Here is a 112872-nt window from a genome sequence, read left to right on the forward strand (position 1 = left end):
CTGCGCCGCTATGTCAAGAACCTGCTCGACGCGCAGAACCCGGTGCTCGACTGGTGGGCGATGGCCAATGCGCTGCATCGTCTGTCGTCGACCATCTCGATGATGGTCGTGCTGTTGATCGGCGCCTATCTGGTCACCCATGGCCAGCTGCGCATCGGTGACGTCATCGCCTTCACCGGCTTTGCCACGCTGCTGATCGCCAGGCTCGACCAGATGTCGGCTTTCGCCAACCAGATTTCGGAAGCCCGCGCCAAGCTCGAGGACTTCTACCACCTCGAGGACTCCGCGGCCGACGCCGCCGAGCCGGACGGCTTGCGCGATCTCACCAACGTCACCGGCCATGTCCGCTTCGAGAATGTCGGCTTCGAATTCGCCAATTCGGGTCAGGGCATCGACGACGTGTCGTTCGAGGTCGAGGCCGGTCAGACCGTTGCCATCGTCGGACCGACGGGCGCCGGCAAGACCACGCTGATCAATCTGCTGCAGCGCGTCTTCTCGCCGTCTCATGGCCGTATCCTGATCGACGGCGTCGACACCCGCACCGTGACCCGCAAGTCGCTGCGTCATTCGATCGCCACCGTGTTCCAGGATGCGGGCCTGCTCAACCGCTCGATCGAGGACAACATCCGTGTCGGCCGCGCCGAGGCGACCAATGATGAGATCCATGCTGCCGCCAACGCGGCTGCCGCGCAGGACTTCATCCTGTCCAAGAGCAATGGCTACGACACGCTGGTCGGCGAACGTGGCGGCCAGTTGTCGGGCGGCGAGCGTCAGCGCATCGCCATTGCCCGCGCCGTGCTGAAGGATGCACCAATCCTGGTGCTCGACGAGGCGACCAGCGCTCTCGACGTCGAGACCGAGGACCGCGTCAAGGAAGCGATCGACGAATTGCGGCGCGACCGCACCACCTTCATCATCGCCCACCGCCTGACCACTGTTCGCGACGCCGATCTGGTCGTGTTCATGGACAAGGGCAAGGTGATCGAGATGGGCGGCTTCGCCGAACTGTCGATCCGCAATGGCCGCTTTGCCAGCCTGCTGCGCGCCGGCGGCCTGCTCAACGACGAGGAGGTTCGCCGCCTCAGCCGCACCGTGCAGCAACAACAGGAAGCCGCCGCCTGATCTTCGTTCTTTTACCTCCCCCTTGTGGGGAGGTCGGACCGAAGGTCCGGGTGGGGGTGCAGGCGACGCCACCCCGCTGCTTCGCCAGCCTGCGACACCACCGCTCGATTGCCCCAAACGTGCCGGCGGTCTATGTAGAACCGCATGAGCGACACGACTTCACGCCTGACCGGCTGGATGGATCTTGCCAACCCGACGCGCTTTGTCGGGTTGGCCGACAAGGTCGTGCCATGGTTGGCGTCCATCGCCGCCCTTGTCCTTGCCGTCGGGCTCTATATGAGCTTCGCCGCGCCTGAGGATTTCCAGCAAGGCATCACCGTTCGCATCATGTACATCCACGTGCCATTCGCCTGGCTCGCCATGATGTGCTACACGCTGATGGCGATCTCGGCGCTCGGCACGCTGGTCTGGCGCCATCCGCTGGCCGATGTCGCGCTGAAATCGGCGGCGCCCATAGGTGCTGTCTTCACCGCGCTGGCGCTGATCACCGGCTCGATCTGGGGCAAGCCGATGTGGGGCACCTGGTGGGTCTGGGATGCGCGGCTGACCTCGGTCTTCGTGCTGTTCCTGATGTATCTCGGCATCATCGCGTTGACCCGGGCGCTCGACGATGCCGGCCGCGCCGCCTGGGCCGCCGCCATCATCACGCTGGTCGGTTTCATCAACATCCCGATCATCAAATTCTCGGTCGACTGGTGGAACACACTGCACCAGCCGGCCTCGGTGTTCAGGCTCGGCGGGCCGACCATCGACCCAAGCCTGCTGTGGCCGCTGCTGGTGATGGCCGTAGGCTTCACGGCGCTGTTCTTCGCGCTGCACCTGATGGCAATGCGCACGGAAATCCGCCGCCGCAGGGTCATTGCCATGCGGCGTGTGGCGGCACGGCAGGCTGAGCGGTAACCAGTTTAATTCACCTGTATCTGACGAAGCCGGTCATCCCATCCGTCCGCGCGCTGCCACCGGCAATGTTTCCAGCACCTTGTCGCCGTCGATCAGATTGACCTCGTTGAACAGGTTGGTGACGACGCAGCAATGATCGGGCACGACGCGGACGCGTTCGCCGATGCGCAGTTTGCCGCCCCCCGAAAGCGTGACGTTGCCGTGCTCCTCGCTCAAGCCCGTCACCCGCGCTCCCGAGACGCCGAGCAGTTCGCCGAAATCGGCGAGCCCCAGCGTGTCGCTGGACAGCGCCTTGCTGCCGGCGTCGAGGATGGCGCGAGTCGGCGTCGGGTGGCTGACCACCGTCGACAGCACCGTCAGCGCGCAATCGTCGAGGCTGCCGACGCCTTTGGCGACCTGATAGCGGTCGAGATAGATGTAAGTGCCGGGGCGATACTCCGTGACAACCGATGCCGCGCTGGAGCGCCATATGTCCGGCGTGCCGCCGCTGGAGATGCGTTCGCAGGCGAGGCCCGAGGCGGCCAGCGCCTCCCTGGCGTCGGCAAGCCAGGCTTCGGCCTCCGCCGCGCGGCCGGCGGCCGGGTAGGTCATCAGCCCGCCGAAGGCGAGGCCGCCGGCCTTGTCGATCTGTCTTGCCAGCGCAACCGCTTTATCCGCCGTCTGCACGCCGCAGCGGCCCATGCCGGTGTCGCACTCGACCAGCACCGGCAGACGATGACCGGCATCGGTGAAGGTCGCCGCCAGCCCCTCGATCGTGTCGATGCTGTCAGCCGTCACAGACAGCGTGACACGGCCATGCAGCGCCAGAAGCCGCGCGAGCTTGGCCCGCCCAAGGATGTTATAAGGAAGAAAAATATCGGTCAGGCCGGCGTCGGCCATCACCTCGGCCTCGCCGATCTTCTGGCAGGTGATGCCGACGGCGCCGGCCGCCACCTGCTTCTTCGCCCAATAGGGCAATTTGTGCGTCTTGATATGCGGCCGCAGCTTCAGTCCGTTCTTGTCGGCATGGGCCTGGGCGCGGGCAATGTTGGCTTCGGCGCGCGCGGCGTCGATCAGGATCGATGGCGTATCGAGGTCGTGGATGGTCGGCATCGTCTGTCACCCCATGGAAATCCGCAGGGTTTATGACCCTGAAAGCGCGTGATGTCACCCGGCCAGCGCAGCGGATCTGTGGTCCATGCACCAAGCCTCAAGGGCCGGGCAGGGCGGCAAGATGGATCGACACCGGATCGGGCTTCGGCTATGCGATTTGCTGGAGCAATTCCAGGAAAAGCGGGAAACGATTTTCCGCCCGGAATTGCGTCAAAACAAGGAGCTAGAGTGGTTCAGCGTTTCCGTGAAACGGTGAACCGCGCTAGAAAAGTCGACACGAAGGACCATGATCATGAAACGCTCCGCCATCAACGACATCATCCGCGAAGCCGACGCTTTCATCCGCTCGTTCGGCTACATCATGCCGCCCTTTGCCTATTGGTCGCCCGAGGAGGCGAAGGCGCGCCAGGCCGACTCCTCGGCCGTGTTCAGCTCGCGGCTCGGCTGGGACATCACCGACTACGGCCAGGAGAAGTTCAAGGAGCTCGGCCTGTTCCTGTTCACCGTTCGCAACGGTCGCTACGAGGACATGAAGAAGGGCATGGGCATGCTCTATGCCGAGAAGATCATGATCTCGCGCAAGGACCAGCTGTCGCCGATGCACCGCCACAACATCAAGGCCGAGGACATCATCAACCGGGGTGGCGGCAAGCTGGTGCTGGAACTGTTCATGCACGATCGCGACGGTGGTATCGATCCCAAGGCCGAAGTATCGGTGCCTGTCGACGGAACCATCCACAGGCTGCCGGCGGGCGGGCTCCTGAAGCTCGATCCGGGCCAGAGCGTCACACTGCTGCCCGGCGTCTGGCACGCCTTCTGGGCCGAAGGCAAGGATGTGCTGATCGGCGAAGTGTCGACCGTCAACGACGATCTCACCGACAACGTGTTTCGCGAACAGATCGGCCGTTTCTCCAACATCGACGAGGACGTCGCCCCGGTGCACCTGCTGGTGTCCGACTATGAGAAGTGGCTGGGCTAAATGCATGTCGCTCAAAAGTGGCCCCGGTTTTGAGACAACGACATGCATACAAACAAAGACCTAAAGCGCGTCGCATGAATCCGTTTCGACGCGACGCGCTTTAGGTTCGGGACCTCAATGACAGCAGCCAGACGCTGACTGCACGCTCGTCCTGCACAGGCAGGACGAGCTGATCGGCACGTCCGCTTTGGCCAGCGCCATGGCAAGGCTTGCCTGCAGCGCCGGCAGTTCTTCGGTGTCGCCGCGCCGCTTCAGGCATTCCACCAGCCCGTGCAGCGCCCAGACATTGTTCGGATGCTGGGCGCAGCGCTGCACCTTGCCGCTCAAGCCCAGATCGTCGCGATAGACCTGTTCGGCCTCTTGAGTGTGGCCCTGGTCGAGAAGCAGGGCTGCCAGCGCATGGCGCGGCGGATGCATCCACGCCCACGGCTCGGTGTAGGACAGATTGTCGTCAAGCTCGACCGCTTGCCGCAGATAGTTGTAAGCCTCCTCATGTCGGCCCTGGTGATAGGCAAGCTCGCCATCGAGGAGAGCCGCGCCGACAGCCAGCGACGCCCGGGTCGGGTTGCTGAGGAAGCGCCGCTCGGGCGCAATGCCTTCCAGATGCCAGTGGAATTTTTCGCGCTCGCGCTCCGCCTGGACAAAATTCCTCAGGGTCGCATGCGCCACACCCTTGGCGTAGCGCTGCATGGCGGCTGTCAGCACATAGAGGCCGGGCTCTTCGGCAACCGGCTCGTCGATGATCTCCTGCCAGCGGCCGAAGCGCACCTCAACATGCGATTTCATGGCGTGGTAGCCTTCCACCGTCTGGGTGAGCTTTGGCCGGTCGGGAAGGCTGACCACGTCGCGCGTCACCAGGCTGCGCACCTTGTCGGCGGCCCACAGGGCGGGCCTGGACTGGCCGAGCAACATGCAGGTGAACATCATCAGATGCAGGTCGTGGCAGCAGCCGACCAGGTAGTAGGTCGGCTCGTCGGCATAGGCGAGATAGAGGTCGTTGGCGCGAACCGCCTTCTCGCTGGCGAGCTTTGCTTTCTCGTACTCGCCGCACAGCACATAGATATGCCCCGGCATGTGGTTCATGTGCCCGGCATCGGGACACATTTCGCCGAGCAGGTCCGCCGAGCGCATGCCGCGTTCCGGCATGGTGGACATTTCCAGCAGATGGATATGCAGATGGACGACCGCCGGATGCTGTGCAATGCCGGCCTCGTCGGCAAGCCGGATCGACCGCTCGCAAATTTCGAGCGCCTCGATCACGTCCGAATTCGCTGCCGGCGCACCGGTCTTGAGGTTCCACAGGCGCCGCACCGTGCGCATCATCAGCGCCTCGACCAGCAGCGCCATCACATCATGGTCGTCTGGAAAGTCGTGGTAGACCAGCCGCATCGCGGCCGCGTAGGCGTCGTCCCACTGCTCGAATTCCGCCAGTGTCACCCGATGCGGCTTCTGGAAGCGGCTGGCCAGTGCCTCGATCAACCGCCTTTCGACCTCTCTGGCGGCAGCAGCATTGGCGCGCGCCAGCTGGATATGCTCGAAGCAACGCTTCGTCGCGTTGTCGGCCTCGGCCTCGCCATGCTCCTTCCAGGTCAGATTGTAGAAAGGCCCGGCGGCATAGGCGATGCCCCAATGCACCATTGGGCAATCTGGGTTCGTTTCGAGTGCCTTCTCGAAACACTTGATGCCTTCCTCATGGTTGAAGCCGTAGCACCAGTTCAGGCCGATATCGAACCAGCGCTGGGTTTCAGCTGACAGGGTGGAGATGGGGCGGCGGTAGGTGCCGAGGTTGAAGCGATCCATGTGGTCTCGTGCAAGCGTGCTTGGCGGCTGGCCGGGGCTTTAGCCGGAAAGGTTGCTATCAATGTGTGCGGGATGGGCGCGTATGGCAACACCAGGGCAGCACCGTTGGGCGGGAGGACCAGTTGCCTTGCCAACTCGTCAGCTACACTTCGCAAAGTTGAATGTCTCGTGCTGGTTCGACGGATCTGATCTCGTCGGCATCGAACATCGGGGCTATCGGGAGCCGCAGTGGTGCATGCGGAAACCGCCTGCGGAGTGGCAGCCCTTAGCCACCGCGTCAGCGCTTCCAGAAAGTGCGGTGCGGGGCGAGGAGCTCGTCCTCGATCTCGGGGACGGGGCCAACGACCTCGATTGGCTTCTGGCCGGAGCCGAGGACCGTCCGCGCCGCGAGGCTCATGGTCGGGTTCTCGGCGTGGTCGCCGGTCTCCGCGAGGAGCTTCGCCTCCTCGAAACCATAGACCAAGCGGCCGATATTCGCCCAATAGAGCGTCCCGGTGCACATGGCACAGGGCTCGCCGGTCGAGACAAGCGTGCAGGTCCACAGGAAATCCGCCGGATAGGCTGCCGCGGCGCGCCGGGCGAGCTCGGTCTCGGCGTGGCGCATCGTGTCGATATTGCCTTGGCGCATGAGGACGCGGTCGTCGGGCCCGACCAGGACGGCGCCGAAGGGATGGTGCCCATGCGCCGCCGCCTCGCGCGCGACTTCACCGGCGGCGCGGAGGTGGGCGAGCATCTGATCGCGGGTCATGGCAAAACCTATCACGCCGACATCCACCCGATGAGCGGCTCTTTGAACCGAGATTGCTGCCAAGGGACGCGATTGGCAAGAGCAACCGTCGCTTGAGCCTCCACCTGCTCCAAGGTCGGTGGGCGAGGAGGCGACCGTCGCAGCGAAGATTTCAAAGTGGCAGGGTGCCACTTTGAAAATCAAACGCGGCACAAAGAAATTGATCGGGAAGGCAAGGCAATCGCCGAAGCCGAGCCCGAAGATGACTTCCGCGATCACACCATAGGCTAACACGATCACGCAGTTCACAATACAACTACAAGCGGTCGATTCCTTAGGGATGTAGCCACTCCGAAAGCCCGCCGCGGGTCGCTCCCGTGGCGGGCTTTTCATCGATCAGGGGTTAGGTGCCTAAACATTGCCTGCTTGCCGGCCCCGGATATCGACTGCCATTAGGATGGTGTCCCGGGACCTGGTGTAGCTCGGCGGTAGCAAAGTCGCTCGCGAGCGCGCTCTCGACAGCGCTGTAGCGAGCGAGCGGCTAGATTTATCAGCAGAATCGACCGCTTATTCTCTATGAGCGATCCGACAAAATGCAGATATCGTCCGTGGAGACAAGGGCACACCGGCTGCGCCAGACAAGAAGCTCTTGATCGCCCATTGCCGAACTGTAAGTTTAAGTTCTTGGCGTCCGCGAACAGATGGTTTTAACCGAGAATGAAATTTGGTTTTGAAGAGACGCAGGTAAAATATAATAGTGGATCACAACAAGCCAGAATTTGGACCGAGCAGTGGGCCTCGCAATGGATTTATTGCCCTAATTGTGGAAGCTCCCGTCTAGAAAAATTCCCCGCTAATTTGCCTGTTGCTGATTTCTTCTGCAGCAGTTGCAATGATCAATTCGAGCTGAAAAGCCAAAAGAAAGCATTTGGCGCGAAGGTCGCCGACGGAGCCTATTTTACCAAAATTGACAGATTGGCATCATCGACTAACCCGAATTTGATATTGCTGAATTATGACCTGACGCAAAAAGCGGTAAGGCATGTTTGCGTTGTTCCAAAGCATTTCTTCGTACCAGACATCATCGAGAAAAGGAGACCACTGGCGCTGACAGCAAGGAGAGCGGGTTGGGTTGGTTCCAATATTTTGCTCGACCGCATCCCGGATGCGGGCCGAATATTTGTGGTGAGGAACAGCATCCCGATCCCCAAAGAGGTCGTCGTCGCAAAATGGCAGCACACCCTTTTTCTGCGTGAGGAAAAGGCAGATGCTCGTGGCTGGCTAATTGAAGTAATGAGATGTGTCGATATGATCGGCGCGACTGATTTCGATATCGAACAAATCTACGCGTTCGAAAGGAAACTGAGCGCTCTGTACCCGAACAACAGAAATGTGAGACCAAAGATTCGTCAGCAATTGCAGTTCCTCAGAGACAACGGATATCTCGAGTTTGTGGCCCGTGGCCGCTATCGCTTGAGGAAAGAGAACTTTTGAAGGTCGAGCAAGAGGACAATGCCTAAATGTCTTGGTACGCAAACCATTATGAATGCTACAGCTGCGGCGAACATTGGGTCGACGAATGGTCATGCATGTGCGATGACGACTGTCCAAATTGCGGCGCTCGTCATGCTGCACCAATTGAAAGTGAAGACCTCACGCGTGTCATTGTACCGGATGCGAGTGCTTTTGTCGTCTTAAGGTCTCCAGATAGTGCAGAAGATCGCCCCGATTACGAAGAGATCGGTCGCTTCGCTAGCAACGCGCTAGCGAAGCGATTTCTCGAGGGTGTGGCGAACTAGGGCGTCGTCCGCGAATAACTACGTCGAAAGGGGAAGGGTCGGAACGGTCGTTCGGCAGTCAAGGGCGACAGCTATATTGTTGATTTTCTTGCCAAAGAAAGACTGTTGGCTGCCGTTCCTGAACACTTTTAGAACCATGTGCATTAGCCCAGACGCGGATTTTCGACAGTCTATTGAGGGTATCCGAGCCCTCCGCTTCGCCGCTTAGCCCATGCACTTGTACTATGTGCGCTGCAGTCCGAGTGAAGCTTGATCTGCACCCTTCTTTGGCCAACGAACGGCAAATCGCAACCCGTCTTTCGATCCCCCTCTCTACCAGGCAGCATCGTATTTCGGTCTTGGTCCAAGGATAGGCGTTAGCCGCCTCGGGGAACCGTTTTTGGATTTCTTTGCTGGTCCGGATCACGCTGCAGCGGCTTCCTCAAGCGCCCCAAGCTCGGTCTTTTCGAAGTGGGGTTCAGTTTCCGCGAATCCGAGAATCCCGCAGGGTCTCAGCGAGGTCAGATTCATTAACCGCCCACAGTCCTACCCGAGCGACGACGTCAAAGCAGGTGGCGACGCCCTCTGCCAACATCGCAGGGTTGTTATTCTGATGGGGGACAAACTTGTATACTTCAGGTCCGTCCCAATTAAGCTCTCTTCCGCCGAAGGTAGGCCGCAAGGCAAATGATCCAACTGTGCTACGATCAGTTGCCGCATAGGCGACTCCGTTCTCCCAAGCGGCCGCTGCAGCGCCGCCGAGCCCTAGACCTGTCTCCCAAGCAAGCCAGCCATTGCTGTCAAGCGACATGACCCAGCTCCTTGTCTCGTCATTGGCTTGAGCTGCCAGTTCCTTTGATTTCGTCGCGCCAACGACTAGTAAGCCACCATCGGCAACAAAAGCTGCGCCCACCGCTTCGTCAAACGCGCGCCCGCCGCACCCACGCATCCAGGAAAGCGTGCCATCTTCCGAGACTCTGGCCACTAGAGCCTCGGGCTGGTCCTCTTCGCGCATATGGATCTTCCCGACAAGTGCGAACCCATCCGATCTGGCTGCCCCATCTTCGAATTCGCCGCTTACGCTGTCGTACAAGTACGATTTCTCCCAGACGGGGAAGCCACTGCCGTCAACCTTCATGATCCAAGGCGCTGAGCGTGCGGTTCCAACGAGCAGCACGAAGTCCGCTCCAGCGCCGCTTACGAGTCCCTCAGCGCTCAGGCTGTCGCCGTCGGGGCCTAGGAGCGTGCTGTTGTAGAGCTTCCTCCAAACGACCTTGCCTTCTTGCGAGACACGAAGCAGTTCCGGCCATCGTTCGAAATCGCCGTACTTTCGAACAAGTAGCGCGAGGTCGCCGCCTGGAAAAAATGTGATGTCCAGTGGCTCCTCCTTGGGATCGAGAGCAAGAAGCGTTTCGACCGAACCTGGACGGACCCGCCTGAGCGAGCTTTTTGCATTCTCGCCTTTTTGTGAAGCCTTCACCAATGCGAACACCTCTTCATGCAAGCTAACAGATGCAATTACTTTGAAATCAGGGTCGGTCATCGGCGTGTCAAAGGCGTTCAGGGTGGTCGTGTCGGTGACCACTATTCGGGAACCGTCGGCACGTTCCATCCCTACCAGCTTTAGGTCGGACCCATCGGAGTCGGCGCGCCCGATAAAGCCTATACTTGCCACCCCTCGAATCGCTGATCCCTGAAAGTCGGGGATCGCAGCGGCATTCGTAGGCGCTAGTCCCTGAGCCGCTGCTTGGAGGTCGAGCTGGCCGACATGCTCAGCAGGGAAATCAGGGACCATCGCTGGGTCGACCGCAAGAATGGCCTTTGCCTCTGGCGGTGTGAGGACCTCTCCCACACCAGGGAATGGTTCGTCTGGAGGACCGGGTTGCTGTTCAATTGGTGGTTGGCAAGGGCCCTGAGAAAGAGAGAGCGTACATACACCTAAGCGCTCGGGAAGGCAGCGAATATCTGTAGCGCCGGCGTTGTCACAGTAGGTGCCTGCCGGGTCCACGCAATGCCCGTCTCTCAGTTCAGTTCCTTCGGGGCAATCGATGCCCTCGTTTTGGGCAACGCACGCCCTTTGCTCGGCAACGCTGCTGAGGCCGTCGCAGGGAGACGGTCCTGGGTTGCGGCACGTCTGGAGCAAGAAATCCATTACTTGCCCCCTCGGGCATCCAGTCAGTGGGTCGATCGCGGGCGGATGCTGGCACGCTGACATTACCGGGTTTTCAAGGCAGGCGGCTTCCACAGGATCTAGGCAGCGTCCGCCGGAAGGGACGGTATCCTCGGGACAATCGACCGACGCGGTTTTGTATAATGCGCGCCATAAATGGCAGTCCGACGAGGTATCCTTCCAAGATACGAGTTCTTCGGTCTTCTGGACCTGCATGCACATCCCGCCTGCCCGCGTATCGTCGGTCCACAACGGCCGTTCCGGTTCGCACTCTTCCGGCGGCAATTCACCGGTGTTACAGGGGTTAGGAGTTTTGCTTGCAGGCTCTTCGGCTGGAGGCTGCTCTGCGTTCGGGTCTTGGCCATCGTTTAGTAGTTCTGTGTCGACTAGTACAGTGCCCAAATTGGAATGGTCACCACCGTCGTGAGGCTCTACTTTTTCGTAGTAAAATTGTTTGCCGCCACGGTCCACGTAGGTATCAGCTACGATGGTGTTCGTCCCCGGTTTCCAGACGTACATATTTTCGCATTTCTTGTAACCGTCCGGATCTTTTTCGCGTTCGGCTTTGGTGATTGGTTCAAACTTTTGCCCACCAATTTCCAAAGTTTCTGGGGCTTTGGGCGATGTGTCCTCAACAGGCCCGGCATCATCCGACGACATTAGTGTTTTGACGTCTGCCTCGAAACTCTGCTCTAGCTCCTTGACAGCCTCATCATCTTGACGTGATTGGGCAGCTTGGAGCCCGGCCACATCCTCAAGCAGACGCGCAGCCTTCGGGTGCTCCTCTGCATACTCGGAACGCGTTCGGTTCTCGTGGATTCGTTCTGCGGCGCGGTACTCGGCGTCAAGTTTCTCTAGGTCCTGACTGCGGTCTTTAAGTATCTCGGTGGCTTTCTGCATCGCCGCCTCGGCGGCTTGTTCTCTATCAGACAATGCGTCTCGAAGGGCCGGCATGTCATCGAGGCCCACGTGCGTCATCTTTAGGCCTACCAGCAAATGACTCAGGAAAGAGGTCGTTTTGGACAAACCAATTTCAGTCATTTTTTCGCCGATGGCGTTCGCCCGCTCAGACATTTTCCTATCGAAGGAAGCCTGCAGCCGAAGGCTATGGCGCTGTTCCCGAAGAATGTACAGCGTACTGCGGGTGTTCTTCATCGCTGTAAGCACACCGTCGATGGCCGTGTTGCGCTCATCCTTGGTTCCTGACAAAACACCTTGCCAGTCGAGAGAGAAAGTGCGGCCAGGATCGAACAGATTATTCGGGCCGAGACCTCGCAACCGACGGGCCTCCCGTTTGATCAATGAGACCTGATCGGCACTCTGATTTGGCCCAATTCCCTCTTCAAGCGATCCAGCGAACTTGTCCGCCGAGTCGTACAGGTCAGCAGCTTTCTCCAGGAGCTTCGTTGGCTCCGAGCGTGCGAGCGGTGACTCTGGAAACAGGCCGATGGCGGTGACGAGACCCTTCAAGATTGCCTCAGCGAACCCGTATACGCCACCTCCTTTGATCTCAGGATCGTAGCGTTGAACGGGCAATTCAGTTTGCCAGTCGTCGTCAGCGGGCGAGGTGGCCCCAGCCTCAATAGGTGCCGGCTTCGCCGTACCTAATACGAAGGGGAGGGTCTCGGCCAGCGATGGCGTGGGAAGGAGTAGGGTATCGAAACAAATGACCAGCGCGAGCGCATACGTCTTCATGGACGCACCCAGTTGTTGTTCTTCCGTTTGGACCAATATACCGCAAATCATCGGCATTGTCGGCCTCACCTCCTGATCGGTCTCTCAGATATGTTTAGGTAACAGTTGACAGTGCGGTGCGAATCGGCGATTGCTACCGTAGAGTGGTTTGTAAACAGGGGACGGGAGAACGGGCATGTCAGGGGCGAAGTTCGGCGAGTTCGTACGCCGAGAGCGCGAGGCGAACGATATTGGTTTGCGGGAGATGGCGAAGTTGATCGGGGTGAGCCCGACCTATCTTTCAAAGGTCGAGCGCGACGAATTCGCGCCACCTGCCGAGGACAAGGTAAAGGCGATTGCGCAGATCATCGGTTGCGATGTTGACGAGTTGCTGGCGCGGGCGGGCCGCGTGGCGAGCGACCTGTCGGACATCATCAAGCGCCATCCGGTGGAACTGGCGGCGCTGCTGCGGACCACGAAGGGATTGACCAGCGAGGACATTGCCCGGCTTGCCCGCAATGCACAGAAGGCCAAGGACAGGTGAGCGCCTGATCGGGCGATGACGGTTTCGAGGATGCAGATGAGGATCGGCGATCAATGACCAAGTTCGTTTCCTATGTGCCCGACGAGGCGATCGAAAAGGACGCGCAGGCGCTCTTGGCCGAATATGCCCATACGCGTGGCGTCACGATCGAAGCGCCGATCCCGATCGACGACATCGTGGAGAAGCACCTGAAGATCGGTATCGAGTTCGACGACATGCACCGGCTGTTCGGCGTTCCGCGTTCGGGGATCGGGTTCGATCCCGATATCCTGGGCGCGATCTACTTCGACCAGAAGCGCATCGTGATCGACGAGAGCCTCGATCCCGATGCCTATCCGGCCAAGGAAGGACGCTATCGCTTCACGCTCGCGCACGAAGGCGGCGGGCATTGGCGCCTGCATCGTCATCTGTTCGGCAAGGACCCCGCGCAGACCTCGCTCCTCGATCCCAACGTGCCGCCGAGCGTGATCTGCCGGACCAGCCAGGCCAAGGCACGTATCGAATTGCAGGCCGACCTATATGCCTCTTGCGTGCTGATGCCGCGCAAGCTGGTTTTCGCCGCCTGGGACGAAGCATTTCCTGACCGCAAGCAACGGGTGCTGCTGCCGTCCGAACCGATCGACCATCCCTTCGTCGAGATCGCGCGATTCGATAGCCGCATTGCCGGCGCCGCCGTCACCGAAAGTGACGATCAGGCGCTGGAAAGCTTCGCCAAGCCCTTTGCCGAAAAGTTCCTTGTCTCGCCGATCGCCATGCGCATCAGGCTCGAAAAGCTCGGGCTGCTGCATCGGGCGGTGCCGCTTCAGCGGCTCCTGTCAGACGGCGTATGAACCCATTGTTTTGAGGAGATCGTAAGGTGTCAACTGAACAAACGATCCGCGACCAGCCGAACCCGGCAGACGCCGCGTTCGAGACGCGCGACTTCTATCTCGCCTGCTTCCTGCGCTGCGCCGGCTACGAGCTGATGAACCTGCGCGACGAGGGCCGACGGAAGGTGTTCGTCTTCCGGGATCGCGCCACACGGCGCGCTGACGTGATTGGCTTCTATGGCGACGCGACCAGCGTTCGGCCGCTCGCCTTCGCCGCCACCATCAAGGACATGAAGGGATTGCTGCACAATGGCTGAACCGCAAGACACGCCACCGTTCCAGCGCGCCAAGAGCGGGCAGGTCCGCGAAGCCCTCGACCGGCTCGAAGGGCTCGTCGTCGACGGCCTGAAGCACGGCTTCTTCGACTTTTCCATCGCCTGCGAGATCGCCAACGGGGCAAGCGCCAGCTCGTGATCCGCGCAGGCAAGAGCCACAAGTTCACGATCCCCAAGAACGAGGTGCCGCGCTGAAGCGGCCCAAGCCCTGATACCGACCGGCGATCCCTGAGACGGGGACGACTGAAGATGCAAATCCCTTTTGGGTCCAGTGTCATCGGTGGGAATCCGAGACCGGAGGCCAGGAGCACGGAGCGGCGGAACCGCCCGTGAGGTCTTCGATGAAATGTCTCGACGCTGCTAACGACAATGACATGGGCAAGCAGATCGCCCGCACTCGGCAAGTCTGGCAACCGCGCATCGGGCGCGACCTCACCGACGAGGACGCCCGCCAGATCATGCACAACGTCACCGGCTTCTTCGGCGTGCTCGCCGAATGGTCGCGAGCCGAGAGGCTTGCTGCCGCCAATGACGCCGCTGCACCCGCCAAGCCGAACGATGGCGAGGCGCGCCATGACCGCTGAAACCATCGCCAGGGCACTCGGCGGGCATCGCGTCGGAGCGACATGGATGGCCCGCTGCCCGGTACATGACGATCGGAGTCCGAGCCTTTCGATTAGTGCGGGCAAGGACGGCAAGATACTGGTGTGCTGCCACGCGGGCTGCGACCAGCGCGACGTGATCGCGGCGCTTCGCGCAATCGGCGCATGGGAGTCCAGAACGCGTCATGCCACGCGGTTCCGTTCGCCGACCGATCGCCGCGTTCCCGAAGATCCCGACGTGCTAAAGCGAACCGAAGCGGCATTGGCGATCTGGCAGGCATCGCAGCTGGCCGATGGAACGCCGATCGAAACCTACCTGCGCTCGCGCGATCTGGTACTGTCGGTCCCGGCCAGCCTTCGCTTTCACGCCGGCTTGAAGCATCGTTCGGGTGGCGTCTGGCCCGCGATGGTGGCGCTGGTGACGCACGGCGTTACCGAATCAGAGATCGCCGTCCACAGAACCTTTCTTGCCCGCGACCGCAATGGAAAGGCGCCAGTCGATCCGGCCAAGATGATGCTTGGGCCTTGTCGTGGCGGTGCAGTCCGTCTTGGCGAGCTTGGCCCCGTGCTGATGGTCGGCGAAGGGATCGAGACCTGTCTGGCGGCCATGCAGGCGACCGGAAACGCCGCCTGGGCGGCGCTGTCAACATCGGGCCTGCGATCCCTCGATCTACCGCCGGCCGTTCGCGACGTCATCATTCTCGCCGATGGCGACGAACCCGGCGAAGCGGCTGCGCAGGATTGTGCGCGACGCTGGAAGCGCGAAGGCCGGCGTATTCGGATCGCCCGGCCGCCGCGAGGGATGGATTTCAACGATCTGCTCAAGGCCCGCAATCCCTCTTTCACGGAGGGAGCGCAATGAACCCCGACGCCACCGTCGAACCTGAAAAGCAGATCCTCACCGCCATCGACGCCGCCGAAGACCTGCCCGATCCGCTCGCGGGATTGGCCGAGAAGACAGCCGCTGACCCTGGCGCGCCTTTCATGCATGCGGCGCTGGAGGCGCTAGCGGCACTCAGGCAGGACAACCGCGCCGCCTTCGAAGCACTGCGGTCGCAACTAAAGAAGGCCGGCTGCCGCGTCACCGCGCTCGATGAGGCCATCGCCGAGGAGAACGGGACGCCAGGCGGGCGCGGGCCAACGCAGGCCGATATCCTGATAGGCCTCGCCCAAACAGCCGAGGTATTCCACACACCCGACGGCGCCAGTTTCGCTGACCTCGACATCAACGGCCATCGCGAAACCTGGCCGATCCGCACTAAGGGATTTCGCCGCTGGCTTTCCCGACGCTTCTTCGAGGAGACGGGCGGCGCGCCGAGTTCGGAAGCGTTGCAATCGGCGCTGAACGTGATCGAGGCCAAGGCGCATTTCGACGGGCCGGAACGGCCGGTCCATATTCGTGTCGGCGGGCTCGATGACCGGCTCTATCTTGACCTCGGCGACGACACCTGGCGGGCGGTGGAGATCGACGCTACCGGCTGGCGCGTCATCGACCACCCGCCCGTTCGTTTCCGCCGTGCTGCCGGCATGAAGCCGATGCCGATTCCTGTGCGCGGCGGATCGATCGCCATGCTGCGCTCGTTTCTTAACGTGCAGACCGACGCCGATTTCGTGCTGGTGGTCGCTTGGGCGCTCGCGTCACTGCGCAATCGCGGTCCCTATCCGGTGATTGTGTTGTCGGGCGAACAGGGTTCGGCCAAGTCCACGTTCTCGGCGATCCTGCGGGCGCTGCTCGATCCGAACACCGCGCCGTTGCGGGCATTGCCGCGCGAGGATCGTGATCTGTTCATCGCCGCCACCAACGGCCATGTGCTCGCCTTCGACAATGTGTCGGGCCTCCCGGCCTGGATATCGGACACGCTTTGCCGTCTCGCCACGGGCGGCGGATTTGCGGTGCGCCAGCTTTATTCCGATCAGGATGAAGTGCTGTTCGACGCCGCCCGGCCGGTGATCCTGAACGGGATTGAGGATATCGTCACAAGGCCCGATCTGGCCGATCGCGCCGTGTTCCTCACACTGGAGGCGATCCCCGAGGAACGCCGGCGCACCGAACGGGAATTGTGGGCCGCGTTCGAGGCCGAGCGCTCGCGCATCCTCGGCGTGCTGCTCGACGCAGTGGCGAAGGGCCTAGTCGAATTGCCCGCGACCCGGCTCGACAAGCTGCCGCGCATGGCAGACTTCGCCTTGTGGGCGACGGCTTGCGAAACCGCGCTGTGGCCTTCAGGCACGTTCTGGTCGGCCTATTGCGGCAACCGCGACGAAGCGGTGGAGGGCGTCATCGAGGCCGATTCGATCGCTGCGGCCGTACGGGCTTTGGTGCAGGCGCGGACGGAGTGGACGGGAACGGCCTCAGAGCTTCTGTGCGCCCTAGCCGAACTGGCGGGCGAGCGCGTCGCGAAATCGAAGACCTGGCCCGATAGCCCTCGGGCGCTGGCAGGCCGGCTGCGCCGTGGGGCGACTTTCCTGCGCAAGATCGGCATCGACATCGGGTTCGAGCGCGAAGGCCGGGCGCGGACACGGATGATCCATATCACCACGAACGGCAAACCGGCGTCGCCAGAAACCGGCGGGGCGCGACCGTCCGCATCGTCCGCACCGCCCGCCGATTGGCCGAAGGTCAGTTCCGGCAATGGCTTCGCATCGCCGGGCTTGCGGACGGTCGCCGCCGTCGCGGACGGTTCAGCGGGCGAGACCGGCGCAACCGTCCGCGCCAACCTGTTGACGTCCAACGCCGAGGCCGGTGCGGACGGTGCGGACGCAATGCACCCGCGCCAATCCACGCCTGAAAATGCAGGCTGGAGAGCGCGGCTATGAGCGCCTTCCAAGCCCTGAAGGCAGCGCGCGATACGGGCATTCGGATCGGCATCGATGGCGACGCCCTCATGCTCGACTCCGACGCCGAGCCACCTGCGGCCGTGCTGGACCGGCTTTCGCGTCACAAGGCCGGCGTGGTCGCATTGCTGCGCACCGGCAGCGACGGCTGGTCGGGCGAAGACTGGTTGGCGTTCTTTGATGAGCGCGCCGGCATCGCCGAGTTCGATGGAGGGCTCCCGCGCGCGTCCGCCGAGGCCCGCGCGTTGGCCTGCTGCATCGCCGAATGGCTGAACCGCAATCCGGTGCGCTCGCCGCCCGGCCGCTGCCTAAGCGAACATGCCCACGACAAGCTGCTTCCCTTCGGCACCGAACCGGCCGGCCATGTTTGGCTGCATTCGCGCTGCTGGTCGGCTGGCACACTAGCCGGAAGGCCGAAGGTATGGCCGCGCTCGCGGCGTTCGGAATTGCCCCAACGAGGACAGAGCCATGACCACCAAGAAAACTGCGCCCGCCGCCAAGGCGACAACCATCGTCGCCGACGATCCGGAGGATCAAAAGGGAAGACTCAAAGACCTCGGTGGATCGCAATCGGATCGCTGGAACAACGTTCTCGCCAATCAAGCCATGCAGGCGCTTTGGATGAAGAACTCAAGCCCGGAAGAGCGCGACAAGCAATTAAACGCCACCATCGCGGCGCTGACGGGAATCGGCCCGAAAGACGAACTCGAAGGCATGATGGCTGCGCAGTTGATCGCCGCCCACAGCTCCGCGATGGAGTGTTACCGGCGCGCCATGATTGGCGAACAGACCTTCGAGGGCCGACGTGAAAACCTCGCCCAAGCGAACAAGCTCTCCCGCACATTTACTACGCTGCTCGAAGCGCTCAACCGCCATCGCGGCAAGGGTCAACAGAAGGTCACGGTCGAGCACGTCCACGTCCATGCGGGCGGGCAAGCGGTGGTCGGCATGGTCACCAAGCCACCCGGTCAACCGGGGGGTGGGGTTCGCAACAATCTTGAGGAACAACCCCATGCAAAGCAGATTACCCATGCACCAGAGCCCGCGGTGCCTTGCCCGGACGCGAGCCGGGACGCCGTGCCAGTCACCCGCGATGGCGAACGGCCGCTGCCGGATGCACGGCGGCAACGCGCCGGGCGCGCCCAGGAGCAATAGAAACGCGGTGAGGCATGGCCGCTATGCCGCCGAGGCCATCGCCGAACGGCGGGAGTTGATGGCGCTGTTGCGAGACATGAAGGGTCTGGTCGACGAGGTGGACGATAATGATTAGTCGCCTGGCATTCACAGGAACCCTAGTGCAAATCCTTGCCACGCGCCTTTGGCATGTCTGCCGGAACGTGTATTGCATTAAGTTGCTCTACGACAATACTTAGGTCTCGACGTAACGCATTGTTCGACACCGGCAGATGCAATCCTAAGTGGTGGAGAAAGGAATGAAGAAACATTTCGATGGAGCGCAGTGCTAGGACATACGACGACAATACGAAATTGCCGTCTATTTGTACTGTAAGGTGGTCGCCTAACGATGACTTGGAACCTAGGTTCGGTGTTTGCAATAAATTTGTGTGGCCGTGAACACCGAAACGGCTCGACAGCTTATAAAGCTCGTAGAATTTATCGGCAAAAACGCCCTCAATACGGTCAAACCGAAATTCCTGCCTGTACCTCTTGCTGTCCGCTTCTCTATTGTGCCAAAGCGCATCCATATCCTTATCTAATATAAGCAAAATCAGGTCGCGGGATAATTCACAAGCCATCCTTGTCATGGCGAGGCCGACATTCGGGCTTTTTCGCATTGCCAGCAGGCAGGCTTCTCTGTGGTAGGAATGTAACTCCTGAAGGGCTAGACGGGCGGTTGGAGCGAATACGTCGCCAGCCAGTAGAACGATCGAGATCAGTTGCCATTCAAGCCAAAGAAGGTCCTCGCCGGCAGAAATGAGGGTTTTATTCTGCTTCCGAAACTCAGAGATAGGTTCGGTACTCAATACTAGGAAAGTTGGGCGCATTGCCTGCCTACGTTATCTGTGTGAAACACGTAGCTGGGAATCGGTCGCAACAAAATGATCCAGCCGAGAAAAGTTTGGTCAGCAGATGAATAAGCGGGACCTGACCGAACGCGATATCTGCACGAAGTTCATCCTACCCGCCGTCAAGCGCGCAGGCTGGGACGAGATGGTGCAGGTTCGCGAGGAGGTTTATTTCACCAAAGGCCGGATCATTGTGCGTGGCAAGCTGGTGACACGCGGCAAAGCCAAGAAGGCTGACCTCGTTCTCTACTACAAGCCCAACATTCCGATCGCGCTGATCGAGGCCAAGGACAACAATCACAGCGTCGGCGACGGCATGCAGCAAGGCCTCGACTACGCGGCAGCGCTCAATATCCCCTTCGTGTTCTCCTCGAACGGCGACGGCTTCGTGTTCCACGACCGCACCGGCCAGAGCGTTCCTATCGAGGCGAATCTCGGCCTCGACGCTTTCCCGTCTCCTGCCAATCTGTGGACGCGCTTTCGCGCCTGGAAGGGCTTTGACGCGGAAGCCGAGCAGATCGTGCTTCAGAACTATTTCGACGACGGCAGCGGCAAGGCCCCGCGATATTATCAGGTAAACGCCGTCAACGCCGCGATCGAGGCCATCGCCAAGGGTCGCGACCGGGTGCTGCTGGTCATGGCGACCGGCACGGGCAAGACTTACACGGCATTCCAGATCATCTGGCGCCTATGGAAGGCGGGCCGCAAGAAGCGCATCCTGTTCCTCGCCGACCGCAATGTGCTGATCGACCAGACGATGGTGAACGATTTTCGCCCGTTCGGCGCGGCGATGGCGAAGCTTTCGACCAACGCCAAGGTCATCGAACGGCAGGATGGCACAAAGATCGATCTCACGCTGGCGCTCGACAACAAGCGCCGCATCGACACCGCCTTCGAGATCTATCTCGGGCTCTATCAGGCGATCACCGGGCCAGAGGATCGGCAGAAGCTCTATCGCGAGTTCTCGCCGGGCTTCTTCGACCTGATCGTGATTGACGAATGCCATCGCGGCAGCGCAGCCGAGGATTCGGCCTGGCGCGAAATCCTCGATCATTTCTCGGGTGCGACGCAGATCGGCCTCACCGCCACGCCGAAGGAAACCGAATACGTCTCCAACAGCGATTATTTCGGCGAGCCGGTCTTCACCTATTCGCTGAAGCAGGGCATCAGCGACGGGTTCTTGGCGCCCTACAAGGTCATCAAGGTCCACATCGACCGCGACGTGGAAGGCTATCGCCCGGAACTCGGCCAACTCGACCGCGACGGCAACGAGGTCGAGGACCGCATCTATAACGCCAAGGATTTCGACCGCCACATCGTGCTCGACGACCGCACGGTGCTGACCGCGAAAAAGATCACCGAGTTCCTGAAGGAGAGCGGCGACCGCTTCCAGAAGACCATCGTGTTCTGCGTCGATCAGGAGCACGCGGCGCGGATGCGGCAGGCGCTCGTCAACGAGAACGCCGATCTGGTCGCCGTAAACCAGCGCTATGTCATGCGCATCACCGGCAGCGACAAGGAAGGTCAGGACCAGCTCGGCAACTTCATCGACCCGGAATCGAAATATCCCGTGCTGGTGACAACCTCGCGGCTTCTCTCGACCGGCGTCGATGCGCAGACCTGCCGGCTGATCGTGCTTGATCGCGCGGTCGGCTCGATGACCGAGTTCAAGCAGATTGTCGGGCGCGGAACCCGCGTGCACGAGGACACCAAGAAGTTCTTTTTCACGCTGATTGATTTTCGTGGCGCGACGAGCCATTTCGCCGACCCGGATTTCGACGGCGATCCGGTGCAGATTTACACGCCCGGCGACGGCGATCCGATCACACCGCCCGATGACGCGCCGCCCACCGGCGACGACGTGGTCTCGCCCACACCCGGCGCGGATGAAACCGTGGTCGATCAGCCGGGCTTGCCGTTCCTGCCCGGCGATCCGATCCGCAAGACTTATGTCGATGGCGTCGGCGCCCGTATCATCGCCGAGCGTGTCGAATATCTCGACGAGAACGGCAAGCTCGTCACCGAATCCCTGCGCGACTTCACCAAGACGGCACTGAAGAAGCGCTTCGCCAGCCTCGACGATTTCCTCAAGCGCTGGAAATCGGCGGAGCGCAAGCAGGCGATCATCGAGGAACTGGAAGCCGAGGGCTTGCCGCTCGACGCCATCGCCGATGAACTGGGAAAGGGTCTCGACCCTTTCGATCTGATCTGCCATGTCGCCTTCGACAGGAAGCCGCTGACCCGCCGCGAGCGGGCCGAAAACGTGAAGAAGCGCGATGTGTTCACGAAATACGGGCCGCAGGCCCGTGCTGTGCTCGATGCGCTTCTGGAAAAGTATCGCGATGAGGGAATGCTCAATCTCGGCGACGCTAACGTGCTGAAAGTGATGCCCTTCACCGCGATGGGCAGCGTCGTGCAACTTATCAAGGCGTTCGGTGGCAAGCAGGGTTTTGAGAAGGCCGTCCACGAGATGCAGGACGCGCTTTATCAGGAGAAGGGGTGAGATGGCCCATCTCGGAACATACGAGCTTGCGGACCAGCTCTTTCCGGATCGTATCCGGCGGCATCGACTTGAATATCCCGACACTGAAGTGCTGGAGCACGTCGCGGCGCGGCTTGCGCAAGCCGAGTTTCCACAAGCCGCTTTGCTGAGATTTCTTCGCCAGGTCTGCCGATGGGGCGGATACTACGGCATTGCCGCTAGAGTGCGGAACAGCAACGAGCCCGAGGCAATTCGCCAGGCATTTGTCGGTGCTCGGGATCAGCTTGGAGAAGGAAACGTCGTGGAGGCACTCGGACAGGTCAATGCACTAAATGGCCTCGGCCGTCCGGCCTTCGCATCGAAGTTCTTGAGATTCATGGCACCACAATCCGCCGCCATTCTGGATCGGATCATCAGCCAACACACTGGTTTTCCGTTAAGCGCAGTCGGCTATGGGCAACTCAATACGGCTTGCCACAATGCAGCCGCGCAACTTGCGAATGCCGGCGTGCATAATCCCTTTCGCCAGGACGGCGTTTGGTTCATCGCGGATATCGAAGCGGCGTTCTACGCCGACATGGAGAACCTGGAAACATGATCGTCCGCACCACCGTCAAATCCATTCAAGACATCATGCGCCAGGACGTGGGCGTCGATGGCGATGCGCAGCGCATTAGCCAGCTCACATGGCTGTTCTTCCTCAAGATTATCGACGATCAGGATCAGGAACTCGAACTGACCAAGGACGGCTACCGCTCGCCGATCCCAGAGCGCTTCCAGTGGCGCAACTGGGCGGCGGACCCGGAAGGCATCACCGGGCAGGCGCTGCTCGATTTCGTCAACGACGAGCTGTTTCCGGAGCTGAAGGGCATGGCTGTATCCGCCACGCCCGGCGACCGCCGCCGCGTGGTGCGCGACGTGTTCGAGGACGCCTACAACTATATGAAATCCGGCCAGTTGCTGCGGCAGGTAGTCAACAAGATCAATCAGGTCGATTTCAACAATCTCGACGAGCGCCGGCATTTCGGCGAGTTCTACGAGCAGTTGCTCAACGACCTGCAATCGGCCGGCAACGCTGGCGAATATTATACGCCCCGCGCCGTGACCGCATTCATGGTTGATCGCATTGACCCGCATCCAGGCGAAATCCTGTTCGATCCGGCCTGCGGCACGGGCGGGTTTCTGACCTGCGCCATCCGCCACATGGAAGCCAAGGGCTATGTCCGCACGCCCAAGCAGCGCGAGACGATGCAGGGTGCCTTGCGCGCGGTGGAGAAGAAGCAGCTTCCGCACATGCTCTGCGTCACCAACATGCTGCTGCACGGCATCGAGGACCCGAGCTTCGTGCGCCACGACAACACGCTGGCCCGGCCGCTGATTTCGTGGAGCAAGGACGAGCGCGTCGATATCGTCGTCACCAATCCGCCCTTCGGCGGGCGCGAGGAAGACGGCATCGAGAACAATTTCCCGGCCTTCCGCACCAAGGAAACCGCCGACCTGTTCCTGGCGCTGATCGTTCGGCTCCTGAAGCAGGATGGCCGCGCCGCCGTCGTGCTGCCCGATGGCACTTTATTCGGCGAGGGCATCAAGACGCGGCTTAAGGAACATCTGATGGAGGAGTGCAACCTCCACACCATCGTCCGCCTGCCCAATTCGGTGTTCAAACCGTATGCCTCGATCGGCACCAATCTGCTGTTTTTCGAGAAGGGCGCACCGACGAAAGACATTTGGTTCTATGAGCATCGCGTGCCGGAAGGCCAGAAAGCCTATTCGATGACCAAGCCGATCCGGCTGGAGCATTTTCAGTCCTGTATCGACTGGTGGGGCGGCAAGGAGCGGAAAGGCCGCCAGGAGACGCCGCAGGCATGGCGCGTCACCGCAGATGAGGTGAAGGCGCGCGGCTACAATCTCGACATCAAAAACCCGCATGCGGTGGCTGACGATCATGGCGACCCGGAAACGCTGCTCGCGGACTTGGCCCGCGCCGAGGCCGAGACGGCGGGCTTGCGGGATCAATTGAAGGCGATCCTCACCGAGGCGCTGGCCCGATGAACGCGGATCGCCTGCTGGCGCACTACGAACGGATTGCCGACGCGCCTGACGCGATTGCACGGCTGCGGCGCTTCATTCTCGATCTGGCGGTGCGTGGCAAGCTGGTGCCGCAAGACTCCAGCGAAGAAGCTGCGAAGGGTTTCAGAAAGCCAACCGATCCGGCTGCACCGTTTGAATTGCCGGGCAATTGGAAGTGGATCGAGATCGGCGACCAGTTTGATCTTCTTAACGGCATGGCCTTCAAACCGACCGATTGGTCAAAACAGGGATTGCGAATTGTCCGAATCCAAAACCTGAACAATCCAGACGCGCCGTTCAACTTCTGCAATCCCGAGATGGCCCGCGACCGGTCACTCATCGACAACGGATCATTCCTGATAAGCTGGTCGGGAACGCCCGGAACATCATTCGGTGCCTTCGTCTGGAATCGCGGGCCAGCCGTTCTGAACCAGCACATCTTTCGCTGCGACTTCAAGACGAAGGCATTTATCGCGGCGTTCCTTCGCCTCGCGATCAACGGCCGGCTAGACGAGATGATTGCTAAGGCGCACGGTGGCGTCGGCCTTCAGCACATTACGAAAGGAAGGCTGGAAGCGCTTCTCATTCCGCTCCCACCTCTCGCTGAGCAGCACCGTATCATCTCCAAAGTCGTTGAGTTGACGGGCCTGTGCGACCGCTTGGAGGTGGCGCGGGCGGGCCGCGAAGCGGCGCGCGACCGGCTGGCGGCGGCGAGCCTCGCCCGCCTCAACGCGCCCGATCCCGAGACTTTCCAACCCGACGCCCGCTTCGCCCTCGATGCGCTGCCGACGCTGACCACGCGCCCCGACCAGATTAAGGCCCTGCGCCAGACCATCCTCAACCTCGCCGTACGCGGCAAGCTGTTCGAGGGCACTACGGCCAAGGCCGCTTCCGTTGGCGATTATCGAACGCTTCAAAATGGCTACGCCTTCAAGAGCAGTTGGTTCTCGAAAGAAGGCGTTCGCCTGCTCCGCAATGCGAACATTGGACACGGCGAAATCCGCTGGAGCGACGTTGTCCATCTGCCAGCAGATCGCCTTGGCGAGTTCGAGCGCTTTCAGCTTAGCGAAGGCGATATAGTGCTAACGCTTGACCGTCCGTTCATCGTGACGGGCACGAAGGTGGCTCATGTAAGTGCTGACGATCTTCCGTCTCTCCTGCTTCAACGCGTGGGTAGGTTCGTAGAAACCTCGCCGGGCCTCGATGACGAATACCTATTTCTCTGGATCAATTCACCGCACTTCAACAACCAAATAGACCCCGGCCGCAGCAATGGTGTTCCCCATATTTCGTCGAAGCAGGTCGAGACTGCCGAAATTTTTGTCCCACCCCTCGCGGAACAACATCGCATCGTCGCCAAGGTCAATGCGCTGATGGCGCTCTGCGACCGGCTAGAGGCGGGCCTCACCGCCATTGCGGCCACCCGACGCCAACTGCTCAACGCGCTGCTCGCCGACGCGCTGGCGCCGGCCGAGGATCGCGAGATGGAGGCGGCGGAATGAGTGTCTCCGCAACATTCCTACACACCCAACCGCAAAGGGAGATCGCATCGCTAGTTCGTGCCCGCCTAGCCGGATGCGAGACTGCGCGGATCGTCTCAGGATTCGCGACGCCAGACGGTGTGGACGCTCTACGCGCAACCGCTGTGTCGAGCAAAATCAATCGCCTTGTTCTCGGCGCCGGCACGTTCAAGGCATTCGAAGCGCTTGATGGCCTGATCGCTTCCGGGCTTCCACCCAGCGCAGCGAGAATTCACCTCGGACACACTCGGGCAACCGGAGGCAAGAAGCATCCCTTTGCACGCTATCGCCCGATGCTTCACAGCAAGATTTACCTTTTCGAGATGCCCGACGGAACTGCGACAGCTTTGGTCGGCTCGCACAACCTGACCGGTTTCGCCCTGCGCGGCCTTAATGGCGAGGCCGGGGTTCTACTCGAAGGGGCGCTATCGGACCCGATCTTCGCTGACATCCGGTCGCATATCGAGGAGGGTTACCAACAAGCAGTGCCATATGACACGTCGCTCAAGGAGGCATATGCGCAATGGTTTCGCGACTACCTTGAACAGCTGCGCAACGACGTTACCGATATGCCTCGCGATGACGAGAGTCGGCGCACGGTGATCCTTTTCGCGGAGGCGCCCGCAGGACGGATGCCGAAACCAGGAGATCGGATCTATTTCGAACTTGATCTGCGTATCACGGAAGTGAATTCCATCGACACAGAAGTGCATTTGCATCTTTTCTCTGTACTGCCGACTACGCCCATGGAAGCGCTGTCCCGTGCAGGGAGTTCTAACGCCGCGTTGCTCGGTAAAGTGGAAGCCATTGATTCAGCTGCCGGTTCAGCCGAAGTGAAAGCTGATTGGTTCATAGACGATCCTTCTAAGCCCGAATTGAAACCTACAATGCCGCCATTTCGGCCCGCGCTTGCGCAGGGCAAACAGCAGGTTCGTGCGCAGGTATTGCGAGGACTCGACACACGCTTTGACTATCTCTTCGACGGAGGACGCGGTAATTGGTTTCCTGAACTCGGTGAAGAAAATCTCCGAGATGAGGAAACGAATACTTTGTGGTCTTCCGTTCGTGGCCTGCGTGAGTCATTCCCAATGGATTCAGGGGAGCTTTCGATGATTGCCGATCTTCGAGAAATATCGCCAGAATCCGGCTCGTTCGTCCTCTTCTCACGCAGGCGTCGCAAACTAGGTGCACGTGAATGAGCATGAGCAGATTGGAGTCTGTGGTTGGGCAACACTAGGAGTGTTCGGTAAGGCCGAGGCTGGTGCTGCGAACGTCGAAGAGCTCTAATACAAAAGCTCCGTAGGTCGGTAAGCCCGTGCCGGAGCTATGCAATAGTCGATCTTCAATAATGATAAGACTTAGTTCAAGCGGGTTTTACGCATATGACCGATGGCAACGTTCAACCGATTTGGAATCCCAAAACCGGCATTACCGATGTCGAAAGTGATCCGCATCTCCTAAGCGCCTCGGAGATTCCTGGTATCAAAGCCGTTTGGACAGACCAACGGACTCGGTTAAAGGGCTCGAGCCAGCTTTCAGATTTCACAGAGCGCCTAAGTCGCGAATGGGCGATCGAAACCGGCGTGATCGAAAACCTGTACGAGATCGAGCGCGGCGTTACCCAAACTCTCATAGAGCGCGGTTTCCAAGCAGAGCTGTTGAGCCACGGATCGACAAACAGGCCGCGCGAATACGTGCTCCAATTACTTCGAGATCAGAAGGATGCGCTGGACGGCGTCTTCGATTTCGTCAGCAGCAAGCGAGCACTTTCCGTTTCATACATCAAAGAGCTTCATGCTGCTCTGCTTCGGAGCCAGGACTTCACCGAAGGCGTCGACGCGCAAGGGCATCTAGTGGAACTGCCGCTCATCAAGGGCGACTGGAAAGAACAGGCGAACTATCCGGTTCGAGATGGGGTAACGTTTGCATATTGCGCGCCTGAACATGTGGCATCCGAGATGGATCGGCTTGTGGCAATCCATGCCCAACAGATCAAAGATAAGGTGCCGAGCGAAGTTCAAGCTGCTTGGTTGCACCACCGTTTTACCCAAATCCATCCTTTCCAAGATGGTAACGGCCGGGTCGCCCGCGCCATCGCGTCACTTGTTCTGGTCAAGGATGGACTGTTCCCGCTCGTTGTGACGCGGGACGATAAACCGATTTATCTTGACGCGCTGGAGGCGGCCGACAATGGAGAACTGAAGCCGTTGATCGACCTGATCGCCAAGTTGCAAATCACACAGTTTCGCAAGGCGACTGCGGTTTCCGAAGCGATCCTCGCACAGGACGATGTGGCGGCGATCCTTGGCGGTTTGATGAAAGCGGCCGACAAAATCGCTGCTGACAAGCTTAAATCCTTGCGGAGCGTGTTCATTCTCGCGGAAGCGCTTGAGGACGATCTTGATGCTAGGCTACGGGCCATTTCCCCCAGTGTGACAACTGCCTTGCAGAAAGTACTTCAATCAGGGACCGCTTTCGTCACGCGTTCATCGGGCGGGACGGATCACTATTTCCGCGCCCAAATTATCGAGAATGCCAAGTTCCATCTGCACTATTACGCCGACACCGCCGAATACAGATCATGGATTGCATTGAATATGAACTGGTCGCGTCGCGCCCGGCTGATATTCTCCTTTCACGGCATTGGTAAGCCGTTCAACGGTAGTTTGATCTGCGCGCCGTTCCTTGAGTTTCGCGATACCGACGAGGAGTCGCAGGTTCGTTCAGCCTTGGTGCCTGTTACCGAAGCAGGCTTCGTGTTCTTTTACAACGAAGCAAAGGATCGCTTGCTGGCGAGGTTTGCACCCTGGCGCGAAGGCGTGCTGAAGGTGGCACTGAAGGAACTCATCCAGAACCTCTGATGAAGACCTTGTGACCAATAAATGTTTAGGTTACACTAAACGACATGAAAAGAGCTTCGAAGCCCGCACCCGCCGATACCGCCCGCAAGCAGGCGGTTATCTATGCCCGCGTCTCGTCAAAAGAGCAGGAGAAGGAAGGCTTCTCGATCCCTGCTCAGTTGAAGCTGCTCAAGGAATACGCGGCGGCGAACGGCCTCGCGTTGGCGCAGGAGTACATCGACGTTGAAACCGCGAAGCAGACCGGCCGCGCCGCCTTCGGTGAGATGATTGCTTATCTCAGGGCGCATCAGTCCGTCCGCGTGATGCTGGTCGAGAAGACCGACCGGCTCTATCGCAACCTCAAGGATTGGGTGACGGTCGATGAACTCGACGTGGAAATGCACTTCCCGAAGGAAGGCGTAGTGCTGTCGCGTGAGTCGCGTTCCTCGGAAAAGTTCATGCACGGCATCAAGGTGCTGATGGCGAAGAACTATATTGACAACCTGTCCGAGGAAGCCCGCAAGGGTATGCAGGAAAAGGCCGAGCAGGGGATCTGGCCGACCAAGACGCCGCTCGGCTATCGCAACATCACTGGCCCGGACGGCAAGAAGGTCATCGCCGTCGAACCGATGCTAGCGCCGATAGTGACGCGGCTGTTCGAATGGTACGCGCGCGGCGATATCTCGCTTAAGGAAGCGGCGCGCAAGGCGCACGCGGCTGGCCTTACCTATCCCAAGAGCGGCGCCAAGGTGCCGGTGAGCACTGTCCACACCATCCTGCGCAACCGGCTTTATACGGGCTGGTTCGAATGGAACGGAAAGCTCATTCAGGGCAAGCATGAAGCGCTGGTGCCGTTCGAGCTTTGGGAGCGAGTGCAGGGCGTGCTCGACGGCCGGTTCGCCAGCAAGGCCAAGCGCGGCAAGCACGACTTCGCCTTCTCCGGACTGATCGGCTGCCACGCCTGCGGCTGCGCCGTCGTCGGCGAGATCAAAAAAGAGCGCTACGTCTATTATCATTGCACCGGCTACGCCGATAAATGCCAGGGCAATCCGGCCTTCTGCCGCCGCAAATACGTTCGTGAGGAAGTGCTCGAAACGCAGTTCACCGAATTGCTCGGCAGGTTGAAGTTTGACGACGAGGTTCTGGAATGGGTGCGCGATGCGCTCCACGCCAGCCACGCCGACGAGCGCCACGAGCACGAGGAAGCGATCAAGCGCCATGAGGCCGAATACAAGCGGCTTCAGGATCGCATCAACGCCATGTATGTCGACAAGCTCGACGGGCTGGTGGACACCGGCTTCTACGATCGAATGTCGAACCAGTGGCGCGAGGAGCAGAACCGCTGCCAGCGCGAGATCGAGAGGCACCAGAACGCCGACAAATCCTACAAGGATGAAGGCGTTGCGCTTCTCGACCTCGCCCGGAACGCCCAAAGGCTGTTCTCGACGCAGGAACCTCGCGAAAAACGCCGCTTGCTCAACTTCGTGCTATCGAACTGCACTTGGGAGGATGGCGAAGTGGTAGCAACCTTTCGCCAACCCTTTGATATGCTTGCCGAAACCACAATTTCCGCTGCCCGGATCGAGGCGATCGAGAGCGCCAAATCGGCTAAAAGTGAGATTTGGCTGGGGAACCTGGATTCGAACCAGGACTAACGGAGTCAGAGTCCGTGGGTCTACCGTTAACCTATTCCCCAGCAGGCGTGGTCATGAACCGCGCGGGCCGAGCGGCCAAGCCGCTTGAGCGCTGCCTTGTAGCCGCCAGCGGAAAATAGTCAAGCCTGCTCGGCAGTTCAATCGCAACGTTTTGTCAGTCCGCTTTACAAGCCGGGTTCCACGCGTTGCGTGGCCCGGGCGTTGAGTCCACCCCGCGCCTCAGCTCTCGCTGCGGCTGAACTGCGAGCGTTCGAAGAACAGCACGATACCCAGACCGAGGAACAGCGGGATGATCAGGTAGAACAGCCGGAACACCAGCAGGGCCGCCAGCACGCCGACCGGATCCATGTCGGACAGCCCCGCCAGGAACACGACTTCGAACACGCCAAGCCCGCCCGGCGCATGCGAGATCTGCGCGATCGAGAACGAGACCAGGAAGACGCCCAGCACGACGAAATAACCGGGATTGTGGGCCACGGGCAGGGCGAAGAAGATGATCGCGGTTGCCGCCAGCAGCTCGATCGGGCCAATCAGCAATTGTCGCGCGACGATCGGCAGCGCCGGATAGTGCACCTGGAAGCTGGCGATCTTCAGCGGGCGCAGATGCAGCCAGCTACCGAAGATGTAGGCGGCGACGAGCAGCAGCATCACAATCCCCGCTGCTTCCGACAGGCCGTGATGGGCAATGCCGGAAAATCGGTCGAGGATCTCAGGCTCGAAGACCAATACGAGGCCGGAGGCGAGAATCGTCGACAGCACGAAGGTGATCCAGCAGATCGCCACCAGCACGCCGACATCCTGACCGGTCAGGCCCCTGGTGCCATAGGCGCGGTAGCGGATGACGGCGCCGGAGAACACCGAGCCGCCGATGTTGTGCGACAGCGCATAGGTGGTGAAAGAGCAGAGCGTGACGAACAGCCACGACACTTTTTTGCCGATATGCAAGAGCGCGATGTGGTCGTAGCCGGCGAGCGAGGCATAGGCGACGACCGAACACAGCGCGGCAAGGATCCAGTCGCGAGCCGGAATCGCTGCAATGCCGTCCCAGACGTCGTCGAGCGAGATGCCGCGCAGTTCGTGCCAGAGCAGCAGCAATGAGAAAATCACAGCCGCAATGCCGATGACCGGCCAGAAATAGCGTCTCCAGTTCATTGCCTGACTGCCATGCGTTGCGGATCCGCTTCCTTTTCTGTCGAGAGGCCGGTCGCGCCGGATTCTTCCGCTCATTTCAGAAATGCCTCATTGAAGCCGGCTATTCAACCGCGAACGCTTTGCGTAGCGGCAACCGGCAGATTTGTCTGCGTCGAGGGCGGCCAAACGGGACGCCAGCCGGTGTTGCGCCTACCAATCCAGGCTTACGGGTACATTACGCAGCGCGGCCGGAAAGGCGGTTGGCGCGCCCAGCCGGCAAAATTCAGCATGCGGCTCTTGGTGATCGGGCGCGGCACTGTTAGTCTGGCGGCAACTTAAAACACGTCAAAGCGCCTGCTGCGTCCGTCATCGGTTCGCGCGGCGCTGGAAGGAACGACAGTGGAAGACCGCGACACCGGCGCCGGCGCGCCGGAGGTGGGCGCGTCCAGCGCTTCCCCAGGGCCCGCTGGCTCGTGGCGGCAACGCCGCCCGACGGAGTCCCGCTCCGCCAATGGGCAGGCGGGCGATGCATCCCATAACCAGAAGGGCAAGCCCAAGAAGCGGCGCAAGCGAAGGCGCGGGCGCAAGGTTTTTGCGCGCGACGAGGCGCATCCCTCAGAGAATCGATTGCCTGTGCCCGGCAACGCCACTTCGGCGCCAGAAGCGACCAGGCTGCCCGATTCCGTGGTCCTGCCCGCCGTTGCGCCGGCACGGCACGAACAGGGCGCCCGTCGGCCGCCGCTGCAGGAGCTTCCGGTGTTTGCGGCACTCGACCTCGGCACCAACAATTGCCGGCTGCTGGTTGCCGTGCCGACGCGGCATGGCCAGTTCCGCGTCATCGATGCCTTTTCGCGCATCGTCAGGCTGGGCGAGGGGCTCACCGCCAATGGCCGGCTCAGCCAGCCGGCGATGGACCGCGCCGTCGAGGCGCTGAAGATCTGCGGCGACAAATTGCGCAACCGCAAGATCAGAAAAGCCCGGCTTATCGCCACCGAAGCCTGCCGCTCGGCTGAAAACGGTGTCGAATTCCTCGATCGCGTCGAGCGCGAGGCGGGCCTGAAGCTCGAGATCATCGATCGCCAGACAGAAGCACGGCTGGCGGTTTCCGGCTGCGGTTCGCTGGTCGAGCGCGACACGCAAGGCGTCGTCCTGTTCGACATAGGCGGTGGTTCGTCCGAAATCGCGCTGATCGACCTCGCCGGCCGCCGTTCGCCGCGGCTCGCCCACCATATCGTATCGTGGACGTCGCTGCCGGTCGGCGTTGTCTCGCTGGCCGAGCGTTTCGGCGGCCGCACCGTGACACGCGAGATCTTTGCCGCCATGGTCGACGACGTCGCCGGCCGGTTGGCCAGCTTCGACGGCCGTGATCGGTTGAGCCACCTCAAGGCCAGCCCGAATTTCCATCTGCTCGGCACGTCGGGCACGGTGACGACGCTGGCCGGCGTCCACCTTGACCTCGAACGCTATGATCGCCGGCGCGTCGACGGGCTGTGGATGGACCGCGACAGCGTCGACCGCATGGTCGAAAAGCTGGTCGGCTGGGATTTCCAGCAGCGCTGCGCAAACCCTTGCATCGGTGCCGATCGCGCCGATCTGGTGCTGGCCGGCTGCGCTATCCTCGAAGCCATCCGCGCTGTATGGCCGTCGGAACGGCTGCGCGTCGCCGACCGTGGCCTGCGCGAGGGCATATTGAGCGAGCTGATGGCCGATGACGGCGCCTGGCGCAACGATGGGCGTGGCAGATCATGATCCCGAACCGAAGGACCGCGTCAGCGAAAAGTAGCGTCCGGTTTTCGGAGATGATCATGCTCCAACAAGAAATTAAACAATGACCAAGAAACCGGAAAAACCAGGGTCTGCCAGCATTCGCGTGCTGAAGACGAGGATCAAGAAGAAGAGCGGCCTGAAGGAATCGTCGCGCCGCTGGCTGCAGCGTCACATCAACGATCCTTATGTCCAGCGCTCCAAGGCTGACGGCTATCGTTCGCGCGCGGCCTACAAGCTGATCGAGATCGACGACAAGCACCATCTCCTGAAACCCGGCATGAAGGTGATCGACCTGGGTGCCGCCCCCGGCGGCTGGTGCCAGGTTGCTGCGGCGCGCACGAAATCGACGGCCGACAAGCCGCATGTCGTCGGCATCGACTATCTGGAAATGGATGCCGTGCCCGGTGCGCCGGTGCTGTTGATGGATTTTCTCGATCCGCTGGCGCCGCAGAAGCTGGCCGAGGCGCTGGGCGGGGACCCGGATGTCGTGTTGTCCGACATGGCGGCACCCACCACCGGCCACAAGAGAACCGACCATATCCGCACCATGCATCTGTGCGAGGTGGCGGCCGATTTCGCGCTGTCGGTCCTGAAGCCGGGCGGGCATTTCCTCGCCAAGACCTTCCAGGGCGGCGCCGAAAACGAACTGCTTTCCATGCTCAAGCGCAACTTCCGCTCGGTCCATCACGTCAAGCCGCCGGCGTCGCGCGACGAATCGGTCGAGCTTTATCTGTTGGCCAAGGACTTCAAAGGGCGAGAGCCGCTGTCAGGCGAGTCGGAGGAGGCTTCGAGCGCCCGCAGCGATAGCGAAGGGCAGGGCGAGCCCGAAGCCTAGGCCGCATCAATTGCCCGGCGGGCTTACGGGTTCCAGCGTCTTGGGCGTGCTCAGCCGGCCATGGCCGGAGACGGCGTTGCCGGCATCGGGCGCCAGTCGCATGAACGACAGCGACGCGGCGGCGGAAATCGCGGCGACGACGAAAAACGCGGTGTGGAAATCCGCCAGCGTCAGCGACCTGTCATTGAGGCTCGTGGACACTTCCAGGATGCCGCCGGCCACCGCCACGCCAAGCGCGATCGAAAGCTGCTGGAAGACAGCGGCAATCGGCGTCGCCTTGCTGGTGTCCTCAGCCGAAACCTCGGCATAGGCAAGTGCATTGACGCCGGTAAAGAACATCGAGCGGATGAAGCCGCCGACGAGAAGCATGGCCAGCATCAGCAGATAAGGCGTGTCGGGTGTGAACAGCCCGTAGATGGCAATCGACGCTGCAGCGACCAGCGCGCCAATGACCAGCACGCGTCGAAACCCGGCGGCGCGGAAGATCAGCGCGGTGACGAATTTCATGCCGATGGCGCCGATCGCCGAGACGAAGGTGATCATGCCTGACTGAAAGGGCGTCAGTCCGAAGCCGATCTGGAACATCAGCGGCAGCAGGAACGGCACGGCGCCGATGCCGATGCGGAACAGTGAGCCACCGAGCACTGAAGAGCGGAACACCTGGTTGCGGAACAATTCGAGCGCCAGCAGCGGATTCTTGGCGTGGCGCGCGTGCAGCTGATAGAGCGCTCCCGACAACAGGCCGACCGCCACGGTGATGATGCCGACGATCGGCGGCAGATACGGCAGGCTGACCACCGACAGGCCGAACACCACGCCGGACGCCGCCAGCCCGCTCAGCACGAAGCCAATGAAATCAAGTGGCGGGTTCTGCGTTGGTTCGGTCTCCGGCAGGAAACGCGTCGCCAGCCAGATGCCGATCAGGCCAATCGGCACATTGATCAGGAATATCCAGTGCCAGGTGAAGTAGGTGGTGATGAAGCCACCGATCGGCGGTCCGACCAGCGGCCCGACCAGCGCCGGAACGGTGAGCCAGGACATCGCCGCGACCAGTTCGCTTTTTGGTGTCGCGCGCACCAGCACCAGTCGCCCGACCGGCGTCATCATGGCGCCGCCAATGCCTTGCAGGAAACGCGAAACCACGAAAGCCGGCAGCGAACCCGAAAGTGCGCAGGCGATAGAGCCGACGATGAAGACCGCGATCGCGGCACGAAACACATTCTTGGCGCCGAAGCGGTCGGCCATCCAGCCACTGATCGGGATGAAGATCGCCAGCGACACCAGATAGGCCGTCAGCGCCAGCTTGAGTGCGATCGGGCTGGTATGGATGTCGATGGCGATCGCCGGCAGCGATGTCGCGATGACGGTCGAATCCATGTTTTCCATGAAAAGAGCGACCGCCAGGATAAGCGGAATGGTGCGGTTCAAGGAACGCGTCCGAACTGATTGTTTCGTCGTCAATTGCTTGCCGACCTTGGGGGCAAGCCGACACGAAGGGCGGTTATCACGGCTTGGCCCTGATGTCGCATTAATTTGCTGTCACTTTTGTGCGACCGGCAACCACGGGTGGCGTCCTCTCGGCGAAAAGTCACCTTTGCGGGAGCGTGAAATCATCGGCTTTTCATCGGCGGCGGGACGTGTTACGAGCCAGCGCCAATCCTGAAAGGGAAGAAGACGAGTCGGCGCTGTCCATTCTGGTCAAGCGCTTTTTCTGTATTCCGAGGACTGGCCATGGCAAAAATCATCGAAACGTCCACCGGCGCACTGGCGCTCACCTTTGACGACGTGCTGCTGCAGCCCGGTCATTCCGAGGTCATGCCTGGCGAGACCGATGTCCGCACGCGCATTGCCGGCGACATCGACCTCAATGTGCCGATCCTGTCGGCGGCGATGGACACCGTCACCGAAGCGCGGCTTGCAATCGCTATGGCCCAGGCCGGCGGCATTGGCGTCATCCACCGCAATTTCTCCCCGGCCGAGCAGGCCGAGCAGGTGCGGCAGGTCAAGAAGTTCGAATCCGGCATGGTGATCAATCCCGTCACCATTGGCCCCGATGCCACCCTTGCCGACGCGCTTTCGCTGATGCGCACCTATTCGATTTCGGGCATTCCGGTGGTCGAGAATGGCGGCACCGGCGGCCAGAAGGTCGGTCGGCTGGTCGGCATCCTGACCAACCGCGACGTGCGCTTTGCGTCCGATCCGGCGCAGAAAGTCTACGAATTGATGACCCGTGAGAACCTGATCACGGTCAAGGAGAATGTCGACCAGGACGAGGCCAAGCGCCTCTTGCACCAGCACCGCATCGAAAAACTGGTCGTCGTCGACAAGCAGGGCAATTGCGTCGGGCTGATCACCGTCAAGGACATCGAGAAGTCGCAGCTCAACCCGCACGCCACCAAGGACGCGCAGGGCCGCTTGCGCGCCGCCGCCGCCACCAGCGTCGGCGATGACGGTTTCGAGCGCGCCGAACGCCTCATCGATGCCGGCGTCGACCTTCTGGTCATCGACACCGCGCATGGTCACTCGCAGCGGGTGCTGGACGCAGTGACGCGCGCCAAGAAGCTCTCCAACTCGGTTCGCATCCTGGCCGGCAACGTCGCCACCGCCGAAGGCACGCAGGCGCTGATCGACGCCGGCGCGGACGCCGTCAAGGTCGGCATCGGCCCGGGCTCCATCTGCACCACCCGCATCGTTGCCGGCGTCGGTGTGCCGCAGCTTTCGGCCATCATGTCGGCGGTCGAGATGGCGAACAAATCAGGCGTCTCGGTGATCGCCGATGGCGGCATCAAATATTCCGGCGATCTCGCCAAGGCGCTCGCCGCCGGCGCCAGTGCAGCCATGATCGGCTCGCTGCTGGCCGGTACCGATGAAAGCCCGGGCGAGGTCTATCTGCACCAGGGCCGCTCCTTCAAGGCCTATCGCGGCATGGGCTCGGTCGGCGCCATGGCGCGCGGCTCCGCCGATCGCTACTTCCAGGCCGAGGTGCGCGACACGCTGAAGCTGGTCCCGGAAGGCATCGAGGGGCAGGTTCCCTACAAAGGACCTGTGTCCGGCGTGCTACACCAGCTTGCAGGCGGGCTAAAAGCCGCTATGGGTTATGTGGGCGGTCGCGACCTTGCCGATTTCCGCGAACGCGCCACCTTTGTACGCATATCCAACGCCGGACTTCGTGAAAGCCACGCCCATGACGTCACGATTACCCGCGAAAGCCCGAACTATCCCGGCGGAGCCTGATCCGTACGGGCTCTGGCGGAGCCTGACCGCAACGATCCTGCGGCTGTCGCGCCACGCGGCCGCGCTCTGTTTCCTGTCGGCGGCGGTCTTTATCGCCATGACGGTGCTGGAATTCTTCTATTTTCGCCAGTTGAGCGGCGGCCTTGCGTCACTCGACATGCGCTTTCTCGGTTTCACGCCGGACGAAGGCATGGCCTGGCTGACGGCACTCGGCCGGCGCGGTGGCGAGATCATTCTCGTCTGGCACTATCTGACCTTCGATCTGCTGTTCCCGGCGCTGTTGTCGCTGACGCTGGTCAGCCTGATCCTGGCCACCGGCCGGCGATTGAAGAATTTCCGCGTGCTGCCGGGGCAGATGCAGTCGATCTTCGCGCTGATTCTGGTGCTGCCCTACACGCTGGCCGATTATGCCCAGAACATCGCGGTGGCGAGCCTGCTGTCCGATTTCCTGTCGGCCAATCCGGATTCGCTGTCTCTCGCCTCGGCGCTGATCGTCACCAAATTCGCGCTTCTCGCCATCCCGCTGATCGTCATCGCCGCTTTCTGGCTGGCGGGCCAGAAACACCAGGCTTGACGCCAGACGGGGCAGGGGCACTTCATGAACCAGACCACGATCTTCTGGCCTGTTCTGGCGCATGTGCTGCTGATCTATATCGTCTACGTCGTCCTGGGTCGCCGCAGATACGGCGCGATCAGGTCAGGTGAAGCCAAGGCCGGTCAGTACAAGGTGCGCTCGGCCGAGCCGGCCTCCAGCATCACCGTTGCCAGCAATCTCACCAACCAGTTCGAATTGCCGGTGCTGTTCTACGTGCTGTGCCTGACGCTGCACGTGACCAACGGCGTCAACTACCTGACCCTGGCGCTGATGTGGATTTTTGTCGCGTCGCGCTATTTCCACGCCTGGGTTCACCTGACCAGCAACAATCTGCGGCTGCGCAGCCGCTCTTTCTTCCTTGGGGCGATTGTGCTGGCGCTGGCCTGGATCTGGTTCGCGCTGCATCTGCTCGGATTGGTTTGAAGCTGCGCCGCCGTTGGCTACCCTTCTCCCCTTATGGGAGAAGGTGGATCGGCGCGTAGCGCCGAGACGGAGGCTGGAAGACACGCTGCGTTAAAATACTGAATGATTTTAAGCGCTTATGCCTTCAGCATTGCGATCCGTTCAACACCCCTCATCCGACCGAGCTTCGCTCGGCCACCTTCTCCCACAGGGGGAGAAGGGAAGTCCGCGCTGACAGGCGCCTAGAGGTCGAACACCGCAATCTTGCGCTTGTCGAACTTGAAGCCGATCTCGCCGCGCACCAGCTTCAGCGCTGTCTCGCCGAACACCGCGCGCCGCCAGCCTTGCAGGGCGGGCACGTCGGCTTCCTCGCCCTCGGCCGCAATGCGGTCGATGTCGTCGCTGGAGGCCAGCACTTTCGAGGCGACGCCTTCCTTTTCGGCGACGATCCTGAGCAGTACTTTCAACAGTTCCGCCGCCGCGCTCGAGCCCTCGGGCGGCTGGAAATTCTTCGGCAGCTTCGGCATCTGCTCCTTGGGCAAGGCAAGTGCTGCGTTGACCGCGCCAAGCAGGGCCGTCGCCGTCGAGGAGCGCTCCCAGCCTTTCGGCGTCGTGCGCAGCTTGCCAAGGCCTGCCGCGTCGCGCGGCGCCTGCTGTGCGACCTCGTAGATCGCGTCGTCCTTGAGCACGCGGCCGCGCGGCACGTCGCGTTCGCGCGCCTCGCGTTCGCGCCATGCCGCCACGGCCTGCACGATCGCCAGTTCCTGCGGTTTGCGCAGCCGCATCTTCAGCCGCTTCCAGGCGTCCTCGGGATGCGGATCATAGGTCTCGCGCGAGGTCAGGACCTCCATTTCCTCGTTCAGCCAGTGAGCGCGGTTTTCCCGCACCAGCTCGGCGCTGAGGTGCTGATAGACCTCGATCAGATGGGTGACATCGGCCAGCGCATAGTCGAGCTGCTTGTCGGAGAGCGGCCGGTGGCGCCAGTCGGTGAAGCGCGATGACTTGTCGAGCCGCGCGCCGGTGATCCGCTGCACGAGCTGATCGTAGGAAACACTGTCGCCGAAGCCGCAGACCATCGCCGCCACTTGCGTGTCGAACACCGGATGCGGAACGAGATCGCCGAGATGGACGATGATTTCGATGTCCTGCCGCGCGGCGTGGAAGACTTTGACCACCGCCTCGTTGGCCATCAGCTTGAAGAACGGCTTCAGGTCGATGTCGGGCGACAGCGGGTCGATCAGCGCCGTCACGCCGGGTGCGGCCATCTGGATCAGGCACAGGATCGGCCAAAAGGTCGTTTCTCGAATGAATTCGGTGTCGACGGTGACGAAATCCGACTTTTCGAAAGCGGCGAGAACGGTCTCGAGTTCTTTCTGGGTGGTGATGACGTGCATCAAATCGCTTTTGGCAGGAGTAAGGTCTTCCTAGATTTCAGCCGGAAGCGCTTTCGTCAAGCTTTGGCGCCATCGTCATGGGGTTCCCGGCCCATCGGAATCGCTGTTTCTTCTGGCCAGCCGCGCGAAAACCGTCGAGGTGCGCAAGAGCGCGGTGATGCGGCTGCGCCTGCCTGCCGGCACGCCGGAGCGGGCCTGCATCCGGTAGAGGATGACGGCGATGAAGATCGCATAGACCACGGCGCTGAACACGAACAGCGCGCTCGGTCCGAAATACTGCATCGCGGTCGAGGCGGCGAACGGCCCGCCAATGGCGCCGAAGGAGTAAAACAGCATCAAAGCCGCGTTGATCAATACGAACTCGCCGGTGTCGGCGCGGTCGTTGGAATGCGCCGCCGACAGCGAATAGAGCGGCATGGCGAAGCAGCCGAAGATGAAGATGATGACGAAGTTGAGCAGCGGATTGCTGCCGGCGATGAAGACCAGCGCCAATGCTGAAAACATCGCGCAGCAGGTCGTCATCAACAGCACCGAGCGCCGGTCCCAGCGGTCGGAGAGGTAGCCGAGCGGATACTGGATGATGGCGCCGCCGAAGATGCCGACACTGACGAAGGTGACGACATCGGCAACCGACATGCCGATCTGCTCGGCATAGACCGGCGACAGCGTGCGGAAGGCGCTGTTGGTGACACCGACGGCGATGCAGCCGAAGCAGCCCAGCGGCGAGATCCGCCAGACGCGCGCCAGGTCGAGCTTGACGTCCTCGGGCGGCGTCGGGTTCGAGCGGTCGCCGAGCGAGACCGGCACCAGCGAGAGCGTGATCATGATCGACATGATGGCGAAGATGGTGAAGCCGCCGGCGCCGAAGATCGGGATCAGGAACTGGGCGCCGGTCACCGAACCGGTGTCGACCATCCGGTAGATCGCCAGCACGCGCGCCCGGTCGTGGTTGCTGACGCCGGAATTCAGCCAGCTTTCGACGATCGTGAACAGGCCGGCAAAGCAGAAGCCGCCGGCAAAGCGCACCGCGCACCACATCACCGGATTGGGAACCAGCACCAGCAACAGGGTGCCGGCCGAGGCGATTGCCGCCAGCGCCGAAAATGCCCTGATATGGCCGACGGCCTTCATGATGCGGGTAATGGCCAGGCAGCCGAGCAGGAAGCCGGCGAAATAGAACGTGCCCATCAACCCGATGTTGGAGGCTGAGAACCCTTCCTGCGCGCCGCGCAACGCGATCAGCGTGCTCTGCAGCCCATTGCCGCCGAGCAGGATGCCAGCGGCGAGCAGGAGCGGGATCAGCGGGCGGATGGAGGACATGAAGGAAAACAACCGCTTGTCGTTGATCCTTCTTGAACCATCGTCTCCGCCAATGCCAGCAGCAATTCCAGCTGGCATAGGTTGAATTCGGCCCGGTCCGGCAAGCGGTCGTTCAATCTGTTTTGGAATTCAGCATTTTCAGCGACGCTGCATGTGCAATGAACGCTTCAACACTCTCCTTTGGGTAGCCAAGAAGAGTGCCTTCCAGCCTCGCCAAATCATTCGATGTGAAGACATCGAAGGCCTCTCCGCTACGGCACAGTCGAGCGATCAGCAGGCTGAGCTTGCAGCGCCACTCTTCTGTCGGCAGGCAGTAGCGGCGCTCTTCTACAGACGTTCCAGGATCAATATGGGAGAACTTCAGGATACGGCCTTCGTCGACAAACGGTTTGAAATGCGCGTCACCAACATCTTCGGTGTCCATGCCCGGTTCCGCCGAGAACAAGGCCATTGGCTTGTCGCCCCGAAGCATCATTTCCAATTCGCGGCCATTATGTGGCCCAACGCCCGCTGGCGGAGTGCGTTTTGGCACTGAGCATCTCCAAATCGTTTGATGGCTGCACAGTCGTAGGAAACACCTCAGGCCGAGCTTCGCAGCATCAGTTCGGCGTTGAGCAGGATGCGTCCGCTTTCTGGCTTGGCCGAGGATTTTTCATCCAGCCTCTCCAGCAGAAGTTCGATGGCCAGGCGGCCGATCTCGTTGTAGTTCTGCGCAACCGTGGTGATCGGCGGGCAGGCGTAGCGCGACAAGGGATGGTCGTCGTGTCCCGCGACCCGTATGTCGCAATCCGCCCCATGGCCCACCTTCAGGCCCAGCTGATACGCGGCCGCGATCACGCCGAAGGCAACACGGTCGTTGGCGCAAAGCACGGTCCTGGTCGGAAAACCTTGCCCCTTCAGGATGCGAAGCGCTTCGTCAAAGCCGAATTTCTCGAAATCCCACGACCGCGCGTCGACCACGGGCACGATGCTCGGCGTCATCTTGAACTGCTGCATGGCCTCGACATAGGCGTCCTGTCTGGCCTGGGCGTTGTTGTTGACCAACGGCATGGCGAAGTAACAGGGCGGCTCGCCGGATCTGCAGAGATAATCGACGATGAGCCTGAAGCTCTGCCTGTTGTCGGTACCGACGAACGAGGAGGTCTCGTCAAGCGGCGAGTCGACATAGATCAGCGGGATGCTCGATCCGAGTTCCGCCAGGATCCGGTGATGGGACTGCACGCCGAGCGGCGCGATGATGGCACCGGCAATGTTCATCGACTTGAACGTCTGGATCGCCTGATCTTCCATTTCGGCTCGTCCGTCGGAAGACAGCACAAAAGCCAGGAAGCCGGCTTCGTTGGCAATCGTTTCAATGCGGCGCGTCAGCGCCATGTAAAACGGATCCGTCGAATTCGGAATGATGACGCCGAGAATGTTGCTGCGGCGGCGATTGAGATTGACGGCGAACATACTCGGCCGGAAGCCGGACTTCCTTTGCGCGGCCTCGATCACGTTTCGAGTGTTCTTCCTTACCGAGCTGGGGTCGTTGAAATATTTGGAAACCGTCGTGCGAGACAAGCCGACAAAGGCCGAGAAGTCCTCCATCGTCCTGATCGTCTTTGCCATTCATAGGCTCCCTGCTCGTATTGCCGTCGCCACTGTCTACTTGAGTCACCTTTTCGCGGAAAGGAGGTTGGATGTTTCTTTCCGAGCGCAGGAGACCACCTTTGGTCCATGGGCGCGGTACTGTTTGAAATTACGCCTCCGAGGAAAACTGTACTTTCATTGTCGTTGGGTCGCCGCTGCCTTTGGCGAAGAATGGCAACAGTTCGGAAAGCGGCAGCTGATGGCTGACAAGCCTCGCCATCGTGCCGTCGTCCTGGCTGAGAATGTCGAGTGCCTGCGGGATGTTCCGGTTCAACGAATGCGACCCCGCCAATCTGATCTGCCGGCGGAAGATCTCGAACGGGGCGACAGAGATCCTGGCATCGGGCGCGCAGACGCCGAAAATGAGCGCGGTGCCGCCATCGGCGGTGAAACCGATCATGCCTTCGACCACCTTGGCGACACCGGTGGCGTCGGCGACGAAATCGAAGCTCCGCGCCCGCGCTGACAGCGCCGATCCGGACACCAGCGGCTCCAGCCCGAGCGCCTCAGCGAAGGCGAGGCGCGGTTCGCTGATATCGGCGACCGCCACGCTCTTGACGCCCTTGGCCCTGAGCGAGAGGGCAAGCAGCAGGCCAATCGGCCCGGCGCCGAAGACCAGCGCGGTGCCGGGCGTGCTGTTGCCGGTCCCGAGCCCGGCGGCACCGAGGCCATTGAGAACACAGGCGAGCGGCTCGGCGAGCGCCGCCGTGGCGAAACCGAGATCGCCGATGCCATGCAGATGGTCGACGGCAACCATGCTGAACTCGGCGAAGCCGCCATTCTCGGTCACGCCATAGGCTTTCAGGCTGGCGCACAGATTGGTCAGGCCCTTCCTGCAGGCGGGGCAATGCCCGCACGGGATGTTGGGATCGACAGCGACCCGGTCGCCCCGCTTGACGGCGGTGACATCGCTGGCAACCGCCTCGACGGTGCCGGCATATTCGTGGCCGGGGACCAGCGGAAACGCGCCTTCGCCGTAGCGGCCATGCAGCACCTCGATGTCGGTATGGCAAAGCCCGGCCGAGCGGACCCGTACCAGGGCATGCCCCGGTTTGATTGCGGGCATCTCAAGCTCCGCCATGCCGGCAACGCCTGCGGCGGTAAATCGGATGGCCTTCATTTTCAGTCTCCCTTGTCCCGGATGACGCGGCTCGGGCGCGTCAGCTCATCCAGTTGCCGCCGTCGACATTGTAGGTCTGCGCCAGGATATAGTCGCTGTCGGGCGATGCCAGGAACACGGCGAGCCCCGCAATATCCTCGGGCTGCGCGAAACGGCCGATCGGAACCGATCTGGCCACGGCAGCCTTCTTCTCGCCCGGCTTCAGGCCTTCCCAGCGAGCGAAATGCGCGTCGACAACATCCCAATGCTCGCCGTCGACGACGCCGGGCGCGATCGCGTTGACGTTGATGCCGTGTTTGACCAGCGCCAGCGCGGCCGATTGCGTGGCCGAAATGATCGCTGCCTTGGAGGCGCAGTAGAGTGTTACCAGCGCCTCGCCGCGGCGACCGGCCTGGCTCGCCATGTTGATGATCTTGCCGCCGTGGCCGCGCGCGATCATCACATTGGCCACGGCCTTCATCATGAACAGCGGCCCTTTGAGATTGATGGCGAACACCCTGTCATAGCTCGCTTCGGTGATGTCGGTTATCGGCGCCATGTCGAAAATGGCCGCATTGTTGACGAGGATATCGATGCCGCCGAAATCGCGGTCGACCTCCGCCACGACCCTGTCGATCGCACCGAGGTCGGTGACGTCAAGCTGGATGGCGCTGGCCGCCGGGCCGATCGCGGCGGCGGCCCGCGTGGCACGCTCGATGTCGATATCGGCAATCACCACCTTGGCGCCTTCGCGCGCATAGGCTTGCGCGAAACCCAGGCCAATGCCGCGCGCACCGCCAGTTATGAGGGCAATCTTGTTGTTCAGTTTCATTTCCAATTCCAATTCCGCGAGTTTTTGAAAACGCTGTCAGAGCGACCGGATGGCGACCGGCGCGACGTCACGGGAGACGTGTCCCATCGGATCCTTGACGCCGCCTGAGAAACGCACGGACCCGCTGTGGAGGATCCGTGCATCCTCCAGGCCTGCTGCAATGGGAGGCTTTTCAGGCCCGGATCGCCAGGAGGCTGTGCTCATTCCGCCTCCTGGCTCACCTGTCTGGGCTTGAACCGCCTATTTGATGTAGCCTGCCTCCGTCATCGTCTTCTCCACGGCGGTCTGGGCGCCGTTGAGCACATCGTCGACCGACTGCTGACCGGTGACCGCGGCGGCAATCGCCTGGCCGACCTCGGTGCCGATGCCCTGGAATTCGGGGATGGCGACGAACTGGATGCCGGTATAGGGAACCGGGTCCTTGGTCTGCTTGGTCGGATCGGCGGATTCGATCGCCGAAAGCACCGTTGCGGCGAAAGGCGCCGCTTTCTGGTAGTCCGGGCTGGCATAGGTGGATTTGCGTGTTCCCGGAGGTGCGGCGACCCAGCCCTCGGTCTCGCCGACGCGCTGGACATAGGCTTTCGAGGTCGCCCACTTCACGAACGACTTGGCGGCATCCGCCTTGGTGGAGCTCGCCGGGATGGCCAGGCTCCATGCCCAGCCCCAGGCCGAGCCGTTGGGGGTGACCGCCACCGGTGCCTTGGCGAAGGCAACCTTGTCGGCAACCTTGCTCTGCTTGGGATCATAGACGCGGCCCGCCGCCGACGTGGCGTCGATCCACATGGCGCAATGGCCCGAGGCGAACAGCGTCTGGTTTTCATTGAAGCCGTTGGAGCTGATGCCCGGAGGTCCATCCTTTTTCATCGTATCGACATACCAGCCGATCGCCTTCTTCCACTCCGGCGAATTGAGCTGCGGCTTCCAGTCCATGTCGAACCAGCGGCCGCCGAACGTGTTCACCAGCGTGCCGAGGAAGGCCATGTTCTCGCCCCAGCCCGGCTTGCCGCGCAGGCACAGGCCATACTGTTCCTTCGACTTGTCGGTGAGCTTGTCGGCGAATTCGGTGATCTGGTCATAGGTCGGCTGCTCCGGCATCTTTAGGCCGGCGGCGTCGAACAGATCCTTGCGGTAGAGCGTGAATGAGCTTTCGGCGTAGAACGGCACGGCGTAGAGCTTGCCGTCGACGGTCAGGCCGCTGCGCACCGGCGCGATCAGGTCGTCATAATCATAGTCGTCGCCGAGATCGTTGAGCGGCGTCAGCCAGCCGCTCTTGCCCCAGATCGGCGTCTCATAGCCGCCGATCGTCAGCACGTCGAACTGGCCGCCCTTGGTGGCGATGTCGGTGGTGACCCGCTCGCGCAGCACGTTTTCCTCGAGCACCACCCAGTTGACCTTGTTTCCCGTCGCCTTCTCCCATTCCGGCGACAGCTTCTGCATGATGATCATGTCGCCATTGTTGACCGTCGCAACCGTGATTTCCGCGGACAGGGCGGTACTCGCCGTCAGTGCCGAAGCTGCGAGCGACGCGGCGAGAGTTCCAATACGCTTACCAATTGGCATTTCGTCTCCTCCTTTACGAATGCGCATGTGTAAGTGAACATGCGTATATATTTTATTGCGCTTGAAAACATCCAAGTCAAGCTGCATAGGGCTTGATATTTGGCGCCCGGCCCAGGTTCGACGGATGGCAGCTCGTATTTTCTGCGGCAGGAAAGCCACGTGCGTAGCAAATAAAGTGAACGTGCGTGCAGTTTGTGTTGACTTCGCTCGCGACGCCAATTACCTCGGCTACAGTCAGGAGCTGTCGCACAACCCGCACGCCGACACGATCCGCGTCCGCTCCGGCTGGGGAGAGAAGGAATTGCAGGAATGAGCCTTTCCCGCCGAAGGGAGATCGCGTTCGAATCCGTGGGTCCGACGATTGCCGCCGGCGAAATCCTGGTTGAGATCATGGCGACGGACCGGGGTTTGGGTTTCCTCGAACCGCTGGCGCTGGTCGGCCCTTACCCGAGCGGCGCTCCTGCGATCTTCATCGACCAGGTCGCAAGGCTGGGCGGTGGCGCCGGGCTCATCGGCTGCGTCGGCCGCGACGATTTTGGCACGATCAATCTGGAAAGGCTCAGGCGCGACGGCGTCGACGTGTCCGCCGTCGCCGTCAGCGACCGCTACCCGACAGGAAGCGCCTTCGTTCGCTACAGGCCCGATGGCGGCCGCGACTTCGTCTACAACATCGCCGAATCCGCCGCCGGGCAAATCCGTCTCACCGCGGAAGTGCGCCAACTGGCGGACAGGGCCGGCCACCTGCATGTCATGGGATCCACCCTGTCCGTAGCCGGGCTGAAGGAGATCGTCGCCTATGCCACGAAGGCGGTGCGCGCCCGCGGCGGCTCGACCTCCTTCGATCCGAATGTGCGCAAGGAACTGATCGACGGCGCCGACGGAGGGCAATTTTCGGCACTGGTCGACGATGCCGATCTGCTGCTTCCCTCCGGCGAAGAGTTGCTTACCGCGGCAGGGGTCGACGATGAATGCCAGGCGGTGAAGGCGCTGATCGCCAGGGGCGTCGGCGAGATCGTGCTGAAGCGCGGGGCTGCCGGCTCGTCCCGGTTCGCCGCCGATGGCAGCAGGATCGACTGCGCCGGCTTCCTGGTGGAGGAAGTGGACCCGACCGGAGCCGGCGACTGTTTCGGCGCGACCTACCTGACCTGCCGGCGCAAGGGGATGGAGCCCGGCAAGGCGCTGTTCTATGCCAATGCCGCCGGCGCCCGCAACGTCACGCGGCGCGGGCCTATGGAAGGCGTCGCCGGCTTCGATGTGCTTGACGGCTTCATTGCCGGGACACAGAGAGCGACATGATGGCCAACCCGCTTGCAGGCCTTGCCACTGCCCGCAGAAATGGATCGCCTTACGGCATCACGTCGATCTGCTCGGCCCATCCGCTGGTAATCCAGACGGCCATAAGGCGCGCCGTCAGGGACACGGAAACCACGCTTCTGATCGAGGCAACCTGCAACCAGGTCAACCAGTTCGGCGGCTACACCGGGATGACCCCGGACCTGTTCATCGCCTTCGTGCAGGAGATCGCCAGCAGGGAAGGACTAGAGGCCTCACGCATCATCTTCGGTGGCGACCATCTTGGACCGAACCCGTGGCGCGCGGAGCCGGTCGCACAAGCGATGAGCAAGGCCGAAGCCATGGTCACCGCCTATGTCTGGGCCGGCTTCAGCAAGATCCATCTCGACGCATCGATGGGATGCGCTGGTGAGCCGGCTGCGCTGGACGACGAGACGATCGCCATGCGGGCTGTACGGCTGGCCAAGGCGGCTGAAAAGGCGGCGCGCGCGCGCGGTGGTGCGTTGCCGGTCTACATCATCGGAACCGAGGTTCCCGCCCCGGGCGGCGTCGATCACACCATCAGCGACCTGAAGCCCACCGAAGCGTCAGCGGCGCGCCGCACGATCGACGTGCATCGCGAGATCTTTGCCCGGGAAGGCCTGACTGAAGCATTTGGCCGCGTCATCGCCGTGGTCGTGCAGCCGGGCGTCGAATTCGGCAGCCAGAACGTCGTCGCCTACAGGCCGGAGGCGTCGAGGGCGCTAACCGGACTGCTCGATGAGGAACTGTCGCTCGTCTACGAGGCGCATTCCACCGACTATCAGAGCCGTGCGGCGCTGACTGCCCTTGTCGGCAACGGCTTTCCCATCCTCAAGGTTGGCCCGGGCCTGACATTTGCCCTGCGCGAAGCGCTTTACGGGCTTGACCTGATCGCATCCGAAATGGTCGCGGATTATGGCGACAGGTCGCTTGCCCGCACGATGGAGCGCGTGATGCTGGCCGCACCTGGCCATTGGCACAGTCACTATCACGGCAGCGACGCGAGCCTCTATTTGCAGCGGCATTACAGCTACAGCGACCGCATCCGCTATTACTGGAGCAACCCCACTGCCGGCGTTGCCGTTGGCCGCCTGCGCGAGGTGCTCAACGGCGTCGGCATTCCCGAAACGCTGATGCGACAATTCCTGCCGATGGTGCCGGCCGAGCTCGGGCCTGCCGGGAATCCCGAGGCTATTCTTCATGCCGCGATCGGCCAGGTGCTGGCCGACTACGACGCGGCTTGCCGTGGGGACGCCGCCTGAATCTGTTGCGCCGTCGCTAGCCACGGGGCTTGCTGCGCCTGTCGGTCGGCGCCCGGCGCCGCTCGCCTTGACAAATCCGGCCTCCCATGCGCTTTTCGCGCAAATTTTCAGGCCGGGCTGTGATGCTTCGGCCCGCAACCCAGCACCCCGGACCTTACCAATGACAATGCACCGTTACCGCAGCCATACCTGTGCCCAGTTGAGGAAGAGCGACGTCGGCTCGACCGTTCGCCTGTCTGGCTGGGTGCATCGCGTGCGCGATCACGGCGGCCTGCTCTTCATCGATCTGCGCGACAATTATGGCCTGACCCAGATCGTCGCCGATCCGGATTCGCCGGCCTTCAAGGTTGCCGAGACGGTGCGTGGCGAATGGGTCATCCGCGTCGACGGTGAGGTCAAGGCGCGCTTGCCCGAGACCACGAACGCCAACCTGCCGACCGGCGAGATCGAGATTTTCGCGCGCGAGATCGAGGTGCTGTCGGCGGCCAAGGAATTGCCGCTGCCGGTGTTCGGCGAGCCCGACTATCCCGAGGATATAAGGTTGAAATACCGCTTCCTCGACCTGCGCCGCGAGACGCTGCACAAGAACATCATCGCGCGGACAAAAATCATCGCCGAGATGCGCAAGCGCATGGGCGAGGTCGGCTTCACCGAATTCTCGACGCCGATCCTGACCGCCTCGTCGCCGGAAGGCGCACGCGACTTTCTGGTGCCGTCGCGCATCCATCCCGGCACTTTCTACGCGCTGCCGCAGGCACCGCAGCAATACAAGCAGCTGATCATGGTGTCGGGCTTCGACCGCTATTTCCAGATCGCGCCCTGTTTCCGCGACGAGGACCCGCGCGCCGACCGTCTGCCGGGCGAATTCTACCAGCTCGACCTCGAAATGAGCTTCGTCGAACAGGACGACGTGTTGTCGACCATGGAACCGGTGATGCGCGGGGTCTTCGAGGCCTTCGCCAACGGCAAGCCGGTGACGCAGAAATTCCAGCGCATCCCCTATGAGGTCGCCATGCGCAAATACGGTTCCGACAAGCCGGACCTGCGCAACCCGATCGAGATGCAGGCCGTCTCCGACCACTTCCGCGATTCCGGCTTCAAGGTGTTCGCCAACATCCTGGCCAACGACCCGAAGGCCGAGGTGTGGGGCATTCCGGCCAAGACCGGCGGCAGTCGTGCATTCTGCGACCGCATGAACTCCTGGGCGCAAGGCGAGGGCCAGCCGGGGCTGGGCTACATCTTCTGGCGCAAGGAAGGCGACAAGATCGAGGGCGCCGGTCCGCTGGCCAAGAATATTGGCGAGGAGCGCACCGAGGCGATCCGCCAGCAACTCGGCCTTGCCGATGGCGACGCCGCCTTCTTCGTTGCCGGTGATCCGACGAAGTTCGTGTCTTTCGCGGGTGCTGCACGCACTCGCGCCGGCGAGGAACTGAACCTTGTCGACCGCGAGCGTTTCGAACTGTGCTGGATCGTCGACTTCCCGTTCTTCGAATGGAACGAGGAGGAGAAGAAGATCGACTTCGCCCACAACCCGTTCTCGATGCCGCAAGGCGGCATCGATGCGCTGAATGGCGACGATCTGCTCGGCATCAAGGCCTTCCAGTACGACATGGTCTGCAATGGCTTCGAGATCGCCTCGGGCGGTATCCGCAATCATCTGCCCGAAACCATGGTCAAGGCGTTCGAGACGGTCGGGCTGGATCGTGCGACGGTCGAGGAGCGCTTTGGCGGCCTCTACCGCGCTTTCCAATACGGCGCGCCGCCGCATGGCGGCATGGCTGCCGGCATCGACCGCGTCGTCATGCTGCTGGTCGGGGCGAAGAACCTGCGCGAGGTCACCATGTTCCCGATGAACCAGCAGGCCTATGATTTGTTGATGAATGCACCTTCGGAAGCGAGTCCGCAGCAGCTTCGCGAACTGGCGCTGCGCGTTGCGGTGCCCAAGAAGGACGCCTGATCGCGCTTCGGGCGATACTTGAAAGAACCGCCCGAACCGATTCTTTCGATTCGCTAATCCCATGAAAAAGCCCGGCATCGCTGCCGGGCTTTTTCGCGTATTGAGGTCGCTTCGATCAGTCTTCATTGGCCTTGACGGCGACGCCGAGCGTCTTCGGCAGGTCTAGCGGGTTGGACATGGCGCCCGCCATGATCAGCGCGAACGGCACCGATGCCGGCGGCTCGGCCGAGACTTCGAGGCTCTTCGGATCGTCGAGATACTTGCTGACCGCGGCCGTCACTTGCGCCGTCAGCTCCGGATTGTTCAGCTGCGCCATGCCGAACGGCACGATCGCCTTGGCCTGGTTGGCGATGTCCTTGCCCGACATGCCTTGCTGCTTGCCAACATAGTCCAGCACCTTGTTGGTCAGCGAATCGTCATCGAAACGGATCGAGGCGCTGTTGAACGAAAGCTGCTGCAACAGGCCGAGCATGGCCATGCCTTGCGCCGAGTTGTCGGCGCCTTCGGGCTGGGCCGCCATCTTCTTCTGCATTTCCTGGAGCGACTTGATGAAATCCATCGTGTAGCCGCCGAGATCGAAGGTCATGCCGAGCGTGCCGGCGTTCTCGACGGAAATGTCATATTTCGACAGTTCCATCTTGCCGTCCGCGGGTTGCCAGGTGCCGGCCATCTCGAGATTGCCGGAAATGTTCTGGTAGCCGAGCGCGTTGATGACTTCCTTGGACTTGGGATCGTCGACCAGCGTCAGGTCGGCGTTGAACTTTTCCGTGTTGGCGGTGAATTCCATCGCCTTGCCGTCCGCCGGCGGCGTGATCTCGACGGCAAGCCCGTCCATGGAGAAGGCGGTCTTGTCGGCGACCTTGACCGTCATGTTTGAGAGTTCGGCCGACTTGTACATCATCAGCGAGCCAAGCGGGCCGGTGGAGCCGTCGGCCGGAACCGTCATGTCGTGGATGACGAAGGGGCTGAGATTGAGGGTGACACCGTCCTTTGAGTGTTCGAATGCCGACGTCGACACGGTGGCAATATCATAGCCGCCATTTGCCTCGGTGACGCCCTCGAGTTTGACGTCGCCGATGGTGAGCGCTTCCTTTTCCGCCGCCGGTTTGATGGCAACGCCCTGCAGCACCATGCTGGTGTTGTCGCCGGTCACGCCGGTCCAGGAGATGTCGACGCCCTGGGCGGAAAGTGCTGCCTTCAGCCGATCGGCAACCGCTGCGTCCTGGGCGAGGGCCGCGTTGAGTGGCAATGTGAACAGAAACGTCGAAAAGGCGAATTTCTGGAGAGTTGAGCGTTTGATTGTCATCGCAAGGTCCCTGAGAGTGTCCTGAAATTGTTTTTCAATTCTTTGCGCCATCACCATTCCGTGACGAACTGGACGGGAAAAAGGCGTGTCCCGGCACAATGGTCGAAAATCACGGTGAAAGGCAAACTCGATCCCACCGTCTTTGCGCAAACCGGTGAATTTGTCATGAAGAGCCGGTCGCCTGATATCATCGTGCTTGGCCATAGAGGCCGCATGTAACAGGCTGATGTTGGTCGACATCCCTTGGCGTACGGTTTCATGTTGCAGAAGGGCCGGTGCATCTGTCAGCCCCTTGCCGCGAATCACCCGCTCGGCTAGTCCCAGCCCATGGGAAAAAGGCTTTTGCCGCCTGAAAATGGCGGTGGCGATCATATCGAACCGGTCGATCTGAAGAAGGCGCTGGAAGAGCGCTATCTGGCCTATGCACTGTCGACCATCATGCACCGGGCGCTGCCCGACGTGCGCGACGGACTGAAACCGGTCCATCGCCGCATCATGCACGCCATGCGCCTGCTGCGGCTGAACCCCGACCAGGGCTTTGCCAAATGCGCCCGCATCGTCGGCGAGGTGATGGGCAAGTTCCACCCGCATGGCGACCAGTCGATCTACGACGCGCTGGTGCGGCTGGCGCAGGATTTTTCGATGCGCTACCCCCTGGTCGACGGGCAAGGCAATTTCGGCAACATCGACGGCGATAACGCCGCCGCCATGCGCTACACCGAAGCGCGCATGACCGACGTGGCGACCGAGCTGTTGTCCGGCATCACCGAAGACGCCGTCGATTTTCGCGCAACCTACAACGAAGAAGACGAGGAGCCGGTGGTTTTGCCCGGCGCCTTTCCGAACCTGCTGGCCAACGGCTCGTCCGGCATTGCAGTGGGCATGGCGACATCGATCCCGCCCCATAACGCGGCCGAGCTTTGTGACGCGGCCCTTCACCTGATCGAGCATCGCGACGCGCCGGTGGCCAAGCTGATGGACTTCGTCCAGGGCCCGGATTTTCCGACCGGCGGCATCATTGTCGATAGCCGCGCCTCTATCCTCGAAGCCTATGAAACCGGGCGCGGCGGCTTTCGTGTCCGGTCGAAGTGGATCCTCGAGGACCAGGGCAGGGGCACCTGGAGCATCGTCGTCACCGAAATCCCTTACGGTGTGCAGAAGGCGCGGCTGATCGAGAAGATCGCCGAGCTGTTGATGGCGCGCAAGCTGCCGCTGCTCGAGGATATCCGCGACGAGAGCGCCGAGGACATCCGCGTCGTGCTGGTGCCGAAGAGCCGCTCCGTCGACCCGGGCATCCTGATGGAATCGCTGTTCAAGCTCACCGAGCTCGAAAGCCGCTTTCCGCTCAACATGAACGTCCTGTCGCGCGGCAAGGTGCCCAACGTTCTGTCGCTGAAGGGCGTGCTGCAGGAATGGCTCGAGCATCGCCGCGATGTGCTTGTTCGCCGCTCGAAACATCGCCTCGGCGAGATCGAAAGACGGCTGGAGATCCTCGCCGGCTACCTGATCGCCTATCTCAACATCGACGAGGTGATCAGGATCATCCGCGAGGAGGATGAGCCCAAGCAGGTGATGATGGCCCGCTGGTCGCTCACCGACACCCAGGCCGAAGCCATCCTCAACATGCGGCTGCGCGCCCTGCGCAAGCTGGAAGAATTCGAAATCCGCAAGGAATTCGATGGCTTGAGCGCCGAGAAGACGCAGATCGAGGCGCTGCTTGCTTCAAACGAGAAGCAATGGGCGACGATCAAGTGGGAAGTCACCAACATCCGCGACAAGTTCGGCCCTGAGACCGAGCTCGGCAAGCGCCGCACCCAGTTCGCCGACGCGCCCGAGCACGACCTGACCGACATCGCCCATGCCATGATCGAGCGCGAGCCGGTCACCGTGGTCGTCTCGGAAAAGGGCTGGCTGCGGGCGATGAAGGGGCATCTGGCCGATCTCTCGACGCTGACCTTCAAGGAGGGCGACAGCCTCAAGCTCGCCTTCCATGCCCAGACCACCGACAAGGTGCTGGTCTTCACCACCGGCGGCAAGTTCTACACCATCGGTGCCGACCGGCTGCCCGGCGGCCGCGGCCATGGCGAGCCGATCCGCATCATCGTCGACATGGACAATGACCAGGACATCGTCACCGCCTTCGTTCACGATCCGAAGCGCAAGCTGCTGCTGGCCTCGCATGACGCCAATGGCTTCATCGTGCCGGAGGAGGAAGTCGTCGCCAACACCCGCAAGGGCAAGCAGGTGATGAACGTCAAGGCGCCGGATGAGGCCAAGCGCTGCATCCCGATCACCGGTGACCATCTCGCCATCGTCGGCGAGAACCGCAAGATGCTGGTGTTCGCGCTCTCCGAAATCCCGGAGATGGGCCGCGGCAAGGGCGTTCGTCTGCAGAAATACAAGGACGGCGGCCTTCTCGATCTCAAGCCGTTTACTCTGGAGAGTGGCCTGTCCTGGCAGGATTCAGCCGACCGCACCTTCACCCGATCGCGCGAGGAACTGGCCGAATGGATCGGCGCCCGCGCCTCGGCCGGCCGCATGGTGCCGAAGGGGTTTCCGCGGACAGGGAAGTTTGGGTAGCATTTAGCGATGCGAAGAGACAAGCTTGTTCAGAATGGATGGAATGATATTACTGGCAGGCCTATGTCTAACGCCTAGGCAAAAAAAGGCGTATTTTGATGTCAATCCAAGCACAACTCGATACTATCGTTGATAGTTTTTCTAAATCTGCAAATGGCCTTTTTGAGATAACAGGCAGATATCACGCTGCCTTTGAGCAAGGAATTTATGGATGCGCAATAGCCAAGCCCACCAAGAGGATGAGACTTGCTCTCGGCGTTGATCGAGAGATTTTAGTGGTTGCCTCTCTCTTTTCCGATCAGCAGCAGAGAATTATTAAATTTATCAAAAATGAGATCGAGAATTCTTTTGGAAGATTTGAAAATAATATCGCAATAGTTATTCATTTTGATCCAGAGGGAAATTCAAAAATAAGAAATTGGGGAAGAGATCAGAGTATATCAATACTTCCAATAAATTTCAACTCTCCACTAGTAAATTCAGTAGATCTTGAAAAAAGAATATCTGTAGAGCTGTATTCTCACGATCCATTTGATGTCACCGGGCCCGTGTCTGACGACGCCAATTTCTATGGACGTAGAGACGAAGCGATAGATCTTGCTCGTAAGTTGCAGCGTGGCCAAATTCGATCGTGCTTGGGTATTAGAAAGATAGGTAAGACATCAATAATAAATAGAATTTTGAAGGAGATACAGGGAAACTATAGCTGTATGTGTATCATGGTTGATTGCTCTAGGGATGACGTATTCGAGCTAGACGCGGCGAAGATGCTTAATTCTCTTAGGAATTCAATTGACATCGCTGCGACCGATTTGAAAAATTACTCAATCATAGTTCCAATTTCGTCAGAAATAGATCTTAAAATTGCAAGAGACGAGTTGGAGGAAACCATTTTAAGGCGTGAAGAGCCAATAGTGTTCATATTTGATGAGGTGGATTATATAACACCGGGTAGCCCAACTCGGCAGGCTTGGCGAACGGATTTCAATCCATTTTGGAGAAATCTGAGATCGATATACCAAGAGTGTGACAGGCAGCGGCGCCCTATGTCGATCTTAGTAGGCGGTGTTTCGACGTATTGGTTTACGGTCGAGTCGGTCGATGGAATTGAGAACGCTGCACTTGCCTTTATCCCGGAAGAATTTCTGAGCCCTATGCCGGAGGGCGCCATCGTTGCAATGATAAAACGGTTGGGGCGAATTGCCGGCCTGGAAGTCGATGATGAGGCTTGCAAAATGATTGCGAGGGCTACTGGCAGTATGCCTTATTGGGCTCGCAAATGTTGCTCCTACATGCATCGAAATATATCAGTACAAGAACGGCCATGTCACATTACAGCAAAGCGTGCAGAACCACTTGTTGATTCTTTCGTTGCAGAAGAGGGGTCGGCGATCGCCGAGGTCGCGCTCAGCCATCTGTTTCGTGTCCATCCATTATTAATGGACGCAACGACAAAATGTTTTGAAGGCAAGGGGCACCTTGTTTCGGAGCCGCTTCGCCGTGTGTTGCGGAAATATGGTGTTATTTCTATCTCTAATGAACTCTCTGGAGCAATGCTATCCCGGGCCTTTTCTGCAATTAAATCTGAGCCAAAGAGTGATTTGTCTACCCGCGATGAAATCATAGTCGGCGGGCTTAGACTGAATCTGGATGAGTGGGCAGAGGAGCTTGCCACTCTCGGAAAAAGGCGCAATTTATTGGAACGCCGAATTCGGGATTTGGCGCTCAATTTCATCAGGTTCGATGCTTTGTCGACAGGAAGGGCGCAAGAAGCGAAGACGCGAATATTGGCAGCGATCGTAGAGTCTCGGCGAACTGAAATGTCTCATCTTACAGTGGAGGAGGCCATAAATAAGTTTCTATGGACGGACTTATATAAATTGGTCATAAAAGAGTGGAAGTTGTTTGAAAAGATTTTCGGAGACCGTGTTGATTTTGAAAGTAATTGTGTCATAGTCAACGATAGGCCGGATACACACGCAAAGGATGCCGATCAGGCAGACGTGGCCTTATACAGGCGGGCACTTCAACGACTTGAAGAAAGGTTGGCAAAAATTCAGTGAGCAGCAAAGAGTGCTGTTTTGTACTTTCGGGTGTTCCCAAATGATTCTCACTTACCGTCACAAATGCTGCACCATTATGCGTGAAAGGTGGGGTGATGTTATGATGGGCGCCCGCATCTGAGTGCGCTGGGAGAGGCAGGCGTTTGAAGGAAACAAAGATCCAGAAACCGGAACGGCAGCAGCGCCTGTTCGGCCTGTCGACGCCGCTGCGGTCTGCCGTCATTCCGCCGCTGTCGGCGGCGCGCTGGCTGCTGGTGCTGATCGTCGCCGCCGGCGTCTATTTCTTCCACGGCTTCCTGTTTCCGGTGCTGGCGGCGCTCGTCATCGCTTTCGCCAGCTGGCCGCTCTACCGGCGCCTGCTTGTTGCCGTTGGCGGCAACCGCACCATCGCCGCGACCTTTGCCATCCTGTTCATCCTCGCCTTCCTGGTGGTGCCGATCGCGCTTGCCGGCACCTACGCCATCAACGAGGTGCGCGAGTGGGTCGGCTGGGCGATCGAGACCAACCGGCACGGTGCCGTCACGCCGCAATGGATCGCCACGATGCCTGTCGTGGGCGAGTGGTTGAACGAGCAATGGACGACCAATTTTGGCCACCCCGGCGGCATTGGCGAATTGATCCAGTTGGTCAGCGGCGCCAATATCGGCAGCATCTATCGCGGTGTCCTTGCCGCCGGCGGCAGCGCCTTCGGCCTGCTCCTGACGCTGCTATTCATGATGATCGCGCTGTTCTTCGCCTATCGCGACGGCGAGCATTTTGCCGGCCAGATCGACCGCCTCGGCGAGCGCATCCTGCCGACCAGATGGGAGCGGATCTCGCGCGTCGTGCCGGCGACGATCTCTTCGACCGTGACCGGCATGACCGTCATCGCCATTGGCGAGGGGCTGGTGCTGGGCATCGCCTACTGGCTGGCTGGCGTGCCATCGCCGGTAACGCTTGGTGCGCTGACCGGCGTCATGGCATTGATCCCCGGCGGCGCACCACTGTCCTTCACGCTGGTCTCGATCTACCTCGCCGCCAGCGGTTCGCCGATGGCCGGTCTGGCGCTGTTCCTCTGGGGTGCGGTCGAGCTGTTCATCGTCGACAAGACATTGCGCCCGAAGCTGGTCGGCGGGCCGATAAAACTACCCTTCCTGCCGACTTTTTTCGGCCTGATCGGCGGCGTCAAGACCATGGGGTTTCTCGGCCTGTTCATCGGCCCGGTGCTGATGGCCCTGCTGGTTGCGATCTGGCGCGAGTGGCTGCGCGAGGTGGAACTGACCGACGAAATCGTGCCGGACCCCCCAGTCGAAATCGGGGCTGGCCCGCAGATCGAGGTTCTGCCGGAACCTGGTGTGGTGAGGAAAGCCAGCGCCTGATCTGCAGTCCGACTCACGCCAAGGTCGATGTGGCCAAAGCCTCTGATCGCAAAGGCCGAATGACGCTCATGTAATCTGGAGGTGGCCTTCGCCTGTTTGACCGCAATCAGCTCTCCCGCAATCCTTGCAGGAACGCTAACACCATCGGAAGCTATAGAAAAGCTGGCTCGACTCTTTCGCCACTTTTCGATGTCATTAACGGAATGGAGTGGGGAAGATGCCGACGGAACAGGAGAGTCAGGGCTGGCTTCAGTCTGTCCTTGAGGGCGGATTGCCACAGATCATAGCGGGTCCTGCGGGCAAAGCTATTAGTCGACTTATTGGTGCGGGTGTCGAGATTCCCGCTGCTTGGTTGGAGCAGAAAGCTCAAGCGATCCAAGACGAAACGAAGGCAAGAAGTATGGTGATGGAAGCGCTAGCCGCGAAATCGGCGGAGCTTGGGCTTTCTGATCCAGGACTGCTTGATCGAGGCCTGAACAACCTCCTGGGCAAAGCGTATCGTGAGCAGATCAACAGAGAGGCCATTGCGAAGAAAGCAATCGAATACCTTGCGGACGATCCGCCGCTAGGGCAAAGCCCCGGACCTTCAGATGATTGGATAGATATGTTCGAGGGGTACGCAGCGCGCGCGACTTCTGAAAACATGAGAGATCTCTTTGCGAGAGTGTTATCAGGCGAAATTAGAAAACCAGGACATTTTTCGCCAGCGACGCTCCATTTCGTCTCAGTTCTTGATGGGCCCACCGCTAAGCTGATTGAGGAGGCATTACCTTGGTGCATCAACTGCGAGTATGTGCTCAAGGATGCCGTCGGAGACTCAATCATTTATGGACAATGGTTGGTGCTTGAGGAGGCGGGGTTCGTCACATTTGCGGGTGGAACCCTCTCTCGGTCCGTCAAGCCGAACGAACAGAAGTTCGTATTCTTCCGAATGGGTAGAAAGGGAGTGCTAGTGCAATTCCCCGACACCAATGAGCGAAATCCAAAGGCCGTCAAATTAACAAAAGCCGGTGAGGAATTGGCTGCAACTATCCCCGTTACTTTCGAATTCGAACGAGTTGCTAAGTGGTTTTGGGGGTTCGGCGCCGAACAAGTGTTGCTTGTCGACGTGATGAAGGACAACGAGGGGAAGGACGTACTTTCTGGCCCTTATGTTCATGTTGCTAAGCCTTCGAGCGATTGACTCGCGCCAATCATCCTCAAGATTTCGCTCAGAAGGCTGCTGCCTGCAGACCGGCATCACCTGAATATCGACCTACCTTAGACCGGATGATGCACCGCAAGGTCGGCCCGGCGCTTGCGGCCCTCGCGCAATTGCCAGAGCGAATGCGCGATCAAGGTGACGATCAGGATTACGCCGCCGATCAGGCTGTTGCGGGTCGGGGTTTCGGCAAAGATCATCCACACCCAGACCGGCGCCAGCACGGTTTCGAGCAGGTAGAACATCGCCACTTCGGGCCCTGAAATGTATTTCGGGCCGTTGGCCAGGCAGAAGAACGAGATCGGCATGATGACGGCGCCGTTGAAGATGATCCACCACGGCGCGTTCACGTGGAAACCTTCGCCGGTGACCATGAACGCCGCCAGCACGAGCGGCAGCAGGACGCCGACCAGGGCCGTGAAGCCCATATCCTTGCCGCTGGCGCGCGAGATGGTGATGGCCACGGCGACGAAGAAGGCTGAGCACAGCGCCATGAAATCGCCGAACAGATGCCCGGTGCCGACCGACCCTCCGACGATGACCAGCACGCCGAAAATCATGATCAGCATCGCCACGATCGTCACCAGCTGTGGCTTCTCCTTCAGGAATATCCAGGACAACAGCGCCGCGAACACGGTGTTGAAAGCCAGGATGAACACCAGGTCGGCCGTCGAGGTGTGATAGACGGCGGTGACGAAGGTCACCCCCGTCAGCCCGTAGCATATCGCCACGACAAGGCCGGGCCAGCCAGGGATGAGCTGCGGAGCATTCCGGCTCAGCGCGCGCCATACCGACCAGATGATCATGGCCGCGACGAAGGTGGTTCCGGTGCGCAGCAACATGATGGTCCATGCGCCACCGTCGGCAAGCCGGATCAGCGGAATGTCGACGGTCAGTGTCAGCCCGCCGATAGCGGTTATCAGTAAGCCCTTCTGGTGGTCGTGATGGGAAGACATGCGGCAACTTTCGCAATGAAGTGCAGACGGGACCGGCGCAATGGCGCACTCTCCAGCCAAGCGGCTGAAAGACCAGCATCCCCTGCCTTGAAACAGTTTAAGTGTGGACCGTGGAAAAACTCAGCGTGAAACCGCTTCGTTGGTGTAGCGCTCCCAGCCTTTCGGGCCGAGATGTTCCTGCGGCATGAAGCGCATCTTATAATTCATCTTGCGCGAGCCGTTGACCCAGTACCCCAGGTAGACATGGGGCAGGCCCATCGCCCGGGCGCGGGCGATGTGATCGAGGATCATGAACGTGCCGAGCGACCGCTCCTCAAACTCAGGATTGAAGTAGGAATAGACCATCGACAGGCCGTCGGCCATTTTGTCGGTGAGCGCCACCGCGATCAGCTCGCCCTGTCCCTTGCCGGTGATGAAGGTGTCGGGCCCGCGCCGCCGGTACTCGATCACCTTGGTGTCGACATGGGTATCCTCGACCATCATGGCATAGTCGAGCACCGTCATGTCGGACATGCCGCCACGGCGGTGGCGGGCGTCAAGGTAGCTGCGGAACAGTGAATATTGTTCGGTCGAGGGCTCGGCATTGTGCATGTGGCCGACGAGGTCGGAATTGTGCTGCAGCACCCGTTTCATGTTGCGGCTGGCGGTAAATTCCTGGGCGAGGATGCGTACCGAAACACAGGCGCGGCAGGTCTCGCATGCCGGCCTGTAGGCGATGTTCTGTGAGCGCCGGAAGCCGCCTTGCGTCAAGAGGTCGTTCATCTCCGCCGCCTTGTCGCCAACCAGGTGCGTGAACACCTTGCGCTCGAACTGGCCGTCAAGATACGGGCACGGCGACGGCGCGGTCAGGAAGAACTGCGGCGACTGGGTCGGATGCTGCGTCATCGAGCCTTGGAAACACTCCTTCGAATCGCTCTACCTTTGGCGCGGATGGCGAAAAATTCAACAGGATTGTGAGGGCGTGGTCGACTAGACGCCTTCACATTTACACTCAATCGGCTGTGACGGCTCTTCAAAGCACCGTTTTAGCGGCCCGTCCGGCTGACCACGGTGCCGAGCAAAAGGTCGTGCAGCGTGCGCTTGCGATCGGCAAACAAGGTCACCAGCAGGACCAGCGGCGACAGGATGACGTTGCCGGCCCAGAAAAGCACCGAATGGACGACGGCCGTGAGACCGTCGATCGGCCTGCCGTCGAGCCGGTCGAGCCGGATGCCCATCATCTTCATGCCCGTGGTGGCCTGGTCGGCACTGCCCAGCGTGTTCCAGATGTAGAGGATGGCGACGGCCGGCACCAGGACGCCAAACAGCATCCAGCCAAGACCGAGTGTCAAAAGCCCGAGGAAGAACACCAGTATGGCGAATGGAATGGTGAGCAGCGCGACGATCATATAGTCGATCACGAAGGCCACGATGCGCCGCGAGCGCACGCCGTCAAAGGCCCTGACATCGTCAAGCCTGGTGGTGATGATTTCGCCGTCGAGAACGCGCGCGTTCATGTCATTTCCTCGTAACAGGGCCCGACATAGGGTGCGGGCCGCTCAGCAATGAAATGGTGAAGGCCCGCGGCGGAATCAAGATCGAGCTTTTTGCGGCGCGCAAGGCATGAGCGGTAAGAGACGCAATCTGAATCGGTTGAATTTGCGGCGCGGATGGCATTAGCTTGCTGCGGCGCAACAAAGCGCCCATGGGCAGAGGGACGGGGCAACATGGACTACGACATGCTGGTCATCGGCAGCGGCCCGTCGGGGCGGCGCGCTGCGGTGCAGTCGGCCAAGCTCGGCAAATCGGCGCTGGTGGTCGACCGTGGCCGGCGTCTCGGCGGTGTTTCGGTGCATACCGGCACCATTCCACCAAAAACGCTGCGCGAGACCGTGCTCAATCTCTCCGGTTGGCGCGAGCGCGGCTTCTATGGGCGCGGTTACCGGGTCAAGCAGGATATTTCGGTCGGCGATCTGGTCGAGCGCCTGCACAAGACGCTCGACCACGAGGTCGAGGTGCTGCAGCACCAGTTCATGCGCAACACGGTCAAGAGCGCCCGCGCCGACGTGAAGTTTCTTGGCCCCAACAAGGTCAGCCTGACCACCGACACCGACGACTACAGCGAGGTTGGTTTTGCCAATGCACTGATCGCGGTCGGCACCAGGCCGCACCGTCCGCGCGACGTGCCCTTCGACAAGACCCGAATCTTCGACAGCGACGAGATGCTGGAGCTTGATCGTCTGCCGCGTACGCTGACCGTGATCGGCGCCGGCGTCATCGGGGTCGAATATGCGACGATCTTTTCCGCGCTCGATGTGCCGGTGACGCTTGTCGAGCCGCGCAACTCCATTCTCGATTTCGTCGACCGCGAGATCGTCGACGATTTCATCCATCAGATGCGCGATCGCGGCATGACAATCCGGCTGGGCAGTGCGGTGAAGGAGATCCGCTCCAAGCCGGACGCCGCCGAGGTCGAACTGACCGATGGCCGCACCATTCGCTCCGAGGTGGTGCTCTATGCCGCCGGTCGCACCGGCAATGTCGGCAGCCTGGGGCTGGATATCGTCGGCATCGACGCCGACTCAAGGGGGCGAATCAAGGTCGATCCGCATACGTTCCAGACCAGCGTGCCCAACATCTATGCCGCCGGCGACGTCATCGGCTTTCCGAGCCTGGCCTCGACCTCGATGGAGCAGGGCAGGGTGGCGGCCTGTCATGCTTTCGGCGTGCCCTTGCCGCCGCCACCCGAAACCTTTCCCTATGGCATCTACGCGGTGCCGGAAATCTCGACGGTCGGCCAGTCCGAGGAGCAGGTGCGTGAAAGTGGGGCCGCCTATGAGGTCGGCGTGGCGCGTTTTCGCGAGACCTCGCGCGGCCACATCATGGGCGTCAACACCGGCTTCCTGAAGCTATTGTTCTCGATCGAGACGCGCCGGCTGCTCGGCGCGCATATCATCGGCGAGGGCGCCACCGAGCTCATCCACATTGGCCAGGCGGTGATCAATCTCGGCGGCACCGTCGACTTCTTCGTCAACAACACCTTCAACTATCCGACACTCGCCGAAGCCTACAAGATTGCAGGGCTGGACGCCTGGAACCGGATGGGGCGAGGGTAGGCAGACAGTTCATTCGGAGGCAGGCGCCGGTACCCGCCGCGGCAGGTCGGCGGCGAGCAGCAGCAGGCATATCAGCTAGAGCGCGGCACCGGCGATCCACACCAACCCCGGCTGATAATCAGCGATCCGAACACCGGGGAGGCGCTGGACGCCGCCGCTCAATCTTATCCGCTGCTGCGCTCGGCCCTGTCGCACTATCGGGCTGGCGGCCATCAGGCACAGTTACGAGAGCGGAAGTGCGCATGGCTGCGAGATGATGGCTTCCGCCGTCAATCAGCTTTGCGCGATGGGCGCGGCACTGCCTTCAGCCATTGCCTTACGATTGCCGCGTCGGCACTGCCGAACTCATGACCCGATGGAACAATCCGGGCGTCGAGGTCGGCGCCATGCTGGCTGAGCAATGTCACCAGAGCCGGCACAAAGGGCGCATAGGTAAGGTCGGCGGCACCGGCGACGATCAGCACCCGCACGCTTGACAGATCCGTCGCCGGCACGTCGTCGAGCACCGGCATCGGCCGCAGCAGCGCGGCGCGTTCGACAAGGCCCGGATGCAGCAGCATCAGGCTCGAAACCAGATTGGCACCGTTCGAATAGCCGAGGAACGCCGTGCGGGAGAGGTCGAGATTGTGGCGTCTTGCCGCGTCGCTGACGAAGCCCGCAAAAGCGTTGGCTTCGGTGCGGATGCTCTGCTGTTCGAAGCGCGTCGGCGTGATGCGCGCGAACCAGCGGAAACCATCCTCCTGGACGATGCGGCCACGCACGGCGATCAGCGTGGCGTGCGGCGCGATCTCTCGTGCCAGCGGCACCAATGTCGTCTCGTCGACACCCGACCCATGCAGCAGGAAGAAGCATTCGCCAGTTGAATCCGCGGGATTGTAAAGGCGGTAGCGGAAGGCGAGATCACGCAATAACGCACCATCTTGTGAGGTCTCTTCGGTCATGGCCTCATCCTTTTGATTTCATGACGGTTCCGGTCAGTTTGCCGGCTTCAAAACGCAATATTTTCAAGCTCCGCGAAAGTTGATTGAACCGGGCGCATTACTGTCCGTTTCTTCGCCGATATCATTCCTGCGGAGGAATCGAAGCGGTGCGCCGGGGGTCGCATTGCCGGCATGAACAACCAGCTTTGAGGCCTTTTGTCGATGACCACCCAACTTTCCCCGGACCGCGGCACGCGTGTCCCAGACCGCGATACGCGTGTCTCGGATCGCGGCACGCATATCCCGGATCGCGATATGCGTGTCCCGGATCGCACCGAGCGCGTCCCGGATCGCACGGAGCGCGACACGCGCATCGATGTGCTTCGCGCTCTCGCTTTGCTGACCATCTTCGTCGACCACGTGCCGGGTACCGCCTTCGAGTATCTGACCTACAAGAATTTCGGCTTTTCAGACGCGGCAGAGGTCTTCGTGCTGATCTCCGGAGTCTCGGTCGCGCTCGCCTATGGCAAGAAATTCCAGCCAGGAAACAGGCTGCTGGCAACGTTGAAGATGTGGCGCCGCGCTGGCGTGCTCTATGCCGCCCACATCGTCACCACCATGGTGGTGATGGCGATCTTCTGCGCGGCGGCCGTGTTCGCCAGGCGACCGGAGCTGTTGACGATGATCAACATCGAGCCGTTGATCAAGAATACGCCGCAAGTGCTGGTCGGCGTCGTGACGCTTGGTCACCAGCTCGGCTACAACAACATCCTGCCGGTCTATGCAGTGCTGCTCTTGCTGGCGCCGGTCTTCCTGCTCTTCGTCAGCCACCGGCCGTTGCCGGCGCTGGTCGCATCCGGCGCGCTGTGGCTGGTCGCGGGGATCTACCAGATCGCGCCACCGAACTATCCTGAGCCCGGCTTCTGGTTTCTCGACCCGCTGTCGTGGCAGTTCCTGTTCAACATCGGCTTGGCAGGCACGCTGCATGTGCGTCGCGGCGGCACCATCCCGGCCAATCGCTGGCTGGTTGGCGCGGCTTTGGCCTACACCGCTACGGCGCTGGTGTGGGTGCATAGCCCGCTCTGGGGGCAGATCTCCTGGTTGGGCCTGCCTCCCGTGCTGACCGGCTTCGACAAGACGTTCCTGGCACTGCCGAGGCTGCTGCATATCCTGGCGGTGAGCTACCTGATCGTGGCATTCCCCGCCATCTCGAACCTGTTCCGCACTGGGCGCGATCATCCGCTTGCCATATTGGGCAAGCGATCGCTGCCGGTTTTCATTGCCGGCACGGTGCTCGCCCTGACGGCGCAGGTGCTGAAGCAGATCAACCCGGGCGGGCTTGCCTTTGACAGCCTGTTGATTGCCGCCGGCATCGCCATGCAGTTTGCGCTTGCCTATTATCTCGAATGGCTTTCGAGCCTTGGCTGGTCCGGGAAAAGCAGGCCGGCTCACAACGCCGCACCGCCGGTCCACGCGTCCTTCGGCATGTCGTCGATGGCAACAAGAATGGGCCGGTGAGATTCGTCAGGCGGCTCAGGCGGGCGAGGGGCCGGATGAGGCCCGCACCATGAGGTCGACCGGCAGCGATTGCCGGCTGAATGTGCCGTCGTTTTCGAGGATCGCCTTGACGGCAAGGCGGCCCATCTCGGCGATCGGCTGGACGATTGTGGTCAGCGGCGGCTTGGAAACCGCTCCTTCCGGGACACCGTCGAAGCCGACGATCGAAACGTCGCCCGGTACAGTGATGTCATGCTGCCGCAGCCAGTCCAGTGCATGCAGGGCGATCCTGTCCGACATTGCCAGGATCGCGGTCGGTGTCTTGGCGCCGGCAAAAATATGGTCGAGGCCGGCCCAGACACTCTCCTCGTCATTGACGGTTTCGTAGATCGGCACCTTCGAGACGTCGATGTCGACGCGGGCGAGTTCGGCGAAGTAGCCACGCAGGCGGTCGCGCGTACCGGAGTAGAGCGCCATCTCCACTTGCGCCTGCGTGGTCGGGCCGAAGCCGTCGTCCGCACAGGGCAGGGCAAGCACGGCAAAGCGACGATGCCCAAGTTCGGTCAGATGACGCGCCGCCAGGCCGGCGCCGGCGATGTTGTCGACACCGATCGCCGCGACCGCCTCGTCGTCGTCTGAATCGAGATCGAGCGCCACAAAGGGCAGTTTGCGCTCGCGCGCCAGTTCCACCAGTCGCGAACCGCCATCGACACAGAAGACGATGAAGCCATCGACCAGCGCGCTCTGGATGTTCCAGGCGAGCTGTTCATTGTTGGCGGCGGAGACCAGCGAAATCCCCGCACCAGTGGCGTCACAGGCCTGCGAGATGCTGGCCATCATCACCCGGGCGAAAGGGTCGTCGAAGAAATAGGACAATGGTTCCGCGGTCGCGACACCGATGGCGTTGACCTTGCCGGCGCGCAGCAGCCGGCCTTTTGGGTCGGGCCCGCCATATCCCATTGCCTCGGCTGCCGCCTTGACGCGTTCGCGGACTTCCTCGCGCACGATCTCCGGGCGGGCGAACACGTTGGACGCGGTGCCGTGCGATACGCCGGCCGCTTTGGCAATGTCTGCCAGCCGGATCGGTCTTGTCTTTCCAGAGGTCAATGGCGCCATCTTCGTCTCCTGAATTCACTCCATCTAACACTTTCGTTGGATCGGTTCAAATTGTGGCTTGATCGAAGGTCGGCCGAGGTGTATATTTGAATCGATCCAAAGAAACAGCAGCCCATATGATTGGATCGATTCAATTCAAGGAAAGGGAGATGTGTCATGCATCCCGTCAACTATCTCTTCGAAGACATCTATCGCAACGACTGGAGCATCGGCTCGACCGCCACGACCCAGAAGCGCCGCGACAGGGCCAGCCCATGGGTTCGCGAGCTGCGGTTCCTCGTGGAGCGCAAGCGGAGCTGATCGGGGTTGCTTTTTCGCGCCTGTCGATTGGATCGATTCAAATACTGAAAGGAGCGCATATCATGCATCCCGTGAGCTATCTGTTCGAAGACATCTACCGCAACTACTGGGGCATCGCGCCGGCGTCCGAACGGCCGGAGAGGCATCGGTTGGCGAGGCTGCGGCGGCACAATCGCGAATTGCTTGTCCAGCCCGAGCGCCGGCAGGATTGATCGGATCCGGTCTGATCAGGAACGCGTGCGCACCCGCGCCGAGCCAGCGATCACCAGCCAGCCGGCGATGAGCAAGGTGCCGCCGATCGGCGCTGACAGCGGGAACAGCCGCGAGCCGAGGAAATCGCGGGCCAGCAGATCGCCGCAGAACAACAGAAGCCCAACCAGCAGGATCAGGCTGCCGATGCGCAGCGTCCGGTTCGTGCCAAGCAATCCGGTCGCGAGGAAAACCGGCGCATGCATGAGCAGGAAGGATGCGGCAGTGCCGACAAAGGCCCCGCCCAGATGCGCCGCCGCGGCCGAAAGCGCCACGCCGGCGGCACCACAGAGGCCGCCGGCCAGGACGAGGATACGGCCGCTGTTGCCGTAAGATTGCTCGGCCGTGCTCATGTCTGGGACTCCGTGACGTTCAAGGCATGCGACCCGATTCGGTCAGGGCTTGCCGGCATTGGCGAGCATGTCCTGCTCGCGGCGCGATTGCGCCAGCCAATTATACACCGCGCCGCCGGCCATCAAGACGGATGTGCCCAGAAACACCGAGCGCATGCCGAAATGGCCACCGGCAAAACCGCCAAGCAAGGGGCCGGCGACCTGTCCGACATACTGGGCGGAGATCGAGAGCCCGAGCACATTGCCGCCGACGCCGTCGGGAACATTGTGGCGGATGACGCTGGTGATGCAAGGCAAGAGCCCGCCCAGCGCCAGGCCCATCAGGAAGCGCAGGCCGATGAGTTGCCAGCTCTGCGTGACGAAGGCCTGCGGGATCAGCAGCAGCGCCGAGACGGCAAGCGCGCCGATGATGACATTCCAATGGCCGATGCGGTCGGCGAGCTTGCCGAGGCGCGAAGCCGACAGGATGGCGCCAAGCGCTGCCGCCGACATGACGACGCCCGAGATCAGCGTGACGCGGCTCTGGTCTTCGATCAGCTGCTGCACATAGACGGTGATGATCGGTTCGATCGACATGGTGGCGAAACTCAACAGCATGCCGGTCGCCAGCATGGCGATAACAGGCCGCTTGTCGGGAATTTGTGCCCAGCCGCCTTTCTGCTTCTGCTTCGATGCGGCGTCTCTCGTTTTCGGTCGGGGATTCTCCTTGATCAGAAACGTGGTCGCCAGGAATGCCAGGAAGATGACGCTGCCGGACAACAGGAAGGTGGCGCGGATGCCGATCAGCGGCGGCAGGGCGCCACCAACCAGCGGGCCGACCAGAGCCCCACCGGTGATGCCGGCCGACAGCAGGCCCAGTGCCCAGCCGGAACGCTCCTTTGGCGTCTGCATGGCGACCAGGATGGTCGATCCCGAGGAATAGCCGCCGGCAAAACCGATCAGCAGCCGCAGCAGCACCAACTGCCATACGGTCTGCACCATACCAGTCAGCGACATGCATATGGCCATGCCGAAGCTGGCGCGAACCAGCATCACCTTGCGGCCGTAACGGTCGCCTAGACGTCCCCAGAGTGGTGCGACCAGTGCCGCCGCGAAGAAGGTCGCGCCATAGGCGATCCCCGACCATTGCACGATCGCCGCGTGGCCTTGGGCGCCGAGCTGCTCGATATAGAGCGGCAGGAACGGCAAAAGCAGTGTCATGGCGACAAGCGTCGAGAACGACCCGGCAAAGCACACGAACAGATTGCGCCGCCAGTGGATGTTGTAGGTGCTGTCGATCGCCGGGGGCGTGTTCTGCATGTCATATGTCCTGTCCGAGCAATGCCGTGTCGGCGGGTTGCTGCGGATACCGTTTTGGGATACCAAGATGGTATCCGTCATGGACGCAAGCGTGGGTGCTGTCAATGCGACCCCTCTCAAACGTGATCGGAAGATGCCGCCAGCAAGCCGATCGCCGGCAATGACCAGAAAACGGAGACGACAATGTCGCAGATGCAGAGCGTCGAAAAACAGCTTCGGCAGATGATCCTGGGCCTTGAGATCGGCCCCGGCGAGAAACTGACCGAGCGCTGGATCGAAAGCCGCTTCGGTGCCTCGCGAACGCCGGTCCGGGCCGCGCTGCTGCGGCTCGAGACCGAGGGCCTGGTCGGCAGGGACGGCCGTGGCTGGACCGTGTCGCCGATCAATCTGGCCGAGCTCGAGCAGGTCGCCGTCTACCGGGAGGCGGTCGAGGTCGCAGCCCTTCGCCTGACATGTGCCTTGGCGGACCGGAGCGCAGTCGATGTCATCGAGGCGATGCTCGACTCCTGCGACACCGACACGCCGCGCGAGGAATGGCATCGTATCGGCATGGATTTTCACATCGAGCTGGCGCGCCTGTCAGGCAATGAATTCCTGTTCCGCGCGGTCCGCGATGCCATGACGCGTCTGTCGCGGGCCCGCTGGCTGGAGGTTCGCGACGAGGCGGCCCTTGCTCGTGCCTGGGCCGAACATCGCGCCATTCTGGAAGCGGCACGCCGTGGCGATGCCGATGAGGCCGCGCGCCTGCTTTCGACCCACATCGTCGGCAGCCGCGACCGGCTGGTGACGTCGCTGGCCAACGATCGGCGTGGTCTTCGCGCCAGAGGCTTTGCTGTCATCGCTGCTTAAGGCTCTGTGCAGGGCAAGGTACGCGCTGCGCAAAAGGCGGCGTCCGGGCGCGCCGTGCACTTTCGGCCTCGCTTCACGGGCACTGATGGCGTAAGAGCGGCGATGGAAAACAACCGCTTTGAAACACCCGTGACCGTCAAGTCAGTCGCGGCGGGAAGCACTCAGCTTTTGCGTACGGCTCGTGAGGCTTCCGATTACCTGCTCAACAGCTGGCCCGGCAAGCGCAGCCCCAAGCATCGCGCGGCCCTGCAGGCCTGTCACGATGCGCTGGCCGGCGACAAGCCGGCGATGAACGCCAGGCGCGCCTTCATTGCTGCAGCGCGCGAAGTGGACGTCTTTGTCAGCGACAAGGCCCCGGCCTGATCCAAGGCGACAATCTGGAATGAGGCACGGCCCGCATGCGCGGGCCTTTTGCCGTCACTTTGCCGTTTCGGTTTCGGTTTCAGTCTCGTCTTCGGGCTTCGAACGCTCGCGCGCGGCAACTTTGGCCGCCAGCTTTTCAGCCTTCTTGGCCGCCTTCTGGCGGTCGCGTTCCTTGCGTTCGTGATCGTAGTTTGGTGGTCGCGCCATATCGGCTCCTTTTCACTGCCTTGCGGCTCTGACCCTGCCTAGGAGCATTAGCCGTCAAACACAACAGCTGAAGCGATCGTGCCCGGCCGTTGGCGTCGATGATGGTCCGGGGCTTGCAAGATGCACGGCACAATGGTGTAGGGGACCGGGGCGCCAACGCATCGTGAGCTGCGCGTTTGTTTTGATCAAGTGAACTATGGCCACCATACAGCGAACGACGGCAAGGGTTTTCTATTATGCGCGAAACGTCGCGCGCGATATCGCGCCGCAGGCGCTGTTCCGCCGGCGGCTGGCGGGTCGCCTCGAAAAATCCCTGCTTGCGGACGGTTTGGTTCGCCAGCGGTTGAACTACTACAACAAGCTGCAGGACGCATTTTCGCCCAGCCCGGCGGCAGTGCGTATCGACAATCTGCCCTTCGTACCGAGCATGTACTATTACGACCTCAAGGAGATTGCCCGGTATTTCGACCCCAAATTGCTCATCGACCTGCAATTCGGCGATGTTGTCGACGTGCCGGAGGTGCCGTCGCTCGTCAAGAATCGGCCGATCCATGCCGACAACAGCAATGCGATCATTCTGAAATTCAACAAGTTCCGGCACTTCCACATGCCTGCCGACGCAACCGCGTTCGCCGACAAGCTCCCGGCCATGGTCTGGCGCGGCGATCTCAACAATCCGATACGGACAAGATTTCTGGATGCCGTGCGCGATCTGCCGTTTTGCGACGCCGGCTCACACAAGTCATACGCGCCGGCCGAGTACAGCAAGCCATTTCTCAGCATCAGCCAGCAGCAGCGTTATCGATACATCGTCTCGCTCGAAGGCAATGACGTGGCGACCAATCTCAAATGGATCATGAATTCGAATTCGCTCTGCCTGATGCTGCCGCCGACATACGAGACATGGTTCGGGGAGAAGCAACTCGAGGCCAACGTCCACTATGTACCGCTCGACCCGGATTTCGCCGACCTTGCCGAAAAGGTGCGCTATTTCGAACAGCACCCGGCAGCGGCGGAACGCATCATTGCTGCGGCGAATGCCTATTGCCGGACATTCGCCAACGAGAAGGCCGAGCAGGCGATCTCCCTGCTCGTGCTCTACAAATACTTTGTGCTCAGCGGCCAGATCGAGCCTGATCCCGAGGTCTGGGGCTATATCGCGGGCTGATGCATGTCGCTCAAAAGTGGCCCCGGTTTTGAGACTACGACATGCATAAACAAAAGACTTAAAGTGCGTCGCATGATTCCGTTTCGAGGCGACGCGCTTTAAGTGCCCGGCGGGCATCGTCCGCCGGGCCATCGAAACCTGTGCTCACACGCCGCTGCGATCGAGAACCAGATCGGCGGCGCCGAAGCGGTCCTTTGCCGTCAGTTGCTGGTGCCAGTAGGGATAGAGCAAAGGCGGCCGGCTGACCGCGTCGAGGCGGTCACGCTCCTCGCTGGTGAGCGCCAGGCTTGCCGCCGCGATGTTGTCCCGAAACTGCGTTTCGGTCCTGCCGCCGATCACCAGCGAACTGACCGCCGGCCGGCCGAGCAGCCAGGCCAGCGCCACCTGCGCTGCCGACACGCCGCGCTGCGTGCCGATCTCGACAAGGACGTCCACGATCCGCCAGAGCCGGTCCTCGTCGCGGATCGGCGGTTCGGACCAGCCGGCGAGCTGGCGGGCGGTCGGGCTGTCGCGGCGGTATTTGCCGGAGAGCAATCCGCCGGCAAGCGGGCTCCAGACCAGCACGCCCAACCCCTGATCGACCGAAATCGGCAGCAATTCATACTCCGCCTCGCGCGCTTCCAACGTGTAGTGGATCTGCTGGGTGACAAAGCGCGGCTGGTGATGGCTGTCGCTGATGCCCAGCGCCTTCATCACCTGCCAGCCGGAATAGTTGGAGCAGCCGACATAGCGGACCTTGCCCTGGGCAACCAGCGTATCAAGCGCGGCGATGGTTTCCTCGAGCGGTGTCGTGCCATCCCATTCGTGCAGGAAGTAGATGTCGATGACGTCGGTCTTCAGCCGCTTCAGGCTTTTCTCGCATTCGCGGATCAGGTGATAGCGCGACAGGCCTTCATCGTTGGGACCGTTGCCGATCCGCATCCGCGCCTTGGAGGCGATCAGCACGTCGCCCTTGCGCTTGCCGCCGAGCGCTTCGCCGATGATCTCTTCCGAGATGCCGTTCGAATAGACATTGGCGGTGTCGATGACGTTGATGCCGGCATCGATGCAAAGGTCGATCATCCGGCGCGCCTCGTCGAGGTCGGTTTTGCCGACAGCCGAAAACGCGCCGGCACCGCCGAAGGTCATGGTGCCCATGGTCAGTGTCGAAACTTTCAAGCCGGAACGGCCGAGGGTGCGGTATTCCATGTCAGTCCTCGCGATTGCATTGGGGGAGGGGGCTTTGGGGAAAGATATTTGTAGGACAATTTAGACCGCTTGTCGCCATGCCACGACGATGGATCGATCATGCCTCGCGGAATTTGCAGTGGCGGCAGTCTCGCTCCAGTCTGCAATAAAACCGTCATTGCCGGTCTATATTGAAGTCGGCTCAGGTGTTGCCACTCCGGGACGCAGGCCAGGGGTTTGGGCGCCGGACGTGGATGGACAGGGCTTGCAAGCGGAGCAACTGATATGACCGAGCTAAGACAGAATTCTCCCGCCAAGGACTGGCTTGAAGCCGAGCTCGCCGACACGCTCGACGAGGACTATGAGCTCGAAATGTCGGAGCCGGCACTGTCGATGGAGATCGCCAAGATCTACAAGAACTCGCATCCGCCATCGATCGATCGCATGCAGTATTTTCGCGACCTGATCACCTTGCAGTCCGAATTGATCAAGCTGCAATCCTGGGTCGCCTATCACAAGAAGAAGCTGGTGGTGATCTTCGAGGGCCGCGACTCCGCCGGCAAGGGCGGCGTCATCAAGCGCATCACCCAGCGGCTCAATCCGCGCATCTGCCGTGTCGTCGCCCTTCCGGCGCCGACCGAGCGCGAGAAGTCGCAATGGTATTTCCAGCGCTATGTGCCGCATCTGCCGGCCGGCGGCGAGATCGTGCTGTTCGACCGCTCCTGGTACAACCGCTCCGGCGTTGAACGGGTGATGGGTTTTGCCGAGCCCGATCAGGTCGAAGAATTCTTCCGCGACGTGCCGGAGTTCGAGCGGATGCTGGTCCGCTCGGGCGTCACCGTGGTCAAATACTGGTTCTCGATCACCGACGAGGAGCAGCAGATGCGCTTCCTGATGCGCATCCACGATCCGATGAAGCAGTGGAAACTGTCGCCGATGGACCTGCAGTCGCGCGTGCGCTGGGAACAGTACACCAAAGCCAAGGAAGAGACCTTCGCCCGCACCAACATTCCGGAGGCGCCCTGGTTCATCGTCGAGGGCAACGACAAGAAGCGGGCGCGGCTAAACTGCATCGACCATCTGCTCAAGCAGATGCCGTATGAAGAGGTGCCGCACGAGGAGATCACGCTGCCCGAGCGCGTCTTCAATCCCGAGTACGAACGCCAGACGCTGCCGCGCGAACTCTACGTGCCGGAGAAGTACTGAGCGTCTTTACCCTCCCGCTTGTGGAGAGGGTGAGACCTACGCCCGCTTGATGACCACGTGGGTGGCGAGCGGCGTGGCAACCTGCTCGCTGCAGAGGTAACCGAGCCTGGGCATGTCCAGGCCGGCAAAAAGGTTCTCGCCGGCGCCAAGCAGCACCGGCGCGATGGCCAGATGCATCTCGTCGATCAGTTTCTCCTGGAGATATTGCCGGATGGTGGCGACGCCACCACCGACCCGCACGTCCTTGCCATCAGCCGCTGCTTTCGCTTGTTCAAGCGCCGAATGGATGCCGTCGGTGACGAAGTGGAAGGTCGTGCCGCCTTCCATTGTGAAGGATGCCCGCTTGTGGTGGGTCAGCACGAAAACCGGCACATGGTAGGGCGGGTTGTCGCCCCACCAGCCCTTCCAGCTATCATCCGGCCATTCGTCCCGGATCGGCCCGAACATGTTGCGGCCGAGGATCCAGGCGCCGAGATTCTCCATGCTGCGCGCCGCAAAATCCTCGTCAGTGCCGGTCGCGCCGCCTTCCTCTCCGAACATCTTGCGGAAGGTGCGGGTGCTGAAAGCCCATTTGTGCAGGGCTTCCCCGCCGACACCAAGCGGATTTTGCAGATCCTGATCGGGACCAGCGCCATAGCCGTCGAGCGACAGGCTGAAAGCATTGACTCGAAGTTTGGACATGAGAGCCTCCTCGATAATAAGTTGTAATTTGCAAGCAGTTGTTTCGTAGCAAACTGATTGCGAATTGCAAGCGGTTTTTTAAGCGCAAACAAGTCAGGGGATTGGTCAAACGACCCTCGCGCTCTGCTCCTTGGTCGGGAAGCTGGAAACTGTCATGGATATCCCAGGAGACCGCCGGCACTGTTCGCCGCGATCGGCCATCGGCGGGAAAAGAAGTTATCCCTTCAGCATCGCCGCCACTTCGGGCGCAAAATAGGTCAGGATGCCGTCGCAGCCGGCGCGCTTGAAGGCGAGCAAGGATTCCAGCATCGCTTTCTCGCCATCGATCCAGCCATTGGCGCTTGCGGCCTTGATCATCGAATACTCGCCCGACACCTGGTAGGCGAAGGTCGGCATCTGGAATTCATCCTTCAGCCGCCGGATGATGTCGAGATAGGGCAGGCCGGGCTTGACCATCAGCATGTCGGCGCCCTCGGCGATGTCCTGTTCGGCCTCGCGCACCGCCTCGTCGGAATTGGCGTGGTCGATGTAATAGGTCTTCTTGTCGCCCTTGAGCAGGCCGGCGGTGCCGACCGCCTCGCGGTAAGGGCCGTAGAAGGCCGAGGCGAACTTGGTCGCATAGGACATGATCGCAACGTCCTGGAAGCCATTGGCGTCGAGCGCGTCGCGGATGGCGCCGATGCGGCCGTCCATCATGTCGGACGGCGCGATGATGTCGGCGCCGGCCGCCGCCTGGATGACGGCCGCAGCGGTCACCTGTTCCACCGTCTCGTCATTGACGATGATGCCGTCGCGCAGGATGCCGTCATGGCCGTGGCTGGTGAACGGGTCGAGCGCGGCATCGGTGATGATGCCGATCTCCGGCACCGCGTCCTTTATCGCCCGGGTGGCGCGGTTGATGACATTGTCGGGGTCGAGGATGTGCGAGCCGGTCTGGTCGCGCAGTGAGATGTCGACATTGGGGAAGGTGGCGAGTGCCGGAATGCCGAGCTTTGCCGCCCGTTCGGCCTCCTTGACGGCGAGATCGATCGACAGGCGGAAGACGCCCGGCATGGCGGCGATCGGCTCGCGCACATTTTTGCCGTCGACGACGAAGATCGGCCAGATCAGGTCGTCGACCGAAAGCCGGTTCTCCTGCACGAGACGGCGCGACCAGTCGGCCTTGCGCATGCGGCGCAAGCGGCGGCTGCCGGTGATGTCGTCGACGCTGCGCGCGCCGGCTGGCTTTGTCGGGGTGAATTTGTTCATCGCCAAAACTCCGGGTCGGTGGCTTTTACCACGAGCCCTTGCCGCTGACCAATGCGACACGTTTGTGCCAGCGATTCGGTCGAGGTCTATTCGGGTTGCCCGTTGCCCGACAGGATCTGCGCTGCGCCCTTAATAGCGATGCGGAAAGCCTCGTCGAAGGAAACGCCGCGCACCTGCCAGGTGTAGGTCTTGCCGGCCATTGCCAGCCGCCAATCGGCGATCCAGCCGAACTCCTTGTCGCTCCACACGATGCTGCCGGAAAGCGCCTGATCGGCGCCGGCCTTTTTCGCAACCGTATCCAGCTTCGCCATGCTGGCGTCGCGCAGGGTCCTGTCGTCCAGCCCGGCTTGCGACAGCAGCGCTGCCGTGGGGAAGGCCACCTGCATGGCCAGCGGCGAGGCGGCATTGCCGAACGATTCGCGCATCAATTCGCCGCGCTTGTCATCGGCATCGAGCGCGAAATGCCGGATGCCTTGCTCGGTTGCCAAAAACACCGCCAGCCGCGGTCGCTTAGTCAGCCAGGGCTTACTGCCGAGCGAAGCCAGCACCGGGTCGATCGTCGCCGGCGTGTATTGGCAATAAAGGTCGTGCGGCCGGTCGTGCGTGCCCTGTTCGTCATGGACCGGAATGCCTTCCATGCAGTCGCGATAGCGGAAACCGGTGACAAAGCTGCCGGCCTTGTCGCGCAACGCTGTCATCTCGGGTTTCGCCAGCAGGCGCTGATCGCCGGAAACCCTGACCAGAACCGCATCGAGGCAGATCTTGAAGCCGGCCTGGCGGTTCGGCTCGCCCTGGCCGGTGACGATAGTCTGTGATTGGTAGAGATCCTCGACATTAGCTGCCCTGGCCGGACCATTGGCGGCGTAGAGGGCCAGCAGGCCCCCCACAACAAGGGCAAGGCGCAAAAACCGAGGCATGGCTCACCGTCCGCTTCGAAACCCGTCGTCGACTTATGGCGGCCATGCGAAGTCAGGGCCGGTTCTGAAGAACGATACGTTGTTGGTGAAAATGCTGACAGGGGCAAGCCTGATCATGCGCCCGTCAGGATGTTCGATCTGGGCCACGTTGTCGATGAACCATTCATTCCAGCTTGCTTCGGGTCCGAGATATTTGTCAAGGAGCCGATTGAAGCGGTCTGGCGACATCGGTTCGATGGTGGCGGCGCCGCGCAGCCCGAGATGCAGCAGGATGCCGGCATTGTTGTCGAAGTGGACAATTTCCACCGCGCAGCGCGGGTCTCTCTGGAGATGCTTTACCGCGCTTCCATCCGATGACCCGAGAAGCCAGATCGCACCGTCCTCCCAGATGAACCATACCGGCGCGTTGCGCGGCGCGCCATCCGTGCCGACGGTCGCCAAATTAGCCATCAGCGGGCGACATAGAACATCGTCCGGGTCGAACGTTCGCGACATCGCCAAATTGTCTCTCGATAGCCTCACAGGCGGACAAGTTGCACCCATTTGGCCGGGACGCAAAGGATGCGCCTTGCCTCTCCAGAGATCCAAACAGGCGCACGATGGTCGGGCTTGGCATTGACGCACCCATGCGCCACGCTTTAGCACTTCAATCCCGGCGGCGCGGGGGAGGGATTCTTTCACGATGGATTTTGGCGGAGGCGACGAGATCCGCTTCGAACATCTGGGCCGGGCCGGCGTCGTCACGTTGACGCGACCGCAGGCGCTCAATGCCGTCACGCATCGCATGATCCGGGCGCTCGACGCTGCTCTTTCCGCCTGGGAGTCCGACCAGGGCGTCGATGTCGTCCTCGTCAAGGCCGAGGGCAGGGCGTTTTCGGCGGGCGGCGACATACTGCACATCTACGAGGCCGGCCGGGCGGGAAAGCCGCCGGTCGAATTCTTCGCCGATGAATACCGGCTCAATGCCTGTATCAACGGCTTCAAGAAACCTTATGTTGCGCTGATCGACGGCATCGTCATGGGCGGCGGCGTCGGCATCTCCTTCCACGGCTCGCACCGGGTGATGACCGAGAATGCCCAGTTCGCCATGCCGGAGGTCGGCATCGGCTTTTTCCCGGATGTTGGCGCCAGCCATTTGCTGCCCGATCTCGGCGGCTCCTTCGGCATGTATCTGGCGCTGACCGGCAATCGCATCCGCTATGGCGACGCGCTGTGGTCGGGGCTGGCCACCCACACCATCAAGGCCGAGGACCAGCGCGGCTTCCTTGACCGGCTGACGCTGACCGGCGATCCGGAATCGGTGCTGCGCGGTTTCTTCGTCCAGGCAAAACGTGAGACCGACAGGCCGACGCTGGAAGCGATCGTCCGTCATTTTTCGCAACCATCCCTCAAGGCCGTCATCGACAGCCTGGAGCGGGCGGCAGGCGGCGACGAGTTCGCGGCAAAGACGCTGGCGACGCTCCGGACGCGCTCGCCGACCAGCCTGCGCGTCGCCTGGCGCCAGATCAGCGCCGGGCTGACCCTGTCCATGGACGCCTGCATGAAGATGGAGTTCCGCATCCTCAACCGGATGCTGGCCGGCCACGATTTCTACGAAGGCATTCGTGCCGCCATCATCGACAAGGGCTCGAAGCCACAATGGCGGCCGGCGAACCTCGGTGCGGTCAGCGAGGCGGATGTCGACGCCTATTTCGCCTCGCTCGGCGACCGGGAGCTCGACCTGTGAGCGAGGTGACCTTCAGACGCGTCGTGCTGCAGCCCTCCGGGGTGGAGGTGATCTTCGCCTGGTTCCAGCGCGTCGTCGCCGGCTACTGCCTGCTGTTTGGCATCCTCTACTGGATCAAGCTGATCGGCTTCTATCCGGGCCCGTTGTGGCGCTTCGACCTGATGCCGGTGCACTGGCAGGTGGCGGCGGTGACGCTCGCCGTGTTTTTTCCCTTCGCCGCCGCCGGCCTGTGGATGCTGGCGTCCTGGGGGCCGGTGATCTGGTTCATCTGCGCGGTGACAGAGACCGTCATGTATGCCGGTTTTCCCGAGCTTTTCGGCCACCGCACCCTCATCGTCATCTCGCATGCGGCCGTGGCGCTGCTTTATATCGTTTTCCGCGTGACCATCTGGCTGCAGAAACGACCGGTGCGGCACTAAGCCCTTGAGCGCATTGGCGACCTGGCGGCTGCCTCAATTCAGCCCCGCGATTGTTGGCTAAATCTTTAGGTTAATTATCCTTGCTCGGGTGACCGTTCGTTAAGCCTCTTTCGAAACCTCTTACCGGTAAGCTCTTGTTAGCCCTAGCGTTTAAGTCGAATTTTATGAGTATTCGATAGTGTCGCGATCAAGGTGAAAAACAAAAAATCACCAGGGCGACAAACGAGAGGCAAAGACAATGATCAATTCGCGTCCGGCGGCGAAGACCGCCAACGTATCCGACGACCGCCGCGAGGCTATCCGCTCGCTGTACATGGAATCGCTGCAGCTTGTAGAGCGGCTGCACCGCCGCCTGCTTGACGTGATCAAGGACGAATTCGACCGCAACGGGCGCTCCGACATCAATGCCATCCAGGCGCTGCTGCTGTTCAACATCGGCAATTCGGAACTGACCGCCGGCGAGCTGCGTTCGCGTGGCTATTATCTCGGCTCGAACGTCTCCTACAATCTGAAGAAGCTGGTCGACCTCGAATTCATCAACCACCAGCGCTCACGCATCGATCGCCGTTCGGTGCGGGTTTCGCTGACGCCGAAGGGCAGCGAGGTGGCGGACGTCGTCGCCGGCCTTTATGAGCGCCATGTCGGCTCGATCGAGCAGGTCGGCGGCATCAACACCGAAGAATTCAAGCAGATGAACCGCGCCCTGCAGCGGCTCGATCGCTTCTGGAACGACACCATCGCCTATCGGATGTAAGACGCCGCATCGAATCTGGCCCGCGCCACAGAAGCGCGGCCGAAATGTCGACCTCTGGTCAAGGCCGGTGCCGAAAGGCATCGGCCCTTTTTCTGATCACGGATAGGAAGCCAGGAATCGGCGGGCCGTCAGTTGACGGATGTCGTTGCGCGGGAGCCGCTGGGTCCTGGCCCACGCTTTGCTTTCGCCTTCACAATGCCTAGTGTCACCAGGCAGGGAAGGCATGATGGGTCGAAGGAGTAGCTTCAAAATCTGGTCTGTCGCAGTGGTGCTTTTGTTGGCGCCAAAACTGGCTTTCGCCGAAGAATGGTGGAAGGATTCCTTCACCATCGAAGGCAGTAGCCCGTGCGACAACAATGACTCCAGAGTGACGTTCACCGACAAAACCGTGGAAATGTGGGAGGTTGGATGCACTCTCGACAAAGTCCAGAAGCTCAAAGGCCTGGATGTCGTCATTTTGGACATGACTTGTTCGGACGATACGGAGAGTGTGGAAAAGAGGCGGGCGCTATTGCTCAAACTCGAGGATAACAAGGTGTTGCGATATCCCGAGTATCAAGTGCTGCAACGGTGTTCAGAGCTGGAGGCCTCAAGTTCGAAGCCCTGACATCCTTTCGGGCTACGGTTTCAACGGGCAGAATTGCTCGTGGAAATAGGCAAGCGCCTGTTCGGCCTGGCCGGGCTCGCCGAAGAATGGGCCGATTGTTTCGGGCTCGCGTGTCAGGTCGCAACTGCCCTCGGTGTCGGTCGTGCATGTCTTCACCAGCCCCTTCAGCGCGATGGTTGCCGGCGGATTGTCGAATGACAGGGCGGTTACGCCGCCAAGTCGCATTTCGTAGGTCAGGCGGTAGTAGATCGCGCCGTCTTCCTCGAACTGCTGTTCGGCCTTGTAGGTGCATTCGTCCAGCCGGGTGACGATGAACCTGAGCGTTTCGGTTTTGTCCCCGACCTCGTTGAGACCAGTGCTGGTGAACATAGCGGGCGATCGGGAAACCTGCTTCAGCGGTTCGTCGGTCTGCTGCCCGTATTTGGGGATCGCGCCCTGTTCGAGGCCGTGCACGAAATAGGCAACCGTTTCCTCCGGCGTCGGAGTGCCGCCGTTCGGACCTCCGGCCAAAGCGAAGGCCGCGATGACTGAAAGGAAACCAGGCATGGTCTCGTTCCCTGTGTTGGGCGAGCTTGTTAGTGTATCATTATCGGCTTGTGGTTCACCCGTCGATATTGGACCGGCGATCGCGGATCGGTACCGAAAAAGCACGGGCTTTTCATTTCGCTGCGTCGCCCGATGCAAATCGCGGGCCAAGGCCACGTTGCCGCCATATTCCAATGGAACCGAGGATGCCGGTGAGGCTGTGGTGAAGGCCGTGCGTTCACCCCGGAACCGTATCGCGGCTTGAGCGTTTGTGGCCGCACCGATACGGACATGGTTGGCTAATTGTTAAGATTGCCAACTTTAGAGTGCGGGCAAGTCGCCCTGATAACCTGATACAGCAGATCGAACGCTACAAGAATGTCTGGAACGTCCATGAGAACCAGCCGCCGTGTTTTCCTCTCCGGAGCCTCCGCGCTCGCAGCCGCGATGGTCGCCGGCGGCGCCAATGCGCAGGATGTGATCGGTGATATCCTGAAATCCTCGGCGCGCGGCAATTGGGATGACCAGTTCGATGCTCGCGCCAGCGAGGGCGGCAAGGTGGCCTCGACGCTGCCGATCTTCAGCGCGCAGACCGTCGCCTTTACCGAGCAGGCGGTGGCGCAATATCAGAACATTGCCGGGCAGGGCGGCTGGGTAGAGGTCCCGGCGACCAAGAAGTTACAGCTCGGCGTCGATGACCCGGATGTCGTGCCGTTGCGCAAGCGGCTGATGGTCTCTGGCGACCTGTCGCAGAGCGCCGGCATTTCGACGGCCTTCGATTCCTATGTCGACTCGGCGGTCAAGCGCTTCCAGTTGCGTCACGGCCTGCCCGCCGACGGCGCCATGGGCAAATACACCTACTTGGCGATAAACGTTTCGGCGCAGATCCGGCTTGGCCAGTTGCAGACCAATCTACAGCGGCTGAAGGAGAAGGCCGGCACGCTTGGCAGCCGCTATGTTCTGGTCGACATTCCGGCCGCGCAGGTCGAAGCGGTCGAGAACGACCGCGTCGTGCTTCGACACACCGCGATCGTCGGCAAGATCGATCGCCAGACGCCGATCGTCAATTCCAAGATCAACGAGATCATCGTCAATCCGTACTGGAACGCGCCGGTCTCGATCGTGCGCAAGGACATCATTCCGCTGATGCGGAAGGACCCCAACTACCTGAAGGACAGCCATATTCGCCTGTTCGCGCCGGACGGCAGCGAAGTCGACCCGCTCAATGTCGACTGGTCGACCGACGACGCCGCCAAGTATCGCTTCCGCCAGGATCCGGGCGCGGGCAACGCCATGGCGTCGGTGAAGATCAATTTCCCGAGCCCCGACGGCGTCTACATGCACGACACGCCGCAGCAGAGCCTGTTCGGCAAGATGATGCGTTTCGATTCCTCGGGCTGCGTGCGCGTGCAGAATGTGCGCGACCTCGTCACCTGGATCCTGCGCGACACGCCCGGCTGGGACCGTCAGCATTTCGAGGCGGCGATCAAGACCGGCGAAAACACCCCGATCCAGATTACCAACCCGGTGCCGGTGCATTTCCTCTATCTTTCGGCCTGGTCGACGGGCCCGGGCGTGGTGCAGTTCCGCGACGACGTCTACGCGCTCGACGGCGCCAACGAGCTGCAGATCACCTCGTCGCTTTAAATAACTGATTCTTTTACAGAAAGGGCCGCCGGTTGGGGCGGCCTTTTTCGTTGCTCGGGTGCCGTTGTGTGTTGTCGCCGGCTACCGGCGCCGCATTGCCGCCTCCGGCGAAAGCGCGCGCCGAAGCACGCGAAGCCGGTCGGTTGGAACTGGAGCTCAGGCTCGCCGTCATCGAGGCCGAACGCGGGGCCGTGCGCGCCATGCTGCGTAGCGGCCAGATCAATGACCATGCGGCGCGGGCGCTGTTCACCGAGATCACGCTTACCGAAGCCTTGCTGAAGGGACGACAGGCAGGGAAATAGCTCACTCGTTGCCTGGTTGGCGCAATCCGGCCAGCAAATTTCGCGCCGCAAACGTGGCGGGGCGAAAACAACTGTGTTAATGGCGCGGCGAATGCATGTCGCCCAAAAGTGTGCAGCGGTTTTGGGACAACGACATGCATAAATCAAAAATTGCCCCGAACCGAGGATTTCAGGCCATGGCAACAGCAGCGGCAGTGTCGAACAAATTCGAATCCTTCTTCGAAACCACGCTTGCCGATGCCGATCCGGAGATTTTCGGCGCCATCCGCAACGAACTCGGTCGCCAGCGCCACGAGATCGAGCTGATCGCCTCTGAAAACATCGTCTCGCGCGCCGTTCTGGAAGCGCAGGGCTCGATCATGACCAACAAATACGCCGAAGGCTATCCGGGCAAGCGCTACTATGGCGGCTGCCAGTTCGTCGACATCGCCGAGGAACTGGCCGTCGAGCGGGCGAAAAAGCTGTTCGGCTGCAACTTCGCCAATGTCCAGCCGAATTCCGGCAGCCAGATGAACCAGGCCGTGTTCCTGGCGCTGCTGCAGCCCGGCGACACCTTCATGGGCCTTGACCTCAATTCGGGCGGCCATCTGACCCACGGCTCGCCGGTCAACATGAGCGGCAAATGGTTCAAGGTCGTGTCCTATGGCGTGCGCCAGGATGACCATCTGCTCGACATGGACGCGATCGAGAAGACCGCCCACGAGACCAAGCCGAAGCTGATCCTGGCCGGCGGCACCGCCTATTCGCGCGTCTGGGACTGGAAGCGTTTTCGCGAGATCGCCGACGCGGTTGGTGCCTATCTGATGGTCGACATGGCCCACATCGCTGGCCTGGTCGCCGGCGGCGTGCATCCGTCGCCGCTGCCGCATGCCCATGTGGTGACCACGACCACGCACAAGTCGCTGCGCGGCCCGCGCGGCGGCATGATCCTGTGCAATGACGAGGATATCGCCAAGAAGATGAATTCCGCGGTGTTTCCCGGCCTGCAGGGTGGCCCGCTGATGCATGTCATCGCCGCCAAGGCGGTCGCCTTCGGCGAAGCGCTGAAGCCGAGCTTCAAGGTCTACGCCGAGAGCGTCGCCGCCAACGCCAAGGCGCTCGCCTCCAGCCTCAAGGAAACCGGTCTCGATATCGTCTCCGGCGGCACTGACAACCATCTGATGCTGGTCGACCTGCGCCCCAAGAACGCCACCGGCAAGCGCGCCGAGGCAGCGCTCGGCCGCGCCAACATCACCTGCAACAAGAACGGCATTCCGTTCGACCCGGAAAAGCCTTTCGTCACCTCCGGCGTGCGCCTTGGCACCCCGGCCGGCACAACGCGCGGCTTTGGCCAGGCCGAGTTCCGCGAGATCGGCAAGCTGATCGCCGAAGTGCTGGATGGTCTCAAAGTGGCCAATTCCGACGAGGGCAATGCCGCTGTCGAAGCGGCGGTCAAGGCCAAGGTGGTGGCGCTGACCGATCGTTTCCCGCTCTATCCCTATCTCGGCTGACGAGATTGAGGTCTCATCACCTTGCCGCGACGGACAAGCGCCGTCGCGGCAAGGCTGCGACAGGAGCCTTGATCATGCGAATTGTTCGTCTTGCCGACCTTGCCTTCGCCGGCGCCCTGGCCGCCTTGATTGCCTTGCCGCTCTCCGGCGTCGCCTTGGTGCAAACCGCTCCCGCTCAGGCCGCGCCCACTCAGGCCGCACCTGCCCAGGCCGCAACCGCGGCACCCGCCCCGGCGGCACCCAAGCTTGAAACCTTCGGCAGATGGTCGACCCTGGTCGACGAGGTCGATACTGGCGAGGATATCCGCAAGACCTGCGCGGCCTCGACCGCCTTTATCGGCGCCGGCGGCGAGAGCGGCACCCTGACGCTCATCATCACGAACGGCGATGCGCTGCCGCCGGATGCCTACCCGTCCCTGACCATTGCGGTCGATAACAAGGCGCTGCCAACGGGCAAGTCGGTCGCGGCAAGCTTCGGCGACGACAAGGGCCACGTCGCCGCAAAGCTCCATTCCGACGCCGCCGTGAGCGGCCGGCTCAGCTGGACAGTGGACAATCAGGCCAAGACCAGCCTGGCGCTGTTGCGCGTCATGCGCCGCGCATCGGCGCTCGATGTCTCCTTTGGCGACGCGCCGGTTGGAAGCATATCCATGGACGGCTTCACCAAGGCTTATCGCAGCCTCGGCGCATCATGCGGGTTTCCGACCACCGACGTCGCCCCCTGACGGCATCGGCGCGCTGTCCGGCTGCCTGGCGGCGCTGGCAATCTTGCTTGCGCCTCGCTATCTCTCAGGGGTCAGGGCTCTGAGGGGCGAGGAGCTGTTGCCGATACTTTGCCATCGTTGCAAAAACCTCTAAGCCTTTCGCTTCACCAGATTCGCCAACCAAAGGCTTCTCCATGCGCTGTCCCTATTGCCAGTCAGAAGATACGCAGGTGAAGGATTCGCGCCCCGCCGAGGATGGCGCCGCGATCCGCCGGCGGCGCGTTTGCCCCGATTGCGGCGGCCGCTTCACCACCTTCGAGCGCGTGCAGTTGCGCGACCTCGTCGTGGTCAAGAAATCGGGTCGCAAAGTGCCGTTCGATCGCGACAAGCTGCTGCGCTCGGTGGAGATCGCCGTTCGCAAGCGCAATGTCGATCCCGAGCGCATCGACCGCGCGGTGACCGGCATCGTGCGCCAGCTCGAAAGCTCCGGCGAGACCGAAGTGGCCTCCGGCGAGGTCGGTCGGCTGGTCATGGACGCGCTGAAGTCGCTCGACGATGTCGCCTATGTCCGCTTCGCCTCGGTCTACCGCAATTTTCGCGAGGCCAAGGATTTCCACGAATTGCTCGGCGAGCTCAAGGGGGACGAAATCAAGGGTGAAGAGGACGCCAGCTGAGCATGACCGCGAGCGACAGACAGGCCGCCCTTGATCGCCGTTTCATGGCAGCGGCGTTCCGCCTTTCGCGGAAGCATGCCGGGCGCACCGCGACCAACCCTTCCGTGGGCACGTTGATCGTGCGCGACGACGGGGATGGCCCGATGATCGTCGGCACCGGCGTCACCGCTGTCGGCGGCCGTCCGCATGCCGAGACCGAGGCGCTGGCCGAGGCCGGCGAACTGGCGCGCGGCGCCACCGCCTATGTCACGCTGGAACCTTGCGCCCACCATGGCCGCACGCCGCCTTGCGCCAATGCGCTGGTCAACGCCGGTGTCGCGCGCGTCGTCGGCGCCGCCAGCGATCCCGATCCGCGCGTGTCCGGCAAGGGCTACGCGATCCTGCGCGCCGCCGGGATCGAGGTGGTCGAAAAGGTTCTGGCGGCGGAAGCCGCCGAACAGATGGCCGGTTATTTGATTAGATCGTTGAGAAAACGCCCTGAAGTGATTCTCAAGCTTGCGCTTTCCAGCGATGGCAGGATCGGCAGGGAAGGCGGGGGGCAGGTGACGATCACCGGCGATATCGCCCGTCGCGAAGTGTATCTGATGCGGGCCGAGGCCGACGGCATATTGATCGGCATCGGCACCGCCCTTGAGGATGATCCCGCGCTCACGGTGCGCTTGCCCGGGCTGGAGAACCGGTCGCCGGCCCGTATCGTGCTCGACCGGCAGATCAGGTTGCCGGAGGCCTCGAAGCTGGTTTCTGGCGTGGACCGGGTGCCGCTCTATGTCGCCGCTTGCCTGGAGGCCGATCCGCAGCGGCGGACCATGCTGGAACGCGCCGGGGTGCGCTTCATCGGCACCGAAACACATGAGGGCGGCGTCGCACTGCCGGAACTGCTCGAGGATCTGGCCGCGCTCGGCATGGCCAGTGTTCTTGTCGAAGGCGGCGCCAAGGTAGCGGGCGCTTTCCTGGCCGAGGGGCTGGTCGACCGCATCGTGCTGTTCCAGGGGCCGGAAGCAATCGGCGCTGACGGCGTTGCATCACCCATCGATGCCGACCATATCCCGGCAGGATTTCGCAAGCTCCGCGATATGCGTTTCGGCGAAGACAGTTATGCAGAGTGGATCAGAGATTTCTAGGATCAACACCGATGTTTACCGGAATTGTCACCGATGTCGGCACTGTCGCGGCCGTCAAGCCGCTTCGGGAAGGGGTGGGACTGCGCATCGACACCGCCTATGATCCCGAAACGATCGCCATCGGCGCCTCGATTTCTTGCGGCGGTGTCTGCCTGACGGTGACTGCCTTGCCCGACAGTGGCACGAATGCGCGCTGGTTCGAGGTCGAGGCCTGGGAAGAGGCGCTCAGGCTGACGACGGCGATGGGCTGGAAACCGGGCTCGCGGATCAATCTGGAGCGAGCGCTGAAGATCGGCGACGAACTTGGTGGGCACATCGTTTCGGGCCATGTCGACGGCATGGCCGAGATCATCGAGCGCAAGGATGAAGGGGACGCGGTGCGTTTTACGCTCGAAGCACCGCGCGATCTTGCTAAGTTCATTGCACCGAAGGGCTCGGTCGCGCTCGACGGCACCTCGCTCACCGTCAACAAGGTGGAAGGCACGCGCTTCGACGTGCTTTTGATCCACCATTCGCTGACCGTGACCACCTGGGGCGAGCGCCAGGTCGGCGACCGCGTCAATCTCGAGATCGACACCATGGCCCGCTACGCGGCGCGGCTGGTGGAGGCCGCGAAAGAGGGGCTTTGACGCCTCCTGTCGCCAATCGCTCTTCGACGACAATCTTGAAAGCTTCCGGCCATTGGCCGTACATTGTTGTCAAGAGAACGATAATGACCCCATCTGCCTTGAATACGTCTCGCGGCCGTGTCCGTGGTGAGCGTCTGGAAACACGGGTCACGGCCGGCCGACCAGAAGAATCTTATCGAACAGGCCGCCGCACTTCAGGGCCGGACGGTGACGGATTTCGTGCTGACCAGCGTGCAGGAAGCTGCTCTACGGGCCATCGAGGAGCACCAGCGCCTCGATCTATCCGTCCGCGACAGTGAAGCCTTGGTCGATGCTCTGATCAATCCCCGGCCCGTCAAGGACCGCCTGCGCGACACTGTGAGCCGGTATGCCGGGCCACCGGCGCCTGACCGGGGTGGACGAGTCCACCGGGGTGGGCGGGTCGATTGGGGAAGCCCTGCGGGTTGTGGTGCTTGGCCCGCAGCATGACAGGACGGCCGATATTGCCGAACTGTTCAGATGACAAAAAATGGTCACAGGCAGACGGACTTCCGCGGCAAACCGGACACGCGCAACATCTTCGCTTGCGATCAAACGGGCTTCGGCCTAAGTCACCGGCTCTGCCGGAGACGTGACGCAAAATGCCCAAGAACAAGAAACTCAAGCTGCTGATCATCGAAGCCCGCTTCTATGATGATCTGGCGGACGCGCTGCTCGACGGCGCCAAGGCTGCGCTCGACGAAGCCGGCGTCAAGTACGATGTCGTCACCGTGCCGGGCGCGCTGGAAATTCCGGCCGTGATCTCCTTCGCGCTCGATGCCGCCGAGGGTGAGGGCACCGACTATGACGGCTTTGTCGCGCTCGGCACCGTCATCCGCGGCGAGACGCACCATTTCGATATCGTTGCCAACGAATCCGCACGCGCCCTGATGGATATGTCGGTGCAGGAATCGATCTGCATCGGCAACGGCATCCTGACCACCGAAAACGACGAACAGGCCTGGACGCGCGCCCGGCGCACGGAAGGCGACAAGGGTGGCTTTGCCGCCCGTGCCGCGCTGAGCATGATCGCCGTCAAGAAACGGCTCGGAGCCTGACCGGCGTGACGCAATCCGGAGACAAGGATCGACCACCGGTACGCCACGCCAACAAGCGCGGCGCTGCCCGGCTGGCCGCTGTGCAGGCGCTCTATCAGATGGATGTCGCCGGCAGCGGCGTCTTCGAGATCACCGCCGAATACGAGGCCTTTCGTCTCGGCAAGGAAGTCGACGGCGCGCTCTACCGCGAGGCCGATGCGCAATGGTTTCGCGCCATTCTCGCCGGTGTCGTCGAGAACCAGAAGACCGTCGATCCGATCATACGCCAGGCACTGACCGAGGATTGGCCGCTGTCGAGGCTCGATTCGACGCTGCGCGCCATTCTGCGCGCCGGCGTCTACGAACTGATGAAGCGCGAGGATGTCCCCGTCGCAGTCATCGTTTCCGAATATGTCGATATCGCCAAGGCTTTCTACGAGGAAGACGAGCCGAAGCTGGTCAATGCCGTGCTTGACCGTGTGTCTCGCCGGGTGCGTGGCGAGGGGCGCGGCAAGGACGCATCGTGACAGCAATCGCCATCGAGGCAGGCCAGGACGCGCGTCGCACTGCTTTGATCCTCGCCGCCTCGCAGGCGATCATCGGTTCTGCTGCCCCCATCGCCATCTCCATGGGGGCGCTGGCCGGGCAATATCTGCTTGGTCCCGACAAGTCGCTGGCAACGGCGCCGATCACCGGCTTCAACATCGGCGTGGCGCTCGGCGCGCTGCCGGCGGCGGCCATCATCCGCGGCATGGGCCAACGCGGCGGCTTCATGACCGGCACGATCGTCACGGCGCTTGGCGGGCTGGTCGCTACATCAGCGCTTTTCCACGGCAGCTTCTGGCTGTTCGCCTTCGGCCTGTTGGTGATCGGCGTCGGCGGCGCTTTCGTGCAGCAGTTCCGTTTTGCCGCCGCCGACAATGCGCCGCCGGCGTTCAAGGCACGCGCCATCTCCTTCGTGCTGGCCGGCGGCATCGTCACCGCCATCCTCGGGCCGCAGATCGTCATCTTCACCCGTGAATCGTTCGCGCCGGTGATGTTTGCCGGTTCGTTCGCCGCCATCCTGCCGCTGGCGGCGGTCGGCGCCATCATCCTGTCGTTCCTGCGCCTGCCGGCGAAGGCATCCGGCAAGGTGGAGATCGCCGACAACGACGCCAGACCGTTGGCCGAAATCGTTACCCACCCGCGCTTCGTCGCGGCGCTGTTCTGCGCCGTCGGCAGCTATGCGCTGATGAGCTTCGTCATGACCGGCGCCCCGCTGGCGATGGTTGGCTGCGGTCTGTCGGAGGACGATGCGACGCTTGGCATTTCCTGGCACGTCATGGCGATGTTCGCGCCGAGCTTCTTCACCGGCTCGCTGATCCATCGCTTCGGTGCCGAACGCATCGTCGCCACCGGCCTGATCCTGCTCATCGGCTGCGCCATCGTCGCTCTGTCGGGCCTGGCGCTGTGGCAATTCTGGACGTCGCTGATCCTGCTCGGCCTTGGCTGGAATTTCAGCTTCATCGGCGCCACGGCGATGGTGGCGGCCAGCTACCGGCCGTCGGAAAAGGGCAAGGTGCAGGGCTTCCACGACTTCGTGCTGTTCGGCTCTGTCGCTTGCGCGTCGCTGATGTCGGGTATGGTCTACAATGCCTGGGGCTGGACCATGCTGAACTGGATGGTCTTTCCGGTCACCGTTTTGTGCTTCGTCGCCCTCGGCGCGCTCAAGCTGACGGGCATTCGCAAGGCCGATGCCTGATCCCAGCCGCTGCTTGCCTGACACGCCCTGTCAGCATGGTGCCTGCCGAATTTGCGGCGCCCGAACAAAATTATTGCCTCTGTGCCTATTGTTATGAAACCGTGTGCCCCGACTGGTGGCTGAAGCCATGCTCATATGCGGCCGCCGCATTCCGGTTCACAGCAAGGGATTTTCACAATGTTTTCAGTCAAGGTCTTGGCCAGCGCGGCATTGGCGCTCGGCATCACCGCGGCTTCCGCCAGTGCCCAGGTGGTTGTCTCTTCGAAGATCGACACCGAGGGCGGCGTGCTCGGCAACATCATCCAGCTCGTTCTCAACGCCAACAACATCAAGACCACCGACCGGATCCAGCTCGGCGGCACGCCGGTGGTGCGCAAGGCTATCACCGCCGGCGAGATCGACATCTATCCCGAATACACCGGCAACGCCGCTTTCTTCTTCGAGAAGGCCGACGACCCGGTCTGGAAGGATGCCGCAAAGGCCTATGAGACTGCCAAGAAGCTCGACTACGACGCCAACAAGATCGTCTGGCTGTCGCCGTCGCCGGCCAACAACACCTGGGCGATCGCGCTGCGCAAGGAGGTCGCCGAGACCAACAAGCTCGCCACGCTCACCGAATTCGGCAAGTATGTCGCGGGCGGCGGCCAAGTGGTGCTGGCGGCCTCCGCCGAGTTCGTCAATTCGGCGGCCGCACTTCCGGCCTTCCAGACCACCTATGGCTTCACGCTGAAGCCGGACCAGTTGATCACGCTCTCGGGCGGCGACACGGCGGCAACCATCGCAGCCGCCGCCAACCAGACCAGCGGGGCGAATGCGGCCATGGTCTATGGCACCGATGGCGGCATCGCGCCGTCCGGTCTGGTCGTGCTCGACGACGACAAGGGCGTGCAGCCGGTTTACCAGCCGGCGCCGATCATCCGCGAAAAGGTGCTGAAGGAACATCCCGAGATCGAGACGCTGCTGAAGCCGGTCTTCGCCAAGCTCGACCTCGTCACGCTGCAGGAGCTGAACGGTCGCGTGCAGGTCGGCGGCGAGCCGGTCAAGGGCGTCGCCGAAGACTTCCTGAAAAAGAACGGCTTCCTGAAGTAGGACGATCCCGGCGCGCCGCATTCGTGGCGCGTCGGATCGACTGACGGGGGAGGGCGTGCAGATCCGGTTCGACAAGCTCGGCGTGGTCATCGCCGCGATAGCAGCCTATGCGGCTTTCGCCGCGCCCTTTGCCACGTTCCGCGCCAACCGCATCGTTCCCGGCCAGGCGCGCTCGATTCTCGAGGCGCTGCCGACGGCCACCGGGACGCTACTGCTCGCCATCGTTGTCATAGCCGCGCTCATTGCGCTGTTCAGGACGCCGCTTGTCCTGCGCCTTGCCGCAAGTGTGGTGGCGCTTGCCGCGCTAGCGCTGCTGATCGGCGTCGCCGGCACGTTTCTGACGCCGGCCGGCAACGCCTTTGCGAGAGTTTCGCCGGCCTCCGGCTTCTGGATACTGATCTTCGCCTTCACGCTTCTGCTAGCCGACGTGCTGACACGGCTGAACCTGTCGCCGTTGGGGCGGGTCGGCGTGCTTGTCGTAGCGGCTTTGGCGATCGGCCTGCTGTTGATTTCGGGAAGCTGGGACAATCTGTCGATCCTCAAGGAATACGCCAACCGTGCCGACAGTTTTTGGGCCGAAGGCTCCAAGCATGTGACGCTGGCGCTCGGTTCGCTGGCTGCGGCTGTGATCGTCGGCCTGCCGCTTGGTATCCTTTGCCATCGTGTCGAAAAGCTGCGCGCCGGCGTGCTCAACGTGCTCAACATCATTCAGACCATTCCCTCGATCGCGCTATTCGGCCTGCTGATCGCGCCGCTCGGCTGGGTCGCCACGCATGTGCCGGGAGCCGCCGCGCTCGGTATTCGCGGCATCGGCACGGCGCCGGCTTTCGTCGCTCTGTTCCTCTATTCACTGCTGCCGGTGGTGGCCAACACCGTGGTCGGTCTCGCCGGCGTGCCGCGCGCTGCCAACGACGCGGCGCGCGGCATGGGCATGACCGACAGGCAGCGCCTGTTCGGCGTCGAGTTTCCGCTGGCATTTCCGGTGATCCTCACCGGCATCCGCATCGTTTTGGTGCAGAACATCGGCCTCGCCACCATTGCCGCGCTCATCGGTGGCGGTGGTTTCGGCGTGTTCGTTTTCCAGGGGGTTGGCCAGACGGCGATGGATCTGGTGCTGCTCGGCGCCGTGCCGACGGTAGCGCTCGCCTTTGCCGCGGCCATCATTCTCGACGCGGTGATCGAAATGACCGCCACCAAGCGCAGGGTTGAAACGGCATGATCGAGATCGAAGGCATTACCAAGCGCTATGACGCGACAACGGTGGTCGATGATGTCTCGATGATCATCGAGCCACGCACCATCGCTGTCATCGTCGGCACGTCCGGTTCCGGCAAGACGACGCTGCTGCGCATGATCAACCGGCTGGTCGAGCCGACGGCTGGCGTCATCAAGCTCGATGGCGCGGACAATCGCTCGCTGCCCGGTTACGAACTGCGCCGCAGCATCGGCTATGCTATCCAGGGCCACGGCCTGTTTCCGCATCGCACGGTGGCGCAGAACATTGCCACCGTGCCGGTGCTGCTCGGCTGGGACAAAGCCCGCATCAAAGCCCGCGTCGACGAGTTGATGACGCTCTACCAGCTTGATCCCGAAGCCTTCGGCCCGCGCTACCCGCACGAACTGTCCGGCGGCCAGCAGCAGCGCGTTGGCGTTGCCCGCGCGCTCGCCGCCGAGCCCAACGTGCTGTTGATGGACGAGCCGTTCGGCGCGCTCGACCCGATCATCCGCACCAAGGCGCAGGAGGATCTGCTGGCGATCCAGAAGCGCTTCGGCACCACCATCATCCTCGTCACCCACGACATGGAAGAGGCCGTGCACATGGGCGACAAGATCGCTGTCATGGATGCCGGCAAGCTTGTGCAATACGCCAAGCCCGCCGAGATCCTGGCAAACCCGGCCAGCGCCTTCGTCGAGACCCTGGTCGGCGCCAGCGAAAGGCCGTTCCGGCTCTTGTCGCTCGGCCGCGTGCGCGACGCCGTGGAGAAGGGCTCCGCCGAAGGCGAGGCGATCCCCGGTGATGCCAGCCAGCGCGATGCGCTGGCCGAATTGTTGTGGTCGGGCCGGCCGGCGCTGCCGGTCAAAGGCGCCGACGGCAAGCCGCTTGGCCGCGTCACCGTCGACGGTCTGGTGAAGCGCGCGGCGAGGCCGGCATGAAAGCCTGGCTTCCATCGCTGCTCAGGCTTGCTTTGGTGGTGCTGCTCGTTGCCTTTGTCACCAATCCCGGCTGGTTCGAACCGCTGCTGAAGCCGCTGACCGAGAACAATGCGCCGGTGATCTACAATCAGGGCAGCTTGCTGACGCTGACATTGCTGCATTTGCGCATCGTGCTGATAGCTACTGTGGCCGCAACCATCGTCGCGGTCGCACTGGCCATCCTGGTCACAAGGCCGGCCGGCGTCGAATTCTTGCCGCTGTCGCGCAGCCTGGTCAACATCGGCCAGACCTTTCCGCCGGTGGCGGTGCTGGCGCTTGCCGTGCCGGCGGTCGGCTTCGGCGAAAAACCGACTCTGATCGCGCTGTTTCTCTATGGCCTGCTGCCGATCTTCGAGAATGCGCTGACCGGCCTGACGATATTGCCGGCCAATGTGATGGAGGCGGCGCGCGGTGCTGGCATGACCGGTTGGCAAAGGCTCACCAAGGTCGAGCTGCCGCTCAGCGCCCCGATCATCCTGGGCGGCATCAGGCTGTCGGTGGTGATCAGCCTTGCCACCGCCACCATCGGCTCGACCGTTGCCGCCAAGACGTTGGGCGAGGTCATCATCGCCGGCCTGTTGTCCAACAACCTCGCCTTCATCCTGCAGGGCGGCCTGATCGTGGCAGCTCTTGCCGTGCTGATCTATGACGGTCTGTCGGCGGTTGAACGCTACACGGCGCGCCGCATGGGCCGCGAGGCCGAGTAGCCACGTGCCGCGTCTAGAACGATTTCAATCGATCTAATAGGACAATGTCGGAGGCGTCGGTATCGTGCCCTATGCCTTTTGGGCGAAAGCCGGGCAAAAACCGAACAATATCTTGACGTTCGCAGCCCTGTTTCGCATACACCGCTGCGAAGAGGCGGATTCCGTGCACGGGATCCGGTCTTTGTCTCAACGGCCCAGGGAGGGGTTCTTTTGGGCCATCAATCGAGGAAAATCCGGCAATGACAATTATTTCCGCCGTCATCGCCTGCGGTCTGCTTTCTGTCCTCTACGCCATCTGGGCGACACGTTCGGTCCTCGCGGCCGATCAGGGCAATGCACGCATGCAGGAAATCTCCGCGGCCATCCGCGAGGGCGCGCAGGCCTATCTGACGCGCCAGTACACCACCATCGCCATGGTTGGCGTCGTCGTGCTCGTGCTCGCCTGGTGGCTGCTTTCCATCACAGCCGCGGTCGGCTTCCTGATCGGCGCCGTGCTGTCGGGCGCCGCCGGCTTCATCGGCATGCATGTGTCGGTGCGGGCCAATGTGCGCACCGCGCAGGCGGCCTCCAACAGCCTCGCCGCCGGTCTCGACATCGCTTTCAAGTCGGGCGCCATCACCGGCATGCTGGTTGCTGGCCTGGCATTGCTCGGCGTGTCGATCTACTACCTCATCCTCACCCACTTCATGGGCCTTCAGCCCAATGACCGCATCGTCATCGACTCGCTGGTTTCGCTCGGCTTTGGCGCTTCGCTGATCTCGATCTTCGCCCGTCTCGGCGGCGGTATCTTCACCAAGGGCGCCGACGTTGGCGGCGATCTGGTCGGCAAGGTCGAAGCCGGTATTCCTGAAGACGATCCGCGCAACCCGGCCACCATCGCCGACAACGTTGGCGACAATGTCGGCGACTGCGCCGGCATGGCCGCCGACCTGTTCGAAACCTATGCGGTGACCGTCGTCGCCACCATGGTTCTCGCCTCCATCTTCTTCGGCGGCACCGCCGTTCTGGGTGCGGCGATGCTCTATCCGCTCGCCATCTGCGGCGCCTGCATCCTGACCTCGATCGTCGGCACCTTCTTCGTCAAGCTCGGCTCCAACGGCTCGATCATGGGCGCACTCTACAAGGGCCTGATCGTCACCGGCCTGTTGTCCATCGTCGGCCTCGGCGTCGCCACCTCGGTTACCCTCGGCTGGGGCGAGATCAGCACGGTTGCCGGCATGGCCATCACCGGCAAGAACCTGTTCATCTGCGGCCTGATCGGCCTCGTGGTGACCGGTCTGATCGTGGTGATCACCGAATACTACACCGGCACCAACAAGCGCCCGGTCAACTCCATCGCCCAGGCGTCGGTGACCGGTCACGGCACCAACGTCATCCAGGGCCTTGCGGTCTCGCTGGAATCGACGGCGCTGCCGGCGATCGTCATCGTCGCCGGCATCATCTCGACCTATCAGCTCGCCGGCCTCTTCGGTACGGCGATCGCGGTCACGACGATGCTCGGCCTCGCCGGTATGATCGTTGCGCTCGACGCCTTCGGCCCGGTCACCGACAATGCCGGCGGCATTGCCGAAATGGCCGGCCTGCCCAAGGAAGTGCGCCACTCCACCGACGCTCTCGACGCGGTCGGCAACACCACCAAGGCGGTGACCAAGGGCTACGCCATCGGTTCGGCCGGTCTCGGCGCGCTGGTGCTGTTTGCCGCCTATTCGAACGACCTGAAGTTCTTTGCCGCCAATGGCGACAAATATCCGTACTTCCAGGGCATGGGCGAAATCTCCTTCGATCTCTCCAACCCCTACGTCGTCGCCGGCCTGATCTTCGGCGGCCTGATCCCTTATCTGTTCGGCGGCATCGCCATGACGGCCGTCGGCCGTGCGGCGGGCGCCATCGTCGAGGAGGTGCGCAAGCAGTTCCGCGAGGATCCGGGCATCATGGCCGGCACGTCGAAGCCGAACTATGCCCGCGCGGTCGATCTTCTGACCAAGGCGGCGATCCGCGAGATGATCATCCCGTCGCTGCTGCCGGTGCTGGCGCCGCTCGTCGTCTATTTCGGCGTGCTGCTGATCTCGGGTTCGAAGGCGTCCGCCTTTGCCGCCCTCGGCGCCTCGCTGCTCGGCGTCATCGTCAATGGCCTTTTCGTCGCCATCTCGATGACCTCCGGCGGCGGCGCCTGGGACAACGCCAAGAAGTCCTTCGAAGACGGCTTTGTCGACAAGGACGGAGTCAAGCACCTCAAGGGTTCCGAAGCGCACAAGGCTTCGGTGACCGGCGACACGGTCGGCGATCCCTACAAGGACACCGCCGGTCCGGCCGTCAACCCGGCGATCAAGATCACAAACATCGTCGCGTTGCTGCTGCTGGCCGTGCTCGCGCACGGCTAAGCGATCGCCCAAGTCTCCGAGACAAAACCCGCGGGGAGCGATCCCCGCGGGTTTTTTGTTGCGGTGATGACACGGTCGCCTTTCAGTTCGTCCCTTCGTCTAGGCCCTCGCTGCGAGCCTTGCCCGACTGATCCCGGCAACAAAAACCCGCAGGATTGCTCCCGCGGGTTTTTGGTCGCCTGAGATGGTGCTGCTCTCCTCGAGGGGGACGGCAGGTCTGAGATCAGGGAGTGCCGCCGCCTGGGACGCCTGGGGCCAGCTTGCTGGCGCCGTTGATGACCTGGCTGAGGAAGTTCTGGTCCTTGCCGCCGGTCGGCGTGGTGCGCGAGATGAAGTCGAACACCTTGCCGTCCTTCAAGCCGTAATTGGCGATCTGGGTGACGCGGCTGTCGGGGCCGAAATAGACCGCCAGCACATGCTGGTCAATGAGGTGCGGCTTGTCGAAGGCGACGTAGCGCTTGCGCGTCTGCGAAATGTAATAGAACGTCTCGTTGTCGAAGGTCGCCGTCGTCGATGGCGTGCCGAGCGCCAGAAGCACCTGCTCGCGGCTCGAGCCGACCGGCACCAGGTCGATCGCCTGCTGGTCGATGACGTAGCCCTGGGTGAGGGTTTCGCTCGGGCTGAGGTCACCGATCATCTTGGAGGTGTGGCAGGCGGACAGCGCCGAAACAATCACCAGCAGCGAAATCGCACCGGCGGGCCGGGACGAGAAGGTCGACTTGAAATTCAGCGCGCGCAACAACAACTCCATTAACTGGCCGCAACTTGCGCTGGGCCGCAAAACCGGTAAACCAGCTTGCAGGCCGATGCAACAAGGCCACTTCAACAAACGGTCCCCGGGAGACCATCCCCAATGTTCCAGCGCTTTTTTGGCCGCGAACGCCATGCCAACCGCGCTATCACCGAGGCGCTTTACGCACAAATCGTGGCAGCGGCGCGGCAGACTGTGTTTTATTCCCACTGGAATGTACCCGACACGCCGCTTGGCCGTTTCGAGATGGTGTCGCTGCACATGTTCCTGTTCCAGCACCGGTTGCGCGGTGAGGGCGGCGTGGCGCAAGAGGTCGCGCAGGTGCTGATCGATGAGTTCTTCCTGGATGTCGACCACTCCCTGCGGGAATTGGGCATTGGCGATGTCGGCGTGCCCAAACGCATGAAAAAGCTGGCCAAGATGTTTTATGGTCGAACCGCCGCCTATGACGACGCCCTGGAAAGAAACGACCATGATGGGCTCACCGCTGCCCTTGCCCGCAATGTCCGGCCCGACGCCGGCGCCTGGCCGGAAGCGTCGCTGCTGGCCAATTATGTCACCGACGCTTGCAATCAGCTGGCCGCACAGCCATCCGAATCGATTGTCTCCGGCACGGTGGCGTTTCCCGTCGCCAACGGAGGTTGATCGATGAAACACATTGACCCGCAAAGCCCGGTATCGTTCCGCGCAAACATCGCCCGTCTGCCGCAGAAGGGTTTGCCGGTGGTGATCGAGGCCGACGCCGCGCAGCGCGCGGCGCTGGCCGTGGAGCACGAGCTGCTTTCGGTCGAAGCCTATCGCGCCGAGCTTCTGGTGACCTCATGGAAGCGCAATGGCGTGAAGGTTAGCGGTCGTGTCGAAGCCGACATCACCCAGGCCTGCATCGTCACGCTCGACCCTGTCGAAGCTCATATCGACGAGCCGATCGAAGCACTGTTGCTGCCCGAGGACTCCAAGCTCGGACGGCAGGGTTTCGATGGCGGCGGCGAGATCCTGCTCGACGCGGACGGACCGGACGGTCCCGAAACATTTTCCGGCGACACGATCGACGTCGGCGCACTCGCCGAACAGTTCTTCGGACTGGCGATCGACCCTTATCCGCGCAAGCAGGGCGCGTCTCTGGATGCCGGCGGCGAGACCGAACCGGCGGAGAATGAATTTCAGCAAAAACTGCGATCCTTGCTGGGAAAATCCTGAAAACCTCGCCCGCGACGGAAAAGTCGGTTGTGCGTCAGCCCAAAACCGTTATTTTCGCCGAACCTTCGCGATCACTAAAGCGACCTGCCGCCTAACCGTGAGATAAATACCGCGTGATCAGGATTTCCATCGATGCCATGGGCGGCGATCACGGACCAGCCGTGGTCATTCCAGCGCTCATGACGGTCGCGACCCGCCGTCCCGACATCCGCTTCGTCATCTTCGGGCGTGAGGACGTCGTGCGCCCCGAACTGGCCAAATTTCCCAAGCTGGTCGAGGTCAGCGAGTTCTTCCACTGCGAGATAGCGGTCAGGATGGACGACAAGCCGAGCCAGGCGCTGCGCCATGGCCGCTGGAAGTCGTCGATGTGGAAGGCCGTCGAAGCGGTCAAGGCCGGCACGGCGGACGCCTGCATTTCCGCCGGCAATACCGGCGCGCTGATGGCGATGTCGAAATTCTGCCTGCGCACCATGGCGACCATCGATCGCCCGGCGATCGCGGCACTCTGGCCGACGTTGCGCGGCGAGAGCGTGGTGCTGGACGTCGGCGCCACCATCGGCGCCGATGCGCATCAGCTGATTGATTTTGCCATTCTGGGCACCGGCATGGCGCGCTCGGTCTTCGGCGTTGCCCGGCCCAGCGTCGGCCTGCTCAATGTCGGGGTCGAGGAGATCAAGGGCCAGGAAGAGGTCAAGGAGGCCGGGCGCATGCTGCGCGAGGCCAATATGGCCTCGATGAACTATCACGGTTTCGTCGAGGGCGACGACATCGGCAAGGGCGTGGTCGACGTTGTCGTCACCGAAGGTTTTGCCGGCAATATCGCGCTGAAGACGGCGGAAGGCACGGTGCGCCAGATCTCTGGCTACCTGCGCGCGGCGATGAGCCGGACCTTGATGGCCAGGATCGGCTATGTCTTCGCCAAGGGCGCCTTCGATCGCTTGCGCGAAAAGATGGATGTCGGCCGTTCCAATGGCGGCGTCTTCCTGGGGCTGAACGGCATCGTGGTGAAAAGCCATGGCGGTGCCGATTCGGACGGCTTCGCCGCGGCGATCGAGCTTGGCTATGATATGGTGCGTAACAATCTGCTCGACCGCATCGAGGCCGACCTTGACCTGTTCCATGCGCGCAACCCGCATGCCCTGACATCTAGGAAAGCCGACGTCGTTATCGACGCAAAGGAATAGGAAAGAACTTTGATCAGATCAGTCGTGCGCGGCACGGGCGCCGCGCTGCCCCGCCGAATCATGAAGAATGCCGATTTCGAAGGCATGGTGGAAACCTCCGACGAGTGGATCGCGCAACGCACCGGCATCCGCCAGCGCCATATCGCTGGCGATGACGAGACGACGGCGTCGCTGGGGGAGGCGGCAGCGCGTGCCGCGCTTGCCAATGCCGGTCTGACGCCTGCCGACATCGATCTGATCGTGCTGGCGACCTCGACGCCCAACAACACCTTTCCGGCCACCGCCGTCGAAATCCAGAACCGGCTCGGCATGCATCACGGTTTTGCTTTCGACATGCAGGCGGTCTGCTCCGGCTTCGTCTATGCGGTAGCCACCGCCGATCTCTACATCCGCGGCGGCCTGGCCAAGCGCGTCCTGGTGATCGGCTCGGAAACATTCTCGCGCATCCTCGACTGGAGCGACCGCTCGACCTGCGTGCTGTTCGGCGACGGCGCCGGTGCCATGATCCTGGAGGCCGGCGAGGGGGCTGGCGCGATCGCCGATCGTGGCGTTCTGGCGGCCAGCCTGCGCTCCGACGGTATCCACAAGGACAAGCTCTTCGTCGACGGCGGGCCGTCGACCACGGGCACGGTCGGCCAACTCAGGATGGAGGGCCGCGAAGTCTTCAAGCATGCGGTCGGGATGATCACCGACGTCATCGAGGCGACGTTCTCACAAGCCGGCATATCAGCCGATGATCTCGACTGGTTCGTGCCGCACCAGGCCAATAAACGCATTATTGACGCTTCCGCCAAGAAGCTCGGGATAGCCGAGCAAAAGGTGGTGGTGACGGTCGATTTGCACGGTAACACCTCGGCTGCTTCCGTGCCGTTGGCGCTGGCGGTGGCCGTCGCCGACGGCCGCATCAAGAAGGGCGATCTCGTGCTTCTGGAGGCGATGGGTGGCGGCTTCACCTGGGGTGCTGTTCTGGTTCGTTGGTAAGTGCCGAACGGTCCGGTTTCGGTCCTTGACCTTGCCGGATCAATTACTTAGGCTCTGCCGTTGTTGTGCCGAATTTTATGTTTTGAGCTGATGGGACGGTCGCATGGGGGGAAAGACACTTACGCGCGCCGACCTTGCCGAGGCTGTTTACCGGAAGGTCGGCTTGTCGCGCACTGAATCGGCCGAACTTGTCGAAGCGGTGCTGGACGAGATCTGCGAAGCGATCGTCCGTGGCGAGACGGTGAAGCTGTCGTCCTTCGCGACATTCCACGTCCGTTCCAAGAACGAGCGCATCGGCCGCAACCCCAAGACTGGCGAAGAAGTGCCGATCCTGCCGCGCCGGGTGATGACCTTCAAGTCGTCGAACGTGCTGAAGAGCCGCATCTTGCGGTCGCATCAAAGCGGCAAGGCCAAAGGCGGCAAGTAGCTTCGTTCATCTGCGCGGTTGAAAACCGGTGCCGCGTCATGACGCCGGGCTTGAATATTGTTTCACAAACCGCTGAAATGAGACCCGATTCGGCAGGTAAGCCGGATCATCGTCCAGTGTGAGGATTCGCCCATGGACAAGAGCCCCGACGCCTTTCGTACCATCAGCGAGGTCGCCGAAGATCTCGACCTGCCGCAGCATGTGCTGCGCTTCTGGGAAACGCGTTTCAACCAGATCAAGCCGATGAAGCGTGGTGGCGGCCGTCGTTACTACCGGCCGCAGGATGTCGAACTGATCAAGGGCATCCGCCATATGCTCTACGACCAGGGCTACACCATCAAGGGCGTGCAGAAGCTGCTGCGCGAGAACGGCAATCATTTCCTGGTCGCCATCGGCAATGGCGACATGGCCGCCGTCGAGGCGATCTCGCAGCGAAAGCAGGCCGATCAAGTGCCGCTGACGCCTGCAGCCCAGCCACGCGGCATGGATGACGAACTGGTTGGCCAGCCGCGCGTCAAACCCAGCCGCCGCTTTTTCGGCCTGGGCAAGAGCGATGAGGAAGGTCCGGTTCAGCCGGACGTGTCGAAACTCTCACGCGACAATCGCGCCTTGCTGCAGGAGGCGCTGTTCGACCTCCTGGAATGCAAGCGCCTGCTCGATCAGGTGCGCTGATCGCTCCGCACGGAGCGACGTCGATATTTCGAAAACCGGAACCCGTCTTCCGGTGAGGCGTTACGTTTCCTTCTGCAATGCAAGGAAACACGTCATGGCATCATTTTCGACCCTCTCGGACATTGACCTCGACAAGCAGGTCGCGGCTCTCACCAGGGAATTGGCCAGCCTGAAGAAGGCAGTGTCCCGGCGGAGCGGTGCCTACTACGAAGACGGTCGCGATGCCGCGCTCGACACCTATTCCGATCTTGCAGGGCGTCTGCGGGATGCGATGCCGGCCATCCGCAAACAGGGTAGGGTGATCGAGAAATCGGCGCGCGGCCATCCGGCGGCGGCCGCTGCGGTCGGCCTTGTGGTGGTCGGTCTCGTTGCCAGCCTGCTGTTCAGCCGGCGCTGAGGGAGCAAGCTTTATCGCGATTTGTCCTGGCGTGAAGGTTTTGTCGGCGTGGCGGTGCGGATTTGCGCCGAAGCCTGCGACCAGCGCAATGATTTTGAAAGCGCCGAATCGTATCGCAGTACCACGAGAAGACCAGCCTTGAACAAGAAGCCAAGGCGGGTCTTCTCGTTGGCAGTCTGGTATGCTTAGGCCTTCTTCATCGTCACGTGGTGGTGATGATGATGGTAGTGATGGCGGTGATGGACGGGATGGTAGGGATGATGATGGTGGTGACGATGATGCGTTGCCATCGCGGCCGCATCCGCGCTCGTGGCGCCGATCACCGGCACCGTGAAAGCAAGTGCAACTGCAAGCCCGAGGGCCGAGAGGAGGGACTTCTTCATGGATCGTTTCCTTTTTTAGCAGGTGAATCGGGTCGATGACCCGATCGCCGCGAACGGGATTACGCTCCTGAATTTTTTCCTCGGTATTTCCCGATTGTAGAATTTTGTTTCTGGACTGTTTCCACGGAAACCGGGCTTCCACCGTCATCGTCGCCATGGCCGAAAAGCCATGCTTTACCGCCTCTTTTGCCTACATCGGCGGAACCACGCCATTGTTTCCGACCACGACGCGGCCGGAACTGAGCGTGCCGTCAGCCTCACGCTGGGCGGTGACGAAGACCGTCGCGCCCGGCTTGAGGTCGGTCGGGGTGGCCGGCGCGAAGGTCACGACAGGTGTGGTGTCGGGTATCGAAATCTTCTTGGTCTGCCCATTGTCATAGGTCAGCGTGACGGCTCGACCGTTTATATCGGTGACGTCGGCCACGGTGCCGTTGGTCATGCGGCTGTTTGGCTGCAGGTCCCAGGGGCGGTCGCCTTCACCAGTGCCTTTCAAGGCGGCTGGAAAGACCACCACCTCCAGCGCGCCGCTGCCGCCATCCGCTTTCGATACGGAGGCGATGCCGAGGAAGTCGCCTTGCTTGATATCCTTGACGGATGCATTGGCGACGCCTGAGATCTTCCAGCCGGCACTAAGCTTGATCGCAGAAGTATCGCCCTGGCGGGTTTTCACGGTGAGCAGCGATGGCTCGAAACTGGCCACAGTGCCGCGCACGCGCAGCGTGTCCGCCGCTCGAGCGGCGCCGACATCGACAGCGGAAAGGCTGGAAATCGTGCCGAGCACGACGATGAGTGTCTTCAAGTTCATTGCAGAGATCCTTCCGGGACGGGCTGGCTGGAACCGGATGGTTTTCAGGCCAGCAACTCTGGGATAACGAACGGGCGCGGCGAAACTGCCGAAAAAAGGGCGATTGGACGGTCAAAACAACTTGATCGCGACGTGTGCGCGATCCTGCTGCGCAGGGCGCTTGAATCACGATAGCGTGACGGTCCGATTGGTACTTGGCAAATCGCTGGCGAGCGGGCATCTTCCCGATCGTCTCAGGCAACTTCGTCATTTGATCAAACTCTTTCAGCTTACGGAGTTGCCAATGCCCAACACTGCAAAACGCGAAGCCCTCTCCGAACCGGTAGCCAATGAGATCGGGCCAGATTACAGCACCCTCAGAGCAATGCGGGAGACCCGCGGCTACAGTGTGGAAAAGCTTTCCCTGACATGCGGTCTGGCTACCGACGAGATTGAAGATATCGAGAGCGGCAAGGTGACCGACCCGTCGAAGCTGCGTCGTATTGTGTCTGCGCTTCGACTTCCCCAGGATGCTTTGATCGCTTCGGCTGTGCACACGCCGGCCGCGCAAGGTCGATCCCTGGCATAGTTCGACATCAGGCCTGCCCGACAACCCGCCAAGGGCACCCCTTGGCGGGTTTGTTCTTGTTGGTGCCGCAGCCTTCCTGCCCAGCCTGGGGCTTGCCGATTTGTGTGCCGCACGTGTTTATACGCGCGGCGACCCGATCCGCTGTCCATCAAGTCCTGAACTATGGGTTTTCGAAAATGAGCCTGGAATCCGTTCGTGCCTTCTTCGCCGCTCGCGGGCCTGACATCGATGTCATCGTCACCGAAGCGAGCTCGGCGACGGTGGCACTGGCGGCCGAGGCGCATGGCGTGCTGCCGGCGCAGATCGCCAAGACGATCTGCCTGCGCGTCGGCGATCGCACCATGCTGGTGGTGACCAGCGGCATCGCCAGGCTGGACAACCGCAAGTTCAAGGACCAGTTCGGCGGCAAACCGCGCATGCTCGACGCCGCGGAGGTTGTCGAAGCAACCAGCCACCCGGTCGGCGGTGTCTGCCCGTTTGGCCTGCCGGCGCCGCTGCCGGTCTACTGCGACGTGTCGCTGCGCGAATTCGACGAGGTCGTGCCTGCCGCCGGCGCCACCAACGCCGCCGTGCGGCTTAGCCCGCAGCGCATGATCGACCTCACCGGCGCCGAATGGGTCGATGTCTGCCAGGGGTAGGTCAGGGGTTCGCCGGCACCCGCGATCGCATCGGCGCGATAGTCGCCGAATTTCGGTTGACCCGAGCGGGGTTATCACGATACATCGCGACCGGTCCGGAGTGTAGCGCAGCCCGGTAGCGCACTTGACTGGGGGTCAAGGGGTCGTCGGTTCGAATCCGGCCACTCCGACCAAGAAGATCAAAAGTTTAGTCATTTCCCCCAGAGGTGGCTATAAAATTTCTAGCCACATTGTAGCCACCGAAGAAAAAGCCCACCGAAGCCGAGCGAGCGTCAATGGGGTTAGCATGCGCTTAATTAGTTCCAAGGAAATTTTAACGAATCATTGACCGCGCTGTCCCAGAATAGGACGGCGCGGTCAAACCCCAACCGGACTGCGCAGGCGGCTCCGGCACTCAGCGCCCGCCCACTGTCGGAGCCGCTACTCACACTCCGTAATATACCAGCGATGGTTGAATCAACTGTTACCGCAGGTGCTTTCTAGTGCGTTGTTCCAGTCGCTAGACTTTGATGGAATACGGTTGTAGGCGCCCGCCCAGCGGCCGAGCATCATCACGCCCTACCACCTTGCCAAGCACGACGACCATGCCGACATCGCCGCCTACCTCAAGGCCCATGGAGTCGTCATCCTGAAACCGGAGCCGATTTCCGCCAAGCTGGCGGCCGGCCACCCTGCAAAGGGCGCGACGTTCTTTGCCTCCACCTGCGCCCCCTGCCATGTCGTACGGCCAAAGGATAATTCCACCATAGGGCCGAACCTGTGGAACGTCGTCGGACGCGACAAGGCCTCAATGAAGTTCGACCGCTACTCCAAGACCCTGCTGGCCTGGGACGGGTCCTGGACCTACGAGGATCTCAACATCTTCCTCGCTGGTCCGTCGCTGACCACGCCCGGCGTGAACATGGACTTCCGCGGCGTGCCCGATGAAGCCGACCGGCTGAACGTGATCGCCTATCTGCGAACGCTCGCTGACTCGCCGGTTCCGCTGCCCTGATCTGCATGGCCTCGCCAGCGCGCCGTTTGTGCCGGCCGCCATCCTTACACCGGAGAAGCTGTCCGCGCTGGCGGACTGTGTTTCGCTTCTCAGGGTTTGCTTTCAGGATGGAATCTGCGGCGGCTACCATTTCTTGCGGGTGGTCGTGGTCATGAGTGGTCATCCCATTTTGAGGAACCTGCGGGGCCGGGCAGTCCGTTTCCGCTCTGTGCGGGACGGGGGTCTAAAATCATGGTGCAGCGCAACAAAGATGTTGCATTGCACACAAGCTTCCGTTAGGTAATGCTAATACAAATGCGAAGGCTTCTTAAAAGTCGCCCCCTCACCGAAGGATGGAACGATGTCCAAGACCACTGAAAAGACCGCTGAATTTATCGACAACGCGTACCCCGCTTTTGATGCATCCAAGGCCATTGAGCAGGTCAGTGCTTTCACAGAAAAGGGCGTCGAGCAGTCGAAAGAAGTTCTCGCCAAATTCAAGGCGGATTCGGAGATGACCCAGAAGGCTCTCGAGACGAGCTTCGCATCCGCCAAAGCCGCTTCCAGCAACCTGTCGCTGAAGACAATTGCCGTTCTGCGCGCCAATACTGAAGCCGCCTTCTCGCATTTCGAAGCCCTAATTGCCGTGAAGTCGCCTTCCGAATTCGTTGAACTGCAGACCGCCTTCGTCCGCAAGCAGGTTGAAAGTGCCGTCGAGCAGGCCAGGGAACTTCAGGCCGTCACGACCAAAGCCGCCGAGGACGTATCCAAGCCGATCAAGTCCGTCTTCGAGAAGGCGGCCAAGGAACTTAAAGTCGCCTAGCTTTTTCTTGGGGCGGATAGAGCGGGGCGGGGCGTCACGGCTCTCCTAATGGAGAGCCGTGACTACCTATGCACTTGTCAGTCCTCTTCCTTCATATCTTCGGCTTCGTCCTTCAGCTTCTGCCAGTCCGCGCCGTGCTTGCGAAGTAGCGTCCGCGCCTGTTTGGGCGTCACGTCTGTCACTTCGGTCAGGTGCTCAACTTCAAGTTCTGCACCCTTCTTAACCCGGCTCGTATCGGTCGTTTTCTTTTTTTTGGCCATCTCTGCGTTCTCCACTCTCGAGGAACGAGCACTTAGCGGCGAAGTTCCAGTTTGAAGTTGGTCGCTATCGTTGACGCTGCCGACTTTGAGGCCGGTTGCGGCTGCTATTTCGGCGGGACTCATGACAGCGGTGGCGTCCGATAGCGCGTCAATGATTTTCCGTCGTTCGGCTGATCGCCTCACTTCATCAACGTCGCCAAGAACAGACCATCGGCCAGCGTCGAAACGAAGGGACTTTTCAATCTCCATCCGCGCACGTCGGCGATTCCGAATCCAGTCGGCTCAACCCTCCAAGGAACCCGGAATGCGTATCCTTCCTATTGTGCCCGCCGCCGGAGAAGCCAAGCGGCAGGCATATAGTTCCGTTGCCGACCGGCCTGCGGTCGTGGCATGATAACAGGCAAGACTACCTTCATCATCTCGCAGGAATGCGTAGTATGGACAAGAAAGAAGCCGCCCAGGAGATAATGCAGATCGTAAGAGGTCATCTGGCGAGCGCTAGAGACGCGGCACAAGGACAGCCATCCTGGCGACTGATCGATGAGGCGATGATGAAATTAAGGGGGATCGCTTCTATTTTGGACCACGACAGAGAGCCTCCCAAACCCGCCAACTGATTTGATGTTCTTCCTGCTATTGCAGTCGACGTTGTAGGGCTGCCTCTTGATGCGTGTCGTGAATGAGGAGGATCATAGAATGGCTACTCAGCATCTTTCCGGCGACGTACCTACCCAATGTTCAGGATCAATCATTGTGCTGCAAGCGCTTGTGGCGCAGCTCATTGCCAGGCACCCCGACCGAGACCGCATAATCAAAAGTGTCTCGGTGATGTCCGACGGCATCAAGGCTTCTGCTGCGAGCGCAACTGCCGACGACGCACAAAAAATCCATGACTTCGCCAAAGGCATGGATGACACCGTGAGGATCATTCGCGAGTATCTGACTGAAATCGACACCAACGCCGACGCTGGATTCAAGACGTCCACAATAAGCGACTGAAAAAGTCCAACGCGGCGCCCGCCCTGGCCAAAGGCCCGCCAGATCAGGCAAATTTCAAATCGCGGCGGCCATCGCCTCGAATCGGGTCCGGCCGCAACAAGCGCTGATGGCGATACTCCAGCGCGATGGCGCCCCAGATCAGGCCGAGCAGCAGATAGACATGGCGCCAGTGATCGATGTCGATGAAGGTGCCGAGCCCGATATTGCCGATGAAGGCGACATAGGCGCACAACAGATAGGGCTGCCACGGCCGGTCGCGCAGCAGGATGCGGAATCCGGCCGATATCGTCCAGGCGACGAGCGTCAGGAACGACACGAAGCCGAGCCAGCCATAGTCCATCAGCGTCTTCAGCCAGATGTCGTGGGTGTCTTCGCCGAAGATCGTGCCGAAGACCAACGGGCCGATGCCGAACGGATGCTCCAGTGCCATCTGGAAACCGATCGTGTAGCGGGCGAAGCGGCCGAGGCGGGCCGTGTCATAGCTCTGTTCCAGCTGAGCGCGGCTGGAAAACATTTCCGACACGCCGGGAAGCTGCAGGATGACCATCATCGCGATGACCAGCAGCGCAACGGCGGCGATGCTCATGACGACGACACGCAGCCGGAACTTGCCGCTGTTGCTCTGCAGGAACAGGCAGCCGGTGAGCAGGACTGCCGAGACGGCGAACATGCCCCAGGCGCCGCGCGAGAAGGAAAAGAAGATGCCGGCGGTGATGATCAGCAGCGGCACCGCCAGCAGCGGCATGCGTGAGACCGGCCCGGTCAAAAGCAAATAGAGCAGATAGATGCCGGGCAGCACCAGGAACGGGCCGAACACATTCGGGTCCTGGAAGGCGCCGGCGGCACGGTCGTATTTGGTGAACATTTCCGCGCCCGGAAAGGCGTGGAAATAGCCTGCTATGCCGAGCAGCGAGGTTATCACCGCCGACACGACATAGGCGAAGAAGATCAGCCGGTAGAGGCTGGGTTGCACCGCGGTCACCGAGGCAAAGAACACGGCGGTGAAGGCGAGAAACAGCGAGACGGAGAGATAGAGCGGCGTGTTGGCGAGGTCCGCCATCTGCGTCATCGCCATCATGCCACCGATGTTCATCGTCACCAGCAGCACCAGGAGCGGCATTGCCGCGCGCGACACTCTGAGACCAAAGAGAGCCCAGATGGCGATCAGCCCGGCCATGTAGAGTTCATAAGGCGCCGGTTCGCTGATGACGAAGCCCGACAGGAATATGCCGACGAAGACCGCGGCCGAGGAAATCAGCGCGATCAGCTTGGCGTTGACCGCGGCCTGCGGCAGCTCGTGGGAAATCGCGCTCAATAGGCGTTTTCCGTGTTGAGCAGCCGGACCGGTGTCAGGAACAGGATCCGCAAGTCGAACAGCAGCGACCAGTTCTCGATGTAGTAGAGGTCATACTCCGTCCGCATGCGGATCTTCTCGTTGGTGTCCATCTCGCCGCGCCAGCCATTGATCTGCGCCCAGCCGGTGACGCCGGGCTTGACCTTGTGGCGTGCGAAATAGCCGTCGACCACTTCGTTGTAGAGAAGGTTGTGCGACTGCGCGGCGATGGCGTGCGGGCGCGGGCCGACCAGCGACAGCGAACCCAGCAGCGAATTGAAGAACTGCGGCAGCTCGTCGATCGAGGTCTTGCGGATGAAGCGGCCGACGCGGGTGACGCGCGGGTCGTTCTTGGTCACCGTCTGCTTGGCGGTTGGATCGGCCTTGTCCGTATACATTGAGCGGAACTTGTAGACCTCGATGATTTCGTTGTTGAAACCGTGTCGCTTCTGGTGAAACAGCACCGGCCCCTTGCTGTCGAGCTTGATGGCGACGGCGGTCGCCAGCATCACCGGCGAGAACACGACGATGCCGATCAGGCTGAAGACGATATCGAAGGCGCGCTTGGCGACCGAATCCCAGTCGTTGATCGGCTTGTCGAAGATATCGAGCATCGGCACCGAGCCGATGTAGGAGTAGGCGCGTGGACGAAATTGCAGCGCGTTGGAATGCGCCGACAGCCGGATGTCGACCGGCAACACCCATAGCTTCTTCAACAGCTGCAGCACGCGCGATTCGGCGGTCAGCGGCAGCGATACGATCAGCATGTCGATGCGGGCGATGCGGGCGAACTCGATCAGTTCCGAAATGGTGCCGAGCTTGGGATAGCCGGCGACGATGGGTGGCGAGCGCTTGTCGCCGCGATCGTCGAAGATGCCGCAGATGCGGATGTCGTTGTAGGGCTGTTTTTCGACCGAGCGGATCAGGATTTCAGCCGCCTTGCCGCCGCCGACGATGACGGCGCGCCGCTCCATGCGGCCATCGCGCGCCCAGCGTCGGATCAGCTTCGACATCACCAGCCTGAGGCCGAAGAGGAGAACGAAACCGATGACGAACCAGGTGCCGAACAAGAGGCGCGAATAGTCTTCCGACATCTTCATGACGAACGCCGTCAGCGCCATGAGGGCGAAAGTGCCGGCCCAGACCAGCAGCACGCGGCCGAAATTGGCAATGGGCCGCATCAGGGCCACGATCTGGTAACAGTCGGTGACGTCGAGCAGCACCACGGCAAAGAACGACGACGCCGCGATCGACAGCGGATATTGCCAGGCGAGATAGTTGAAGAACCCGACATAATGGAAATAGACGCCGAGCCCGGACAGCAACAGCAAGCCGAACTCGACCATGCGCAGCACGCCACTGACCATGATCGGCGACATGGTATCGCGCCTGTACTGCGAAGCGACCTGCCGGGCGACATCGTTCATGCCGCCGGGCGTGTTGCCATCGGCCGGGCCGTCGAATTTACGCACCGCCTCTGCTGAAAAGCGGCGCGCGGGATCGATCTCGTTCATGGGGCTTTCCGCAAGCTTCCCTACGGTGAATAGCAAAAGAGAGCTAAGAAACCCTTGAAACAACGGGTGGCTTTGAAACGGCTTGGGGCCGCGGCCCTATTTATCGAGCGCGGCGAAGTAGGCCTTCTCGATGTCGGCGGCCATCACGTCGGCGCCGAAGCGCGCCTTGAGGCTGGCACCATCGGGCATCAGCTTGCGATAGGCGGCGGGGTCGGCCAGCGCCTGGCGCATCCTGTCGGCAAGCTCGACCGGGTCGGGCCGGATCAGGGCAGGGGAGCCGGTGCCGAAAATCTCCGGTATGCCGCCGACGGACGTGGCGATCATTGGCATTCCCGCGGCAAGCGTTTCGAGGACGATATAGGGCATGGCTTCGGCGCGCGAGGGAACGATGACGAGCTCCGCCAGCGCGAAGGCTTCCCTGGCCGGCATCGGCGGCAGGAAGCGGACGTGTCTCTCAAGTCCGAGTCGCTTCACCTGGGCGTGGTAGCGGGGCAGGTCGTCGCCGTCACCGACCATCACCGCGGTCAGCGCGCGGCCGAGCTGGGGGCCGGCGTTGGCCAGCGCATCGATGAAGATGTCGGGCCCCTTGAGGTCGCGCATCATGCCGATATAAAGCAGATCGGCTGCGTCGGGCGCGGCAATCACCGGCTCGAATTCGGCGGCGCGCAATCCGTTATAGACCAGGGTGTTGGGGATCGGCGGCTCCCCGACCTTGCGGCGATAGGTTCGCCTTTCGTAGTCGGAGACAAACAGCAGGTAGTCGGTGAAGCGCGCCATGAAGCGCTCGAGCGCGAAGAACAGCTTTCCGGTGGTCGTGTTCTCGTCATAGTGGAGAGAGCCGCCATGCGGCGAATAAAGGCGGGCTACGCGAGACCTTGATACCCGCAACAATGAGCCGAACAGACGGGCATAGGCGCCACCCTTGGCGCCGTGCCCGTGCAACACGTGCGGCCGCAATTCCTTGATGATCCTGTAGGTGCGCCAGGCCGACGCGAGGTCGCCCGGCCCGACATGGCGCTGCATCGGCGTGCGATGGATGCCGAGCGCCAGCATATCTTTCATCTGCTCGAACAGAAGTTCCTCGAACTCGCCGCCCGTCGTCGAATCGCAGACGATGCCAACGGAATGTCCCGCGGTGACCTGCGCCTCGGTCAGGTCGCGCACATGGCGGAAAATTCCTCCGACGGGTGAGCGAAAGCAATGGACGATCCTGAGCTTGTCCGCCACGTGTTGGTTCGTCAGAACAGGCGTTCGCGGACGTAGACGGTATCGCCAGGCAGCAGCGGGTCGGACGTGACCACGCGGCCGGTCATCACCTTGCCGTTGATGTCGCGGGTGATGTCGACGCTTTCCTGGTTGGCGCGCGGTGTGAAACCGCCGGCAATGGCGATTGCCTTCTGCACCGTCAGACCGGGGACGTAAGAGTATTGGCCGGCGGCACCCACTTCGCCCATGACGAAGATCGGCCGGTAGCGATCGATCTCGACCGAAACGTCGGGATCGCGCAGATAGCCTTGCCGCAATTTGTCGGCGATTTCCTTTTCCATCTGCTGCGCGGTGTGACCACGCGCCGGTATGGCGCCGACAAGCGGGAAGGAGAGGTAGCCGGATTGGTCGACGCTGTAGGTGTTGGTCAGCCCGTCCTGCTCGAACACGGTGACGCGGACGCGGTCGCCGGCGCCAAGACGATAGGGCTGGTCGAGCACCTCGTGGAAGGCTACCGGTGTCGGCCGGTAGCTGGAACAGCCGGCGAGCATCGATACGGCAAGCAGCGCGCGAAAGAGGGAAGCAGTGCTTTTCATGGCCGGACAGGTACCTTCGACTGGTCGCTGCAGCGTCGCAGCAAACTCTAGGATCGAGGTCCGTTATCATCCTGTTAGGGTTAATGGCCGGTAAAGGGAGCGGCCGGTGCAGCGCGCATCGGCAAGAGTTTTACGATTTTTTGGCGGTTTTGTTTGTCGCTCGCCAGTAAACCCTAATGCAAGCTTACTGCGATCTTAACGGCTGAGTTACCATAGTTGTTTACGGTGTGTCCTGACCCAGTATCGGAGTAGGGATGCATGTCCGTTCAGTCCGCGGCCGCAGATGTCGACGTCGATCTCAGGCAGCTCTTCGCCAGCCTGGCGAGGAACTGGCTGCGCATCCTCGTTGTCGCACTGCTGGTGACCGGAGCGGCTTTCGCGCTCGCCTCGTTTGCCACGCGCCACTACAAGGCTCAGACGCAGGTAGAGATCGCTCCGCGTGAATCCGTTTATACGCGGCCGGCCAGCAACAACGACGCCGACAAGCCGATTCTCGATGAACAAGGCGTTGCCACCCAGGTCCAGATAATTTCCTCCAACGAAATCCTCAAGCAGGTCGCGCAAAAGCTCAATCTGGAGAAACTGCCCGAGTTCGACGATGCACTCCACATGTCGCCGTTGAGCCGCGCTCTGGTCCTCGTCGGCTTGAAGAGCGATCCGATGGAAATTCCGACGGAAGAGCGCGTTCTCAAGAAAATGCATGAGAAGCTCAACGTCTACGGTGTCGAGAAGACCCGCATCATCGCCATTGAGTTCTCATCGGAAGATCCCAAGCTCGCGGCCGCCGTACCAGACGCCATTGCAGCCGCCTATATCTCGGGGCAAGGGGCTGCCAAGCTCGAATCGAACAATGCCGCCGCTGATTTCTTGGCGCCGGAGATCGCCGACCTGCAGCAGCAGGTCAAAGCTGCCGAGGCGAAGGTCGCCAGCTACCGTGCGCAATCCGACCTTCTGATGGGCGGCAACAATTCGGTGCTTGCCACGCAGCAGCTTTCCGAACTGTCGAGCGAGCT

At 61.5% G+C, this 112872-nt stretch carries 111 protein-coding genes, 2 tRNA genes and 2 pseudogenes (2 of these 115 running past the window's edge); 76 read left to right on the forward strand and 39 right to left on the reverse strand.

Features of this window, described 5'->3' with window-relative positions; all coding sequences use genetic code 11:
- Window positions 1–1122: the 3' portion of a glucan ABC transporter ATP-binding protein/ permease gene (locus ACFFNA_RS38075; RefSeq protein WP_378925301.1), read on the forward strand. The gene continues 660 nt to the left of window position 1, outside the view; 1122 of the gene's 1782 nt are visible here — the last part of the coding sequence; its start codon lies off the left edge, out of view; its stop codon occupies window positions 1120–1122.
- Window positions 1123–1266: 144 nt separating this feature from the next.
- Window positions 1267–2022, forward strand: a complete 756-nt coding sequence (locus ACFFNA_RS38080; RefSeq protein ID WP_378925303.1) for a heme ABC transporter permease — start codon at window positions 1267–1269, stop codon at window positions 2020–2022.
- A 33-nt stretch (window positions 2023–2055) separates the two neighbouring features.
- Here ACFFNA_RS38080 and ACFFNA_RS38085 read toward each other — a convergent pair whose 3' ends face one another.
- Window positions 2056–3114: a D-TA family PLP-dependent enzyme gene (locus ACFFNA_RS38085; RefSeq protein WP_378925305.1), complete on the reverse strand. Its 1059-nt coding sequence runs from the start codon at window positions 3112–3114 to the stop codon at window positions 2056–2058.
- 292 nt (window positions 3115–3406) lie between these two features.
- Between ACFFNA_RS38085 and ACFFNA_RS38090 the strand changes: the two genes are divergently transcribed.
- A complete protein-coding gene (locus ACFFNA_RS38090) occupies window positions 3407–4093 on the forward strand; it encodes a D-lyxose/D-mannose family sugar isomerase (protein ID WP_378925307.1) in 687 nt (228 codons plus the stop codon).
- A gap of 114 nt (window positions 4094–4207) precedes the next feature.
- Here ACFFNA_RS38090 and ACFFNA_RS38095 read toward each other — a convergent pair whose 3' ends face one another.
- Window positions 4208–5893, reverse strand: a complete 1686-nt coding sequence (locus ACFFNA_RS38095; protein ID WP_378925309.1) for a hypothetical protein — start codon at window positions 5891–5893, stop codon at window positions 4208–4210.
- A gap of 277 nt (window positions 5894–6170) precedes the next feature.
- Window positions 6171–6920: a nucleoside deaminase gene (locus ACFFNA_RS38100; RefSeq protein ID WP_378925311.1), complete on the reverse strand. Its 750-nt coding sequence runs from the start codon at window positions 6918–6920 to the stop codon at window positions 6171–6173.
- Between the two features lie 417 nt (window positions 6921–7337).
- On the opposite strand from ACFFNA_RS38100, the gene ACFFNA_RS38105 reads away from it, so the two are divergent.
- Entirely contained in the window at window positions 7338–8114 is a 777-nt protein-coding gene (locus ACFFNA_RS38105) for a DpnI domain-containing protein (protein ID WP_378925312.1), read from the forward strand.
- 762 nt (window positions 8115–8876) lie between these two features.
- On the opposite strand, the gene ACFFNA_RS38110 is transcribed toward ACFFNA_RS38105, so the two are convergent.
- Window positions 8877–12320, reverse strand: a complete 3444-nt coding sequence (locus ACFFNA_RS38110; RefSeq protein WP_378925314.1) for a tumor necrosis factor receptor family protein — start codon at window positions 12318–12320, stop codon at window positions 8877–8879.
- A gap of 118 nt (window positions 12321–12438) precedes the next feature.
- Between ACFFNA_RS38110 and ACFFNA_RS38115 the strand changes: the two genes are divergently transcribed.
- From ACFFNA_RS38115 to ACFFNA_RS38145, 7 genes are all read left to right on the forward strand, one after another.
- Window positions 12439–12786: a helix-turn-helix domain-containing protein gene (locus tag ACFFNA_RS38115; protein ID WP_378925316.1), complete on the forward strand. Its 348-nt coding sequence runs from the start codon at window positions 12439–12441 to the stop codon at window positions 12784–12786.
- 53 nt (window positions 12787–12839) lie between these two features.
- The gene (locus tag ACFFNA_RS38120) at window positions 12840–13616 is read left to right on the forward strand and encodes an ImmA/IrrE family metallo-endopeptidase (RefSeq protein WP_378925318.1); all 777 of its coding nucleotides are present in this window, start codon (window positions 12840–12842) and stop codon (window positions 13614–13616) included.
- A 26-nt stretch (window positions 13617–13642) separates the two neighbouring features.
- Window positions 13643–13912, forward strand: a complete 270-nt coding sequence (locus ACFFNA_RS38125) for a DUF5659 domain-containing protein (RefSeq protein WP_378925320.1) — start codon at window positions 13643–13645, stop codon at window positions 13910–13912.
- On the forward strand, window positions 13905–14069 hold the full coding sequence (locus ACFFNA_RS38130; RefSeq protein WP_378925322.1) for a hypothetical protein: 165 nt from the start codon (window positions 13905–13907) through the stop codon (window positions 14067–14069). The genes ACFFNA_RS38125 and ACFFNA_RS38130 overlap by 8 nt, the downstream gene beginning before the upstream one ends.
- Window positions 14070–14271: 202 nt before the next feature.
- Entirely contained in the window at window positions 14272–14514 is a 243-nt protein-coding gene (locus ACFFNA_RS38135; protein WP_378925324.1) for a hypothetical protein, read from the forward strand.
- Window positions 14504–15394 (forward strand): DUF7146 domain-containing protein, encoded by an 891-nt coding sequence (locus ACFFNA_RS38140; RefSeq protein WP_378925326.1) that lies wholly within the window; start codon window positions 14504–14506, stop codon window positions 15392–15394. Before ACFFNA_RS38135 ends, ACFFNA_RS38140 begins: the two co-directional genes overlap by 11 nt.
- Window positions 15391–17346 (forward strand): AICE element replication initiation protein, encoded by a 1956-nt coding sequence (locus tag ACFFNA_RS38145; protein WP_378925328.1) that lies wholly within the window; start codon window positions 15391–15393, stop codon window positions 17344–17346. The genes ACFFNA_RS38140 and ACFFNA_RS38145 overlap by 4 nt, the downstream gene beginning before the upstream one ends.
- A 121-nt stretch (window positions 17347–17467) precedes the next feature.
- Here ACFFNA_RS38145 and ACFFNA_RS38150 read toward each other — a convergent pair whose 3' ends face one another.
- Window positions 17468–17695 carry a hypothetical protein gene (locus ACFFNA_RS38150; protein WP_378925330.1) on the reverse strand — a complete coding sequence of 76 codons (228 nt, stop codon included), beginning with the start codon at window positions 17693–17695 and terminating at the stop codon, window positions 17468–17470.
- A gap of 137 nt (window positions 17696–17832) precedes the next feature.
- Between ACFFNA_RS38150 and ACFFNA_RS38155 the strand changes: the two genes are divergently transcribed.
- Both ACFFNA_RS38155 and ACFFNA_RS38160 read left to right on the forward strand, forming a co-directional pair.
- The gene (locus tag ACFFNA_RS38155) at window positions 17833–18519 is read left to right on the forward strand and encodes a hypothetical protein (RefSeq protein ID WP_378925332.1); all 687 of its coding nucleotides are present in this window, start codon (window positions 17833–17835) and stop codon (window positions 18517–18519) included.
- Window positions 18455–18634, forward strand: a pseudogene (locus ACFFNA_RS38160) (HGGxSTG domain-containing protein); the annotation flags it as partial. The gene ACFFNA_RS38155 and the pseudogene ACFFNA_RS38160, both read left to right, overlap by 65 nt.
- A 22-nt stretch (window positions 18635–18656) precedes the next feature.
- On the opposite strand, the gene ACFFNA_RS38165 reads toward ACFFNA_RS38160, so the two are convergent.
- On the reverse strand, window positions 18657–19370 hold the full coding sequence (locus ACFFNA_RS38165; RefSeq protein ID WP_378925333.1) for a hypothetical protein: 714 nt from the start codon (window positions 19368–19370) through the stop codon (window positions 18657–18659).
- An 85-nt stretch (window positions 19371–19455) separates the two neighbouring features.
- Between ACFFNA_RS38165 and hsdR the strand changes: the two genes are divergently transcribed.
- From hsdR to ACFFNA_RS38200, 7 genes are all read left to right on the forward strand, one after another.
- A complete protein-coding gene (hsdR, locus tag ACFFNA_RS38170) occupies window positions 19456–21894 on the forward strand; it encodes an EcoAI/FtnUII family type I restriction enzme subunit R (protein ID WP_378925335.1) in 2439 nt (812 codons plus the stop codon).
- Between the two features lies 1 nt (window position 21895).
- Window positions 21896–22471, forward strand: a complete 576-nt coding sequence (locus ACFFNA_RS38175) for a hypothetical protein (RefSeq protein ID WP_378925337.1) — start codon at window positions 21896–21898, stop codon at window positions 22469–22471.
- Entirely contained in the window at window positions 22468–23925 is a 1458-nt protein-coding gene (locus tag ACFFNA_RS38180; RefSeq protein ID WP_378925339.1) for a type I restriction-modification system subunit M, read from the forward strand. The genes ACFFNA_RS38175 and ACFFNA_RS38180 overlap by 4 nt, the downstream gene beginning before the upstream one ends.
- Window positions 23922–25445, forward strand: a complete 1524-nt coding sequence (locus ACFFNA_RS38185; protein WP_378925340.1) for a restriction endonuclease subunit S — start codon at window positions 23922–23924, stop codon at window positions 25443–25445. Before ACFFNA_RS38180 ends, ACFFNA_RS38185 begins: the two co-directional genes overlap by 4 nt.
- Complete coding sequence (locus ACFFNA_RS38190) at window positions 25442–26662, forward strand: phospholipase D family protein (protein WP_378925342.1); 1221 nt, start codon at window positions 25442–25444, stop codon at window positions 26660–26662. Before ACFFNA_RS38185 ends, ACFFNA_RS38190 begins: the two co-directional genes overlap by 4 nt.
- 183 nt (window positions 26663–26845) lie before the next feature.
- Window positions 26846–28324 (forward strand): Fic family protein, encoded by a 1479-nt coding sequence (locus ACFFNA_RS38195; protein WP_378925344.1) that lies wholly within the window; start codon window positions 26846–26848, stop codon window positions 28322–28324.
- A gap of 44 nt (window positions 28325–28368) precedes the next feature.
- Entirely contained in the window at window positions 28369–29958 is a 1590-nt protein-coding gene (locus ACFFNA_RS38200; protein WP_378925346.1) for a recombinase family protein, read from the forward strand.
- Here ACFFNA_RS38200 and ACFFNA_RS38205 read toward each other — a convergent pair.
- Window positions 29926–29999: transfer RNA gene (locus ACFFNA_RS38205), tRNA-Gln, on the reverse strand. The two genes, ACFFNA_RS38200 and ACFFNA_RS38205, sit on opposite strands and share 33 nt — an antisense overlap.
- Before the next feature lie 178 nt (window positions 30000–30177).
- Window positions 30178–31110 carry a lysylphosphatidylglycerol synthase domain-containing protein gene (locus tag ACFFNA_RS38210; RefSeq protein ID WP_378925348.1) on the reverse strand — a complete coding sequence of 311 codons (933 nt, stop codon included), beginning with the start codon at window positions 31108–31110 and terminating at the stop codon, window positions 30178–30180.
- A 378-nt stretch (window positions 31111–31488) separates the two neighbouring features.
- Here ACFFNA_RS38210 and ACFFNA_RS38215 point away from each other — a divergent pair, with 378 nt between their 5' ends.
- Window positions 31489–32838 (forward strand): Ppx/GppA phosphatase family protein, encoded by a 1350-nt coding sequence (locus tag ACFFNA_RS38215; protein WP_378925350.1) that lies wholly within the window; start codon window positions 31489–31491, stop codon window positions 32836–32838.
- Between the two features lie 79 nt (window positions 32839–32917).
- Window positions 32918–33691 (forward strand): RlmE family RNA methyltransferase, encoded by a 774-nt coding sequence (locus ACFFNA_RS38220; RefSeq protein ID WP_378925351.1) that lies wholly within the window; start codon window positions 32918–32920, stop codon window positions 33689–33691.
- A 6-nt stretch (window positions 33692–33697) separates the two neighbouring features.
- Here ACFFNA_RS38220 and ACFFNA_RS38225 read toward each other — a convergent pair whose 3' ends face one another.
- Complete coding sequence (locus ACFFNA_RS38225) at window positions 33698–35119, reverse strand: MFS transporter (protein ID WP_378925352.1); 1422 nt, start codon at window positions 35117–35119, stop codon at window positions 33698–33700.
- A gap of 303 nt (window positions 35120–35422) precedes the next feature.
- Between ACFFNA_RS38225 and guaB the strand changes: the two genes are divergently transcribed.
- The 3 genes from guaB to ACFFNA_RS38240 are packed head-to-tail and all read left to right on the forward strand — an operon-like array spanning window position 35423 to window position 37943.
- Window positions 35423–36925 carry an IMP dehydrogenase gene (gene guaB, locus ACFFNA_RS38230; protein WP_111545785.1) on the forward strand — a complete coding sequence of 501 codons (1503 nt, stop codon included), beginning with the start codon at window positions 35423–35425 and terminating at the stop codon, window positions 36923–36925.
- Window positions 36876–37499, forward strand: a complete 624-nt coding sequence (locus ACFFNA_RS38235; RefSeq protein WP_378925353.1) for a hypothetical protein — start codon at window positions 36876–36878, stop codon at window positions 37497–37499. The genes guaB and ACFFNA_RS38235 overlap by 50 nt, the downstream gene beginning before the upstream one ends.
- Window positions 37500–37523: 24 nt before the next feature.
- Complete coding sequence (locus tag ACFFNA_RS38240) at window positions 37524–37943, forward strand: MAPEG family protein (RefSeq protein ID WP_378925354.1); 420 nt, start codon at window positions 37524–37526, stop codon at window positions 37941–37943.
- 221 nt (window positions 37944–38164) lie between these two features.
- Here ACFFNA_RS38240 and rnd read toward each other — a convergent pair whose 3' ends face one another.
- The 7 genes from rnd to ACFFNA_RS38275 form a co-directional block, all read right to left on the reverse strand.
- Window positions 38165–39316, reverse strand: a complete 1152-nt coding sequence (gene rnd / locus ACFFNA_RS38245; RefSeq protein ID WP_378925355.1) for a ribonuclease D — start codon at window positions 39314–39316, stop codon at window positions 38165–38167.
- Window positions 39317–39391: 75 nt separating this feature from the next.
- Window positions 39392–40636 (reverse strand): MFS transporter, encoded by a 1245-nt coding sequence (locus ACFFNA_RS38250; RefSeq protein WP_378925356.1) that lies wholly within the window; start codon window positions 40634–40636, stop codon window positions 39392–39394.
- 112 nt (window positions 40637–40748) lie between these two features.
- Complete coding sequence (locus ACFFNA_RS38255) at window positions 40749–41168, reverse strand: hemin receptor (protein ID WP_111545781.1); 420 nt, start codon at window positions 41166–41168, stop codon at window positions 40749–40751.
- Between the two features lie 47 nt (window positions 41169–41215).
- Window positions 41216–42223: a LacI family DNA-binding transcriptional regulator gene (locus ACFFNA_RS38260; RefSeq protein WP_378925571.1), complete on the reverse strand. Its 1008-nt coding sequence runs from the start codon at window positions 42221–42223 to the stop codon at window positions 41216–41218.
- Window positions 42224–42374: 151 nt separating this feature from the next.
- Window positions 42375–43385 (reverse strand): zinc-dependent alcohol dehydrogenase family protein, encoded by a 1011-nt coding sequence (locus ACFFNA_RS38265; protein ID WP_378925358.1) that lies wholly within the window; start codon window positions 43383–43385, stop codon window positions 42375–42377.
- A 40-nt stretch (window positions 43386–43425) separates the two neighbouring features.
- Complete coding sequence (locus tag ACFFNA_RS38270) at window positions 43426–44196, reverse strand: L-iditol 2-dehydrogenase (RefSeq protein WP_378925360.1); 771 nt, start codon at window positions 44194–44196, stop codon at window positions 43426–43428.
- Between the two features lie 240 nt (window positions 44197–44436).
- Window positions 44437–45756, reverse strand: coding sequence for an ABC transporter substrate-binding protein (locus ACFFNA_RS38275; RefSeq protein ID WP_378925362.1), 1320 nt, complete (start codon window positions 45754–45756; stop codon window positions 44437–44439).
- Window positions 45757–45880: 124 nt separating this feature from the next.
- On the opposite strand from ACFFNA_RS38275, the gene ACFFNA_RS38280 reads away from it, so the two are divergent.
- The 4 genes from ACFFNA_RS38280 (at window position 45881) to aspS (ending at window position 50289) form a co-directional block, all read left to right on the forward strand.
- The gene (locus ACFFNA_RS38280; protein WP_378925364.1) at window positions 45881–46069 is read left to right on the forward strand and encodes a hypothetical protein; all 189 of its coding nucleotides are present in this window, start codon (window positions 45881–45883) and stop codon (window positions 46067–46069) included.
- Entirely contained in the window at window positions 46066–47052 is a 987-nt protein-coding gene (locus ACFFNA_RS38285; protein ID WP_378925366.1) for a tagatose kinase, read from the forward strand. The genes ACFFNA_RS38280 and ACFFNA_RS38285 overlap by 4 nt, the downstream gene beginning before the upstream one ends.
- Complete coding sequence (locus ACFFNA_RS38290; RefSeq protein WP_378925573.1) at window positions 47052–48332, forward strand: D-tagatose-bisphosphate aldolase, class II, non-catalytic subunit; 1281 nt, start codon at window positions 47052–47054, stop codon at window positions 48330–48332. Before ACFFNA_RS38285 ends, ACFFNA_RS38290 begins: the two co-directional genes overlap by 1 nt.
- 166 nt (window positions 48333–48498) lie before the next feature.
- A complete protein-coding gene (gene aspS, locus ACFFNA_RS38295; RefSeq protein WP_167458573.1) occupies window positions 48499–50289 on the forward strand; it encodes an aspartate--tRNA ligase in 1791 nt (596 codons plus the stop codon).
- 115 nt (window positions 50290–50404) lie between these two features.
- On the opposite strand, the gene ACFFNA_RS38300 is transcribed toward aspS, so the two are convergent.
- Window positions 50405–51595 (reverse strand): aq_1923 C-terminal domain, encoded by a 1191-nt coding sequence (locus ACFFNA_RS38300; protein ID WP_111545774.1) that lies wholly within the window; start codon window positions 51593–51595, stop codon window positions 50405–50407.
- Between the two features lie 327 nt (window positions 51596–51922).
- Between ACFFNA_RS38300 and parC the strand changes: the two genes are divergently transcribed.
- From parC to ACFFNA_RS38320, 4 genes are all read left to right on the forward strand, one after another.
- On the forward strand, window positions 51923–54175 hold the full coding sequence (gene parC / locus ACFFNA_RS38305; RefSeq protein ID WP_378925368.1) for a DNA topoisomerase IV subunit A: 2253 nt from the start codon (window positions 51923–51925) through the stop codon (window positions 54173–54175).
- 98 nt (window positions 54176–54273) lie between these two features.
- Complete coding sequence (locus ACFFNA_RS38310) at window positions 54274–56238, forward strand: ATP-binding protein (RefSeq protein WP_378925370.1); 1965 nt, start codon at window positions 54274–54276, stop codon at window positions 56236–56238.
- Between the two features lie 143 nt (window positions 56239–56381).
- The gene (locus ACFFNA_RS38315) at window positions 56382–57596 is read left to right on the forward strand and encodes an AI-2E family transporter (RefSeq protein WP_378925372.1); all 1215 of its coding nucleotides are present in this window, start codon (window positions 56382–56384) and stop codon (window positions 57594–57596) included.
- Window positions 57597–57813: 217 nt separating this feature from the next.
- Window positions 57814–58779, forward strand: a complete 966-nt coding sequence (locus tag ACFFNA_RS38320; protein ID WP_378925374.1) for a DUF2806 domain-containing protein — start codon at window positions 57814–57816, stop codon at window positions 58777–58779.
- A 77-nt stretch (window positions 58780–58856) separates the two neighbouring features.
- On the opposite strand, the gene ACFFNA_RS38325 is transcribed toward ACFFNA_RS38320, so the two are convergent.
- From ACFFNA_RS38325 to ACFFNA_RS38335, 3 genes are all read right to left on the reverse strand, one after another.
- Entirely contained in the window at window positions 58857–59753 is an 897-nt protein-coding gene (locus ACFFNA_RS38325; protein ID WP_378925376.1) for a DMT family transporter, read from the reverse strand.
- 120 nt (window positions 59754–59873) lie between these two features.
- A complete protein-coding gene (locus ACFFNA_RS38330) occupies window positions 59874–60638 on the reverse strand; it encodes an arginyltransferase (RefSeq protein ID WP_111545769.1) in 765 nt (254 codons plus the stop codon).
- A gap of 140 nt (window positions 60639–60778) precedes the next feature.
- Complete coding sequence (locus ACFFNA_RS38335) at window positions 60779–61249, reverse strand: RDD family protein (RefSeq protein ID WP_378925379.1); 471 nt, start codon at window positions 61247–61249, stop codon at window positions 60779–60781.
- Window positions 61250–61459: 210 nt separating this feature from the next.
- Here ACFFNA_RS38335 and sthA point away from each other — a divergent pair, with 210 nt between their 5' ends.
- A complete protein-coding gene (sthA, locus tag ACFFNA_RS38340) occupies window positions 61460–62848 on the forward strand; it encodes a Si-specific NAD(P)(+) transhydrogenase (protein WP_378925381.1) in 1389 nt (462 codons plus the stop codon).
- Between the two features lie 269 nt (window positions 62849–63117).
- Here the strand turns inward: sthA and ACFFNA_RS38345 are convergent, their stop codons facing one another.
- Window positions 63118–63789: an alpha/beta hydrolase gene (locus ACFFNA_RS38345; RefSeq protein ID WP_378925383.1), complete on the reverse strand. Its 672-nt coding sequence runs from the start codon at window positions 63787–63789 to the stop codon at window positions 63118–63120.
- A 201-nt stretch (window positions 63790–63990) separates the two neighbouring features.
- On the opposite strand from ACFFNA_RS38345, the gene ACFFNA_RS38350 reads away from it, so the two are divergent.
- Window positions 63991–65286: an OpgC family protein gene (locus ACFFNA_RS38350; RefSeq protein WP_378925385.1), complete on the forward strand. Its 1296-nt coding sequence runs from the start codon at window positions 63991–63993 to the stop codon at window positions 65284–65286.
- A gap of 15 nt (window positions 65287–65301) precedes the next feature.
- On the opposite strand, the gene ACFFNA_RS38355 is transcribed toward ACFFNA_RS38350, so the two are convergent.
- Entirely contained in the window at window positions 65302–66381 is a 1080-nt protein-coding gene (locus tag ACFFNA_RS38355; RefSeq protein WP_378925387.1) for a LacI family DNA-binding transcriptional regulator, read from the reverse strand.
- Window positions 66382–66537: 156 nt separating this feature from the next.
- Between ACFFNA_RS38355 and ACFFNA_RS38360 the strand changes: the two genes are divergently transcribed.
- Both ACFFNA_RS38360 and ACFFNA_RS38365 read left to right on the forward strand, forming a co-directional pair.
- Window positions 66538–66681, forward strand: a complete 144-nt coding sequence (locus tag ACFFNA_RS38360; protein ID WP_378925389.1) for a hypothetical protein — start codon at window positions 66538–66540, stop codon at window positions 66679–66681.
- 62 nt (window positions 66682–66743) lie between these two features.
- Complete coding sequence (locus ACFFNA_RS38365; protein WP_111545762.1) at window positions 66744–66893, forward strand: hypothetical protein; 150 nt, start codon at window positions 66744–66746, stop codon at window positions 66891–66893.
- Window positions 66894–66908: 15 nt separating this feature from the next.
- Here the strand turns inward: ACFFNA_RS38365 and ACFFNA_RS38370 are convergent, their stop codons facing one another.
- Entirely contained in the window at window positions 66909–67283 is a 375-nt protein-coding gene (locus ACFFNA_RS38370) for a DUF423 domain-containing protein (protein ID WP_111545761.1), read from the reverse strand.
- Between the two features lie 42 nt (window positions 67284–67325).
- Window positions 67326–68582, reverse strand: coding sequence for a multidrug efflux MFS transporter (locus tag ACFFNA_RS38375; RefSeq protein ID WP_378925391.1), 1257 nt, complete (start codon window positions 68580–68582; stop codon window positions 67326–67328).
- Window positions 68583–68765: 183 nt separating this feature from the next.
- Here ACFFNA_RS38375 and ACFFNA_RS38380 point away from each other — a divergent pair, with 183 nt between their 5' ends.
- The gene (locus tag ACFFNA_RS38380) at window positions 68766–69431 is read left to right on the forward strand and encodes a GntR family transcriptional regulator (RefSeq protein WP_378925393.1); all 666 of its coding nucleotides are present in this window, start codon (window positions 68766–68768) and stop codon (window positions 69429–69431) included.
- 102 nt (window positions 69432–69533) lie between these two features.
- Window positions 69534–69794: a DUF982 domain-containing protein gene (locus ACFFNA_RS38385; protein ID WP_013532263.1), complete on the forward strand. Its 261-nt coding sequence runs from the start codon at window positions 69534–69536 to the stop codon at window positions 69792–69794.
- Window positions 69795–69848: 54 nt separating this feature from the next.
- Here ACFFNA_RS38385 and ACFFNA_RS38390 read toward each other — a convergent pair whose 3' ends face one another.
- Window positions 69849–70001 carry a hypothetical protein gene (locus ACFFNA_RS38390; RefSeq protein WP_111545757.1) on the reverse strand — a complete coding sequence of 51 codons (153 nt, stop codon included), beginning with the start codon at window positions 69999–70001 and terminating at the stop codon, window positions 69849–69851.
- 196 nt (window positions 70002–70197) lie between these two features.
- Here ACFFNA_RS38390 and ACFFNA_RS38395 point away from each other — a divergent pair, with 196 nt between their 5' ends.
- Window positions 70198–71169 (forward strand): glycosyl transferase family 90, encoded by a 972-nt coding sequence (locus tag ACFFNA_RS38395; protein WP_378925396.1) that lies wholly within the window; start codon window positions 70198–70200, stop codon window positions 71167–71169.
- A gap of 144 nt (window positions 71170–71313) precedes the next feature.
- Here ACFFNA_RS38395 and ACFFNA_RS38400 read toward each other — a convergent pair whose 3' ends face one another.
- Complete coding sequence (locus tag ACFFNA_RS38400) at window positions 71314–72357, reverse strand: aldo/keto reductase (protein ID WP_111545755.1); 1044 nt, start codon at window positions 72355–72357, stop codon at window positions 71314–71316.
- A 264-nt stretch (window positions 72358–72621) separates the two neighbouring features.
- On the opposite strand from ACFFNA_RS38400, the gene ppk2 reads away from it, so the two are divergent.
- Window positions 72622–73542, forward strand: a complete 921-nt coding sequence (ppk2, locus tag ACFFNA_RS38405) for a polyphosphate kinase 2 (protein WP_111545754.1) — start codon at window positions 72622–72624, stop codon at window positions 73540–73542.
- A gap of 36 nt (window positions 73543–73578) precedes the next feature.
- Here ppk2 and ACFFNA_RS38410 read toward each other — a convergent pair whose 3' ends face one another.
- From ACFFNA_RS38410 to ACFFNA_RS38425, 4 genes are all read right to left on the reverse strand, one after another.
- Window positions 73579–74223, reverse strand: a complete 645-nt coding sequence (locus ACFFNA_RS38410; RefSeq protein WP_378925398.1) for a dihydrofolate reductase family protein — start codon at window positions 74221–74223, stop codon at window positions 73579–73581.
- Window positions 74224–74439: 216 nt separating this feature from the next.
- On the reverse strand, window positions 74440–75471 hold the full coding sequence (gene hemB / locus ACFFNA_RS38415; protein WP_111545752.1) for a porphobilinogen synthase: 1032 nt from the start codon (window positions 75469–75471) through the stop codon (window positions 74440–74442).
- Window positions 75472–75557: 86 nt separating this feature from the next.
- On the reverse strand, window positions 75558–76388 hold the full coding sequence (locus ACFFNA_RS38420; protein WP_378925400.1) for a DUF8605 domain-containing protein: 831 nt from the start codon (window positions 76386–76388) through the stop codon (window positions 75558–75560).
- A gap of 33 nt (window positions 76389–76421) precedes the next feature.
- The gene (locus ACFFNA_RS38425) at window positions 76422–77069 is read right to left on the reverse strand and encodes a pyridoxamine 5'-phosphate oxidase family protein (protein WP_378925402.1); all 648 of its coding nucleotides are present in this window, start codon (window positions 77067–77069) and stop codon (window positions 76422–76424) included.
- A 1-nt stretch (window position 77070) separates the two neighbouring features.
- On the opposite strand from ACFFNA_RS38425, the gene ACFFNA_RS38430 reads away from it, so the two are divergent.
- The 4 genes from ACFFNA_RS38430 to ACFFNA_RS38445 all read left to right on the forward strand — a co-directional run bounded on the left by ACFFNA_RS38430 (window position 77071) and on the right by ACFFNA_RS38445 (window position 79894).
- Window positions 77071–78114, forward strand: a complete 1044-nt coding sequence (locus ACFFNA_RS38430) for an enoyl-CoA hydratase/isomerase family protein (RefSeq protein ID WP_378925404.1) — start codon at window positions 77071–77073, stop codon at window positions 78112–78114.
- Entirely contained in the window at window positions 78111–78533 is a 423-nt protein-coding gene (locus tag ACFFNA_RS38435) for a DUF6163 family protein (protein WP_378925406.1), read from the forward strand. The genes ACFFNA_RS38430 and ACFFNA_RS38435 overlap by 4 nt, the downstream gene beginning before the upstream one ends.
- Window positions 78534–78771: 238 nt before the next feature.
- A complete protein-coding gene (gene ldtR / locus ACFFNA_RS38440) occupies window positions 78772–79287 on the forward strand; it encodes a transcriptional regulator LdtR (protein ID WP_111545747.1) in 516 nt (171 codons plus the stop codon).
- Window positions 79288–79555: 268 nt separating this feature from the next.
- Complete coding sequence (locus ACFFNA_RS38445) at window positions 79556–79894, forward strand: hypothetical protein (protein WP_378925575.1); 339 nt, start codon at window positions 79556–79558, stop codon at window positions 79892–79894.
- Between the two features lie 12 nt (window positions 79895–79906).
- On the opposite strand, the gene ACFFNA_RS38450 is transcribed toward ACFFNA_RS38445, so the two are convergent.
- A complete protein-coding gene (locus tag ACFFNA_RS38450; protein ID WP_378925408.1) occupies window positions 79907–80440 on the reverse strand; it encodes a hypothetical protein in 534 nt (177 codons plus the stop codon).
- 372 nt (window positions 80441–80812) lie between these two features.
- Here ACFFNA_RS38450 and ACFFNA_RS38455 point away from each other — a divergent pair, with 372 nt between their 5' ends.
- From ACFFNA_RS38455 to ACFFNA_RS38530, 16 genes and pseudogenes are all read left to right on the forward strand, one after another.
- Complete coding sequence (locus tag ACFFNA_RS38455; RefSeq protein WP_378925410.1) at window positions 80813–82066, forward strand: L,D-transpeptidase family protein; 1254 nt, start codon at window positions 80813–80815, stop codon at window positions 82064–82066.
- 68 nt (window positions 82067–82134) lie between these two features.
- Complete coding sequence (locus ACFFNA_RS38460) at window positions 82135–82368, forward strand: hypothetical protein (RefSeq protein ID WP_378925412.1); 234 nt, start codon at window positions 82135–82137, stop codon at window positions 82366–82368.
- A 176-nt stretch (window positions 82369–82544) separates the two neighbouring features.
- Window positions 82545–83858, forward strand: a complete 1314-nt coding sequence (gene glyA / locus ACFFNA_RS38465; protein ID WP_378925414.1) for a serine hydroxymethyltransferase — start codon at window positions 82545–82547, stop codon at window positions 83856–83858.
- A gap of 74 nt (window positions 83859–83932) precedes the next feature.
- The gene (locus ACFFNA_RS38470; protein ID WP_378925416.1) at window positions 83933–84583 is read left to right on the forward strand and encodes a hypothetical protein; all 651 of its coding nucleotides are present in this window, start codon (window positions 83933–83935) and stop codon (window positions 84581–84583) included.
- Between the two features lie 173 nt (window positions 84584–84756).
- On the forward strand, window positions 84757–85236 hold the full coding sequence (gene nrdR / locus ACFFNA_RS38475) for a transcriptional regulator NrdR (RefSeq protein ID WP_111545742.1): 480 nt from the start codon (window positions 84757–84759) through the stop codon (window positions 85234–85236).
- A gap of 2 nt (window positions 85237–85238) precedes the next feature.
- Window positions 85239–86357, forward strand: a complete 1119-nt coding sequence (gene ribD, locus ACFFNA_RS38480) for a bifunctional diaminohydroxyphosphoribosylaminopyrimidine deaminase/5-amino-6-(5-phosphoribosylamino)uracil reductase RibD (protein WP_378925418.1) — start codon at window positions 85239–85241, stop codon at window positions 86355–86357.
- Window positions 86358–86368: 11 nt separating this feature from the next.
- Window positions 86369–86986 (forward strand): riboflavin synthase, encoded by a 618-nt coding sequence (locus tag ACFFNA_RS38485; protein WP_378925420.1) that lies wholly within the window; start codon window positions 86369–86371, stop codon window positions 86984–86986.
- Between the two features lie 83 nt (window positions 86987–87069).
- A pseudogene (locus ACFFNA_RS38490) lies at window positions 87070–87355 on the forward strand (type II toxin-antitoxin system TacA family antitoxin); the annotation flags it as partial.
- Window positions 87356–87606: 251 nt separating this feature from the next.
- Complete coding sequence (gene ribH / locus ACFFNA_RS38495; RefSeq protein WP_378925422.1) at window positions 87607–88062, forward strand: 6,7-dimethyl-8-ribityllumazine synthase; 456 nt, start codon at window positions 87607–87609, stop codon at window positions 88060–88062.
- Between the two features lie 5 nt (window positions 88063–88067).
- Window positions 88068–88568 carry a transcription antitermination factor NusB gene (nusB, locus tag ACFFNA_RS38500; RefSeq protein WP_111545738.1) on the forward strand — a complete coding sequence of 167 codons (501 nt, stop codon included), beginning with the start codon at window positions 88068–88070 and terminating at the stop codon, window positions 88566–88568.
- A complete protein-coding gene (locus ACFFNA_RS38505) occupies window positions 88565–89782 on the forward strand; it encodes an MFS transporter (RefSeq protein ID WP_378925425.1) in 1218 nt (405 codons plus the stop codon). The genes nusB and ACFFNA_RS38505 overlap by 4 nt, the downstream gene beginning before the upstream one ends.
- Window positions 89783–89959: 177 nt before the next feature.
- Window positions 89960–90871, forward strand: coding sequence for a glycine betaine ABC transporter substrate-binding protein OsmF (gene osmF, locus ACFFNA_RS38510; RefSeq protein ID WP_111545736.1), 912 nt, complete (start codon window positions 89960–89962; stop codon window positions 90869–90871).
- A gap of 55 nt (window positions 90872–90926) precedes the next feature.
- On the forward strand, window positions 90927–92090 hold the full coding sequence (locus tag ACFFNA_RS38515; protein ID WP_378925427.1) for an ABC transporter permease: 1164 nt from the start codon (window positions 90927–90929) through the stop codon (window positions 92088–92090).
- Window positions 92087–93025 (forward strand): ABC transporter ATP-binding protein, encoded by a 939-nt coding sequence (locus ACFFNA_RS38520; protein ID WP_111545734.1) that lies wholly within the window; start codon window positions 92087–92089, stop codon window positions 93023–93025. Before ACFFNA_RS38515 ends, ACFFNA_RS38520 begins: the two co-directional genes overlap by 4 nt.
- Window positions 93022–93771, forward strand: coding sequence for an ABC transporter permease (locus ACFFNA_RS38525; RefSeq protein WP_378925429.1), 750 nt, complete (start codon window positions 93022–93024; stop codon window positions 93769–93771). The genes ACFFNA_RS38520 and ACFFNA_RS38525 overlap by 4 nt, the downstream gene beginning before the upstream one ends.
- Window positions 93772–94010: 239 nt before the next feature.
- Window positions 94011–96152: a sodium-translocating pyrophosphatase gene (locus ACFFNA_RS38530; protein WP_378925431.1), complete on the forward strand. Its 2142-nt coding sequence runs from the start codon at window positions 94011–94013 to the stop codon at window positions 96150–96152.
- 223 nt (window positions 96153–96375) lie between these two features.
- On the opposite strand, the gene ACFFNA_RS38535 is transcribed toward ACFFNA_RS38530, so the two are convergent.
- On the reverse strand, window positions 96376–96891 hold the full coding sequence (locus tag ACFFNA_RS38535) for an outer membrane protein assembly factor BamE (protein ID WP_378925433.1): 516 nt from the start codon (window positions 96889–96891) through the stop codon (window positions 96376–96378).
- Between the two features lie 114 nt (window positions 96892–97005).
- On the opposite strand from ACFFNA_RS38535, the gene ACFFNA_RS38540 reads away from it, so the two are divergent.
- The 7 genes from ACFFNA_RS38540 (at window position 97006) to ACFFNA_RS38570 (ending at window position 101761) form a co-directional block, all read left to right on the forward strand.
- The gene (locus ACFFNA_RS38540; protein ID WP_111545731.1) at window positions 97006–97548 is read left to right on the forward strand and encodes a ubiquinol-cytochrome C chaperone family protein; all 543 of its coding nucleotides are present in this window, start codon (window positions 97006–97008) and stop codon (window positions 97546–97548) included.
- Between the two features lie 3 nt (window positions 97549–97551).
- Window positions 97552–98100, forward strand: a complete 549-nt coding sequence (locus tag ACFFNA_RS38545; protein WP_111545730.1) for a YceD family protein — start codon at window positions 97552–97554, stop codon at window positions 98098–98100.
- Window positions 98101–98213: 113 nt separating this feature from the next.
- Complete coding sequence (plsX, locus tag ACFFNA_RS38550; protein WP_378925435.1) at window positions 98214–99284, forward strand: phosphate acyltransferase PlsX; 1071 nt, start codon at window positions 98214–98216, stop codon at window positions 99282–99284.
- 9 nt (window positions 99285–99293) lie between these two features.
- A complete protein-coding gene (locus tag ACFFNA_RS38555) occupies window positions 99294–100265 on the forward strand; it encodes a beta-ketoacyl-ACP synthase III (RefSeq protein WP_111545728.1) in 972 nt (323 codons plus the stop codon).
- Window positions 100266–100368: 103 nt separating this feature from the next.
- Window positions 100369–100692 (forward strand): integration host factor subunit alpha, encoded by a 324-nt coding sequence (locus ACFFNA_RS38560; protein ID WP_111545727.1) that lies wholly within the window; start codon window positions 100369–100371, stop codon window positions 100690–100692.
- A 132-nt stretch (window positions 100693–100824) separates the two neighbouring features.
- Window positions 100825–101364 (forward strand): MerR family transcriptional regulator, encoded by a 540-nt coding sequence (locus ACFFNA_RS38565; RefSeq protein WP_111545726.1) that lies wholly within the window; start codon window positions 100825–100827, stop codon window positions 101362–101364.
- Window positions 101365–101458: 94 nt separating this feature from the next.
- A complete protein-coding gene (locus tag ACFFNA_RS38570) occupies window positions 101459–101761 on the forward strand; it encodes a hypothetical protein (RefSeq protein WP_378925438.1) in 303 nt (100 codons plus the stop codon).
- A gap of 185 nt (window positions 101762–101946) precedes the next feature.
- Here the strand turns inward: ACFFNA_RS38570 and ACFFNA_RS38575 are convergent, their stop codons facing one another.
- Window positions 101947–102144, reverse strand: coding sequence for a hypothetical protein (locus tag ACFFNA_RS38575; protein WP_146606096.1), 198 nt, complete (start codon window positions 102142–102144; stop codon window positions 101947–101949).
- A gap of 190 nt (window positions 102145–102334) precedes the next feature.
- The gene (locus ACFFNA_RS38580; protein WP_111545724.1) at window positions 102335–102949 is read right to left on the reverse strand and encodes a hypothetical protein; all 615 of its coding nucleotides are present in this window, start codon (window positions 102947–102949) and stop codon (window positions 102335–102337) included.
- Window positions 102950–103109: 160 nt separating this feature from the next.
- Between ACFFNA_RS38580 and ACFFNA_RS38585 the strand changes: the two genes are divergently transcribed.
- From ACFFNA_RS38585 to ACFFNA_RS38605, 5 genes are all read left to right on the forward strand, one after another.
- Window positions 103110–103517: a helix-turn-helix domain-containing protein gene (locus tag ACFFNA_RS38585; protein ID WP_378925441.1), complete on the forward strand. Its 408-nt coding sequence runs from the start codon at window positions 103110–103112 to the stop codon at window positions 103515–103517.
- A gap of 176 nt (window positions 103518–103693) precedes the next feature.
- Window positions 103694–104155, forward strand: coding sequence for a YbaK/EbsC family protein (locus tag ACFFNA_RS38590; RefSeq protein ID WP_378925443.1), 462 nt, complete (start codon window positions 103694–103696; stop codon window positions 104153–104155).
- 96 nt (window positions 104156–104251) lie between these two features.
- Window positions 104252–104328 (forward strand) — tRNA-Pro (locus ACFFNA_RS38595).
- Between the two features lie 482 nt (window positions 104329–104810).
- Window positions 104811–105149: a c-type cytochrome gene (locus tag ACFFNA_RS38600; RefSeq protein WP_378925577.1), complete on the forward strand. Its 339-nt coding sequence runs from the start codon at window positions 104811–104813 to the stop codon at window positions 105147–105149.
- Between the two features lie 340 nt (window positions 105150–105489).
- Window positions 105490–105951: a phasin gene (locus ACFFNA_RS38605; protein WP_378925445.1), complete on the forward strand. Its 462-nt coding sequence runs from the start codon at window positions 105490–105492 to the stop codon at window positions 105949–105951.
- A 77-nt stretch (window positions 105952–106028) separates the two neighbouring features.
- Here the strand turns inward: ACFFNA_RS38605 and ACFFNA_RS38610 are convergent, their stop codons facing one another.
- A complete protein-coding gene (locus ACFFNA_RS38610) occupies window positions 106029–106460 on the reverse strand; it encodes a hypothetical protein (protein ID WP_378925447.1) in 432 nt (143 codons plus the stop codon).
- A gap of 188 nt (window positions 106461–106648) precedes the next feature.
- On the opposite strand from ACFFNA_RS38610, the gene ACFFNA_RS38615 reads away from it, so the two are divergent.
- Both ACFFNA_RS38615 and ACFFNA_RS38620 read left to right on the forward strand, forming a co-directional pair.
- Window positions 106649–106828: a hypothetical protein gene (locus tag ACFFNA_RS38615; RefSeq protein ID WP_378925449.1), complete on the forward strand. Its 180-nt coding sequence runs from the start codon at window positions 106649–106651 to the stop codon at window positions 106826–106828.
- A gap of 79 nt (window positions 106829–106907) precedes the next feature.
- On the forward strand, window positions 106908–107210 hold the full coding sequence (locus ACFFNA_RS38620; protein ID WP_378925451.1) for a hypothetical protein: 303 nt from the start codon (window positions 106908–106910) through the stop codon (window positions 107208–107210).
- Between the two features lie 43 nt (window positions 107211–107253).
- On the opposite strand, the gene ACFFNA_RS38625 is transcribed toward ACFFNA_RS38620, so the two are convergent.
- From ACFFNA_RS38625 to ACFFNA_RS38640, 4 genes are all read right to left on the reverse strand, one after another.
- Window positions 107254–108525 carry an O-antigen ligase family protein gene (locus ACFFNA_RS38625; protein WP_378925453.1) on the reverse strand — a complete coding sequence of 424 codons (1272 nt, stop codon included), beginning with the start codon at window positions 108523–108525 and terminating at the stop codon, window positions 107254–107256.
- Window positions 108522–110057 (reverse strand): undecaprenyl-phosphate glucose phosphotransferase, encoded by a 1536-nt coding sequence (locus tag ACFFNA_RS38630; RefSeq protein ID WP_378925455.1) that lies wholly within the window; start codon window positions 110055–110057, stop codon window positions 108522–108524. Before ACFFNA_RS38630 ends, ACFFNA_RS38625 begins: the two co-directional genes overlap by 4 nt.
- A 96-nt stretch (window positions 110058–110153) precedes the next feature.
- Window positions 110154–111284 carry a glycosyltransferase family 4 protein gene (locus ACFFNA_RS38635; RefSeq protein ID WP_378925457.1) on the reverse strand — a complete coding sequence of 377 codons (1131 nt, stop codon included), beginning with the start codon at window positions 111282–111284 and terminating at the stop codon, window positions 110154–110156.
- A gap of 11 nt (window positions 111285–111295) precedes the next feature.
- The gene (locus ACFFNA_RS38640) at window positions 111296–111859 is read right to left on the reverse strand and encodes a polysaccharide biosynthesis/export family protein (RefSeq protein ID WP_378925459.1); all 564 of its coding nucleotides are present in this window, start codon (window positions 111857–111859) and stop codon (window positions 111296–111298) included.
- Between the two features lie 258 nt (window positions 111860–112117).
- Between ACFFNA_RS38640 and ACFFNA_RS38645 the strand changes: the two genes are divergently transcribed.
- Window positions 112118–112872: the start of a GumC family protein gene (locus ACFFNA_RS38645; RefSeq protein WP_378925461.1), read on the forward strand. Its footprint extends 1555 nt past the window's final position; only the first 755 of its 2310 coding nucleotides appear in the window; the start codon lies at window positions 112118–112120; its stop codon lies beyond the right edge, outside the window.

It is taken from the genome of Mesorhizobium kowhaii (assembly GCF_042431665.1).
Taxonomy (GTDB): domain Bacteria; phylum Pseudomonadota; class Alphaproteobacteria; order Rhizobiales; family Rhizobiaceae; genus Mesorhizobium; species Mesorhizobium kowhaii.

Bases quoted from the DNA above. Each gene is read 5' to 3' on its own strand.
- ACFFNA_RS38080 (WP_378925303.1), top strand. From the start codon at position 1,267: ATGAGCGACACGACTTCACGCCTGACCGGCTGGATGGATCTTGCCAAC.
- ACFFNA_RS38085 (WP_378925305.1), bottom strand. From the start codon at position 3,114: ATGCCGACCATCCACGACCTCGATACGCCATCGATCCTGATCGACGCC.
- ACFFNA_RS38090 (WP_378925307.1), top strand. From the start codon at position 3,407: ATGAAACGCTCCGCCATCAACGACATCATCCGCGAAGCCGACGCTTTC.
- ACFFNA_RS38095 (WP_378925309.1), bottom strand. From the start codon at position 5,893: ATGGATCGCTTCAACCTCGGCACCTACCGCCGCCCCATCTCCACCCTG.
- ACFFNA_RS38105 (WP_378925312.1), top strand. From the start codon at position 7,338: ATGAAATTTGGTTTTGAAGAGACGCAGGTAAAATATAATAGTGGATCA.
- ACFFNA_RS38110 (WP_378925314.1), bottom strand. From the start codon at position 12,320: ATGCCGATGATTTGCGGTATATTGGTCCAAACGGAAGAACAACAACTG.
- ACFFNA_RS38115 (WP_378925316.1), top strand. From the start codon at position 12,439: ATGTCAGGGGCGAAGTTCGGCGAGTTCGTACGCCGAGAGCGCGAGGCG.
- ACFFNA_RS38120 (WP_378925318.1), top strand. From the start codon at position 12,840: ATGACCAAGTTCGTTTCCTATGTGCCCGACGAGGCGATCGAAAAGGAC.
- ACFFNA_RS38130 (WP_378925322.1), top strand. From the start codon at position 13,905: ATGGCTGAACCGCAAGACACGCCACCGTTCCAGCGCGCCAAGAGCGGG.
- ACFFNA_RS38135 (WP_378925324.1), top strand. From the start codon at position 14,272: ATGAAATGTCTCGACGCTGCTAACGACAATGACATGGGCAAGCAGATC.
- ACFFNA_RS38140 (WP_378925326.1), top strand. From the start codon at position 14,504: ATGACCGCTGAAACCATCGCCAGGGCACTCGGCGGGCATCGCGTCGGA.
- ACFFNA_RS38145 (WP_378925328.1), top strand. From the start codon at position 15,391: ATGAACCCCGACGCCACCGTCGAACCTGAAAAGCAGATCCTCACCGCC.
- ACFFNA_RS38155 (WP_378925332.1), top strand. From the start codon at position 17,833: ATGACCACCAAGAAAACTGCGCCCGCCGCCAAGGCGACAACCATCGTC.
- ACFFNA_RS38165 (WP_378925333.1), bottom strand. From the start codon at position 19,370: ATGCGCCCAACTTTCCTAGTATTGAGTACCGAACCTATCTCTGAGTTT.
- hsdR (WP_378925335.1), top strand. From the start codon at position 19,456: ATGAATAAGCGGGACCTGACCGAACGCGATATCTGCACGAAGTTCATC.
- ACFFNA_RS38175 (WP_378925337.1), top strand. From the start codon at position 21,896: ATGGCCCATCTCGGAACATACGAGCTTGCGGACCAGCTCTTTCCGGAT.
- ACFFNA_RS38180 (WP_378925339.1), top strand. From the start codon at position 22,468: ATGATCGTCCGCACCACCGTCAAATCCATTCAAGACATCATGCGCCAG.
- ACFFNA_RS38185 (WP_378925340.1), top strand. From the start codon at position 23,922: ATGAACGCGGATCGCCTGCTGGCGCACTACGAACGGATTGCCGACGCG.
- ACFFNA_RS38190 (WP_378925342.1), top strand. From the start codon at position 25,442: ATGAGTGTCTCCGCAACATTCCTACACACCCAACCGCAAAGGGAGATC.
- ACFFNA_RS38195 (WP_378925344.1), top strand. From the start codon at position 26,846: ATGACCGATGGCAACGTTCAACCGATTTGGAATCCCAAAACCGGCATT.
- ACFFNA_RS38200 (WP_378925346.1), top strand. From the start codon at position 28,369: ATGAAAAGAGCTTCGAAGCCCGCACCCGCCGATACCGCCCGCAAGCAG.
- ACFFNA_RS38210 (WP_378925348.1), bottom strand. From the start codon at position 31,110: ATGAACTGGAGACGCTATTTCTGGCCGGTCATCGGCATTGCGGCTGTG.
- ACFFNA_RS38220 (WP_378925351.1), top strand. From the start codon at position 32,918: ATGACCAAGAAACCGGAAAAACCAGGGTCTGCCAGCATTCGCGTGCTG.
- guaB (WP_111545785.1), top strand. From the start codon at position 35,423: ATGGCAAAAATCATCGAAACGTCCACCGGCGCACTGGCGCTCACCTTT.
- ACFFNA_RS38235 (WP_378925353.1), top strand. From the start codon at position 36,876: ATGACGTCACGATTACCCGCGAAAGCCCGAACTATCCCGGCGGAGCCT.
- ACFFNA_RS38240 (WP_378925354.1), top strand. From the start codon at position 37,524: ATGAACCAGACCACGATCTTCTGGCCTGTTCTGGCGCATGTGCTGCTG.
- rnd (WP_378925355.1), bottom strand. From the start codon at position 39,316: ATGCACGTCATCACCACCCAGAAAGAACTCGAGACCGTTCTCGCCGCT.
- ACFFNA_RS38250 (WP_378925356.1), bottom strand. From the start codon at position 40,636: ATGTCCTCCATCCGCCCGCTGATCCCGCTCCTGCTCGCCGCTGGCATC.
- ACFFNA_RS38260 (WP_378925571.1), bottom strand. From the start codon at position 42,223: ATGGAGGACTTCTCGGCCTTTGTCGGCTTGTCTCGCACGACGGTTTCC.
- ACFFNA_RS38265 (WP_378925358.1), bottom strand. From the start codon at position 43,385: ATGAAGGCCATCCGATTTACCGCCGCAGGCGTTGCCGGCATGGCGGAG.
- ACFFNA_RS38270 (WP_378925360.1), bottom strand. From the start codon at position 44,196: ATGAAACTGAACAACAAGATTGCCCTCATAACTGGCGGTGCGCGCGGC.
- ACFFNA_RS38275 (WP_378925362.1), bottom strand. From the start codon at position 45,756: ATGCCAATTGGTAAGCGTATTGGAACTCTCGCCGCGTCGCTCGCAGCT.
- ACFFNA_RS38280 (WP_378925364.1), top strand. From the start codon at position 45,881: ATGGCAGCTCGTATTTTCTGCGGCAGGAAAGCCACGTGCGTAGCAAAT.
- ACFFNA_RS38285 (WP_378925366.1), top strand. From the start codon at position 46,066: ATGAGCCTTTCCCGCCGAAGGGAGATCGCGTTCGAATCCGTGGGTCCG.
- ACFFNA_RS38290 (WP_378925573.1), top strand. From the start codon at position 47,052: ATGGCCAACCCGCTTGCAGGCCTTGCCACTGCCCGCAGAAATGGATCG.
- aspS (WP_167458573.1), top strand. From the start codon at position 48,499: ATGCACCGTTACCGCAGCCATACCTGTGCCCAGTTGAGGAAGAGCGAC.
- ACFFNA_RS38300 (WP_111545774.1), bottom strand. From the start codon at position 51,595: ATGACAATCAAACGCTCAACTCTCCAGAAATTCGCCTTTTCGACGTTT.
- parC (WP_378925368.1), top strand. From the start codon at position 51,923: ATGGGAAAAAGGCTTTTGCCGCCTGAAAATGGCGGTGGCGATCATATC.
- ACFFNA_RS38310 (WP_378925370.1), top strand. From the start codon at position 54,274: ATGTCAATCCAAGCACAACTCGATACTATCGTTGATAGTTTTTCTAAA.
- ACFFNA_RS38320 (WP_378925374.1), top strand. From the start codon at position 57,814: ATGCCGACGGAACAGGAGAGTCAGGGCTGGCTTCAGTCTGTCCTTGAG.
- ACFFNA_RS38325 (WP_378925376.1), bottom strand. From the start codon at position 59,753: ATGTCTTCCCATCACGACCACCAGAAGGGCTTACTGATAACCGCTATC.
- ACFFNA_RS38330 (WP_111545769.1), bottom strand. From the start codon at position 60,638: ATGACGCAGCATCCGACCCAGTCGCCGCAGTTCTTCCTGACCGCGCCG.
- ACFFNA_RS38335 (WP_378925379.1), bottom strand. From the start codon at position 61,249: ATGAACGCGCGCGTTCTCGACGGCGAAATCATCACCACCAGGCTTGAC.
- sthA (WP_378925381.1), top strand. From the start codon at position 61,460: ATGGACTACGACATGCTGGTCATCGGCAGCGGCCCGTCGGGGCGGCGC.
- ACFFNA_RS38345 (WP_378925383.1), bottom strand. From the start codon at position 63,789: ATGACCGAAGAGACCTCACAAGATGGTGCGTTATTGCGTGATCTCGCC.
- ACFFNA_RS38350 (WP_378925385.1), top strand. From the start codon at position 63,991: ATGACCACCCAACTTTCCCCGGACCGCGGCACGCGTGTCCCAGACCGC.
- ACFFNA_RS38355 (WP_378925387.1), bottom strand. From the start codon at position 66,381: ATGGCGCCATTGACCTCTGGAAAGACAAGACCGATCCGGCTGGCAGAC.
- ACFFNA_RS38360 (WP_378925389.1), top strand. From the start codon at position 66,538: ATGCATCCCGTCAACTATCTCTTCGAAGACATCTATCGCAACGACTGG.
- ACFFNA_RS38365 (WP_111545762.1), top strand. From the start codon at position 66,744: ATGCATCCCGTGAGCTATCTGTTCGAAGACATCTACCGCAACTACTGG.
- ACFFNA_RS38370 (WP_111545761.1), bottom strand. From the start codon at position 67,283: ATGAGCACGGCCGAGCAATCTTACGGCAACAGCGGCCGTATCCTCGTC.
- ACFFNA_RS38375 (WP_378925391.1), bottom strand. From the start codon at position 68,582: ATGCAGAACACGCCCCCGGCGATCGACAGCACCTACAACATCCACTGG.
- ACFFNA_RS38380 (WP_378925393.1), top strand. From the start codon at position 68,766: ATGTCGCAGATGCAGAGCGTCGAAAAACAGCTTCGGCAGATGATCCTG.
- ACFFNA_RS38385 (WP_013532263.1), top strand. From the start codon at position 69,534: ATGGAAAACAACCGCTTTGAAACACCCGTGACCGTCAAGTCAGTCGCG.
- ACFFNA_RS38390 (WP_111545757.1), bottom strand. From the start codon at position 70,001: ATGGCGCGACCACCAAACTACGATCACGAACGCAAGGAACGCGACCGC.
- ACFFNA_RS38395 (WP_378925396.1), top strand. From the start codon at position 70,198: ATGGCCACCATACAGCGAACGACGGCAAGGGTTTTCTATTATGCGCGA.
- ACFFNA_RS38400 (WP_111545755.1), bottom strand. From the start codon at position 72,357: ATGGAATACCGCACCCTCGGCCGTTCCGGCTTGAAAGTTTCGACACTG.
- ppk2 (WP_111545754.1), top strand. From the start codon at position 72,622: ATGACCGAGCTAAGACAGAATTCTCCCGCCAAGGACTGGCTTGAAGCC.
- ACFFNA_RS38410 (WP_378925398.1), bottom strand. From the start codon at position 74,223: ATGTCCAAACTTCGAGTCAATGCTTTCAGCCTGTCGCTCGACGGCTAT.
- hemB (WP_111545752.1), bottom strand. From the start codon at position 75,471: ATGAACAAATTCACCCCGACAAAGCCAGCCGGCGCGCGCAGCGTCGAC.
- ACFFNA_RS38420 (WP_378925400.1), bottom strand. From the start codon at position 76,388: ATGCCTCGGTTTTTGCGCCTTGCCCTTGTTGTGGGGGGCCTGCTGGCC.
- ACFFNA_RS38430 (WP_378925404.1), top strand. From the start codon at position 77,071: ATGGATTTTGGCGGAGGCGACGAGATCCGCTTCGAACATCTGGGCCGG.
- ldtR (WP_111545747.1), top strand. From the start codon at position 78,772: ATGATCAATTCGCGTCCGGCGGCGAAGACCGCCAACGTATCCGACGAC.
- ACFFNA_RS38450 (WP_378925408.1), bottom strand. From the start codon at position 80,440: ATGCCTGGTTTCCTTTCAGTCATCGCGGCCTTCGCTTTGGCCGGAGGT.
- ACFFNA_RS38455 (WP_378925410.1), top strand. From the start codon at position 80,813: ATGAGAACCAGCCGCCGTGTTTTCCTCTCCGGAGCCTCCGCGCTCGCA.
- glyA (WP_378925414.1), top strand. From the start codon at position 82,545: ATGGCAACAGCAGCGGCAGTGTCGAACAAATTCGAATCCTTCTTCGAA.
- ACFFNA_RS38470 (WP_378925416.1), top strand. From the start codon at position 83,933: ATGCGAATTGTTCGTCTTGCCGACCTTGCCTTCGCCGGCGCCCTGGCC.
- nrdR (WP_111545742.1), top strand. From the start codon at position 84,757: ATGCGCTGTCCCTATTGCCAGTCAGAAGATACGCAGGTGAAGGATTCG.
- ribD (WP_378925418.1), top strand. From the start codon at position 85,239: ATGACCGCGAGCGACAGACAGGCCGCCCTTGATCGCCGTTTCATGGCA.
- ACFFNA_RS38485 (WP_378925420.1), top strand. From the start codon at position 86,369: ATGTTTACCGGAATTGTCACCGATGTCGGCACTGTCGCGGCCGTCAAG.
- ribH (WP_378925422.1), top strand. From the start codon at position 87,607: ATGCCCAAGAACAAGAAACTCAAGCTGCTGATCATCGAAGCCCGCTTC.
- osmF (WP_111545736.1), top strand. From the start codon at position 89,960: ATGTTTTCAGTCAAGGTCTTGGCCAGCGCGGCATTGGCGCTCGGCATC.
- ACFFNA_RS38520 (WP_111545734.1), top strand. From the start codon at position 92,087: ATGATCGAGATCGAAGGCATTACCAAGCGCTATGACGCGACAACGGTG.
- ACFFNA_RS38525 (WP_378925429.1), top strand. From the start codon at position 93,022: ATGAAAGCCTGGCTTCCATCGCTGCTCAGGCTTGCTTTGGTGGTGCTG.
- ACFFNA_RS38530 (WP_378925431.1), top strand. From the start codon at position 94,011: ATGACAATTATTTCCGCCGTCATCGCCTGCGGTCTGCTTTCTGTCCTC.
- ACFFNA_RS38540 (WP_111545731.1), top strand. From the start codon at position 97,006: ATGTTCCAGCGCTTTTTTGGCCGCGAACGCCATGCCAACCGCGCTATC.
- ACFFNA_RS38545 (WP_111545730.1), top strand. From the start codon at position 97,552: ATGAAACACATTGACCCGCAAAGCCCGGTATCGTTCCGCGCAAACATC.
- ACFFNA_RS38560 (WP_111545727.1), top strand. From the start codon at position 100,369: ATGGGGGGAAAGACACTTACGCGCGCCGACCTTGCCGAGGCTGTTTAC.
- ACFFNA_RS38565 (WP_111545726.1), top strand. From the start codon at position 100,825: ATGGACAAGAGCCCCGACGCCTTTCGTACCATCAGCGAGGTCGCCGAA.
- ACFFNA_RS38570 (WP_378925438.1), top strand. From the start codon at position 101,459: ATGGCATCATTTTCGACCCTCTCGGACATTGACCTCGACAAGCAGGTC.
- ACFFNA_RS38575 (WP_146606096.1), bottom strand. From the start codon at position 102,144: ATGAAGAAGTCCCTCCTCTCGGCCCTCGGGCTTGCAGTTGCACTTGCT.
- ACFFNA_RS38580 (WP_111545724.1), bottom strand. From the start codon at position 102,949: ATGAACTTGAAGACACTCATCGTCGTGCTCGGCACGATTTCCAGCCTT.
- ACFFNA_RS38590 (WP_378925443.1), top strand. From the start codon at position 103,694: ATGAGCCTGGAATCCGTTCGTGCCTTCTTCGCCGCTCGCGGGCCTGAC.
- ACFFNA_RS38605 (WP_378925445.1), top strand. From the start codon at position 105,490: ATGTCCAAGACCACTGAAAAGACCGCTGAATTTATCGACAACGCGTAC.
- ACFFNA_RS38610 (WP_378925447.1), bottom strand. From the start codon at position 106,460: ATGGAGATTGAAAAGTCCCTTCGTTTCGACGCTGGCCGATGGTCTGTT.
- ACFFNA_RS38615 (WP_378925449.1), top strand. From the start codon at position 106,649: ATGGACAAGAAAGAAGCCGCCCAGGAGATAATGCAGATCGTAAGAGGT.
- ACFFNA_RS38620 (WP_378925451.1), top strand. From the start codon at position 106,908: ATGGCTACTCAGCATCTTTCCGGCGACGTACCTACCCAATGTTCAGGA.
- ACFFNA_RS38630 (WP_378925455.1), bottom strand. From the start codon at position 110,057: ATGAACGAGATCGATCCCGCGCGCCGCTTTTCAGCAGAGGCGGTGCGT.
- ACFFNA_RS38640 (WP_378925459.1), bottom strand. From the start codon at position 111,859: ATGAAAAGCACTGCTTCCCTCTTTCGCGCGCTGCTTGCCGTATCGATG.